The organism is Pantoea sp. USMM079, from assembly GCF_037153115.1.
Taxonomy (GTDB): Bacteria; Pseudomonadota; Gammaproteobacteria; order Enterobacterales; family Enterobacteriaceae; genus Pantoea; species Pantoea communis.
Genome location: NZ_JBBCKX010000009.1, coordinates 1 through 115,343 on the forward strand (window position 1 = coordinate 1; position 115,343 = coordinate 115,343).

Below are 115,343 nucleotides of genomic sequence, written 5' to 3' on the forward strand. Positions count from 1 at the left end.
GTGGTGTGATGAGAAAGCTGGTGCATATCTGCTTCGGTGTGCTGATGAAACAGCAGAGATATGACGAGAATTACGCAGTAGCGGCTTGACGTGCAAGACGGTAGCTGCGGGCTATCCTGGCAGACTCATTCTGTTCGGCGCTGCGGATTGCCCTCCCCAAAGCGCCCCCAGCCTGCTTATTAGCTTAGGTGCATATCATTGAGAAGGACCATACGCCCATTAGCTTAGGTGCATAACATTGAGAGGGGCTATACACCTGGAGCGGTTAAAATCACCCCTGCCAACCCCCGCCTAGCGCGGCGATCAGCTCAACGCTGCTCACCCACTGGGTGTTCTGCAGTGACAGCAAGCTCTGCTGCTCACTCAGACTGCTGTTTTCGGTGGTCGCCACATCAAGGTAATCAATCATTCCGGCATCATACTGATTGCGCGTCACGCGTGCTGACTCCTGCGCAGCGCTGGTCGCCAGCTGCTGTGAAGCTATCTCGCCCTTCAGCGTATTCAGCTGCACCAGATAATCTTCCACTTCCCCCATCGCCGTCAGCACCGACTGGCGATAATCCGCCACGCTGGCGTCATAGGCGGCGCGGGCCTGCTCCACTTTGGCTGAGGTGGCACCGAAGTCCAGCAGCGTGCCGCTCAGCTCCGGCCCTAATGACCAGACGCGGTTTGGCAGTGAGAACAGACTGTTGATGGCCGATGAACTCACGCCGCCCGTGGCACTTAACGTCAGATCGGGATAGTAACCGGCAATCGCTACGCCCACCGCCGCATTGGCCGCTGCCACGTTACGTTCGGCATAAGCAATATCCGGACGACGCTGCAACAACGCAGAAGGCAGGCTGTTAGGGATGGCTGGCAGCGTGGCATCCAGCTTCGCCACTGGCAGCGAGAAATCAGCCGGTGCACGGCCCAGCAACAGCGCAATGGCGTGTTCCGACTGCGCGCGCTGCCACTGATAATCCTGTGCTGAGGCGCGCGCGCTCTCCAGTTGCATCTGCGCCTGTGCCAGCGTGGCGCGAGATTCGCTGCCCGCCGAGTACTTATTCTGAATCACCGTTAGATAGCGCTGATAGGCATCGATACTGCGCTGATACAGAGCAATTTTTTCGTCGAGGATGCGCAGCTGGAAGTAATCCTGCGCCAGCTCCGATTGGGCACTTAGGGTGATATTCGCCAGTTCGGCCTTACTCGCCTGCGCGCTGGCTTTGTTCTCTTCCAGCGTACGGCGCAGTTTGCCCCACAAATCCAGCTCCCAGCTGGCGCTGAGATCGGCGGCATGCGCGTTGCTGACGCTGCGCTGCCCGGTGGTGCTGGCGCGACTACCGCTGCGCGTGCTGCTGACGTCGTAGCTTACCGACGGGAATAGTGCCGCGCGCGACTGCGAGGTCAGCGCCTGCGCTTCACGGTACTGCGCGGCATAGCTCGCCACGTTCTGGTTGGAGATGCTCACCTGACGCAACAGGCTATCCAGCGTGGCATCGTGATACACCGACCACCAGTCGCCTTTGCTCTGCTCATCCTGCGGCGTGGCCTGCTGCCAGCCTTTGGCTTCTTTAAAATGCGTCGGAATCGCCATGGTGGGGCGCTGATAATCCGGCCCCACCGCACAACCCGCCAGCAACAGTGCCACTACCATCGGGGTAAATTTCAGAACATTTTTCATCGATCAGGATTCCACATGACGCATGCGCTGCCACTGACGTTTGGTGGCGCGGCTTAAACTATCGAGCCAGAGATAAACAACCGGCGTGGTAAACAGGGTTAACAACTGGCTGAGTGCCAGACCGCCGGCAATTGCGATGCCAAGCGGACTGCGTAAATCCGCATCGCCGCCGCTGCCCAATGCCAGCGGCAAAGCACCAAAGAAGGCGGCCAGCGTGGTCATCATGATCGGACGGAAACGCATCAGACAGGCCTGCGTGATCGCCTGCTTCGGCGACATGCCCTGCGTGCGCTCAGCATGGATTGCAAAGTCGATCATCATGATGGCGTTCTTCTTCACGATGCCGATTAGCAGAATGATGCCGATCAGGGCAATCACCGTCAGTTGGGTATTGGTGAGCAGCAGCAGCAGCAGCGCGCCAACCCCCGCCGATGGCAGTGTCGAAAGAATGGTGATGGGATGGATGTAGCTCTCATACAGCACGCCCAGCACGATATACACCGCCGCCAGTGCGGCAATAATCAGCCACGGCATGGTGGCGGTCAGCTGTGCAAAGGCGGCTGCGGTACCGGCAAATCCGGCCTGAATGGTGGACGGCAGGCCGAGCTGCGCCATCGCCTGTTTAATCAGCGCCTGCGCCTGCTCCAGTGACACACCATCATTCAGGTTAAAGGCAACGGTGCTGGTGGCCGACTGACCCTGATGCGCCACCGACAGCGGCGCATTACCGCCTTTGAAGCTGGCGAAAGCAGAGAGCGGCACGCGATCGCCGCTGTCGTTAATCACATACAGCTCTTTCAAAATCTCCGGATCGCGCGTGTAGCTGTCCTGCAACGACATCACCACATGATACTGATTCAGCGTGTGATAGAGCGTGGCGACCTGGCGCTGGCTGAAGGCGTTGTTCAGCATGGTATCCAGCATCTGCACATTCACGCCAAGGCGTTGCGCGCGGTCGCGATCGATATTGATCACCACTTCCTGGCCGCCGGTTTGCGAATCGGAGTCCACGCTGTTGAGCTGTGGGATCGCCGCCAGCGCGGCCTGCACTTTCGGCGTCCACTCGCGCAGCACATCCAGATCGTCCGCCTGCAAGCTGTATTGATAGGTGGCGTTGGCACTGCGCCCACCAATATGCAGATCCTGCGCCGCCATCAGGAACATCTGCGCCCCGGCGATATGGCTGGTCTTCAGGCTCAGTCGATTGGCGACTTCGGTGGCCGTGGCATCGCGATCGCTAAAGTCTTTAAGACGCACAAAGAAGTTGGCGCTATTGCGCGAGCCAAACATGCCGCTGCCCATCGACGACATCACGCTGTCCACAGCGGGATCGGACTGGATGATCTTGGTGAACTCCAGCATCTTCGGCTTCATCGCCTGGAACGAGATGTTTTGATCGGCGCGCAGTGCGCCCATCAGCAGGCCGGTATCCTGATTGGGGAAGAAGCCCTTCTGCACCACGGTGAACAGAAACAGGTTGAGCAACACCGTCAGCACCAGGCTGAACATGGTGATCTTCTGGTGCGCCATCACCCACGCCAGACCACGCGAGTAGGCTGCCAGCAAAGCATTGAGCTGGTTTTCGATAAACTGATATAGCGGATGCGGGCGCTTGCTGACTTTCGGTTTTGGCTTCAGCAGCCGCGCGCATAGCATCGGCGTCAGGCTCAGCGAGACAAACATCGAGATCAACAGCGAGACGGTGAGCGTCACCGCAAACTCGCGGAACAGACGACCGACAATACTGCCCATCAGCAGGATCGGGATAAACACCGCCACCAGCGACATAGTCATCGACAGCACAGTGAAACTCACTTCCTGCGCGCCTTTTAGCGCCGCCCGCAGCGGACTCAAACCTTCTTCGATATGGCGGGTAATGTTCTCCAGCACCACGATGGCATCATCGACGACAAATCCAGTGGCGATGATCAGTGCCATCAGCGACAGGTTATCGAGGCTGTAGCCCAGCAGATACATCACCGCACAGGTGCCAATCAACGACACCGGGAGTGCCAGCGCCGGGATCACCACCGCCTGCACGTTACGCAGGAACACAAACACCACCGCGATCACCAACAGCATGGCGATCAGCAGCGTCTCTTCGGTGTCGTACAAAGATTCACGCACCGTCGGGGAACGATCCACCACCACTTTCAACTGGGTATCCGCAGGCAGATCTTTTTCCAGCGCTGGCAACTGCGCTTTGATGGCATCAATGGTGTCGAGCATATTGGCACCGGCCTGGCGCTTAATGCCCACCATGACTGACGGCTGCGAATTGAGGAAACCGGCCTGATACTGATCTTCCACCGAATCGTAGACGGTGGCGACATCGTGCAGGCGCACCGCTTTGCCGTCTTTATAGCTGACGATCAGATCCTGATACTGCGCCGCTTTATCTAACTGACCGTTGCTGTCCACCACCCATGATTGCTGGCTACCCTGCAGAATGCCCTTGGGTTTGTTGGTGGTGCTGTTGGCGATGGCTTCACGCACCGTGTCCAGCGAGATGCCGTATTGCGCCAGCTTGAGCGGTTGCAGATCGATACGCACGGCGGGCAAGGCGCTGCCCATTAGTGACACTTCGCCCACGCCCTTGACCTGCCCCATCGCCTGCTCAATTTTGCTCTCGGCCAGGTCGTAGAGCTCACCCGGCGTGCGCGTGGCGGAGGTCAACGCCAGCATCACAATCGGTGCATCGGACGGGTTAGCTTTGCGATAGGTCGGCAGTGATTCCATCGCGCTCGGCAGCAGACTGCGCGCGGCGTTGATCGCCGCCTGCACATCGCGCGCCGCGCCGTTGATGTCGCGGTCGAGATCAAACTGCAAAATCACGCTGGTGGAGCCCTGCGAACTGGTCGAAGTCATTTCGGTGACGCCCGCGATCTGCCCGAGCGAGCGCTCCAGCGGCGTCGCCACCGTGGCCGCCATGGTCTCCGGGCTGGCACCGGCTAAGCTGGCGCTGACCATAATGGTCGGGAAATCCACCTGCGGCAGAGGAGCCACCGGCAACAGCCGATAACCCAGCAAACCGAGCAGCATGATCGACAACGTTAATAGCAACGTGGTGACCGGACGGAAGATAAACAGTCTGGTGAGGTTCATTACTCGCTCCGCGCCTGCTGCTGTTTACGCTGCATATAGCGCTTGCCGCGCTGCGCAATGCCATCGAACCACAGATAAATCACCGGCGTGGAGAACAGCGTCAGCACCTGGCTGACAATCAACCCCCCGACAATTACCAGACCAAGCGGTTGACGCAGTTCGGCGCCGGATCCTGAGGCCAGCATCAGCGGCAGTGCACCGAGCAATGCCGCCATGGTGGTCATCAGGATCGGACGGAAGCGCAGCAAGCAGGCCTGATGAATCGCATCACGCGCACTCATGCCCTGCTTGTTTTCGGCCTCCAGCGCGAAGTCGATCATCATAATCGCGTTCTTCTTCACGATGCCGATCAGCAATATCACCCCGATCAGCGCAATCAAGCTGAACTCACTGCCCGCCAGTAATAACGTCAACAGCGCACCCACCGCCGCTGATGGCAGCGTCGAGAGAATCGTCACCGGATGAATAAAGCTCTCGTACAGGATGCCCAACACCACATACATGGTGATCAGTGCGGCCAGAATCAGCCACAGCGTGTTACCGGTCGCGCTCTGGAATGCCGAGGTTTCCCCCTGATAGCGCAGCGTAATGCTGGATGGCAGATCCAGCTGCTGCGTCACTTCGGCAATCGCCTTCTGCCCATCCTCCAGCGAATAACCGCTGTTGAGATTGAACGACACCATCACCGCCGGGAACTGATTCAGACGCATATGCATCAGTGAACCGGTGCGCTGGTGAATGGTGGCAATTGAGGTCAGTTTCACCATGCCCGTGGTGGTGGTGTCGCTGTCGGAACTGGTGGTTGAGCTGCTGCTGGATGTGCTGCCCGAACTGCTGCTGGTTGATGTGCTGGAACTGCTGCTCACCGGCAGATAAACATCATCAAACGACGCTGGTGACTGCTGATACTGCGGTGCCACTTCCAGCACCACACGATACTGATTGGCCTGGGTAAAGATGGTGGAAACCAGACGCTGACCGAAGCTGTTGTAAAGCGCCGTATCCACATCCGAGGCGGTAATGCCGTAGCGCGCGGCTTTGTCGCGGTTCAGTTCGACATAGGCGACACGGCCCTGATCCTGCAGGTTACTCACCACGCCGTTAAATTCCGGGCGCTGCTGCAAGGCCGCCACCATCTTCGGCGTCCAGCTCACCAGGTTTTCACTGTCTGCGTCATCCAGCGTGAACTGATACTGGCTCGGCGTGACCTGATCGTTGACCGTCAAATCCTGCGCCGGTTGCAGATAGAGCTGAATGCCCGCCACCTGCTCCGCCGCCTGCTGCAGCTGTTTGATCACCACATCGGCTTTGTCATCGCGCTCATCAAACGACTTCAGGTTGATTTGGATACGGCCACTGTTGAGGCTGGTGTTGCTGCCGTCAATCCCGATGGTGGAAGAGAGGCTATCCACCGACGGGTTCTGCAGAATCACTTTCGCCAGCGCCTGCTGACGCTTCGACATCTCGCTAAACGACACATCCTGCGACGCCACGGTGACACCCTGAATCAGTCCGGTATCCTGTGTCGGGAAGAAGCCTTTCGGGATGGCGATATACAGCAGCGCTGTCAGCGCAAAGGTCGCCAGCGCCACCAGTAACGTCAACTTCTGATGGTTCAGCACCACGGTCAGAAGACGGTCATAGCCACGCACCAGCTTATCGAAAATTTGCCCGCCCTTGCGCGAGAAGCGCGACTGCTTCTCTTCCGGGATATGCTGCAACAGGTAAGCGCACAGCATTGGCGTTAGCGTCAGTGACACCACCATCGACACCAGAATCGACACCGCCAGCGTAATGGCGAACTCGCGGAACAAGCGCCCTACCACATCGCCCATAAACAGCAGCGGAATCAGTACTGCAATCAGCGAGAAGGTCAGCGAGATGATGGTGAAGCCGATCTGCTGCGAGCCTTTCAGCGCCGCCTGCATCGGCGTTTCGCCCTCTTCCAGCCGACGCGAAATGTTCTCCACTACCACAATCGCATCATCGATGACGAAGCCGGTGGCGATGGTCAGCGCCATCAGCGACAGGTTATTCAGGCTGAAATCGGCCAGATACATCACGCCGAAAGTGCCAATCAGTGACAGCGGCACCGCCACGCTTGGAATCAGCGTCGCCGCCACATTGCGCAGGAACAGGAAGGTGACCATCACCACCAGCGCCACCGACAGCATCAGCTCAAACTGCACGTCGCTGATGGATGCACGGATGGTTTGGGTGCGATCCGACAAGATGCTCATCTTCACGCCATCGGGCAACGCGGCCTGCAGGGTTGGCAGCTGCGCTTTGATGCTGTCCACCACCTGAATCACGTTGGCACCAGGCTGGCGCTGCACGCTGATCACAATCGCCGGGCTGTTATTGGCCCACGCCGACTGGAAGCTGTTTTCCGGACCCTGTTCAATGTGCGCGATGTCTTTCAGGCGCAGTGCGGCACCGTTCTGATAGGTGATGATCAGATTGCCGTACTCATCGGCGGTGCGCAGCTGATCGTTGGCATCGATGGTCACCGAATGGTATTTGCCATCGAAGCCGCCTTTTGAGCCATTGACGTTGCTGTTGCTGATCAACGTATTCACGTCTTCCAGCGACAGCTTGTGTGCCGCCAGCGCTTTCGGGTCCATCTGCACGCGGATAGCTGGCTGATGACCACCTGCCAATGTCACCATGCCGACGCCGTTAATCTGCGACAGCTTCAGCGCCACGCGGGTGTTCACCAGATCCTGCACCTGCGTCAGCGGCAGGTTATCCGAGCTGGCCGCCAGCGTAATCACCGCCGTATCCGCCGGGTTGACCTTTTTATAGGTCGGCGGATTGGGCAGATCGCTCGGCAGCAGGTTGTTGGCGGCATTGATCGCCGCCTGCACTTCCTGCTCGGCGACATCCAGCGACAGATCGAGGCTGAATTTTAGCGTGATGATCGAGGAGCCACCGGAGCTGGTGGAGGTCATCTGGCTTAAACCGGCCATCTGCCCCAGCTGGCGTTCCAGCGGTGAGGTCACAGACGATGCCATCACATCCGGGCTGGCCCCGGGATACAGGGTGGTGACCTGAATGGTCGGATAATCCACCTGCGGCAGCGCCGAGGTGGAGAGGAATTTATAGGCAAAGATCCCGGAAATCAGCACGCCGACCATCAGCAAGATGGTGGCGACGGGACGCTGGATAAACAGACGTGACGGATTCATTTTTTGGCCGCTGTGGCAGTTTTGCTGTCATCGGCCAGAGAGACTTTACTGCCGTTGGTCAGGCGATCGATGCCTTCGGTAACAAGACGCTCGCCCGGCTCGACACCTTTTAGGATCGACTGCTGATCTTCACCAAACGCCGGGCCGGTGGTCACGGCTTTGCGCGTCACGGTGTTGTCTTGATTGATCACAAACACAAAGCTGCCGTCGCTGCTCAGTTGCAGCGCCTGCGCCGGGATCACCGTGGCGTTATTCAGAATGTTGGTTTGCAGGCGCAGGTTGACAAACTGATTGGCAAACAGCGACTCATCTTCATTCGGGAAAGTGGCTTTCAGCTCGATGGTGCCGGTGCTGGTATCGATCTGGTTGCTAATGAACTGCACGCTGCCTTGAGCCAGTTGGGTGCTGTTGTCCTGATCAAAAGCCACCGCCGGTAAACTCTGCCCGTTATGCAGCGCTTTGGTGAGCTGCGCGATATTGCTCTGCGGCACGCTGAAGGTCACGGCTGCGGGCTGCATCTGCGTCACCACCACAATGCCCGTAGTATCAGTGGTTTGCACCATATTGCCGGGATCGACCAAACGCAGGCCAACACGGCCGCTGACTGGCGAGGTGATGCGCGCGTATTCAATATCCAGCTTTGCACTGGCGATCTGCGCCTGATCGGCTGCCACTGCGCCTTTGTACTGCCCAACGGTGGCCGTTTGCGTGTCGAGATCCTGGCGTGACAACGAGTCCTGGGCCGCCAGTTTTTTGTAGCGGGCCAGCGTCAACTCGGCGCTTTTCAGCAATGCCTGGTTCTGATTGAGATCGCCCTGATACTGCGCCAGTGTCGCCTGATAGCTGCGTGGATCGATCTGCGCCAGCAGCTGTCCGGCCTCGACTTTTTGCCCTTCGGTAAAGAACACTTTTTCCAGTTGACCCGCTACGCGGCTGGTCACGGTAACGCTGGCATTGGGGATCACCGTGCCCAGCGCATTGAGATACACCGGCACGTTGGCCGTCGTGGCCACGCCACTGTGCACCAGCGTGGCACTGCCGCCCATCATCGCCATGCCCGGAGGTCCACCTGCGCCCCCGCGATGACCGCCTTTTCCGCCTCCTGGTGGCATGCCGCCCGGCGCACCGCCATGGCCGCCGACAACGCGCCAAATCACGCCAGCCACGATTAACACAACAAGTAAAATGAGTAGCCATTTCAGCCAGTGGAAACGCGATTTGCCAGGGGAATTAATTGTCATCGGACTCTTCAGATAAACAGGAAAAAGGAAAATCCCCTGCACTAACAGGGGATTATTTCAAAGGAAATCATCACTGCTTGTATTATCAGCTGAAGTGCCATGGAATTTCCATGGAGAAACCGTAAGGGTAACGTTAAGGCACTCAGGCCTTCCAACCGCCTCCTAAGGCTTTATACAAGGTGATTTTCTCGCTCAACTGGCCCAGATGTGCACTGATTAACGACTGCTGCGAACTGTAAAGCGATCGCTGGGCCACTAATACATTGAGATAATTGTCTACACCTTGCTTAAAGCGCATTTCGGAATAGTCGTAATCGCGTTGATTAGCACCGACCTCCTGTTGCAGCGCTGTCAGCTGATCCTGCCAGGTATCCTGACCGGCCAGCGCATCATTCACCTCTTTGAACGCGGTTTGAATCGCTTTCTCATAGTCAGCAATTTCAATGCGTTTCTCGATGTGCGCGATGTTGAGATTAGCCTCGTTTTTGCCGCCGTCAAAGATCGGCAGATTTATTGAGGGTACGAATGACCAGGCGCCGGTGCCGCCGCCCAGCAAACTGCCGAGCGAACTGCTGGTCGATCCGCCAGAAGCGGTCAGCGTGATGCTCGGGAAGAACGCGGCACGCGCTGCGCCAATATTGGCATTCGCCGCTTTCAGGGTATGTTCTGCGGCCATGATATCCGGACGACGCGTCAACAGATCAGATGGCAAGCCCGCTGGCGTGGCCGGGAACTGCCAGTTGACGTCCAGCGTCGCGTGGGACAACAAGGTAGCGGGCAGATCGGTGCCCACCAGCAAGCGCAGCGCATCCACATCCTGCCGTACCTGACGCGTATAGCTCGCCACATCCGCCTGCGCAGCCCGCACCGTGCTCTCTGCCTGCGCCAGATCCTGATCGCTACTGGCCCCGCCGTTGTAGCTGAGTTGCGTCAGACGATACGACTCTTGCTGACTTTTGGCGGTATTTTGCGCCAGATGCAGCAGATCGTTATCCGAACTCAAGGTTAGCCAGGCGGTGGCCACCTCCGAAATCAGCGAGATGCGCGTGGCGCGTTCGGTCGCGGCGGTGGACAGATAGGTTTCCTGCGCTTCATCACGCAAGCTCTGTAAACGACCAAAGAAGTCCAGCTCCCACGAGGTGACGCCCAGACCGGCGTTCAACTCGTGATAGGTCACCGCACCGCTGGTCTTGGTGTTATAGAGGTTGGCCGGTTCATGCGCCGAGGTCTGGCTGGCGGTAGCATTGATTGACGGCATTAACGCCGCACGCTGCACCGTGACGCTCTGCTGTGCCTCTTCGACATTTAGCGCCGCGACGCGCAGGTCACGGTTGTTGTCGAGTGACAGCTGAATCAGATTGCGCATCGTGGCGTCAGTGAAGAAGTTCTGCCACGGCAGATCCGCCACGTTGCCCACCGGCGTGGGCTGATCGTACTTCGCGTCTACCGGCATTGCGGGGCGCTGATAGTGGGGTGCCAGCGTACAGCCCGCCAGCGCCATGGCCAGCGGCAGCAGCGCCATACGGAAAGTTTTAGTGTTCATGCGTTGTCACCTCTGCGGATGCTTTTTTCTTGCGGGCGAAGAACTGCGAAACCACCACGTAGAACATCGGAACAAAGAAGATGGCGAGGAAGGTGGCGGTGATCATCCCGCCTGCTACCGCCGTACCAATCGAGTGCTGGCTACCTGCGCCTGCACCGTTAGAGATAGTCAGCGGCAGCACGCCGAGAATAAACGCCATCGACGTCATGATAATCGGTCGGATACGCAGTCTCGCGGCTTCCACCGCTGCCTCGACCAGCGTTTTGCCTTCCCGTTCATGTAGCTCTTTGGCGAACTCGACGATCAGGATGGCGTTTTTCGCCGCCAGCCCGACCGTGGTGAGTAAGCCCACCTGGAAGAACACATCGTTCTGCAAGCCACGCAGCAGCACCGCACTGATGGTGCCGAGAATGCCGAGCGGCACCACCATGATCACTGAGAACGGAATCGACCAGCTCTCGTACAGCGCGGCCAGACACAGGAACACCACCAGAATCGAGATCAGATACAGCTGGGTAGTCTGGTTGCCGGACGCCTGCTCTTCATACGAAATGCCGTACCACTGCACGCGGAAGCCTTTGGGCAACTGCTTCGCCAGCTGTTCCACCGCTTTCATCGCTTCACCGGTGCTCTGCCCTGCCGCAGGCGATCCGAGGATCTCTTCAGAGGTCAGGCCGTTAAAGCGTTCGAAGTGTGGCGAGCCGTAAACCCATTTGCCGCTGGCGAAGGCGGAGAAGGGCACCATGGTGCCGCTGCTGTTGCGGAAGTACCATTTATCGAGATCGGATGGCGTGACGCGTGAATCGGCTTTACCCATCAGGTAAACCTCTTTCACACGGCCGTTATACATAAACTGATCGATATAGCTGGAACCCCACGCCACTGACAGCGTGTTGTTGATGTCTGTCATGCTCAGGCCCAGCGCGCTGGCCTTCTCGTCATTGATCTCCAGCTGATACTGCGGCTCATCTTCCAGTCCGTTCATGCGCACCTGCGCCAGATGCGGATCTTTGTTGGCCAGATCGATTAACTGGTGCGTGGCATCCATCATCTGCTGATGGGTGTGCGCGCCCGTATCCTGGAGATAGAGATCGAAGCCAGTGGCGTTACCCAGCTCCATCACCGCAGGCGGCACCATGGCGAAGATTTTGGCGTTTTTGTAGTTGGCAAAATGCGCCATCACCCGGTTCGCCAGATCCTGCACGCTTTGCCCGCTGTGTGTACGATCGCTCCAGTCCTTCAGGCGCACGAAGGCCATGGCGTTACTCTGGCCGCGACCCGCAAAGTTAAAGCCCGCCACGCCAAAGGTGGTGGTGACCACTGAGGCTTCATTCTTCTGCAGGTAGTCATTGAGATCGTTGATCACCTGCTGCGTACGCTGTGAAGAGGCGTTCACCGGCAGCGTCATCTGCACCATCATCAAGCCCTGATCTTCTGCAGGCAGGAACGTAGTGGGCACACGCGTAAACAAAAAGCCCGTCACGCCGACGATCACCAGGTAGATCACCAGGAACAGGCCGCGACGGGAAATAACGTTGTTAACGCCGCGCGTATAGTGCATCGCGCCGCTGTCGAACTTACGGTTAAACCAGCCAGCAAAACCGGTGGTCTTGTGCTCCGCCGCCGAAGGTTTGAGCAGGGTGGCACAGAGTGCAGGGGTAAAGATCAGCGCCATGATCACCGACAGCGCCATCGCCGACACAATGGTGATCGAGAACTGGCGGTAAATCACCCCGGTCGAGCCGGAGAAGAACGCCATTGGCAGCAGCACCGCTGACAGCACCAGCGCAATACCAAACAGTGCGCCCTGTATCTGCTGCATCGACTTGATGGTGGCGGTTTTCGGATCGAGATGTTCTTCGTGCATCACACGCTCGACGTTCTCCACCACCACGATGGCATCATCCACCAACAGCCCTATCGCCAGCACCATACCGAACATGGTCAGGGTGTTGATGCTGTAACCGAAGGCCGACAGGATGCCGAAGGTACCGAGCAACACCACCGGCACCACCAGGGTAGTAATCAGGGTGGCGCGCAGGTTTTGCAGGAACAGCAGCATGACGAAGAACACCAGCACCACCGCTTCGATTAGCGTTTTCACCACTTCTTCAATCGAGGCGCTGACCACTGGCGAAGTGTCATACGGATACTGAATTTCAACATTATCCGGCAGTGAGTCTTTCAGATCGGCTATGGTCTGGCGCACCGCTTTGGCGGTATCCAGTTCGTTCGCCCCGGTGGCCAGACGCAGCGCGATACCTGCCGCGGGCTTGCCGTTCATGGTGGCGTCAATGCCGTAGCTCTGCGGACCGAGCGCCACGCTGGCAACGTCTTTCAAACGCACCTGTGAACCATCGCTGTTCACTTTCAACAGCACATTTTCAAACTGCTGCACCGTGGTGAAGCGAGTTTTCCCCAGTACCGTGGCCTGCGTTTTGGCGCCCTGAATGGTCGGTAACCCGCCGAGTGAACCGGACGACACCTGCACGTTCTGGTTATCAATGGCGGTGGTGACATCACTCGGCATCAGGTTGTACTTGTACAGTTTGGCGGGATCGAGCCAGATGCGCATGGCATATTCCGAACCCAGTACCATAAAGTCACCGACGCCTGGCGTACGCGAGATCGGATCTTCCAGCTTCGACACCAGCATATCCGCGAGATCGCCGTTGCTCAGCTTGCCGTCTTTAGAGATCAGCCCGATGACCATCATGAAGTTCTTTTGGTACTTACGGATACGGATCCCTTGCTGGGTCACGTCGGTTGGCAACTGCGATTCCGCCAGCGAGACGCGGTCCTGTACCTGCACCTGGGCGATATCCGGATTGATGCCCTGGTTAAAGGTGGCGATGATCTGCGCACTGCCGTCCGAGGCACTGCTGGATTCCAGATAGCGCAAGCCATCCAACCCGTTCAACTGCTGCTCAATCACCTGCACCACGGTGTTCTGGGTGGTTTCGGCGCTGGCCCCCGGATAAGTCACCGAGATCGACACCGCAGGTGGGGAGATATTGGGATACTGATTGACCGGCAAACTGATGGCCGCAATCCCGCCCACCAGCATCACGATAATCGCGATAACCCAGGCAAAGATGGGACGTTCAATAAAAAACTTCGACATGCCGCCCCCTCATTGCGCTGCTGCGTCGGTCATCGACAGACTGACAGCGTTGGCGGATGGCGTGTCATGGGTGCTGGCGGCGGTGGTGGTGACTTTCGCCCCGGCACGCACACTTTGCAGATTGTTCACCACCACGTTTTCACCTTCGCTCAGGCCGGAGGTCACCAGCCATTCACCTTTGATCATCTCGCCGGTGTGAATGCTGCGCTGCTCAATGGTGTTATCGCTTTTCACCACGTAAACATACGGCTGGCCTTTGGTGTCATGCATGATCGACTCCTGCGGCACCAGAATCCCCTGCTGCTGAATGCCCTGCGGGAAGCTGGCGTGCACATACATGCCTGGCAGCAGTTCATTATGCGGGTTCGGGAACACCGCACGCAGCACCACGGTGCCGGTGGCGGTGTCGACGTTCACTTCCGAGAACGCCAGTTTGCCCTGCTGGCCATACTGGCTGTTGTCTTCCAGAGAGAGTCCGACCGCCGCCGTGTTGTCATCCACTTTGGCGATCTTGCCGTCGGCTAAGGCACGGCGCAGACGCAGCAGGTCGGTGGATGACTCACTGACATCAACATAGATCGGATCAAGTTGGGTGATGGTGGCGAGATAGTCGGTCTGCCCGTTGGTCACCAGCGCACCGGCGGTATACAGCGAACGGCTGATATGTCCGGAGATCGGCGCCTTCACCAGTGTGTAATCAAGATTGACCTTAGCGGTTTCCACATCGGCCTGTGCTTCACGCTCTGCCGCAACGGCATCGTCGTAAGTCTGCTGGCTGATGGCGTGTGCGGACGCCAGCGGCTGATAGCGTTTTGCCACCATGGCATCGTTTTGCCAGGTCGCCATCGCTTTGTCGTAAGCGGCTTTATAGGTCGCCGGATCGATCTGATAGAGCGGCTGGCCCGCTTTCACTTCGCCGCCTTCGGTAAACAGGATTTTCTGGATCACGCCGCTGACTTGTGGGCGCACCTGTGCGGTGCGGACCGCCTTGGTGCGGCCAGGCAGTTTTGTCACCAACGTAACGGGCTCAGATTTTAGGGCGATGACACCCACCTGGGGTGTCGCGGATGCAGCGGGCTTTGCTCCGCCCTGGTCACAGGCTGCCAGTAAAAACACCACGCTGGCAGAAAGAAGTTTCAGGCGCATAATTTTTCTCTGGATAGAAGGAGGGATAGTCACTGATGTGATGACATGCAAAAAATCATTGTAGGGAGGGAGTGATAAGGCGGTTGTTAAGGTTGCGTAAAATATATTTTCCAAAGGAAAATGGTAAACCTTTCGTGCCATAAATGGCTGTGAAAATTAGCTTTTTGCGGGTTTTTTACCGCCATGCAGAGCAACAGATTTACCCTTTCGGCTCGATCCCGCGACGGCGCAGTTCGCGACGCGCCAAATCTTTCAACCAGCACGATAGCGTGATGTTTTCATCTTCGGTGACTTCGCGCAGTTGGTCATGCAACTCCGGATGAATGCGTAACTGAAACGCCGTGGAGCGGCCCTCGCCTTTTGGCGTTCGGTCTTTGGTTTTTGGCATCGGGTCACACCTCAACGAATGGCAATAAAAAACGCCCCAAAGCCGCGCTACCAACACGGCAAGGGGCTGGCGAACCGAAATGGAATGCGGCATCGCGGTGCGTTACATACAGGTTACACGGCAAGATATTTTTATGTTGGCGGGGAAGTGTTAAGACTCAGACAAGAGGTGTGAGCGAGTTCGCTGAGTGCTGAATTTCAGGCAAAAAAAACCCACGCATCCGCGTGGGTCGGTGCAACCGAACAGGGTGAATACCTGAAGACAGGTATTGCTGCCGCAGCAGCCGATCTTCACACCAATCAATACCTCTGGGACTTTTATCGTCGCCGAAAGTGGTGTGAGAAAACAGCCGCAAATCGCAACGGAGTTCGGCGAAATGCAACGAGGTGTGAAAAGCACCTCACGGCAGTTACATCCTGATTTTACTAAGATTTATCCGAAGTCGGTTTGCTGTAAATGGCGTCAGGCGCAATGTTCATATGCTTCAACACCGGCCCCATAATGCTGCCGAAAATCGGCGCCGCTACCGAACCACCAAAGTGATCGCCCGCTGTCGGATGGTTGACCATCACCACCAGCGCCACCTCAGGATGGCTGGCAGGAGCAATACCGGCGGTGTAGTTGACGTAACCGCCATCGTACTTCCCGCTGGTGCCCATTTTCTCTGCGGTACCGGTTTTGGTCGCCAGGCGGTAACCCGGCACAGCGGCTTTGACGCCGGTACCGCCAGGCAATACGTCACTCTCCAGCATGTGCACCACGGTTTGCACGATTTGCGGATCGGCCACCTGCTTGCCCAACACCGGCGGTGTCACTTTGGTAATCGACAGTGGACGATATACGCCGTAAGAACCAAGCGTGGCGTATTCACGGGCGATTTGCAGCGGTGTGACGCGCAGGCCGTAGCCAAAGGCAAAGGTGGCGCGTTCAATATCTGCCCAGCGTTCACGGTGCAGCGGGAAGTAGCCCACGCTCTCGCCGGTTAACCCGAGTCCGGTCGGCTTACCCAGGCCAAACGCCTGATAGGTGTTCACCAGCGCTTCAGCAGGCATCGCCAGCGCAATGTGCGATACGCCGATATCACTCGATTTCTGCAAAATGCCCGTCATGGTCAGGCGCGGCCAGTGGCCGACGTCACGAATCAAGTGGCCGTTAACGCTGTAGGGTGTGGTATCGATCACCGAGTCAGCACGCACCAGATGACGCTCCAGCCCTTCCATCACCACCAGCGGTTTCACCGTTGACCCGGGTTCGTAGCTGTCATTGATCGCCGTGTTGCGCATCTGTGCAGGCGTGGCGTTATCGAAGTTGTTGGGGTTGAACGAAGGATAGGAAGCCATCGCCAGGATCTCGCCCGTATCAATCTTGATCAGCACTGCCGCACCGGAATCCGCTTTATTCAGCAACACGCCATCGCGCAGTTTGCTGTAGAGGGTGAACTGGTCAAACTTATCAATACTCAGCTGTACCGTTGGCGGCTGCTTCGGCGGCTCGTAATCCAGCATCGCCACGATATTGCCCTCTTTGTCCTGACGATAAACCTCTTTGCCCGGCTCGCCTTGCAGCACGTGGTCGAAACCTTTCTCCAGACCGTTCAGGCCATTGCTGTCAGCACCGACAATGCCAATCAACGGCGCAGCGGCTTCACTCATTGGATAGAAGCGGCTGTCGTTGTATACCGAGCTGATGCCCTTCAGGTGCAGTTCGGCGATGTCTTTGGCGATGCCCAGTTCGATTTTACGGCCAAGATAGAGGAAGCGTTTTTTCGGGTTCGCGGTGATCTGCTCACGCAACTCTTCCGGACGTAAGTTCAGCGCCGAGGCAAGATAGGTCCATTTGGCGTTGGTAAAGTCGGGATTGGCTTCCAGCACGCGCATCGGGTCGGCGATGATATCGCGCGCCGGTACGCTCAGTGCCAGTGCCTGGCCATCACGATCCAGTAAGGTGCCACGGTTGGTGGGCAAGGTGACGGTGCGCAGTGAACGCTGATCGGCCTCGTGCTCCAGCATCGGATGCTTAATCAGTTGCAGGTCACCGACGAAGATCAGCAGCAACACCATGCAGCTGAAGACACCCAGACAAATCAGGCGAAAACGAAACGGGTTAAATGGGGCTTTGATCTGGTCTTTTCCCAGAAGTTTTTTTATACGGGGCATAGCATTCCGCTGCAATAAACAGTTTTTTCAAGCTTGTTATCCGCAGTTATAAAGAAAGGTAAAGCGAGTTGACAGGAAAACTGTGTTTCAGTTCGTTAGCGGGAACGACAGGCAAAAAAACCTGCGCATCTGCGCAGGTCGGTGTAATCAAGAAAACTTTTTGATGTTCACCCATCAATACCTCTGGGACCCTGACTGTAGCAAGGTGGCATGACGGTTCTCCATCTCTCAAACGCAACAGTTACCCGCAAAATGTAACCAGCGGTGAGATTGTTAGCACCCCATTCACATCAGGTGTTTTTTGATTTCCACCAGGCAACTCATGGCGTTAGGGCCTTGCGTCAGTGACGAGGTGCCGATATCCAGCGTCAGCACATTGGGGTTACCGGCACGATCCCACGGCTGCCAGGTGCGGCCGAATCCGGGATCAAACCAGGCGCCAGTGGAGATAATCACCACCCCTGGCGTTAAGCCATCAGTCAGACGCACACCGGCCAGCATAAGGCCACGCGCATTACTGACTTCGATTTCGTCGCCATCCACAATCCCACGCGCACTGGCGTCCTGCGGATGCATATATAAGGTTTCACGCCCGGCCGTTTTATTCGCTTGCACCGTGGCAGTCGCGTCCATCTGGCTGTGCAGCCGATCCGAGGGCTGAATCGAGATCATATGCAGCGGGAAATCCCCGCTCAGCGGTGCGCCCAACCACTCCTGCGGCTCACGCCACTCGGGATGTCCGGCAAAATCTTCCAGTTGATAATCGGCGATGGTCTGACAGAACAGCTCGATTTTACCACTGGCGGTCTGGATCGGATGGGCCTGCGGGTTAGCACGGAAATCATCCATAAACACATACGGCTTGCCACCTTCCGGGATCTCAACGAAACCACGCTCCCAGAATTCACCAAACTCCGGGAAGTGGATATCTTTGCGCGCGTGCGCCACCGCACACTGCTGATACAGGTGTTCAATCCACTGCATCTCGTTGCGCCCTTCGGTAAACAGATCGCGGTAGCCAAGTCGATCGGCGATATCCGCAAAGATATCGAAGTCATGACGCGCCTGATGCTGCGGTTTCACCGCCTGATGCATCGCAAACACAAAACGATCGCGTGAAGATCCGCCGATGTCGTTGCGCTCCAGCGTGGTGGTGGCGGGTAACACGATATCCGCCATCTGCGCCGCCGGGGTCCAGACGATATCCTGCACGATCACGGTATCCGGGCGCTGCCAGCCTTCCACCAGGCGGTTAAGCTGCTGATGGTGGTGGAACGGATTACCGCCCGCCCAGTGCACCAGATGGATATCGGGATAGTGCAGGGTTTCGCCCTGGAAATGGTAAGGCTGGCCGGGATTGAGCAGCATATCGCTGATGCGCGCGACCGGAATCGAGAAGTTGCCGGGATTCGGCCCGGTGCTCATCATCGGCGCGGGCCCTTCCTGACGCGGATTACCGACGCTGTTCATCGAACCGTGACCAAAGGAGAAGCCGCCGCCCGGCAAGCCTGGCTGCCCCAGCATCGAGGAGAGTGCAATCATCATCCAGTACGGCTGCTCACCGCGATGGGCGCGCTGTACCGAGTAAGAACAGGTGATAAAGCTGCGTTTGCCGATCAGCTGCTGTGCCAGTAACGCGATACGCGCCGCCGGAATGCCGGTGATGGCACTCGCCCACGCCGGCGTTTTGGCGATGCCGTCGCTTTCGCCCAGCAGATATTCTCGCAGTTGCGGCCAGCCGGTGCAGTGACTGGCGAGGAAGCTTTCGTCCAGCGCATTGCGATGCGTAATCTCATAACCGAGCGCCAGCATCAGCGCCACATCGGTGTTGGGGCGAATCGGAATCCACTCGGCATTCACAAACGCCGGGCAGTCATCGCGCATTGGGCTGATGTTGATGATTGGCGTGCCTTTGGCGCTCAACTGCTCCAGCGCCGGTTTCAGGCTGTGCTGTCCGGCACCGCCCGACGCCACCTGGGCATTTTTCAGCGCCAGACCACCGAAGGCGATAAAGATGTCGGCATGTTCCACCACGCTCGGCCAGTCGGTGACGCGGCCGGTGAGCGGCATGTAGGTACCAATCACATAGGGCAGGAAGAACTGCGCGGCGCCCCAGCTATAGTTGCCCTGCTGGTCCACCCCGCCGCCGCCCTGGAAGTAGAAACGACGGATCAGGGTGCGCGCATGGTTAACGCGTCCCGCCGATGACCAGCCGTAGGAGCCGTTGAAAATACCCGATGCGCCGTAGCAATCGCGCACGCGGCGATTCTCTTCTGCCACCAGATCCAGTGCGGTATCCCAATCCACGGCGACAAAATCTTCACGTCCACGCAGCGTGCGATCGCTATTCTCACGTGACTTTAGCCATGAACGACGCACCATTGGCTGGCGGATACGCTTATCCGAGTAGACCAGTTCCGGGATGGTGTTGAGCATCGGCGACGGATCGGCGTCAGCAAAAAAGGGTTCACAGCCAATCAGGCGGTCGTTTTCCGTGACGGCAGTAAATGCGCCCCAGTGCGCCAGGTGTGGCACGCGTGTTTTCATGGTTATTGGGTCCGGCAGGCAGGTCTGAATCGTGCTGGCAGCATACCATGAGGCGATAGCAGGGCTAAAGCCCGTCTGTGAGCGCCTGATTTTCCGCACTTTTGCGACAGCGCTGGCATTCTCGCGGGTTGCTACAGGTACTGTTTTCCGTAACACTGATGGGATGTGTAAACGTTTTCCCGGATGCAAGTAACCGCATGGCTACCATTAAGGATGTTGCCCGCATGGCTGGGGTATCGGTCGCGACCGTTTCCCGCGTCATCAATAATTCGCCCAAAGCCAGCGAGAGTTCACGTCTCGCCGTGACCCAGGCAATGGAGCAGTTGCAGTATCACCCGAACGCCAATGCACGCGCGCTGGCGCAGCAATCCACCGAAACCCTTGGTCTGGTGGTGGGTGACGTTTCCGACCCGTTTTTTGGCGCGATGGTGAAAGCGGTTGATGAAGTCGCAGGTGCAACCGGCAACTTTCTGCTGATTGGTAACGGTTACCATATCGAGCAAAAAGAGCGTCAGGCGATTGAGCAACTGATGCGTCATCGCTGTGATGCGCTGGTGGTGCACGCCAAGAAAATTCCTGATGCCGACCTGGAAGTGCTGATGAAGCAAGTGCCGGGCATGGTGCTGCTCAACCGACTGCTGAAAGGCTTTGAATCGCGCTGCATCGCGCTGGATGACCGTTACGGTGCCTGGCTGGCAACGCGCCATCTGATTCAGCAAGGTCATACGCAAATCGCCTTTATCTGCTCGACCCACCCTATTTCTGACTCCGAAGACCGCCTGCAAGGTTACTACGACGCGTTGAAAGAGCACGGCTTACCGTCCAACGACCGCTTAGTGGCGTGGGGCGAGCCGGACGAAGTCGGGGGTGAACAAGCGATGACGGAATTGCTGGGGCGCGGTAAGCAGTTCACAGCGGTGGCCTGTTACAACGACTCCATGGCGGCTGGCGCACTGGCGGTGTTGAGTGATAACGGCATTCGCGTGCCGGAAGAGATGTCGCTGATTGGTTTTGATGATGTGCTGGTCTCACGCTATGTGCGTCCACGACTGACCACGGTGCGTTATCCGATTGTCACCATGGCGCAGCAGGCGGCGCAGCTGGCGCTGGCGTTAGCCAACGGCACGGAAATGCCAGAAGTGACCAATATGTTTAGCCCGACGCTGGTGAGAAGGCATTCGGTGAGCGGACCGGGTTGATCTCCAGGTGCGCATCAATGCGCACCTGGTTACAAATCCTGCGAATAGACCTTCACCCGCACATCCGGGAACTCCAGCGCATCACACTGATACTGCCAGCCAAAGCGCTCGTAGTAGCCGCCAAACGTTGACCACAGCCACAGCTTTTCATGCCCGCGCTCGCGGGCATAATTCAACACATGCTGCTGCAGCACTTCACTCAGGCCATTGCCGCGCGCATGTTCATCCACATAGAGCGCGGCAATCCACGGATAGAGATCCTGACGGCTGATCAAATCACAGCGCCAGAATCCCACCGTGCCCAACGGCACATCGCCATCCAGCGCCACAAAGGTCACCGGATACTCGGCACCGTTCAGGCTGCTGCGCACAATGCTGTCGTAAAACTCGCGCGACGTCCCCTCGCCAAACGCCTGCCACAGCCAGTCGGTGATATGGCTGGCGTGATGTGGGACTTCACTGAGTGGAACAATGTTGATCACATCAGCTCCAGCGCCAGCAGCTCCTGAATAGTCTGCGCGCGACGAATTTCACGCGGAGCGCCATTCTCAAACAGCACTTCCGGAATCAGCGGACGGCTGTTGTAGTTGGAAGACATCGAAGCGCCGTACGCGCCGGTATCGTGGAACACCAGATAATCGCCAACCTTTGTCACAGGCAGTGCACGCGTCTCGACTTTACCGCCTTCCAGCTGGGTGAACACATCGCCAGACTCGCACAGCGGCCCCGCCACCACGCTCTCCACCGTTGCATCACTCAATGCACGACCATCAGCTGGCAGCACAGAAATGTGGTGATAGCTGCCGTACATCGATGGACGCATCAGATCGCTGAAACCGGCATCCACCAGCACAAAGTGACGGCTGCCCATCTCCTTAACCGCGCGCACCTGCGACACCAGCACGCCAGACTCCGCCACCAGGAAACGACCCGGTTCGATCTCCAGTTTCACCGCATGACCAAGATGCGCCGCAATGCGGTCACGTGCGCCACTCCACAAACCGAAATAGTGCTGGGTATTAATGGCTTCTTCGCCGAAACGGTAAGGAATCGACAAGCCACCGCCGGCTGAAATCGCTTCCAGATCCTGACCAAATTCGATGACCTGATCGACCATCGCGTCACACACCTGCTGCAGGTGGCCGTAATCGACACCGGAACCGATGTGCATATGCAGACCCACCAGTTTCAGACCGTGCTGCTGAATCGCTGCCAGCGCCAGCGGCAGATCGCTATGCCAGATGCCATGCTTGCTGTTCTCGCCACCGGTGTTGGTTTTCTGGCTGTGGCCGTGACCAAAACCCGGGTTGATGCGCAGCCACACTTTATGGCCCGCAGATACGGCACCCAGTTGATGCAGCATATCCACTGAACCGGCGTTGACCGGCACTTTTAACTCCGCGATACGCGCCAGGATTGGCTGATCGAAGACGTCAGCGGTAAAGACGATATCTTCGCCGCCCGGCTGGAAACCGGCGGCCAGCGCGCGCTCAATTTCACCCAGGGAAACGGAATCGACCTTCACGCCTGCGGCACGCATCAGGCGCAGAATGTGAATATTGGAGCAGGCTTTCTGGGCGAAACGCACCACGTCAAACGCGCTCAGCTGGGCAATGCGCTGCTGAATGATGGCGGCATCGTAGGCCCAAAATGGACCAGCATAGCGCTGTGCCAGCGGCAGTAAATTGGCGGCGGTCAGGGCCGTTTCGGTGTTGTTCAGTGGACGTGGCATCTCAATTCTCCTGTGTCTTTGCCACAATTTAGCCACAGCAAGACGATTCAGAAAAATATCTGTTTTAGCGTCAGCTATACAAATATGATATGGGCAAACGGAGGAGTGATGGCAAAAATTAACTGGCGGCATATCGAAATTTTCCACGCGGTGATGACCAGCGGCAACCTGACGCAAGCCGCCGCGTTGCTGCACACCTCACAGCCAACCGTCAGCCGTGAGCTGGCGCGGCTGGAGCAGCAGCTGGGTCTGGAACTGTTTGAGCGAGTGCGTGGACGTTTGCAGCCCACGGTGCAGGGTTTACGGTTGTATGAAGAGGTGCAGCGATCCTGGTACGGCTTAGATCGCATCATGGATGCAGCGGAAGGCTTACGCCAGTTTCGTCAGGGCGAGCTGTCGATTGCCTGTTTGCCGGTGTTCTCGCAGTCACTGCTGCCACCACTGCTGCAACCCTTTCTGCAGCGCTATCCGCAGGTCAGCCTGAACATCATTCCGCAGGAGTCGCCGCTGCTGGAAGAGTGGCTGTCGGCACAGCGCTACGATCTGGGTCTGACCGAAACCCAGCATGCCCCGGCAGGCACCGAGCGCGTACCGCTGCTGACCTGCGATGAAGTGTGCGTGCTGCCGCCCAACCATCCGCTGTGCCAGCGTGAGGTGCTGACGCCGCAGGATTTTCAAGGGGAGAATTACGTCAGCTTGTCGCGCAGTGATAGCTATCGTCAGCTGCTGGACTCACTGTTCCATGAGCAACAGGTGGAGCGCCGTTTAGTGCTGGAAACGCACAGTGCGGCATCGGTATGCGCGATGGTACGCGCGGGGGTGGGGATTTCGATTGTGAATCCGCTGACGGCGCTCGATTACGCCGACAGCGGTGTGGTGATGCGCAGATTCAGTATCGCGGTGCCGTTCACCGTCAGTCTGGTGCGGCCACAGCATCGCCCGGCGTCAGCGCTGGTTGATCATTTCTGCGACCACCTGCAACAGCAGGTGGCCACCTTTACCCAACGTATTGCCGAGCGTCTGGTTTAAGCGCGTACCGTTTCCCCCTGCCCGCCTGATTTACGGAAGGTGATCAGGCAGATGACCAGACCGACCACCGCCAGTGCAGCGGCGGCGACCGGCACTGACGTCAGCCCGTAGCCTTTATCGATCACCGCGCCGCCTACCCAGGCACCGAGCGCATTACCGACGTTGAACGCAGAGATGTTCAGCGTGGAGACCAGATTAGGTGCGTCTTTACCATGGCGCACCACGTTAATCTGCAAGCCAGGTACGGTAGCAAAGGTCGCCATCGCCCACAGGAACAGGGTGATTTCTGCCAGCCACAGCGCGTGGCTGGTCCAGCTGAACAGCAGCGAGAAGACGGCGATCAGCACAAAGCTGAGGATCAGGCTAAACGAGACTTTCCAGTCGGCCAGCTTGCCGCCGAGGATATTACCGACGGTTAAGCCTGCGCCAATCAGGAACAGCGTCCAGCTCACCCCGCGATCGGTAATGCCGGTCACCTGCAACAGCAGCGGCGCGATATAGCTGAACAGCGCAAACATCGCAGCAGCAAAGAACACTGTCATCAGCAGCGACAGCCACAGTTTGCCATTTGCCAGCGCGCTGACTTCACTCGCCAGATGTACCGGTTTCTCTTCTTTGTTGGTTGGCAGACTGACAATCAAAGCGATAAAAGCGAGGATGCCGATGATCGCCACGCCCCAGAAGGTGGCACGCCAGCCAAACATCTGACCAAACCAGGTGCCGAGCGGCACACCCAGCACGTTGGCGAGGGTTAATCCGGTAAACATCAGCGCCACCGCCGATGCCTGACGGCTCGGTGCCACCAGACTCGCCGCTACTACCGCACCAATCCCGAAGAAGGCCCCGTGACAGAGTGCGGTGACCACGCGCGCCAGCATCAGCAGGTTGTAGGTGTACGCCAGCGCACACAGCACATTGCCGATGATAAAAATGATCATCAGCAAAACCAGAGTACGTTTACGCGGCAGTTTAGCCGTCAGCAACGCCATGATCGGTGCACCGATGGCCACACCCAGCGCATATCCGCTGATCAGCCATCCTGCTGAAGGAATCGTCACCTGCAGATCGCCCGCCACTTCTGGCAGCAATCCCATAATCACGAACTCCGTGGTGCCGATGGCGAACGCACTCAGCGCCAGCGCCAGTAATGCAACAGGCATAACACACTCTCCTAAAATGTTTTGCAGGCAGGCCGCACAACGAACGCCGTGCGGTTACAACGGACGCTTATAGATATTTGAACTGCGTCACATTCTGATTAAAGCACAGGCTTGGCAGCTCAACCAGCCTCTGCGCTGCAAGGCATCTTTGCTTGCAAAGCAATAATCCCTGCGCGGGAAAGTGACTGCAGCTGACCACTGAGACAGATGGCACTTTTCACGCTACGCTTGATCCAGTTGTGATCGCTGTCACAGCAATTCAGCTTTCGGCGAGAAATCAATCAGTAAAGGATGGGCGCGCATTGCCGATACCTCAACCAGTTACGCGGTGATGCGGTGTCAAACAATGCAGGGGGAACACCTATGCGATGGCTGATCGCACTGACAGTGGGTTGCCTGAGCGGCTGCTCCGTGGGGCACTATGAGTACAGCAAAGAAGCCGCAAAACGCGTCGATATGACCGTAACCGGCATTCCTACCGTGCTGGGCATTGGCGCGCTGGGCACCACCATTCCACTGACGCCTGAATACAGCTTAACGGCCGCGCACGTGGCGAAATACTCGATGTATCGGGTGAAAGCCTGGCATCCCGAGTGCGATATCGCCGTGGTGTACCACAAGAACACTGAACCCAATCTTCCCCCACCGTTCCGCAATAGCCATATCGGCGACAACGTCAATCTCTACGGTTACAGCTTTATCTCTGCCATGCCGGTGGCCTCAAGCGGCAAGAATTTGATCAACACCACACTGGCCAACGACTGGAATAAACCGAGTTGTGTGGTGGTCGCGGCGAATGCCGGTGTAGTGAAAGGCATGTCGGGTGGTGCGGTGTACAACGCCAGCGATGATACGCTGGCGGGGGTAATTGTCGGCTACAGCAGCGCGATTGACGACAATAAAAGTGGTAAGACCTTGTATAAGGATGTAGCGCTGTATGTGCCTTATTCGCGTTTTCAGGTGTGGCTGGATCAGGTCGTGAAATCGTAATTACGCTGGCACCCAGGCCCCTTTCAACTGCACCTGCGGGAATCCGGCGGTCAGAATACGCAGTTCAGCGTCACGCGGAGTGTTGTCGCCCTGCCCCTGAATGCTGACGATATCCTGCGGACAGGCGGAGAATGCCACGTAGCAATCCATCTCAGCGCGCAGCACAATGTAGTCGCCGGGCTTAGTCACCACCGGCAGCGTTTTCAACGTGATACCATCCGGCTGCACCTGAATATTCATAAAAATATTCAGAGACGCCAGATTGCCGTGCGGCAGCTCGACACCTAATTCGCGCATGCCTTCAAACAGGTTGTCGTGGCAGTTACGGTGATATTCAGTACAGCCCAGCAGCTCATAACGACGCGCATCGCAGGCCGCCATAAAGGAATCATGCACGCCGGGTGAAGTATCTGCCACCAGGGTCAGAATCGGGTGGCGCTGGCTGGTGATAAAGCTGTCACCGACTTTGGGATTAAGACGCTGGTTCCACACGCGCGTCGCTTCCATACACATATATTCACTGACGTCTTCGGCGTTGTACGCCCAGCAATCCACTACCTGAGTGCCATGCAGATTGATCACCTGCACCGCTTCCCCTTTCTTCAGACGCACCGCTTTGCCGTAGCGCGCGGGAATGGTGATCGCTTCACGATGCTGATATTCAGCTGACATAGTGTTCTCCTGATTAATGCTGCATGCCGCGACGATAGCGCGTCACGCGAGATTCAAGGCCGCGTGCCAACCAGTCGATCAGACTGTTGAGCAGCCAGTAACAAAGCGCCACCGTGAGATAGATCTCCAGCGGCGCGTAGGTATCTGAAATCGCCTGTTTGGCGGCGTACATAAACTCCTGCACCGAGACAATCGACAGCAGCGCCGAGTCTTTAATCAAACCAATCATCAGACCGACCAGCGGCGACAGCATCTGCGGCAGGGTTTGCGGCAACACCACATCGCGCAGCTGTTCGCTGCGGCTCAAACCCAGCACGCGGCAAGCTTCCCACTGACCCTTCGGCAATGCCTCTATTGCCGCACGAATAACCTGTGCGATATAGGGCGCGTAATAGAGCGTCAGGGCCAGCACGCCCACCACCGGCGATGACAGCGTGATGTCGTACTCTGGCAGCACAAAATAGAGCAGATAGATCACCACCAGCAGCGGCAGTCCGAGCGTTAAGCCGCTGTAGAGGTTGAGCAAGCGCAACCAGAACGGCGAAGCGCGCATTAGCAGTAATGCCATCAGCCCACCCCACGCCAGCGAACAGAGTGCGGCGACAATGCACAGTTGCAGCGTGGCGATCATGCCGTCTCCCAGCGAAGGCAGGGAAGTGAGAATGGCTTGCCAATCCATCAGGCGATCCTCCGTTTAGCTTCCAGACGTCGGGCAGCGGCAATCAGCGGCATGGCGATCAGCAGATATCCCGCCGCCACCAGTAGCAGCACCTGCGTGGCTTCATAAGTGCGCGCAATCACAATCTGTCCGGCGTAAGTCAGTTCGGTCAGCGCCACCACCGAGGCCAGCGGCGTGGTTTTCAGCAGGATGGTGAACTCGTTAACCAGCATCGGCAGGCTGGCACGCATCACCTGCGGATTGATCACATACCACCAGGTTAAGAAACGGCTGAGCCCCAACGTGCGTGCAGCTTCGAGCTGACCGCGCGTCACCAGTGAACGATTGACGCGCAAAATCTCTGCCACGTAAGCGCCACTGTTGAGGCCGATGGCAATCACCGCGGCCAGCATCGGCTGACCGCCCAATCCGAGGCGCGGTAAGGTGAAAAACACCACGAACAGCTGCACGATGGCCGGTGTACCACGCATCAGGCTGACATAGAGTCGGCCGATAGCGCACCAGATCCAGGCACGGCGCAGTTGCAGGAAGCAGCCAAGCTGCCCCATCACCACGCTGACCAATGACGCCAGTACCGTGAGTACCAACGTCATCAGCAGGCCGTGTCCGAGTTCCGGCAGCGCGGCCACTACCTGTTGATCCAGCCCCATGCGTTACTCCGCGTTAAAGTCGTGCAGGTTTTCCGCCACCGACAGCAGCAGCGGTGCCGGTTGATCGTTGCCCTCGATGCCGGTGTTGCAGGCCGAGACGATAAACTGCGTGTCCATCACCACGCGACAGGTGATGCTGTCGCCTGCTTTGGTGAGGTTCGGCTCCGGCAGGATGTCACCGGCCCGCGTCAGCTTGACGTGCATAAACAGGTTGATCGGGTCCGGCAGCTTCGGCACCACCATCCCCAATCGCGCCAGCTCGCCGCTCACCGCTTCCAAACAGCCTTCACCCTGATACCCTTTTTCCGTCAGGAAGGCGCGGGTAGAGGCAGGCAACAGCAGGTCGTGACGCTTCACGCTGTCTTTACCCAGCACCATCATCGGGCGGCGACGGTTGTTCACCAGACGCATACCGGAACCCAGCAGATAGCTGTTGCTGAAAACACGAGTGTGATGCACCGACAGCCACACCGCCGGATCGGCGAGGCTAAAACCAAACAGAGAAGCCACCGCGCCGTCGCCCTGCGCCGTGATGCGCAGCAACTGGCCGCGCAGCACCTTAATCGACCCAACGCTGCCCGGTTCCACCGTGACCGACTGAGCCAGCGTGCGCTCAGCGGTCTCTTCATAACTTTCACGCATTAACAGCATGATTCATCTCCTCTGCGTGAAATGCGTCACTCACCACGATATCAATCGGCGTGACCTGTAAACCGTTGCCGGGAATGATGTCCTGCGGGCAGGACGATACCGAACAAATCAAATCGCACAGCGCTTCAAAGGTAATGCTGTCGCCTGCTTTGCTGTTGGGATCGGTCACTTCCATCCGGCCATCGGCGGTGACCGGACCGTTCTGAAACAGGTTGAACGGCTCAGGCAGCGAGAAGTACGTCACGCCAAAGGCTTTCATGCCCTCCAGCAGGTTGTCCACGCAGTTGCGATGGCCTTCAACGCCGAAATCGACGCTAAAGCGGGTACGATCGCAGGCTGGCACGTTGGCATCGTGAATGCCGATGCTGTCCGCCAGAATGCGCAGCATCGGACGGTTTTCACTCGACCACAGTGCATCGCCGGGCTTAAAGAACAGCGAGCGTAGATGCTGGCGGGTATGCACTGGCGACAGCTTTTCGTTTAAATTATCGGCGTTAACGGCGACGAAATCCGCCGCCTGCTGCCCTTCACTGTCGATCACGGTAATAAACTGGCCCTTACGCACGCGGAAGGTTTTGCCATGGCCCGCAGGCACCGTCAGGTTGCACTGGCACATAATTACTCCTGAGGAATGAAATCGCTGGCGGGGACGGTAAAGGTGGTGCCGAGATACTGCTGCTGCAGTTTGGTCAGCTCGCCATCTTTCTGCATTGCCAGAATGTGGTCGCTAATGGCTTTGTTCAGGCTGCCGTCTTCTTTACGTGTCGCCCAGCCCATCCACTGCGATGGACCGACTTCACCCACCTGCGCCACTTTTCCGGCGTATTTTTTCGCGACCGGGGCCAGCACGGAGATGTCGTCATAAACGAAGTCAGCGCGTTTGGTCATCAGGGTGCTGACGGTCTGATCCAGCGAATCCACGTTGATGATGGTGATCGGTTTTTTACCCTCTTTTTTCAGCTGCTCGTTAAAGCCTTTCAGCAACTGCTCTGGCACGCTGGCGGTTTTTACCGCGCCACGCAGGCCAGACAGGCTCTCCGGGCTGAGAGTTTTACCGCCGAAGGTGCTGGCTTCACTTTCACGTACCAGCACGCCGTTAACGGTTTTGCTGTAAGGCACGGTGAACAGCACTTTCTTCGCGCGCTCGGCGGTGACGTTAAGAGAAGAACCTTCGGCGTTGAACGAGCCAGAGATCAGGCCCGGCAAAATGCCGCTGAAGGCGGTTTTCTGAAACTCCAGTTTCACACCGAGATCTTTGGCGAAGGATTGCATGATCGCCACGCTATAGCCGGTGATCTCGCCTTTGTCGTCGGTGTATTCGTATGGAGGAAAGGTTGGATCGATACCAACGGTAATTTTGCCGCTGCTTTTGATGTCACTCAGGGTATCGGCTTGCGCCTGCGCCATGGTGCCAACGGAGAGAAGTGCGGCGATCAGCAGTGCTGTTTTTTTCATTGTGGTGTTTCCCTGGTGTTGGTGAAATGTCTTTTTCTACTGAGCATATTTTGTGCCAGTTTTTTCACCACCCAGCTAACACCTTTGGGGTAGAGAGGGTATTACTGAATAAAATCAGTGAGAAACAATTGTTTCTTTATTTCAAAAGTTAGTTTCTCAGGTTTCATTGACGAGAAAATGGACTGCGAGGATGAGACGATAGTTGCACTTTTTTGGTGCGAATCCTGGCGCACTGTGCGCCAGAACGGGGCGCTATTCGAGTTCGTCGAGGGACTGGTGCAGCGACTCAACCTGCGCAAGATGGTCATTGCTGGTTTTGCCCATCTGTCGGGCCACCAGTGAGCAGAGCAGATTGCACACGCCGGAGAGCGCGGCGGTGCTATCGAATATCAAACTACTGTCGGTATGGCACCGCACCACCCACTGCGCGTGACGCGCCGATTTGCCGGAGAGCACATCCGCGATATACAGCATCGGTACGTTGCGCTCTGCCAGCGCATTCATTGCCGCTTCCAGCGCAGGCATGCGGCGGCGCAGGCCCACGCAAATCACCACATCCTGTTGATTCAGCGCGGCGAGATGCTCCGCCAGCGAATCGCCGGGACGCGGCAACAGGCGCACGTCAGGATGAATGTGCACCAGATCGCGGTAAATCAACTGTGCAATGGTCTGGCTGTGACGCCACCCCATTACCACCACCCGGCGTGATTGGGCAATAGCGCCCACCGCCTGCTGCAGCTGTTCACTGTCCAGCGTGCGGTAGCTGTTGACCAGATTGGCGATCTCTTTTTCCAGGTGCTGCTGCATGATGCTGGCCAGCGGTGATGCGGTTGGTACGGCCTGCAAATAGAGCGGTGAGCCGCTGCTCTGCATCTCACGCGCCTGCCGACGCGCGGCTTCATAGCTTTCGTAACCGAGATGACGGAAAAAACGCGTGGTGGTGGCTTTGGAAACGCCCGCGCTCTGTGCCAGTTCGGTGGCGGTATTCATCGCCAGCTGGCCAGGTGCCGCCAGCAGCACGTCAGCCAGTCGCTGCTCGTGGCTGGAGAGTTGATCCCAGTGCTGTTGAATCCGGCCCTCTAACGTTGCCGCTTTTGCACTCATGGTGATTCCCTGAAAATAAAAAAACTATCCTGCACAGAGCGTGCCGGGTTGTCATCAGGAATTTTGCCAGGGGAATAGAAATGAAAAAGGCCGCCATAATGGCGACCTCTAAGGCTTATGGCAAAGTACGCGGATTTATGCGCACCGATTTGCCTTACTTGCTGGTTGGACGCAGTGCCGGGAACAGGATCACGTCGCGGATGGTATGGCTGTTGGTGAACAGCATTACCATACGGTCGATACCAATGCCGAGACCTGCTGTTGGCGGCAGGCCGTGCTCCAGTGCAGTGACGTAGTCTTCGTCATAGAACATCGCTTCGTCATCACCTGCATCTTTGGCATTAACCTGCTGCAGGAAACGCTCTGCCTGATCTTCTGCATCGTTCAGCTCGGAGAAGCCGTTACCGATTTCACGGCCGCCGATGAAGAACTCGAAGCGGTCAGTGATTTCCGGGTTCTCGTCGTTACGACGTGCCAGCGGTGACACTTCAGCCGGGTATTCAGTGATGAAGGTTGGCTGAATCAGGTGCGCTTCGGCGGTCTCTTCGAAGATCTCAGTGACGACGCGGCCCAGTCCCCAGCTCTTCTCTACTTTGATATGCAGCGATTTAGCAATCGCAACGGCTTTATCAAAGTCTTCCAGATCGCTCAGGTCAGTTTCCGGACGGTATTTCTTGATCGCTTCACGCATGGTGAGCTTCTCAAACGGCTTGCCGAAATCGAAGCTGTGGTCGCCGTAAGGCACTTCTGTGGTGCCCAACACGTCCTGCGCCAGGGTGCGGAACAGGCTTTCGGTCAGTTCGATCAGATCTTTGTAATCCGCATACGCCATATAGAGTTCCATCATGGTGAACTCTGGGTTATGACGTGGCGAAATACCTTCGTTACGGAAGTTACGGTTGATCTCGAATACGCGATCGAAGCCGCCCACCACCAGACGCTTCAGGTACAGCTCTGGTGCAATACGCAGGTACATGTCGATGTCGAGCGCATTGTGATGGGTGATGAACGGACGGGCTGACGCGCCGCCAGGGATCACCTGCATCATTGGGGTTTCCACTTCCATAAAGTCGCGGTTAACCATGAACTGACGGATGCCGGCCATGATTTTAGAGCGCACTTTGAAAGTATTACGTGATTCATCGTTAGAGATCAGATCGAGATAACGCTGACGGTAACGGGTTTCCTGATCGGCCAGGCCGTGGAATTTATCCGGCAGTGGACGCAGCGCTTTGGTCAGCAGACGCAGTTCCGTGATGTGGATCGACAGCTCGCCGGTTTTGGTCTTGAACAACTTACCGCGTGCCCCAAGGATATCGCCCAGATCCCACTTTTTGAACTGCTCGTTGTAGACGCCTTCTGGCAGATCGTCACGTGATACGTAGATCTGAATCTGGCCGCCAACATCCTGCAGGGTGGCAAAAGAGGCTTTACCCATGATGCGGCGGGTCATCATACGACCGGCCACGCTCACTTCAACGCCGAGCGCTTCCAGCTCTTCGTTCTCTTTTGCGTCATAGCCGGCGTGCAGCACATCAGACGTGGTATCGCGACGGAAATCGTTAGGAAACGCGATGCCCTTTTCACGCAGCGCGCTGAGTTTTTCGCGACGCGCTTTCAGTTCGTTGTTTAACTCAAGGGCGGCATCAGCGCTCTGCGGTTGTTGTTCAGACATGTCGGTTCCTTATAACCCTGCTTTTAAACTTGCTTCAATGAAGCGGTCGATGTCGCCATCCAGCACCGCCTGGGTGTTGCGCGTCTCTACGCCAGTGCGCAGATCTTTGATACGTGAATCGTCGAGTACGTATGAACGAATCTGACTGCCCCAGCCAATGTCGGATTTGTTGTCTTCCGCGGCCTGCTTGTCAGCGTTTTTCTTCTGCATCTCATATTCGTACAGCTTCGCACGCAACTGCTTGAAAGCCTGATCTTTGTTTTTGTGCTGTGAACGGTCGTTCTGGCACTGCACCACAATGTTGGTCGGCAAGTGGGTAATACGCACCGCAGACTCGGTTTTGTTAACGTGCTGGCCGCCCGCGCCAGAGGCACGGTAAACGTCGATACGCAGATCGGCTGGATTGATGTCGATATCGATGTTGTCATCCACTTCCGGGTAGATAAACACCGAACTGAATGAGGTATGACGACGGCCGCCGGAGTCAAATGGACTCTTACGCACCAGGCGATGGACGCCGGTTTCGGTACGCAGCCAGCCAAACGCGTAGTCACCGATGATTTTAATGGTGGCGGATTTAGTACCGGCCACTTCACCGTCTGACTCTTCAATGATTTCGGTTTTATAACCTTTGGCTTCTGCCCAACGCAGGTACATGCGCAGCAGCATACTGGCCCAGTCTTGCGCTTCAGTACCGCCAGAACCGGCCTGAATATCCATGTAGCAATCGGCGCTGTCATACTCGCCAGAGAACATGCGACGGAATTCGAGTTCGCCCAGCTTGGCTTCTAAACCATCCAGCTCGATAACGGCTTCGTTGAAGGTCTCTTCGTCGTCGGCTTCTACCGCCAGATCCAGCAAGCCCTGCACATCTTCCAGGCCCTGACGCATATGATCTAAGGTTTCTACCACCGCTTCCAGCGAAGCGCGTTCTTTACCCAGCGCCTGCGCGCGTTCAGGTTCGTTCCAGACGTCAGGCTGTTCCAGCTCGGCGTTTACTTCTTCGAGGCGTTCTTTCTTGGCATCATAGTCAAAGATACCCCCTAAGAACGTCGCTGCGCTCGGTGAGGTCTTGAATACGATTTTTGACCGGATTAATTTCAAACATGGCTTTTCAGTCTTTTTTGACGATTCGGTGAAAGGGGATAAAAAGTAACGCGCTAGTTTACCCGAAACTGCGCGTACTTTGTAGCATTGCAGGTATGCGAGATAGCGCAACAGTGCGCCCAAAGGGATTCGGTTACCCACCATGGCGAACCAGGGTCACTCGCTGCAGGTTACCGGGTGCGCTTTTACACGCCCCCGAATGAATGATGCAGTTATAGCGGCCAGATATGGTCGATAATCAGCTGAACCGAGCGGTTACCGCGATACTCGTTGATATCCAGCTTATAGGCCAGCTTCACCTGACGCACGCTGGTATCCGGCCACAAGGTCGTATCAACGTTAAACGCGATGCCATCCAACAGTGGGCCGCCGCCCAGAGGCTCAATCATCACCTTGAGGTGGCGCTCGCCTACCAGCTTTTGTTGCAGCAATTTGAACTGGCCGTCGAACACTGGCTCCGGAAAAGCCTGGCCCCAGGGACCGGCTTCACGCAGCATTTCAGCGGTGTGCAGCGTGAACTCCTGCGCATGCAGTTCGCCATCGGACCAAATCACACCCTGCAGTGCCTCACCATCCAACCACTCGTCGATCAGCGCGGCAAAGCGTTCGCGGAACAGATCATACTCCTCGGTTTCCAGCGACAGGCCCGCCGCCATCGCGTGGCCACCGAACTTGATCATCATGCCCGGATAAAGCGTGTCGAGACGCTCCAGTGCATCACGTAAGTGCAGCCCCGCAATCGAGCGGCCCGAGCCTTTAAGCGTGCCGTCGCCCGCTGGCGCGAAGGCGATCACCGGGCGATGAAAACGCTCTTTCAACCGTGATGCCAGAATGCCGACCACGCCCTGATGCCATTCGGGATGATAGAAGGCCAGCCCCAGCGGCAAATCGGTGTGCTGGCGTTCCAGCTCATCACACAGCGCCAGCGCTTCGCTCTTCATGCCCTGCTCAATCTCTTTGCGCGTCTGGTTCAGCGCATCAAGCTCGTTGGCAAGCATGCGCGCCTGCGCAATGTCTTCGGTGAGCAGCAGTGCCACACCGACCGACATATCATCCAGTCGACCGGCTGCATTGAGGCGAGGCCCGACGGCAAAACCGAGATCGCTGGCCGCCAACTGACGCGCATCGCGGTTGGCGATCTCCAGCAGCGCACGAATCCCCGCCCGGCATTTTCCAGCGCGGATGCGGCTTAAACCCTGCCACACCAAAATGCGATTATTGGCATCCAGCGGCACCACATCCGCGACGGTGCCCAGCGCGACCAGATCCAGCCACTCCGCCAGATTGGGTTCCGTTTTGCCATCGATAAACCAGTTTTGCAGACGCAGATGCGCACGCAGCGCCAGCATCAGATAAAACGCCACGCCCACGCCCGCTAACGAACGCGAAGGGAAGGCGCTGTCATTGAGATTGGGGTTAACGATCGCTTCCGCGTCCGGCAACGTTTCGCCAGGCAAGTGGTGATCGGTGACCAGCACCGTAATACCGTGCTGATGGGCAGTCTCCACGCCTGCATGGGAAGAGATGCCGTTATCCACGGTGAGAATCATCTCCGCACCGCGCGCGCGCGCCTGTTCGACCACTTCAGGGCTCAGGCCGTAGCCATCTTCAAATCGGTTAGGCACCAGATAATCGACGTTGCCGCCCATGCTGCGCAGCGCTAAGACCGTCAATGCGGTGCTGGTTGCGCCATCGGCATCGAAATCACCGACCACCACAATACGGCGATCGGTTTTCAGCATCTGATGCAGTAAGGCTACCGCTTGATCGATGCCACCCAGGGTTTGCCACGGCAGTAGGTTTTTGGCACCGCGCTCGAGCTCAGCGGCCTCTTTTACACCGCGTTGCAGGTACAGGCGGCGCAGTAGCGGGGGTAAGTTATCAGGTAAGCTGGCGTCAGCCTGAATTTCACGCCGACGCAGTTCGACAGAATGCATCACTGTGAATTAACCGCCCCGCTTCTGACCATCAAGAACCTGTTTCAGCTCCTGCGGGCCCTGATAGCCAGGGATCATCATGCCGGTATCGGTGAGAATGGCAGGCGTGCCCTGAATGCCGTACAGGATGCCCAGCTGATAATGCTTATCCAGATTGATTTTGCAGGTTTCTGGCGCATCCATCTGCGGTGCATCGCCTTTCATCGCTGCATCAAAGGCTTTGTTGCGATCGGCGCTGCACCAGATGGCGCGCATGGCTTTTTCCACCTGACCGTGCAGACCTTCACGCGGGAAAGCGAGGTAACGCACGGTGATGCCCAGCGCGTTGTAGTCGGCCATCTGCTCATGCAGCTTACGGCAGTAGCCACAGGTGATGTCGGTAAACACGGTAATCACGTGCTGCTCTTTTGGCGCTTTATAAACGATCATTTCCGACGCCAGCGCGGTGATTTTTTTGTCCAGCAGCTGGTTGGTGACGTTCACCGGCTGCGCACCGCTAACATCGTACAGCGGGCCCTGAATCATGTGTTTACCATCTTCAGAGACGTACAGCACACCGCTTTCCGTCAGCACGGTTTTCATGCCTGGCAGCGGTGAAGGCTGAATCTCGGTCTGCTGCAAACCGAGTTTTTTCAGGGCTTGCTGAATGGCGCTGTCATCGGCATGAGCCAGACCGGCAAAGGCGCTGACCAGCAATGCCAGCATCGTTAACTGTTTTTTCATCTCAATTCCTTGTTGCCGCGGTTCAAGCACGCGGATGATGCTGTTGATGTAACTGACGCAGGCGCTCAGTGGCCACATGCGTATAAATTTGGGTGGTGGAGAGGTCGCTGTGTCCCAGCAACATCTGTACGACGCGCAAATCCGCACCGTGGTTCAGTAAATGTGTGGCAAATGCGTGACGAAGCACGTGTGGTGATAGCTTTTCGCTGTCGATACCGGCAAGGGTGGCATAGTGTTTGATACGATGCCAGAAAGTCTGACGCGTCATTTGATGCGCGCGGTTACTGGGGAACATCACATCCAGTGTTTGCCCATTCAACAACCACGGCCGACCGTGCGCCATATAGTGCTCCAGCCAGTAAATCGCTTCTTCACCTAATGGCACAAGTCGCTCTTTATTACCTTTACCAATCACTCGCACCACACCCTGACGCAAACTGATGTCGCTGAGGGTTAAGCCTACCAGCTCCGACACACGTAAACCGGTGGCATACAGCAGTTCCAGCATCGCTTTGTCACGTAGCTCAAGCGGCACATCAATACTCGGTGCCTGCAGCAGACGTTCTACCTGGTTTTCACTGAGGTCTTTTGGCAATCGCTGCGGCAGTTTGGGCGCGGAGAGCAGTGCGCTGGGGTCATCACTACGCAGCTTTTCGCGATAGAGGTATTGAAACAGACGGCGCATCGCGCTGAGCGTACGCGCCGAACTGGTGGCCTTGTAGCCGCCTTCGACGCGTTCGGCGAGAAACTGCTGCAGGTCAAGCGCTTCCAGTGTCAGCAGCGTGCGTTCGTGGTGGTGTAACCAGCCGGTGAGCGTTTGCAAATCCTGGCGGTAGGACGCAAGGGTATTTTGCGCCAGGTTACGCTCAATCCAGAGCGCATCCAGAAATTGTTCAATCAGATCGCTATCCTGCACGGTTCCCCCCAAACACGTGTGAAATCGTGCTCATTATGCCTGAAAGTCACCTGCTTCTGGTACAATTGCGCCAAAGTGAGTTTCAGTCAGAGCATTAATTGCATGAATATCGGTCTGTTTTACGGTTCAAGTACCTGTTACACCGAGATGACGGCGGAGAAGATTCGCGATTTTATCGGTGAAGAGTTAGTCACGCTGCACAACCTCAAAGATGAAGATCCCTCGCTGATGGAGCAGTACGATTTGCTGATCCTCGGCATTCCCACCTGGGATTTCGGTGAGTTACAGGAGGACTGGGAAGCGGTGTGGCAGCAACTGCCCGCGCTGAATTTGCAGGGAAAAATTGTCGCGCTGTACGGCATGGGCGATCAGGCCGAATATTCAGAATGGTTCTTAGATGCGCTCGGCATGCTGCATGAATTACTGCAGCCGATGGGCGTGCAGTTTGTTGGTTACTGGCCGCTGGAAGGCTATGAGTTTGCCAGCAAAAAACCACTCACGGCTGACGGCACCCAGTTTGTCGGCCTGGCACTCGACGACGTGAATCAGTTCGAGCTGAGTGACGATCGTGTCGAACAGTGGTGCGAACAGATTCTGACGGAAACGGCCGCACTGCTTTAACGCGACGCATCTCTGTCACGCAGAAAACAGCAGGCGCGCAGTGAGCGCCATGCATAGGGCGGCAGGTTATCCATCATCAACCACAGTCGCCAGCGCGTGCCCTGCTGGTTTTGCAACGTTAACAATACGCCGATAGGCAACCAATCTGCCTGCCGCGCTAACTGCCAGCGCTTTCTATGCCAATGCCAGTCACCCTGTTCATCCAGCCCTAAGCGACCGGTGCGCTGCCTGAGCCGACGCTCATTGCGCCCGCACTCCAGCAGCATCAGAATCAGCAGCGGGGCTTTGCCCCACGCCCAGCCCTCGGGCCACTCAAGACTCAACAGCCAAACGGTGACCAGCACATACAGCGTCACGTTAAGCGCCCGAGCGCAGCGTGACGGCTGCACATCACATTGGAACCGGTCCGCGTTCACGGTTGCGTTGCTGAATCAGTTGCACCATGCGCTTGAACTCTGGATCAGCGGGTTCGCCGTGGTTCATCAACCAGTTAAACAGGTCGGGATCGTCACTCTTGAGCAGGGCGATAAACACCTGCTTATCGGTGTCAGTGAGCGAGTCATATTCGTATTTGAAGAACGGCATGATGGAGACATCCAGCTCCAGCATGCCGCGACGGCACGCCCACTGAACGCGAGCTTTATCATGAATTTCCATGTGTCTTTTTTCCATGGCTGAAAACAGTGGCGCTCAGTGTACCTGCTTTTTTCTCTGCCTGCAGGCGCAGCGCTGAATGCTGCGTGATATTGCGCACAACAGTTCTACCCATTGCAGGGTTATCACGCGATTTGTGCGCCAGATGAGGTAAACAGGTTGCAAAGCAGCACTGCTCTTTTAACATTGGAAGCAATATTGTTATTAATCAGGACGCACCCATGCCGATTTTCACCCTTCCGCCACGCCAGCCTGCTGCGGCCTCACGCCTGCCATTAACCCTGATCTCCCTCGACGAGTGGGCGCTGGTGTCGGTGCAGGGCAAAGACAGTACGTCATATCTGCAAGGCCAGGTCACTTTAGATGTTGCTGCAATGGACGCCACCCAGCATCGTCCGGCAGCCCATTGTGATGCCAAAGGTAAAATGTGGAGTAACCTGCGTCTGTTTCATCGCGGCGAAGGTTACGCCTACATCGTGCGCCGCAATCTGCGTGAGCAGCAACTTAACGAACTGAAGAAATATGCGGTGTTCGCCAAAGTCACCATCGCTGCCGATGATGATGCAGTGCTGCTGGGTGTGGCCGGTTTTCAGGCACGCACGGCACTGGCTGATGTGTTTGCCACCCTGCCGGATGCAGAAACACCGGTGGTACAACAAGGCGAGAGCACGCTGCTGTGGTTTGAACACCCCGCCGAACGTTTCCTGCTGGTGACCACGCTGGCTCAGGCAGAAACGTTGAAAGAGAAGTTAGCCGGTGCTGCACAGTTCAATGACAGCACGCAGTGGCTGGCGCTGGATATTGAAGCGGGCATTCCGGTGATTGAAACCGCCACCAGCGCGCAGTTGATTCCGCAGGCAACCAACCTGCAGGCGCTGGATGCGATTAGCTTTAAGAAAGGCTGTTACACCGGTCAGGAGATGGTGGCGCGAGCTAAATTCCGCGGGGCCAACAAGCGTGCGCTTTACTGGCTGGCGGGCAGCGCCAGCAAAGTACCGCAGGCTGACGGATCGATGGAGCTGCAAATGGGCGACAAATGGCGTCGTACCGGCACCGTATTGAGCAGTGTGCAGCTGGATGACGGTAGCGTGTGGGTGCAGGTGGTGATGAACAACGATCTGGAGCCGGACAGTGTGCTGCGCGTGGAAGGTGATGAAGGCGGGAAACTGACGATTCAGCCACTGCCGTATTCATTGGTCGATTGATTTGCATTCCAGGTGCGCATGAATGCGCACCTTAAGAAACCCCGCATGTTTCCCCGTAAGGTCGCCATTTATGGCGACTTTGTCGAAAGTCACACCCGGTGGTGGCACTTTTTATATCAACCGCTCAGTAAGCTCAGGCGACATAAAAATAGATCGCGCAGAAGTGCAACACGCTGCCACCCAGCACAAAGCCGTGCCAGATAGCGTGGTTGTATGGAATACGCCGCGAGACATAGAAAATCACCCCTAGCGAGTAGACAATCCCGCCCGCAGCCAGCAACCACACACCTCCGGCTGACAGCCTGGTCGCCAACTGATAAATCACCACCAGCGACAACCAACCCATGCTGAGATAGGTGACCAGCGACAGCGCTTTAAAGCGGTGTGCAATCGTCAGTTTAAAGATGATGCCTGCCATCGCCAGGCTCCAGATCACCACCATTAACCCTTGCGCCAGCGGTGATTTCAGTCCCACCAGCAGGAAAGGCGTATAAGTGCCCGCGATCAGTAAATAGATCGCACAGTGGTCAAATTTCTTCAGCCAATATTTCGCTTTTTGGTGCGGAATGGCGTGATAGAGCGTTGAGGCGAGGAACAGTAAAATCATGCTGCCGCCATACAGACTGTAGCTGGTAATCGCAATGGTGTCGGCTCGCATTTCAACCGCTTGTGTTAGCAGCAACACCAATCCAACAATGCCGAATATGCAGCCAATTCCGTGGCTAATGCTGTTGGCGATCTCTTCGGCTACCGAGTAGCCCTGAGCAAGTATACGATTCTGTGCCATGCGCTAACATCCTGGAAAGAGGGTTAAGAACTGTGTTTTTTATCAACATCAGGGTAACCGGGAAAAATTTCAGAGTACACATGTACGCTAAAATAATTCTATGACAGGCGTGTGACGAATGGCCGATGGCCGCGCCGTTGATCACGCGGCCTCAATGTCGGATAGTCAATCAGAAGATTAGCGGCCACCTGCCGCATCAATAAAGGTGCCGGTGACGTAAGAAGCGGCATCACTTGCCAGCCAGATAATCGCGGCGGCGATCTCTTCAGCCTGCCCCCCGCGCTGCATTGGCAGTGAGCTGGCAACACGATCAACTCTGCCTGGTTCCCCCCCGTCCGCGTGCATCTCGGTATAGATTAAGCCCGGACGCACGCTATTGACGCGAATGCCCTGCGCCGCCACTTCCAGCGATAAGCCTTTGGTCAGCGTATCCATGGCCCCTTTTGACGCTGCGTAATCAACATACTCGCCCGGCGCACCGAGACGCGCTGCCGCTGAGGAGACATTGATGATCGAACCGCCTTGCCCGCCGTGTGTGTTACTCATGCGCTTGACCGCTTCACGACAGCAGATAAAGGTGCCAGTAACGTTGGTGGCGAACACGCGCTGAATACGTTCCGCATCGAGATCTTCTACGCGGCACTGCGTAAATAAAATCCCGGCATTATTGACCAGCACGCGCAGGTTGCCTGGCTGCTGATCAAGCTGTTGGAACATGCGCACGACCTGAGCTTCATCGGCGATATCCGCCTGCACGGCAAAGGCGCTGCCGCCCTGTGCTTCGATCTCAGTCACGACCTGCTGAGCTTCAGTGGCGCGCTTACGATAGTTAACCGCAACACGATAACCCGCCTGCGCCAGCATCAAGGCTGTTGCGCGTCCAATGCCACGGCTACCGCCGGTGACTAATGCCAAATCCATGTTGCCTCCAAATAGAAAAAGGGCCGATTTCTCGGCCCTTAGATTAGGGATCAAAATGTGTTTAGCCAAAATAATTTGAGTTGCACAAGGCAGCAGGCCCCACCCTTCCCTTAAGCCCATATAAGTCCGTGAGCGAGGTGAATGAGTGCCGCCAATACAACGGCGGCCCTGAGCATAACGGCTAAATTATTGGTATTCGCTCATTGGAACACAGGAGCAGAACACGTTGCGGTCACCAAACACATCATCCAGACGCTTCACGGTTGGCCAGTATTTGTTGGCGCTACCTGCCGGGAACACCGCCAGTTCGCGGGTGTATGGATGCGCCCACTCGCCAACGATCTCCATCTGAGTATGAGGTGAATTTACCAGTGGATTATCCTCGGCTGGCCATTCGCCATCAGCGACGCGGTCAATCTCCATGCGGATGGAGAGCATCGCATCGATAAAGCGATCCAGCTCGATTTTGCTTTCGGATTCCGTTGGCTCAACCATCAGTGTTCCGGCCACCGGGAAGGACATGGTTGGCGCGTGGAAGCCGTAATCGATCAGACGTTTGGCAATATCCAGCTCGCTGATACCGGTCTGTTCTTTCAGCGGACGGATATCGAGAATACATTCGTGCGCCACGCGACCATCGCGACCGGCATACAGGATTGGATAAGCCGATTGCAGACGGCTGGCAATGTAGTTGGCATTCAGAATGGCTACCGAACTCGCCTGCTTCAGACCCTCCGCGCCCATCATGCGGATGTACATCCAGCTGATTGGCAGAATCGAGGCACTACCGAATGGTGCGGCAGAGACTGCGCCTTGCTGCGTCAGCACGCCATCAATTTGCACCACGCTGTGACCTGGTACAAACGGAGCCAGGTGCGCTTTCACGCCGATTGGGCCCATGCCTGGACCGCCACCGCCGTGCGGAATGCAGAAGGTTTTATGCAGGTTAAGGTGCGAGACATCTGCGCCGATGTAACCTGGCGTGGTGATGCCCACCTGGGCGTTCATGTTGGCGCCATCCAGGTAAACCTGACCGCCATACTGATGCACGATCTGGCACACTTCACGAATGGTTTCTTCGTACACGCCGTGGGTTGAAGGATAAGTCACCATGATGCAAGACAGCTCATCGCCAACCTGAGCGGCTTTCTCACGCAGATCGCCGAGATCGATGTTGCCTTGTTTATCACAGGCCACCACCACCACTGCCATGCCCGCCATCTGTGCGGAAGCCGGGTTAGTACCGTGCGCAGAACTTGGGATCAGGCAGACATTACGTCCACCTTCGTTGCGGCTCTCGTGATAACGACGAATCGCCAACAGACCAGCATATTCACCCTGCGCACCAGAGTTTGGCTGCATGCAGAGCGCATCATAACCGGTGAGCTGTACCAGCCACTGTGACAGCTGGCCAATCATCTGCAGATAGCCTGAAGCCTGTTCTGCCGGGCAGAATGGATGCAGCTCGGCGAATTCTGGCCAGGTAATCGGGATCATTTCGGCTGCGGCGTTGAGTTTCATGGTGCACGAACCGAGCGGGATCATCGCCTGGTTCAGCGCCAGATCCTTTTTCTCCAGGCTGTGCATGTAACGCATCATCTCGGTTTCGCTGTGATGACGGTTAAACACTGGATGGGTCAGGAACTCACTTTCACGTGACATGCCTGCCGGAATAGCGCTGTTTTCCGCAGCGGCGCTGGCATCCAGAGCATCAATCTCCTGACCGTGCGCATCACCCAGCAGAATGGCAAACAGCGTCTGCACATCTTCGCGTGAGGTGGTTTCATCCAGCGTGATACCCACGCCGTTGAGCACGTCACTGCGCAGGTTGACGCCAAAGCTCAGCGCGCGATTCAGCACTTCGGCTTTATCGGCGACTTCAACCGTTAAGGTATCGAACCAGCTGTTATGACGCAGCTTCAGTCCACCGTTTTTCAGGCCAGCGGCCAGAATACTGGTCAGACGATGAATGCGTGAGGCGATGCGCTTCAGGCCCGCCGGACCATGATAAACCGCATACAGGCCGGCGATGTTCGCCAGCAGCACCTGTGACGTACAGATGTTGGAGTTGGCCTTCTCACGACGGATGTGCTGCTCACGGGTTTGCATCGCCATACGCAGTGCAGTGTTGCCAGCAGCATCACGTGAAACACCGATGATACGACCCGGCATTGAACGTTTGTGCTCATCGCGGCTGGCGAAGAACGCAGCGTGTGGACCGCCGTAACCCATCGGCACACCAAAGCGCTGAGCGGAACCGAAAACGATGTCTGCGCCCTGCTTGCCCGGTGCTTCTAACTGCACCAGCGCCATGAAATCGGCGGCCACGCTCACCACCACTTTGCGGCTTTTCAGCTCGGCAATCAGTGCACGGTAGTCATGCACTTCACCGCTGGTGCCCACCTGCTGCAGCAGCACGCCAAACAGGTCGTCGTGATCCAGCGCTTTGCTGGCGCTGTCGATGATCAGTTCAAAACCAAAGGTTTCTGCACGCGTGCGCACCACATCCAGGGTTTGCGGATGGATGTCTTCGGCGATAAAGAATTTACCGGCATTTTTCAGTTTGCTGACGCGCTTCGCCATCGCCATCGCTTCGGCGGCGGCAGTGGCTTCATCGAGCAGTGAAGCAGAGGCGATATCCAGACCGGTTAAGTCCAGCGTCAGGGTCTGGAAGTTCAGCAGCGCTTCAAGGCGGCCCTGCGATACTTCTGGCTGATACGGGGTGTACGCGGTGTACCAGCCCGGGTTTTCCAGCATGTTTCGCAGGATAACCGGTGGGGTGATCACGGCACTGTAGCCCATGCCGATCCAGGATTTGTAGATTTGGTTCTGACTGGCAATGGCTTTCAGCTCTGCCAGCGCTTGCTGTTCGGTCGCGGCATCACCGACCGCAGGCGGGCCTGGCAATTGGATGTCGGCAGGCACGATGGCGCTGATCAGTGATTCCAGAGAGCTGGCACCAATCGCTTCCAGCATGGTGGCCTGCTGCGCGGGTGTAGGACCGATATGGCGCTCAATGAAGGCACCGTTGTGTTCAAGCTGGCTGAGAGTCTGGGTCATTTGCAGTAAATCCTGAATCGGGCTGGGTTACAAAAATGGCATTAAATCAGGCAGATAAAAAAGAAGGCGCTGCAATGCAGCACCTCCGATGACTACCGGTTACTCGTCGATAGCGCCTTTGTAGGCATCGGCGTCGAGCATCGAATCAAGTTCTGAAACGTCGCTGGCTTTGATACGGAATAACCAGCCTGCGGCGTACGGTTCGCTGTTGACCAGCTCCGGTGCGTCGGCCAGCTCTTCGTTCACGGCAACGATTTCACCGCTCAGTGGTGCATAGATGTCTGAGGCAGCTTTCACGGACTCCGCGACGGCACAGTCATCACCGGCAGCGAAAGTGGCGCCCACATCAGGCAGATCCACAAACACCATATCGCCCAGCAGTTCCTGCGCGTGTTCGGTGATACCCACGGTGAAGGTGCCATCGGCTTCTTTACGCACCCACTCGTGACTATCGCGGTATTTCAATTCATTAGGCACATTGCTCATCGCCATTTCTCCTGAAAAATTACTGAGCGACCGGCTTGCCGGCGCGAACAAAAATCGGTTTGGTGACTTTCACCGGCATTTCACGATTGCGGATCTCTACAATCGCTTGCTCACCAATGCCCGCTGGCACACGTGCCAGCGCGATGCTGTAACCCAGCGTCGGGGAGAAGGAACCACTGGTAATAATACCCTGCTGTGGCTGACCTTGTTCATCGGTGAAACGTACCGGCAAGCCGTTACGCAACACCCCTTTTTCGGTCATGATCAAACCCACCAGCTTCTCGGTGCCTTTTTCACGTTGCGCTTCTAGCGCCTCGCGGCCGATGAAATCGCGATCGGCTGGTTCCCAGCTCACAGTCCAACCCATGTTAGCCGCCAGCGGTGAAACGCCTTCATCCATTTCCTGACCGTAGAGATTCATCCCCGCTTCCAGACGCAGCGTGTCACGCGCACCCAGGCCAGCCGGTTTGACGCCTGCCGCCAGCAGCTTCTGCCAGAAATCTGCTGCTTCACTGTTCGGCATCGCAATTTCATAACCGGCTTCACCGGTGTAACCGGTGGTGGCGATGAACAGGTTTTCGCTTTGCACACCAAAGAACGGTTTCATGCCCGCTACAGCTTCACGCTGCGCCGCAGTGAACAATGTCTGAGCTTTCTGCTGCGCTTGCGGGCCTTGTACGGCAATCAGCGCCAGGTCGTCACGCTCGGTGAGTTCGACGCCAAACGGCTGAGCGTGCTGTTTGATCCACGCCAAATCTTTCTCACGCGTCGCGGAGTTCACCACTAAGCGGAAAAAGTCTTCGGTCATAAAGTAAACAATCAAATCATCAATGACGCCAGCCGAAGCATTCAGCATGCCGGTGTAGAGGGCTTTGCCGGGTTGGGTCAGTTTGGCGACATCGTTGGCCAGCAGATAACGCAGGAATTCACGGGTGCGAGCACCGCGCAGATCGACGATGGTCATGTGGGAAACATCAAACATACCGGCATCGTTGCGCACCACATGATGCTCATCCATTTGCGAGCCGTAATGCAGTGGCATCATCCAGCCATGAAAGTCCACCATGCGCGCACCGCATGCCTGATGCTGTTCGAATAGAGGCGTTTGCTGAGTCATAACCATCCTGTGAAAACAAGTGAGTGTGACGCGCCTGCGTCGCCTGTGCAGGCTGACGCAAACGTTCTCTTTGTGCTGAAGTTACCACCGAACGCGGCGATTAACCATAAGGAAAACGAGGGCGAAACAGTACCACCCTTCAGCACGCACCAAACCCACCACAGCACAACTCACTGCATTTTTGTGATTAACCGCGCATAAAATACAATTAATAACGATAAACACAGCCTGATAATGGAACACACGCCTCAGTACGGGAAATAGGTCCGGCGAACCCGCGACACCTTCATTAGTTAAAGTAATGCGAATTGGCGAGTAAAATTAGAATAAATCAAACGAGGCGCAATTTGAGTGCAGAGGTGCACCAGAGCAGTGCATAGGGTGAAAAAGCTAATTAAAATGCGCTTGTCCAAACACAGCCTGCAACGTCCCAGCGCAGACGTAACTGTCACTTTAGGAGCGGCTTTTGGTATGACGAGACAGTGATTCATGCAAAAAAATGGCGCCTGAATCGGCGCCATTTAAAGAGAATTTAACGAATCCAGCTGGGCATATCATTTAGCCCCATGGCCTGCTTCAGCATCATCGGTTTGACGCCCGGCAATGTGTCAGCCAGTTTCAATCCCACATCACGCAGTAGCTTTTTCGCCGGATGGGTGCCGGCAAACAGCTCACGGAATCCCTGCATGCCCGCCAGCATCATTGCCGCACTGTGCTTGCGGCTGCGCTCATAACGTCGCAGATAAAGGTGCTGCCCGATATCTTTCCCTTCCTGATGCAGACGACGAATTTCACCGATCAGTTCCGCGGCATCCATGAAGCCAAGGTTAACGCCCTGTCCGGCCAGCGGATGAATGGTGTGCGCGGCATCGCCCACCAGTGCCAGGCGGTGCGCGGCAAAGTTACGGGCATAGCGCGCCATCAGTGGGAAGGTTTTGCGCTCGCTTTCAACATGGCACAAGCCGAGGCGCATATCGAAGGCGACCGACAAATGCTGGTTGAATAATGCTTCTGGCATCGACTGCACGCGGGCCGCTTCTTGTGGCGACAGCGACCAGACGATAGAGCACAGGTGCGGGTCCTGCATAGGCAGGAACGCCAGAATGCCGTCGCCATGGAACACCTGACGCGCAATCGCATCGTGCGGCATATCGGTGCGGATATTGGCGACCAGCGCGTGATGATCGTAATCCCAGAAGGTAATCGGGATATCGGCTTTGTCGCGCAGCCAGGAGTTTGCCCCATCCGCGGCAATCAGCAGGCGCGCACTCATCATGCTGCCGTCCTGCAAAGTGACGAACGCTTCGTTGTCGCCAAAGGCCACCTGCTGTAACTGCGCAGGGGCAAATAAGGTGATGTCGCTACACTGGCTGGCGCGCTGCCACAGTGCGCTGTGAATCACTTCGTTTTCAATAATATGGCCGAGATGGGATAAGCCTTGCTGCTCATCATCAAAGCTGATGGAACCAAAGCTGTCTTGATCCCACACTTCCATGCCGTGATAGGCACTGGCGCGCAACGCCAGGATGCTGGACCAGACATCCAGCTTTTGCAGCAGACGTTCGCTGGCAGCATTGATCGCCGAGACGCGAATCGATGCGGCGCTCGCTGGATCAAATTGTGGCTCAGGTGCTTTCTCCAGCACGGCAACGCGCAGGCCGCTGCCCTGTAATCCGCAGGCGACGGCCAGACCTACCATACCGCCACCGGCGATAGCCACATCAAATGTTTGCATTGCTGCCCCTTAATTCATGCTCAACGCTTCACCCAGCCGAGCGTGCGCGCGGCAAGTGGGTTTCGCAGCCATGGCAGATGGTCCATTGCCACCAGCCCAAGATTTCTTCCCGCCACTAAGGGCGCATAACGATTGGCAAACAGCCGCACCAGGCCATCGGTCACGCCGATTGTCGCGGCGCGATCCGGTTGACGGCGTGCAGCGAAGTGCTGCAAAACGCCATAGCTGCCAACATCCTGCTGCTGACGATGCGCGCCTGCCAGCGTTTCCGCCAGCGACATCACATCGCGCAAGCCCAGGTTAAAACCCTGGCCCGCAATAGGATGCAGCGTTTGCGCCGCATTGCCCACCAGCGCCAGACGATGCGCCACCTGACGTTCAGCGGTTTGCAGCGCCAGCGGATACACTTCGCGCTGGCCGGTATGGGTGAAACGCCCTAAGCGCCAGCCAAACGCTTTTTGAAGCTCGTGCAGGAAGGTCGCATCATCCCACTGTTTAACTGTCGCTTCTGCCTCGACGGGATGGCACCATACCAGCGACATGCGATTGCCAGACATCGGTAATAGCGCCAGCGGACCGTGCTCGGTGAAGCGTTCAAAAGCACGCCCCTGATGCGGTTGCTGCGTGGTGACGTTGGCAATCACCGCCAGCTGCTGATAATCGTCCCGCTGCCAGGTCATGCCGCAGGACGCCGCAAGGGGCGAACGTGAGCCATCGGCTGCCACCAGCAACGCGCCCTGTAGCTGCTCGCCGCTGTTGAGTGTCACCGTGACAGACTCTGCTGATCGCACCACCGTCGTGACGTAATCCGGGCAGCGCAGCGTCACACCAGGCGCACTTTTCAGACGCTGGAACAGGCGCTGGCCCACATCAAACAGCTCAACCACCTGCCCCAGCGCTGGGACCTGATAATCATCCGCCTTGAGCTGCACAAAACCGGTGTGGCCACGGTCAGAGACGTGAATATCCGTGATCGGCGTGCCGCAATCTGCGAGCGAGCGCCATACATCGATATCCGCCAGCTGCTGACAGGTGCCCGCCGCTAACGCAATCGCCCGGCCATCAAAGCCCGGATGTTTGCGGCTATCCGGCAGACTGCGCTCAATGAGCGTGACGGGCAGTTGGCCTTGCGTCAGATGCGAAATCGCCAGCGCCAGGGTTGCCCCGGTCATGCCGCCGCCTGCAATCAAAATGCTCATGCGTGGCGTGCCGCTGCCATCAAGGCTTCAATCGCATCAGCATCTTTCACGACGCTGTCGGTCAGGTTTTCGTTGCCGTCAGCGGTGATCACGATGTCATCTTCGATACGGATACCGATACCGCGATACTGCGGTGGGACTTTCGCATCCGGCGCAATGTACAGGCCAGGTTCAATGGTCAGCACCATGCCCGGTTCGAGAATGCGGTCACGGCTTGGTGTACCGTAATGGCCGACGTCATGCACATCCAGCCCCAGCCAGTGACTCAAGCCGTGCATGAAGAACGGGCGGTGCGCCTGCTCTTCGAACAGCGTATCGATATTGCCTTCCAGAATGCCGAGATCGACCAGACCGGTGATCATGATGTGCACCACTTCGTCATTGACGTCGTGGATGCTGATGCCAGGGCGGAACATCGACAGCGCTTTGTACAGCGAGGCCAGCACGATGTCGTAAATCTCGCGCTGAGGTTGCGTGAATTTGCCATTAACCGGGAAGGTGCGGGTGATGTCCCCGGCATAACCGTGGAATTCACAACCCGCATCAATCAGCACCAAATCACCATCGCGCATTTCACTTTCGTTTTCGGTGTAATGCAGGATGCAGCCGTTCTCACCCGATCCCACAATGGTGTTGTAAGAAGGGAAACGTGCGCCGTGGCGATTGAATTCATGGTGAATTTCGCCTTCAAGCTGATACTCAAACATCCCCGGACGGCAGGCTTGCATCGCACGAGTATGCGCCAGCGCACTGATTTTTCCCGCACGGCGCAGGATTTCAATCTCAGCTTCGCTTTTGAACAGGCGCATATCGTGCACCCAGGGACGCCAGTCGGTGACAGTGGCAGGCGCGCTGAGATTCTGACGGAAGCCGCGACGCAGTTTTTCCAACGCGCTGAACACCCGTTGGTCAGCTTCTGCGTACTCACCCTGAGCGTGATACACCACATCAAGCCCGTTGAGCAGCTGATGCAATTGCTCACCGATGTCATCCCACGGTAAAGCGCGGTCAACGCCAAGCTTAGCGGGTGCGGCATCTTGCCCGAGGCGGCGGCCAAACCAGATCTCAGCGGTAAGGTCGCGAACACGATTGAACAGCACGCTGTGGTTATGCTTGTCATCACTTTTGATCAGCACTAGCAGCGCCTGCGGTTCATTGAACCCGGTGAAATACCAGAAGTCGCTGTTTTGGCGGAAGTTGTATTCCGTGTCGTTGCTGCGGGTCACTTCAGGTGCAGCGAAAATCAAAGCGGCGCTGCCAGGTGCCATACGGGCAATCAGCGCCTGACGACGTTGCTGGAAAGTATCCAGTGTAATCATGTTTGCACTCCCTGTTGAAACGGGCACCACACGCCCGCAATAACGCACTTAGTGTAACGTTGGCTTTTGCACTTCCGGCGCAGTTGGCGTGTGCTGACGAGTGAATGTGTCATGGCAAAGCAAAGCCGCCACGCGCACATACTCAATCACTTCTTCCAGCGACTGCTCCAGCTCTTCCTGATCTTCATCTTCGTCGTAACCGAGCTGCGCGATGGTGCGCAAATCATCAATCGCTTCGCCGGTTTCGCCAGTGACTTTATCCAGCTTCGGCTGCGTAACGCCTAAGCCGAGCAGAAAATGATTGACCCAGCCCGCGAGCGCATCCGCGCGATCGAAGACGGTGATGTCATCATCTTCCGGCAGCATCAGCTGGAACATGAAACCCTCGTCTTCCAGCGTATTGCTCAGATTTTCATGCAGCGCCTGCAGCGGCTGTGACAGGCTTTGTGAAAACGCCATGCCTTCGTTGGTGAGGTCATGGACCATGGTTTTCCAGCGGGTGTCTTTGTTGCCACCACACAAAATGCCGGACAGCAATCCGTGCATTTCGGCTGGCGTCATGCCCACGCCCTGCTGAGAAAGGGCTGCGGCTAGCGCGTTGTAACCAGGAGTTTCGTTCTGTAAAGACATAGGCTTTGGTCGTCGTTGGCAGAATAAGTTCGTGTTATGCTACCACCAGGTGCCTCAGGGTTTCCAGAAAAGGGGTTGTAACTTATATCGCGGCTCTATATAGTTGCGCACCTCCCAACCCATTGACAGGTAAGGGAGATGCGAACAGAGTAATCAGTCAGGATGGTGGCATGTCTGCACAACCGGTAGATATTCAGATTTTTGGTCGTTCATTGAGAGTAAATTGTCCTCCCGAACAGCAAGATGCGCTGAATCTGGCTGCTGAGGATCTCAATCAACGGTTGCAAGATTTAAAAGTTCGCACTAGAGTCACCAATACAGAGCAACTGGTGTTCATCGCCGCCTTAAATATCTGCCACGAGCTGGCACAGGAAAAAGGCAAGACGCGCGACTATGCAGCAAACATGGAACAACGTATCCGCATGCTGCAGCAGACCATTGAACAAGCATTAGTTGAGCAAGGTCGCATAACTGATCGCCAGGGCCCTAAATTCGAATAACACTTCATGGTACTCGTGTTAGAGTGACGGTGAAGTCAATTTTCTCTGAGATGTTTGCAAGCGGGCCAGTCCCCTGAGCCGATATTTCATACCAACAGAATGTGACGCTCCGTAACCTGTGAGCATGCTCGGTCCGTCCGAGAAGCCTGATGGTTGCGACGGCATATTCACCTTGAACCAAGGGTTCAAGGGTTACAGCCTGCGGCGGCATCTCGGAGATCTCCTCTTTCGTCCCCTTCGCCAGAGACTCATGTTTCAGCAAGGCGGCAAGCAAATGAATCCCAATCAGCTTAACAAATTGAGTGATTGGGGTGCATGAGCGCAGTTAACCCCCTGTACCTGAAGTATGACGCGAATCTCCCGCTTCGCATGATATAGTTGGCCAAATAGCCGACTCTGCCGGGGGGCATCATGACCGCACCTTCCCTACTTGATCGCCAGGACATTCGTCAGCATGTGCGCCATCTGCGTCGCAACCTTACGCCTGAACAGCAGGAACAAGCTGCCGATCTGCTCGCCGAGCACGCTATCAACTTTGCGCCTATCGCTAATGCCCAACGCATCGCTCTGTTTTTATCTGTCGATGGCGAAATCAACACCCGCCCGCTGATTGCCAAGCTGTGGCAGCAGAAAAAGCAGGTTTATTTGCCGGTACTGCATCCTTTCGCTCCCGGCCATCTGCTGTTTCTGCGCTACACGCCTGAAACTTCTCTGACGCCAAACAAACTACGTATCCCTGAACCGCCGCTGGATATCACGCAGATGGCCACTCTTGATCAGTTAGATGTGATGCTGGTGCCGTTAGTGGCGTTTGACCACCAGGGGCAGCGATTGGGCATGGGGGGCGGTTTTTACGATCGCACGCTGCAGCATTGGCAGCAGCATGGCTTTTTACCGATGGGCATTGCGCACGATTGCCAGCGTGTTGAGGCATTGCCAGTCGCGGCATGGGATGTCCCCTTGCCTGCTATTTTGACGCCGTCAAAGCTGTGGCAGTGGGATAGCGCCGAACGATAAAACAAAGGGCGCCAAACGATGTGGCGCCCTGAGCAATCAGCAAGATGAACGGGCACGCATGGTGCCCTGAATCATCAGTACAGCAGACGGGCGCGAATGGTGCCCGGAATCGCTTTCATCAGCTGCAGCGCTTTTTCCGCCACATCTTCTTCTGCATCGATATCGATAACCACATAACCCATTACCGGCGAGGTCTGCAGATACTGAGCGGCGATGTTGATGCTCTGCTCGGCAAAGATCTGGTTAATCGCGGTCAGCACTCCAGGACGGTTCTCATGGATGTGCAGCAAGCGGCTGACGCTAGCAGCGTGCATCGGCAGAGACACTTCCGGGAAGTTAACCGCAGACAGCGTAGAACCGTTGTCAGAGTATTTCGCCAGCTTGCCCGACACCTCCAGGCCGATGTTTTCCTGCGCTTCCTGAGTCGAGCCCCCGATATGTGGCGTCAGGATCACGTTATCAAACTCGCACAGCGGTGAGTTGAACGGATCGCTATTGGTCGCTGGTTCAACCGGGAAGACGTCGATGGCCGCGCCGGACAGATGCTTATTCGCCAGGGCGTTGCACAGGGCTGGAATATCAATCACGGTGCCGCGTGCGGCGTTGATCAACAGTGCGCCCGGCTTCATCAGCGCCAGCTCTTCAGCGCCAATCATGTTTTGCGTTGAAGCATTTTCTGGTACGTGCAGGCTGACCACGTCGCTCATATTCAGCAAATCGGACAGGTGACGAACCTGTGTCGCATTACCCAGCGGCAGTTTGGTTTCGATATCGTAGAAGAACACGTGCATGCCCAGGCCTTCTGCCAGCACGCCCAGCTGCATCCCGATATGGCCGTAGCCAATGATGCCCAGTTTCTTACCGCGCGCTTCGAACGAGCCGTTAGCCACTTTGTTCCAGATACCACGGTGAGCTTTGGCGTTCGCTTCAGGGATCCCGCGCAGCATCAGCAGCATTTCACCAATCACCAGCTCAGCCACTGAACGAGTGTTAGAGAATGGCGCATTGAAGACCGGCACACCGCGTTTTGCGGCCGCATTCAGGTCAACCTGGTTAGTACCGATACAGAAGCAGCCCACTGCGACCAGCTTCTCAGCCGCCGCAAAGATCTCTTCAGTCAGTTGGGTACGGGAACGGATACCAATGAAGTGCGCATCGCGGATGGAGGACTTCAGCGACTCCGCATCCAGTGCCCCTTTGTGGAATTCGATGTTGGTGTAACCCGCAGCACGCAGATTATCCAGTGCACTCTGGTGAACGCCTTCCACCAGCAGGAACTTAATCTTGTCTTTTTCCAGTGATACCTTTGCCATTTCCCGACCCTATTCAGAATTCAACGAGGACTACCATAAGGTAGCCTTCTGCCAAAATATCAAAAATTTCGAGCGCGGCAATACAAACGATTGCCTGACCGCCAGCACGCGCCCACGTTGAGGCAGCACAAAGCCGTACAAAATCGTGGGATGCGAGTGCGCCGAAGTACGAACCTGCTGTTGATGAATCTTTTGTGACATAAGTCACCAAATTTCACCCCAGCAAGAAAAGATGTTTTGCAGATGGAAATAACCGGCGCAGCACTCGCGCCGGTGAGTGCGCTATCAGATCAATAAGTGATGGTTTTCACACCCTCTGCCGTGCCGATCAACGCCACATCAGCACCACGCGCAGCAAACAAGCCCACGGTGACCACGCCCGGCAGTGCATTGATGGTTTTTTCCAATGCAATCGGGTCGAGAATACGCAGATTATGCACGTCGAGAATAATGTTGCCGTTGTCGGTCACCACGTTCTGACGATACTCCGGCTGGCCCCCCAGCTTCACCAGTTCACGCGCGACAAATGCACGCGCCATCGGAATCACTTCCACCGGCAGCGGGAAGTTACCCAGGATATCCACCTCTTTGGAGGCATCCGCAATGCAGATGAACTTCTTCGCCACCGCTGCGACAATTTTCTCACGCGTCAGCGCTGCGCCGCCGCCTTTGATCATCTGCATCTGTGGATTGATTTCGTCCGCGCCATCAACATACACCGACAGCTCATCCACATTATTCAAATCAAAAACCGGAATCCCCAGGGCTTTGAGTTTTTCCGTCGAGGCTTCCGAACTGGAGACCGCGCCTTCAATCTGATCTTTCATGGTGCCAAGCGCATCAATAAAATGCGCCGCTGTTGAACCGGTGCCAACGCCAACAATGGTGCCGGGTTGCACGTACTGCAGTGCTGCCCAACCAACCGCTTTTTTCAGTTCATCCTGGGTCATGGTATGTTTAAAACCTGTGCGACATCGAAGTGCGCGTAGTATAAAACAAGGCGTCGTGAAAATGCGCGGCTGTTAACGCATCGATTTAAGCCTTTGGAAGCCAGCCCGCAAAAAAGCGCCGCAGCACAATATGACAGTTTTGTGGCATAGTACTTTCCATCCTGAACGAGAGAGAACAACAATGAAACGCCCGGATTATCGAACGCTTCAGGCGCTGGATGCTGTGATTCGCGAGCGCGGTTTTGAGCGTGCGGCCCAAAAACTCTGCATCACGCAGTCTGCGGTGTCACAGCGCATTAAACAGCTGGAAAATTTATTTGGTCAGCCGCTGCTGGTGCGTACCGTGCCGCCGCGTCCGACCGAGCAAGGACAAAAACTGCTGGCACTGTTACATCAAGTCGAGTTGCTGGAAGAAGAGTGGCTGGGTGATGACAACGGCGGCACCACGCCATTGCTGCTGTCACTGGCGGTCAACGCCGACAGTCTGGCGACCTGGCTGCTGCCTGCGCTGAAAGATGTGCTGGCCGATTCACCGGTGCGCCTGAATCTGCAGGTCGAAGATGAAACCCGTACTCAGGAACGCCTGCGTCGTGGTGAAGTGGTTGGTGCTGTCAGTATTCAACCGCAGCCGCTGCCAAGCTGTCTGGTGGATCAATTGGGTGCACTGGATTATCTGTTCTGCGCCTCGCCGGATTTTGCTGCGCGCTACTTCCCGAATGGCGTCACGCGTTCGGCTTTGTTGAAAGCTCCCGCGGTGGCGTTTGACCATCTCGATGATATGCATCAGGCGTTTTTACAGCAGAACTTTGATCTGTCCCCGGGTAGCGTACCGTGCCACATTGTTAACTCGTCGGAAGCCTTCGTGCAGCTGGCGCGTCAGGGTTCGGTGTGCTGTATGATTCCGCACTTACAGATTGAGCGTGAACTGGCACAAGGGGATTTGGTGGATTTGACGCCGGGTCTTTATCAGCGTCGCATGCTTTACTGGCACCGCTTCGCGCCAGAGAGCCGCTTAATGCGCAGCGTGACGGATGCATTGATTGCACACGGTCATCGCGTATTGCGTCAGGATACGGCGACAGCCTAATCCCAATTACCGATGAGCATAGCGGCGCGGTTTATCGCATGAATGAACAGCAGTATTGCTGCCGTTCAGCGCCATAAATCACGCCGCTATGATTCAACACATCAGATTACTGAGCTGTATTCGGCTTAATCTCGAACACCACATCCACCTGATCGTCAAAGTGAATGCTCTGCTGCTCATAGGTCTGCTGCGCGGTGGTATCCGCAGGGGCGGCAGCCGCTTTGTACATGCGCGCCATTGGCATTGGCTGATAGTTCGCCACGTGATAGCGGATGCTGTATACCGGGCCTAATTTCGCATTAAAGCCTTCTGCCAATGCGCCTGCCTGCTGAGTGGCGTTAGCAATCGCCGCTTTGCGTGCCTGATCTTTATAAGCATCGGCATTCGCCACGCCCAGCTCTACCGAACGGATTTCATTCAGGCCGGATTTCAGCGCGCCGTCCAGCAACTCATTCAGTTTATCCAGCTGACGTAAGGTCACCTGCACCTGACGCACCGCACGATAACCTTTCAGTACGGACTTCCCTTCTTTGGTGTAGTCATACTCGGGTTGCGTGCTCAGGTTTGCCGCATCAATATCTTTCTTTTCGATACCGTTCTTTTGCAGGAAATCGAAATATTGCGCCACGCGGTCATCAGCTTGTTTTTTCGCATCTGCCGCATCTTTCGAAGAAACATTCACCACGATGGAGAGTGTCGCGATATCCGGGCGGGCATCGACGCTTGCCTGACCGGAGGTCACAACATGCGGGCCATTCGGGACTTCACCCGCTTGTACCATCGCTGACATTACGCCCGTGCTCATAACGGCGGCCAGCGCCAGTGCTTTCAGTTTCACGAAAGTCCTCCTTGAAGGTTCAATTTACAGGTCGCCACTATGGCTAAACCTAAAACACATTACTATGCGTGATGGTCTGAGTTTGAAATCACCAAAAAGTTCGGATAACGGCGTTTTTAACGTATCCGCGATCGCAAAACTATGCTGACAGATTCGCGGAAAGTTCGCCTTAGTGTTTCTATTAAAGAAACAATTCTAGCCTCCGGGAGAGTTGTATTATGACAGAACAGCCCCTTAGCCACAGCGCCGATGCCGTACGCGCCGGACGTACCCGATTCCTGATGTTGGGTCTGGTGTTTATCAACATCATCATCAACTACATGGATCGTACCAATCTCTCTGTGGCCGCCACGCAAATGGCCGGTGAACTGCGCTTTACGCCAATGGAGATGGGGTTGATCTTCTCAGCATTTGGCTGGATCTATGCGGCGCTGCAGATCCCCGGCGGTTTTCTGATCGATCGTCTCGGCGCGCGACTGGTGTATGGCGTAGGACTGTTTGCCTGGTCATTGATCACCGCTCTGCATGCGCTCGCCAACAGCTTCGGTGCGCTCTTCGGACTACGTCTGGGCGTTGGTGCTTTTGAAGCGCCGGTGATGCCTTCGAATAACCGCGTAATATCCAGCTGGTTCCCGGAACAGGAGCGTGCCAGCGCCATCGGCATTTACTCCTCGGCCCAGTTCGTTGGACTCGCCTGCATGACGCCACTTCTGTTTCACGTGCAGGATGCCTTTGGCTGGCGCGGACTGTTTCTGATCACCGGTGTGGCCGGGATGATCTGGGCGCTGGTGTGGTATCTGCTTTACCGTGAGCCACATGAGCATAAAGGCGTGTCAGAAGCCGAATTAAACTACCTGCGCAGCAACGGTGCCTTACTCGAGAGCCGTCAGCACACGCTGCAGCCGAAGGCCCGCTGGGCCGATCTGGCACAAATGTTTCGCAGCCGAAAACTGGTGGGTATCTATATCGGCCAGTTCACCATCTCCGCCACCTTTTGGTTCTTCCTCACCTGGTTCCCGACCTATCTGGTGGAGTATCGCCATATGGGCTTCATTAAAAGCGGCTATGTGGCTTCCGTGCCCTACTTCGCCGCTTTCTGTGGCGTACTGCTGGCAGGTTTCGCTTCGGATCGCATGATACGCCGAGGCGTGTCGCCCAGCGTGGCGCGTAAATTGCCGGTGATCCTTGGCCTGTTCCTGACGCTGTTTATTCTTGGCGCCAATTACACCGACGACGCCACGCTCATCGTGCTGTTTATGTCGCTAGCGTTCTTTGGCAACGGCCTCGCGACCATCACCTGGGTGTTTGTCACCGCACTGGCACCTCGCCATCTGATTGGCTTAGCGGGCGGCGTATTCAATTTCACCGGCGCGCTTTCTGCTATTGTGGTGCCGATTGCCATTGGCGCGTTGATCGATGGCGACAATTTCGCGCCAGCACTCGGCTTTATTGCCGTGCTGGCCGCGATAGGCATTTGCAGCTATCTGTTCGTGGTCGGGAAAATCGAGCATGTCAGCGCGCGCTGATCAGCACTTTCGCCAGCGACTGCAACTGCGCCACCCGCTGCTGCAGATGCGCATCGTCTGCCTGCCAGATTTTGGCAAACGCCAGCGCTGCGCGGTTGTTATTGATTGGCTGCGCCATGCTGATTTCGCCGTCATCACGGTGCCAGATCAAGTGGTTTGCATCACGCTTGCGCGCCAGCAACGGCGCCATCTGCGCCCACTGTTCGTCGGTAAATCGTGGACGCAACTGCTCATCACTCTCTGTCGCCAGCAGCGACACACCAATCACCGACTGCCACGCCGGCAGCATGCGGAAACCGGCCAGCGCCTGGCTGGCACTGGTGCGCTCACCCGGTTCGGAGTGCCAGATGTAAATCACCTGGTCCTCCCACAACACGCCCAGCGCCACCACGATGTCGCGTGGCGCGTGTGCTTCCAGTTGCGGCAGCGCCTGGGCAAACAGCGAGGAGCCGCGAATCGCCTGCGCCGCCAGAGCATGAATCCCCGGGCCGGGCAAATAGCGGCGATGTTCGTCCTGAATCGTCAGGCCAATCGAGGCCATGGTCATCAGCAGGCGGTTAACGCGTGTGCTGTTCATGTCCATCTGTCGCGCCAGTTCACGGCAGCCCACGGCTTTATCGCTGGAAACCAAATACTGCAAGCAGCGAATCCCATCAATCAGGCTTTGGTTGGGTTGAGAAGACATAGTTCACCCTGTGGCGCTCAAAACACCAATCTTAGCTTCAGCATGACAGGAAGCAAATGATGCAGACTTTCTCTTCGCAAAATGCGCGCCACTTCCCAGAGCAAAAATTACAGGCCGATTTGTTGGTGGCGGGCGGTGGGCTCGCGGGCGTGTGTGCCGCACTGGCCGCCGCGCGTGACGGATTAAAGGTGGTGTTGGTTCAGGATCGCCCGGTTCTGGGTGGCAACGCATCGAGTGAAGTGCGCTTGTGGGCCAACGGGGCGACATCGCATATGGGCAACAACAACCGCTGGGCGCGCGAAGGCGGCATCATGGGCGAGATCATGGAGGAGAACCTGTGGCGCAACAAAGAGGGCAATCCGGTGCTGTTCGATATGGTGCTGCTGGATTTGGTGCAGTCGCAGCCCGGATTAACCCTGTTGCTCAATACCGTGGTCACCGATATCGAGAAATCAGACCGTCATTTGCAATCGGTGCAGGCCTTCAACGCCATTAATCAGACCCGCTATCACGTTAAGGCCAGCCAGTTTATCGATGCCAGCGGCGATGGCGTGCTGGGATATCTGGCGGGCGCAGCGCATCGCGTGGGTGCGGAAACCGTTGAAGAGTTTGGCGAAAAGATGGCGCCAGGCGAACATTTTGGCCACAAACTCGGCCACTCAATCTACTTCTACACCAAACGTACTTCGCAGCCGGTTCGCTTTGTCCCGCCCTCTTTTGCGCTTAAAGAGATTACCGCCATTCCGCGTTACAAACGCCTGACCTCCGATCTTAACGGCTGTGATTTGTGGTGGCTGGAATGGGGCGGACGGCTCGATACGGTGCACGAAAGCGAAACCATCAAATGGGAGCTGTGGAAAATCGTCTGGGGCGTTTGGGATTACATTAAAAACTCCGGCGAGTTCCCGGATGCCGATAACCTGACCATTGAGTGGGTAGGATTAATTCCCGGCAAACGCGAGAGTCGTCGCTTCCTTGGCGACACCCTGCTCTGCCAGCAGGACATCATCGAACAGCGCGATCACTACGACGCCGTCGCCTACGGCGGCTGGTCGATTGACCTGCATCCGGCCGATGGCGTTTACAGCGAACACGATGGCTGCCGCCAGTTTCACAGCAAAGGCACTTACACCATTCCGTTCCGTGCGCTTTACAGCCAGTCGCTGGATAATCTGCTGCTCACCGGTCGCTTAATTTCAGCCACCCACGTGGCCTTTGGCAGCGCGCGCGTGATGTGCACCTGCGGCATACTGGGTGAAGTGGTGGGACGTGCGGCGGCGATCTGTCAGCAGCAGCAACTCACGCCGAAACAGCTGGCACAGCCGGAGCGCGTCACGCAGTTGCAACAACAACTGCTGCGTCAGGGCGCGTTTATCCCACGCCACCCATTGCTGAACCCGGTCAGTGATGCGCAGATCGAGGTCAGTAGCACCCTGCAACTCAGCGCCCTGCCCGCCGATGGCGGTTGGCAGTCGTTGCAATCGCGCTGTGCGTTGCTGCTGCCACTGAAAGCCGGTGAGCGCTTACCGACGATATCCGTGCAGCTTCGCGCCAAACAGACGCAAAAACTGCAGGTTTCGCTGCTCAGCAGTGACAATCCGGCCAACACCTGCGGCGATCAGCATATCGCCAACCAGACAATCACGGTTAACGACCAGGGCAGCTACCGCCTGAGTTTTGATTACCGGGCGGATGTCGATCGCTATTTGTTTATCGCCTTCGAAGAGCAGCCAGAGATTGAAGTGGCACTTACCCGCCAGCGCTTGCCAGGCGTGATGATGGTGTTCAACAGCCTCAATCCGCGCGTCGCCAAACGCACAAGGCAGATCAATGACGGCGATTACGGCGTGGACGAGTTTGATTTCTGGCTGCCGCGCCGTGCGCCACATCAGGTGCTGCTGGCGTTCGCACTGGAGACGCCGCTAAAACTCTGGCATCGCGATTATTTACTCAACGGCAAATTGCGTCCGGAACAGCACACCAACTGTTGGGTGCCAGCACTGGATGATGCTCAGCCGACGGTCACCTGGCGATGGGAACTACAGCAACACGCACGCCAAATCACCCTGCTGTTTGATAACGACTTCGACCATGCGATGGAGACGGTGCAGATGGGTCATGCGCAGGCAGTGACGCCGCACTGCACCACACATTACCGGTTATGGCTGGATGAGATGTTACTGGTGGAAGTGAAGGACAATCATCACTCGCTATGCCACCACGTCGTGCCGCAGGATGTCAGTTTCCGGCAGATACGCTTAGAGCTGATCGCCAGTGCGGGCGCGCTACCCGCACTGTACGGTTTACATCTGCATCAGAACGCGGCAATGCCCTGACGCGCTAACTGGATGGCGATAAACCACATCACGCCGCCCACCAGCAGATTGATGATGCGCTGGGCGCGCACTGTGCGCAGACGCGGTGACAGCCATGCGGCTAACAGCGCCAGACCAAAGAACCAGATAATTGACGCGCTCACTGTGCCCAACGCGAACCACTGGCGCGCGGCGGTAGAAGGCAGCTGACTGCCCAGGCTACCGAGCACCACGAAAGTATCGAGGTAGACATGCGGATTGAGCCAGGTCACCGCCACGATGGTAGCAATAATGCGCCAGCGGCCTTGCTTCATCACCGCATCATCGGCCAGCGTCACATCACCCTGCCATGCGCTGCGCAGTGCGCCCCAGCCGTACCACAACAGAAACGCCACGCCTGCCCAGGTAATCAGCATCAGCATAATGGGGGATTGATTTAGCAGCGCACTGCCGCCGAAGATGCCGCCGCAAATCAGCACGATATCGCTCAGGGTGCACAATCCTGCAGTCATCAAATGGTAGTGGCGTTTAATACCCTGGTTCATCACGAATGCGTTTTGCGGGCCTAATGGCAGAATGAGTGCAGCCCCAAGAGCAAGCCCTTGTAAATAAACAGATAACACGTTGATAGTCCTGAATAACGAGGTAATGCGATGCAGTATAGTGACGCGAGGATATTAGTGGAAATTGAAAGATTTAATCGGGTATTAGAGAAAATAATAAGGTCGCCATAAATGACGACCTTAATATGATGCTGTGCAGTTTACCGTTCAAACACAACGCTACTAAGTGATTACTCGGCTTGTGCAGCCTGCTGCTCGCTTTTTACCTGGTGCAGATGCACATCCATCTGCGGATACGGAATGCCAATACCCTTCGCGTCCAGTGCACGTTTGAAGTTCTTCAGCAGATCCCAGTACACGTTTTGCAGGTCACCGCTTTTGCTCCAGCAGCGCACCACAAAGTTCAGTGAAGAGGCGGCCAGTTCGTTCAGACCGATCTGAATGCCCATGTCTTTCAGCACACGTTCATCGGCTTCGACGACTTCACGTAACAGCTCGATCACCTGATCAACGTCCGCATCATAGGCCACACCGATAATAAATTCGTTACGACGAATCGGCTCACGCGAGAAGTTAACGATGTTGGCGGCGATGATTTTACCGTTCGGGATCACCACGATTTTGCCATCCACGGTTTTCAGCGTGGTAGAGAAAATCTGCACGTTTTGCACAGTACCCATCACGCCCAAATCAACGAACTCACCGGTTTTGAACGGACGGAAGGTCACCAACAGCACACCCGCTGCGAGGTTGGACAGAGAGCCTTGCAGTGCCAGACCCACGGCCAAGCCAGCGGCACCCAGTACGGCGATCACCGAGGCGGTTTGCACGCCCACGCGACCCAGCGCCGCGATCAAGGTGAAAGCGATAATGCCGTAGCGCACCAGGGCAGAGAGGAAGTCTGCAACGGTAGCGTCGATATGACGCGCCTGCAGTACGCGATTGATCGTATTTGAAACGATACGCGCAATGAACATACCAATAATGATGGTGATGATCGCCGCAACGATATTCACCGCATAGCTCAGGATCAGTGCCTGATTACGTACCAGCCAGCCGCCGGCACTGTTAATGCCATCGACGACATTTAAGTCTTCCATTTGTTAGCCCTGTTGTTGAGTTTCCCGCAGGAAAATGCAAAAACGGCCAGATTAGCTCCGGCACTCCCGTGTACAAGGGTAAACAAAAATGGCATGAAGCGCCAAAGATGGGCTGAATTTACTCACTATTCCGAATCGAATGCATAAAAAAAGGCCCTTTCGGGCCTTTTTTGTACTGTACGGAAAAATTACAGCACGTCGACAGCGTTCAGCTCTTTGAAAGCCTGCTCTAAACGCACAACCATTGAGGCCTGTGCAGAGCGCAGCCATACGCGTGGATCGTAGTATTTCTTGTTCGGGCTATCCACGCCATTTGGGTTACCCAACTGGCCTTGCAGATAGTCTTCGTTCTTTTTGTAGTACTGCAGGATGCCGTCCCAGGTCGCCCATTGGGTATCGGTATCGATGTTCATCTTGATTACGCCGTAACCAATAGACTCTTCGATTTCTGCAGCAGAAGAACCTGAACCACCGTGGAACACGAAATCCAGCGCGTTGTGCGGCAGATTGTGTTTCTTGGTCACGTATTCCTGAGAATCACGCAGGATGGTTGGAGTCAGTTTCACGTTGCCTGGCTTGTACACGCCGTGCACGTTACCGAATGAAGCGGCGATGGTGAAACGCGGGCTGATTTTGCTCAGCTCGGTGTACGCGTAATCAACGTCTTCTGGCTGGGTGTACAGGGCAGAAGCGTCCATGTGGCTGTTGTCCACGCCGTCTTCTTCACCACCGGTGCAACCCAGTTCGATTTCCAGGGTCATGTCGATTTTCGCCATGCGCGCCAGGTACTTAGAAGAAATCTCAATGTTCTCTTCCAGTGATTCTTCTGACAGGTCAATCATGTGAGAAGAGAACAGTGGCTTACCGGTTTTCTTGAAGTGCTCTTCACCGGCATCCAGCAGACCGTCGATCCATGGCAGCAGTTTCTTAGCACAGTGGTCGGTGTGCAGAATAACTGGCACGCCGTACTGTTCAGCCATCAGATGCACATGGTGCGCACCGGCGATAGCGCCGAAGATTGCTGCGCCCTGTGGCTTGTCGGTTTTGAAACCTTTACCGGCGATGAAGGCAGCACCACCATTGGAGAACTGAACGATGACCGGCGCTTTAACTTTGGCCGCAGCTTCCAGTACCGCGTTGATGGAGTCCGTGCCGACGCAGTTAACTGCTGGCAGAGCGAATTTGTTTTCTTTCGCTACTTGGAAAACTTTCTGAACGTCATCACCAGTGACAACGCCGGGTTTTACGAAATCAAAAATTTTAGACATGGTTGTGTCCTGTTTCGTTACCGTTCATCCCACAAAGGGACGTCGATTTTTTGCCCAGGATGGGCAAGCCTTCAGACGGCGCCGAAGCGCCGCCCCCAAAAATTACTGCTTAGCGCGCTCTTCCAGCATTGCTACCGCTGGCAGTTTTTTGCCTTCCACGAACTCGAGGAATGCGCCACCGCCGGTAGAGATGTAGGAGATCTTGTCTTCGATACCGAACAGATCAATCGCTGCCAGGGTATCGCCGCCGCCCGCAACAGAGAACGCGTCGCTGTCTGCAATCGCGTTCGCCACGATTTCGGTGCCTTTGCGGAAGTTCGGGAATTCAAATACGCCAACCGGACCGTTCCACAGGATGGTCTTTGCCTCTTTCAGCAGTTTTGCCATCGCCTGTGCGGTTTCGTCACCGAAGTCCATAATCTCTTCGTTATCCGCCACTTCGGAAACTTTTTTCACGGTTGCCGGAGCAGTTTCAGAGAATTCCGTTCCCACGCGAGAGTCGGTTGGAACCGGAATACCGTGCTCGTCACGCAGCTTTTTCGCCGCTTCAACGAAGTCTGGTTCGTACAGTGATTTACCGACGTTGTTGTCGATAGCCACGAAGGTGTTAGCGATACCGCCACCAACGATCACGGTATCAGCGATTTTCACCAGAGACTGCAGCACGTCGAATTTGGTCGACACTTTAGAACCACCAACAACCGCCACCAGCGGACGCTGTGGGTTGCTCATGACTTTACCCAGCGCTTCCAGTTCAGCAGAGAGCAGCGGGCCAGCACAAGCGATTGGTGCGAACTTGCCCACACCGTGGGTCGAAGCCTGCGCGCGGTGCGCAGTACCGAAGGCATCCATCACGAACACGTCGCACAGGGCGGCATATTTCTTTGACAGCGACTCTTCGTCTTTCTTCTCGCCTTTGTTAAAGCGCACGTTTTCCAGAACCACCAGCTCACCCGCGCCGACTTCAACGCCGTCGAGGTAGTCTTTCGCCAGGGTCACGTTAGTGCCGTTCAGTTTGTCTTTCAGGTAGTTAACAACAGGCAGGAGCGAGAACTCTTCGTTGTATTCACCTTCGGTCGGACGACCCAGGTGAGAGGTAACCATCACTTTCGCGCCCTGTTTCAACGCCGCTTCGATGGTAGGCAGAGAAGCACGGATACGTGCATCTGACGTCACTTTCCCTTCTTTCACTGGTACGTTGAGATCGGCTCGGATCAAAACGCGTTTGCCAGCAAGATCCAGATCGGTCATCTTAATTACAGACATGGTGAACCCTCTCGTTGATTCTCATAAGTTTTGCCAGACGCAGTCCGCGTCTTACCTGAAACCGCTTGCGGCCATTGCTAACGTGGTGTCGATCATGCGGTTAGCAAAGCCCCATTCGTTGTCACACCAAACCAAGGTCTTGATCAGGTGATGACCACTGACCCGCGTTTGCGTGCCATCGACTATGGCACTGTGCGGATCATGGTTAAAATCTACTGAGACTAACGGTAATTCCGTATAGTCAACTATACCACGAAACGCCCCTTCTGACGCGTTTTGCAGCAACGCATTGACCTCACACGCCTTCACGGCTTCGCGTACCGAAACGCTCAAATCAATGGCTGTCACGTTGATCGTGGGCACGCGCACAGCGATGGCTTCAAAGCGATCGTTAAATTTCGGAAAAATACGGGTAATGCCCGCAGCAAGACGCGTATCCACCGGAATGATCGATTGGCTGGCGGCACGGGTACGACGCAGATCGCTGTGATAGGCGTCAATCACCTGTTGGTCGTGCATCGCCGAGTGAATCGTGGTCACGGTGCCTGACTCAATTCCGAAGGCGTCATCCAGCAACTTGATCACCGGAATAATGCAGTTGGTGGTGCAGGATGCGTTGGAGACAATGCGGTCAGTTTGTTTAAGAGCCTGTTCGTTTACGCCGAACACGACGGTGGCATCTAAATCGTTACCGCCCGGATGCGAGAACAATACCTTCTTCGCGCCCGCTTGCAGATGCGCTTCGCCATCTGCGCGGCTACCGTATACGCCGGTGCAATCCAGCACGATATCGACGTTCAGTTCCTGCCATGGCAGTGCATCAATGTCAGCAAGATGCAGAATGCGGATGGTATCGTCGCCAACAAATAGCTGGTCACGCTCCTGACGCACATCCCAGGCAAAGCGACCATGGCTGGTATCATACTTCAGCAAATGCGCCATGCCGGTGGCTTCAGCCAGTTCGTTGATCGCCACCACAGTAATTTCAGCGCGGCGGCCGGTTTCATACAAGGCACGCAACACATTGCGTCCAATACGACCAAAACCATTAATTGCTATACGAACGGTCATCTCACTTCCTGCCACAACAGCCAAAAAAACGTGCCAAATACCTTGAGCGTTTCGCTGCGTTTTGTACAGGGAATTATTGCCCGCTTAACGTTGCAAAATGATGCCACTCAATTGCAACTGAAACGGTTCAGCTAGAATAAAGCATGCGCGGAATAACAGGAATGATTGCGATCAATTGCGCTGCTGAATATTGGATCTACGTCACATATTTCGCATGTAAAAATTATTACTGCAGGAATAATTGAAGCGTTTCAGGTTGAAGGCGGGTTCTGAAATGAAAAAAAGGTGCGCATAAAGCGCACCTTCGTTTGCGATCATCTAACCTGTTGGGTCGCCCTTACGGCGACCGCTGATTACAGAATAGATTTCGCGGTGTTCACCACGTTCTCAACGGTGAAGCCGAACTCTTTGAACAGCAGCTCTGCCGGAGCAGACTCACCGAAGGTGGTCATACCGACAATAGCGCCATTCAGGCCGGTGTATTTGAACCAGTAGTCCGCGATACCCGCTTCGATAGCCACACGCGCAGCAACGGCTTTCGGCAGCACAGATTCACGGTAAGCCGCGTCCTGCTTGTCAAAGGCATCGGTTGAAGGCATTGAGACAACGCGTACTTTGCGGCCTTCGCTGGTCAGCTTGTCATAAGCGGCAACCGCCAGTTCCACTTCTGAACCGGTAGCGATCAAGATCAGCTCTGGCGTACCTTCGCTGTCTTTCAGCACATAACCACCGCGTGCCACGTTTGCCAGCTGCTCAGCGGTACGATCCTGCTGCGCCAGGTTCTGACGAGAGAAGATCAGAGCTGATGGGCCGTCTACGCGCTCGATAGCGTATTTCCAGGCAACCGCAGACTCAACCTGGTCACATGGACGCCACAGGCTCATGTTCGGTGTTACGCGCAGGCTGGCCATTTGCTCAACTGGCTGGTGCGTTGGACCATCTTCACCCAGACCGATTGAGTCGTGGGTATAAACCATGATCTGACGAATCTTCATCAGTGCAGCCATACGTGCAGCGTTACGCGCGTATTCTACGAACATCAGGAAGGTTGCGGTATACGGCAGGAAACCACCGTGCAGCGCCAGGCCGTTAGCGATTGCGGTCATACCGAATTCGCGCACACCGTAATGGATGTAGTTACCAGCTGCATCTTCGTTGATTGGCTTAGAACCAGACCACATAGTCAGGTTGCTTGGCGCCAGGTCAGCCGATCCACCCATGTATTCCGGCAGAATCTTACCGAAGGCTTCAATCGCGTTCTGGGAAGCTTTACGGCTGGCGATTTTGGCTGGATTAGCCTGCAGCTGTTCGATGAACTTCTGCGACTCAGTTTCCCAGTTAGCTGGCAGCTCGTTGTTGGTACGACGCGTGAACTCTGCAGCCAGTTCAGGATGAGCAGCAGCATAAGCAGCAAACTTCTTATCCCATGCAGATTCTTTTGCCTGACCGGCTTCTTTCGCATCCCACTGCGCGTAGATGTCTGAAGGAATTTCAAACGGCGCGTGGTTCCAACCCAGTTGCTTACGGGTCAGTGCGATTTCGTCGTCGCCCAGTGGTGCGCCGTGCGAATCGTGGGTACCGGCTTTGTTCGGAGAACCGAAACCGATGATGGTTTTGCACATCAGCAGTGAAGGTTTGTCTGAAACCGCTTTGGCTTCTTCGACTGCTTTCTTGATAGCGTCGGCATCGTGACCGTCTACGCCACGCACTACGTGCCAGCCGTAAGCTTCGAAACGTGCTGCGGTATCGTCGGTGAACCAGCCATCAACGTGACCATCGATTGAGATGCCGTTGTCATCATAGAAGGCAACCAGTTTACCCAGTTTCAGGGTACCGGCGATTGAGCACACTTCGTGTGAGATGCCTTCCATCATGCAGCCGTCGCCCATGAACACGTAGGTGTTGTGGTCAACGATGTCATGGCCTGGGCGGTTGAACTGTGCCGCTAAAGTGCGCTCAGCGATGGCGAAGCCGACTGCGTTAGCGATACCCTGGCCCAGTGGACCGGTAGTGGTTTCAACGCCAGCGGTGTAGCCGTATTCTGGGTGGCCTGGAGTTTTAGAGTGCAGCTGACGGAAGTTCTGCAGCTCGCTCATCGGCAGGTCATAACCGGTGAGGTGCAGCAGGCTATAAATCAGCATGGAGCCATGACCGTTAGACAGCACGAAGCGGTCACGATCTGCCCACAGCGGGTTAGTCGGATTGTGGTTCAGGAAGTCACGCCACAGCACTTCGGCGATGTCCGCCATGCCCATAGGGGCACCAGGATGTCCCGATTTGGCTTTTTGTACTGCATCCATACTTAACGCGCGAATGGCGTTGGCAAGCTCTTTACGAGAGGGCATCTTCTACTCCAGGTCGGATTAATGCTCCGCCGCGCTTAACGTATTGTAATTAATCAGTTATCAGGCGAAGCGAGAAAAAAGTCGCACATCAATGTACATGAAAATCGGTGCAAAAGTACATGCGTCGACGTGCTAAATAGCGGGTAAACGGTTGCAATTCGGGGCTTGTCTGCTAGCCAGTGAACAGGATGCGCGCTATAACCAAAGCGTTTGAACACCGATCTCAATTTCAGGTGTTTGTTTTCTCTACCTTGTTACGCAAAGGACCTCTCAATGAAAATCCGCGCCACAATTATTGCTGTGGGAATCGCTTCGCTGCTCAGCGGTTGCGAAGGAATGGACAACAACGCGCTGCTGCAATCCGGCGCGCAGGCTTACCAGGCTTATACGTTGAATGATTCACAAGTGAAGCAGTTGAGCGATCAATCTTGTGCCCAGATGGACAAAGACAACCAGCTCGCGCCTGCCAATAGTGAATATCAGCAGCGCCTGAACAAAATCGCCGCTGCGCTGGGCGATAACATCAATGGTGTGCCAGCCAACTACAAAGTCTATCTGACCAAAGATGTGAATGCGTGGGCGATGGCCAACGGCTGCATCCGCGTTTATAGCGGCTTGATGGATATGATGACCGATAACGAAGTGGAAGGTGTGCTCGGCCATGAAATGGGCCACGTTGCGCTCGGCCATACGCGCAAAGCGATGCAGGTTGCCTACGCTACCACGGCGGCACGCACTGCTGCGGCCTCGGTTGGCGGCGTGATTGGTCAGCTGTCGCAGTCACAGCTGGGCGATCTGAGCGAGAAGCTGGTCAATGCGCAGTTCTCGCAGACTCAGGAGTCGCAGGCGGATGATTACTCTTATGATCTGCTGAAAAAGCGCGGTGTTAATCCACTCGGCTTGGCCACCAGTTTCGAGAAGCTGGCAAAAATGCAGCAAGGGCAATCAAGCTCGATGTTTGATTCGCATCCGGATTCCGCAGCACGCGCACAGCATATCCGTGACCGTATTGCGGCAGATGGCAAATAACCGGTCATAAAAAGGAGCGCCTTGCGCGCTCCTCTTCTCAGCTTTAACAGCTAGCGCTTAAACAGATTATCCACCATCGAATCCAAATCCATCTGGTTGTTGTGCAGACTCTGCTCATCAAGTTGACCTTGCGGTGACATCTTATCGATCAACTGTGGCAACAGCGCCGCCAGCGTGCCGGAAGCGCCATTCACATCGGTGCCCAGCTTATCGGCCAGCGACTGCAACTCCTCCTGACCGAAAGCATTCTGAATCTCACCGCCGCCGACCTGTTGATTGCCGCCAGTACCGATCCACGACCCCAGCACCTCGCCAAGCCCGCCTTGTTGAAACTTCTGCAGCAGCACTTCGATACCGCCCTGCTCCTGCACCCAATTCCAGATCGCCTGCAACTGACCCAACTGATTGCCTTGCCCGTTGCTGTTCCCCAGCGAACCCACTAATTCATCCAGAAAGCCCATGGTGACCTCCGAAGATTCTCAAACCGTAATTAACGAAGCGATAAATAACGCTACGCCCAAAAGTATAGCTACAGGGTGCCGATAACGAATTGTCACCGTTAAGTTGTTGAGCCGTTGATGCGAGAAGCGTGACAATGGTCTGAACTCGCCACACGAGGCCATGTCATAGTGAGTATGGTCTACACTGACCGTTTGTTTTTAGGCGATATCAGAGAGAGTCACCGGAGCACCACATACTATGTTGACCATTCTGATTATTCTCGCCGTCGTTATCGCGATTGTGCTAATCGGCGCGTATCTGGTGATACGTTCCGCAGCCAAAGATGTGAATGACGATTACTAGGAACCGGGGACGTCGAGGGCAATGGATCGCCCCATCAGCTATCACCCTTTCTTAATCACTCTGCGCCGCTCACAACAAATCCCAACCCACTTCACAGATTGACATCATTGCTATCAATGCGCGTTGAGAAAGGACGATAAACATCAGTAGACGAATTCGCGTGGAGAATGAGAAAGCAGAAACGTGATGAGAAAGCTCAGAAGCGATGAATGTCCCTGGAAGGATGATTCTGAATTAGCGGGCGAAGCAAGATTTCTGTCATAAATAAAATGTAGCGTGGTTCAATGACTCTGACTGGAGCCACTTATGTTGACAATTATCATCATTAGCGCAGTGACGTTATTAGCGGTTGCCGGATTCGCCGTAGTGCGTTCAGCCAGCAACGATATCAACAACAACTATTAAGTTGAGGACAAGGCCATCGCCCTGCCCTCATCTGGATTAACCTTTATTTGCAGCCTGCACGTGCAGCATATCCAGCGCCAGTGTAGCCGCCGCCAGTGAAGTCAGATCAGCGTGGTCATAACCCGGCGCTACTTCCACCAGATCCATCCCGACGATGTTCATACCCTGCAAGCCACGAATCAGCTTGGTAGCTTTATCGCTGGTCAGTCCGCCGATCACTGGCGTGCCGGTGCCCGGTGCGTGTGCCGGATCCAGACAGTCGATATCAAAGGTCAGATACACCGGCAGATCGCCCACGGTGCGTTTCACTTCCGCCAGAATATCATCGACGCTGCGGTCGTTAACCTGTGCCGCATCCAACACGTTAAAGCCAAGGCTCTTGTCGAACTCAGTACGGATACCAATCTGCACAGAGTGATTCGGATCGATCAGACCTTCTTTCGGCGCGGTGAAGAACATAGTGCCGTGGTCGAAGGTTGGACCGTTAGAGTAGGTATCAGTGTGCGCATCAAAGTGCACCAGTGCCATCTTACCGAAGTGCTTAGCGTGGGCACGCAGCAGTGGCAGCGTGACATAGTGATCGCCCCCGAAGGTCAGCATACGCTTACCGCTTGCCAACAGCTTCTCAGCGTGCGCCTGCAGTTTGTCAGAGAGATCCTGTGAATCACCGAATGCATAAACCAGATCACCACAATCCACCACGTTCAGGCGCTGACGCAGATCGAAGTCCCACGGCCAGCGGCAACCTTCCCATGCAAGGTTAGTGGAGATCTGACGAATCGCGCCCGGCCCTAAACGGCTGCCCGGACGACCCGATGTTGCGGCATCGAAAGGTACACCAGTGATCACCCACTCAGCATCGCTGTCGTAAGGCTGGAAGTTCACCGGGAAGCGCATGAAACCGAAGGCGTTAGAAACCAGGGAGTTATCGTACTGATTGCCCAGGGTGTTATACATAACTTGTCCTCTTTAGATCCGTGAGTCGGTTAGCCACTAAGGTATAGATGAAAAAAATCCCCTCCGCGTCGTTAGGCCCGACGAGGAAGGGATTTGTTATGCGTGATTATCGCGAAGAATCAGGCGACCTGCAATCATCAGCTTTGAAATGTAACAACTACTACTTTTTGTAAAAATCAGTGGATTGTCTCGTGAATGAATTGATTAGCAGTGTTGATTTCATGATGCAGAGTAAGGTCAAGAACAGAAACGCACTTAAGCATTAAAGTCATTATATTCAATCAGTTGAGTTAAATCAGGTGCAATGATTAGTTCAATAGGCCTTACAGATAATTTGCAAAATATTAATAGACGAAAACGTTTAGGATTATTTCGACATGATCTGTAACTTACGTCGTCAAAATTAGGGAAAATTCTTACAGACAAGCAGGGACTAGCTGTTCAAGTGGATGGATCCATATCAACGACAAACCATCTAATTGTTCAAAATGGCATCACGCCTTTCGCGTATTCATCAGCTCTAATCTTTTGAATTTGCGTAAAATCTGCTGATTAATTCAGCTCCCCCGTCTGAAAACTATAAACCTCCCCCCTACACCGCCTGTATTGCGTCCAGTGCATTGGTAGCTGTTAAGCCAGGGGCGGTAGCGTGTAAAAATCCCACCCAATTCAAATGAGTTAAATCAATGGCCAGAAGTGGATTCGAAGTCCAGCAAGCTGCCGTTAAGGCCTTGTTTTTGCGTGAAATACGCACCCGTTTTGGAAAGTTTCGCTTAGGCTATTTTTGGGCAATTCTTGAGCCGTCTGCGCATTTACTCGTGCTGCTGGGCATATTTGGTTTCATCATGCACCGCACCATGCCGGACATCTCGTTCCCGGTATTTCTGCTGAACGGCATTATCCCGTACTTTATTTTCAGTAATATTACAAACCGCTCAGTAGGTGCGATTGAAGCTAACCAAGGGCTGTTTAATTACCGTCCGGTAAAGCCAATCGACACCATTATTGCCCGCGCATTGTTAGAAACCGTGATTTACGCCGCCGTTTATATTCTGTTGATGGTAGTTGTATGGATGGCAGGCGAATACTTTGAAATCACCAACCTTCTGCAATTAGTTGCGACATGGGGATTGCTGATTCTATTTTCTTGCGGGATTGGATTAATCTTTATGGTCGTGGGAAGAACCTTTGCTGAAACCCAAAAGTTTTTACCCATACTGCTTAAGCCACTCTATTTTATTTCCTGCATTATGTTCCCTCTGCACTCCATACCAACAGATTATTGGCCTTATTTACTGTGGAACCCTTTAGTTCATGCAGTTGAACTCAGCCGTGAAGCGGTAATGCCGGGTTATGTGAGTGAGGGCGTGAGTCTTAGTTATCTCGCGATTTGTACCTTAGTCACGGTATTTGCTGGCCTTGCGTTATATCGCAATCGTGAAGAGGCAATGCTTACCTCATGATTAAAATAGAAAATTTAACGAAATCATACCGCACGCCTCAAGGCCGCCATTATGTTTTCAAAGACCTTAATATTGAGATACCAAGCGGTAAGAGTGTGGCGCTTATAGGTCGTAATGGTGCGGGTAAGTCAACTTTACTTCGGATGATTGGCGGCATCGACCGTCCTGATAGCGGCTCAATATCAACTGATAAAACGATCTCATGGCCGGTTGGACTTTCAGGAGGCTTTCAAGGAAGCCTAACAGGAAGAGAAAATGTAAAGTTTGTTTCTCGTCTTTACTCAAAGTCCGATGTTCTCAATGAGAAAGTTAAGTTTGTCCAAGAATTTGCAGAACTGGGAAGGTATTTTGACATGCCAATTAAGACCTATTCTTCAGGGATGAAATCAAGATTAGGATTTGGTTTGAGCATGGCATTCAGATTTGATTACTACCTTGTAGATGAAGTAACCGCGGTTGGAGACGCGCGCTTTAGAAAAAAATGTTCGGAACTATTTAAAGAACGCCATGGCGAATCTAACTTTTTAATGGTTTCCCACAATCTAAATTCATTAAAAGAATTTTGTGATTCAGCTATATACATTGGAAAAAACCAAGAAGTAATTTTCACCCCCTCTATAGACGAAGCCTTAAGCAGATATAAGCTCAATGAGTGCCTTTAAATAAAAGGTTAGAAGATGCTAACAGCCATAATACCTATTGATTTAAAACGAAGACCTAATGACCTTATCAAAAAGGCTGTAAACCTTGTAGAGAAAGCAAATAAAAAAAATATAAAAATAGTATTTGGTCATAATAATTCAAACTCAAAGCATGACAAAAAATTAATAAATAAAATAAAAGAATTTCCACAAGTAAAAATCTGCTCAACAACATTCTTTAATAATGAAGTAAACTCATCACAGTTACGCAACTTAGCTTTCGAAGCTGTTGAAACAGAGTTTATTATTCTTTTAGATGTGGATATACATCCAGATTTCGATTTATTTATTAAGTATCAAGAAAGAGTCAGTTTTGGTTTGAAGCCATTTTATATCCTTCCTTGCTTATATCTTACAAGTTATGGAAGCAATCTTCTAACCAATAAAAATATTTCATCACATGAATTAAAAGAAAAATACTTTTCATTTTCTAGAAAAGAGTTTTTACATCTAGCCAGTCCATCCTCTATAACAGTGCTAAGGTCATCAGATTATAAAAAATTAAATGGCTTTGACAATTTATATACAGGTCATGGCTTCGAAGATTTTGATTTTTTGGTTAGACTAGCAGAACTTCATAATGAAATTGAAAAACCATCTGATTTTTTTCATGAAATGAATTCTCGTTCACCTCTATTCTTTGTAGGATTCCGACGTTATTTAGGTGAGCTATGTATTGACTCACTTTTGGAAAAAGATTTGGCTTTTCATCTATATCATAGCAAAGATAATAATGAAAATTATTATAGATCAAGAGAATTAAATCATACTAGATTTTTTAAAAAAAATAATAAGTTGGAAAACAGTAAAAACCATAAAGACCCAACACTACTTAGTACGTTTATAAATAGTTGTAATGAGAAAAAATTAGACATTGCAGACTATTCAATTCTTTTTGAAAACAAGCCCGGCCATATTGATCGTTACGATACATTAAAAAGAAGATTGAAATTCATATTTAATAAATGATTTAGGAATGAAAATGAACAAAAAAAAGTTAAAAAAATTATTCAGAGATCCAAGATCTTTTATTTTAGACTCAAAAATACTTAAAAGAAAAAACAATCGCGGCAAGAGAAAAACAATTGGATTCATTATAATTGGCGAAAGTTCACCTCTCCTTGAAGTAAGCATTAATAGTTTAAAAAACTGTATAAACTACAACCCCAACCTCATTGGGTTTGTAAATAAAAGTAATGATTTTTCAGAAGACATATCGTCTGAAATTAATAAACAAGTAAAAAAAATAAACTGTGACTATATAAAAATAATCTTCCCTGGCGATACATTAGCTAGTGACTTCATTGTGAATTTCAACGCAGGAATTGATGACAACACCATCGAACCAATAATCTTCCATTCATATACTCACAACTTAGAAAGTCGTAATACGGATCCAATCCTTACAAGCCTAAAAACAAATAAAAATGATAAAAATAGATTGGAGGTTGAAGCTATATTTCCTGCGCTAATTAATCTGATATTTAGCAGCGAAGTATTAATGGGTGAGTATGACTTCATCAATAGTAGTGATATATTAATAAGAATGACTAACTGCATTAATATATTAATGAATGAAAATGCAAGTGCGAATACATTGTGGCTTGAAAATGTCTACAGCTCTCATTTAACTGAGTCTAGGTTAGATGCAATATTGCAAGAGTCCTTAAAATGTCCAGTCAAACTAATCTCATTTATGGAAAAAATAAATCAAAAGCTATTACTAAATAAAAGTAGTTCCTTTATTGAACGAAGTGTATTTTATGCAGTGCATAGCTTGATTATTCTTTTGCTAAAAAACAAAAAGGCTGACGAACTGTTGTCTGATGAAAACAAAAATGATTTCATCACCTTATTAAAGTCAATATTAAAAAACATTGAGCGGAAAAATACTAACTCATTCCCTTCATCTAACTTTAATCATGTACACAAAATCGGTTATACAAAATTAATTGCCGAAGGTAATGTTCCAGATCTATGTTATTTGGAAGATTACGATCATATTAATAAAATGGTGAAATTAAAAATTGTTTCACAATCGGATTCCCTTCCCGATTTTTATTTATCGGGGGGTAAATTGTTAGCAACCTCGCTAAAAGTTAAGCCATTAACTATTTTTAATTACGCTTTTTCTTATGAAATTTTCGCATGGGTACATTTCAAAAACATTAATCAATCATTAAGTATTGGCGAAAAAGTAAAAACAAATATTCTACTAAATGGAAAAAGAAAACCATCAATTTTAATTTCTGATTTAGCAGGTTCACACTTAAAAAAATTCGCGAAACCCTTAAACCTTCCTCTTAAGGTGAGATTGCTGAGATATATATCTGCAACTTCATATATGAGAGAAAAGTTTAAAGATGCTTGGGTTTTTGTAGACAATGATCAAAGAGCAGATGATAATGCTGAACATTTTTATAAATATGTTATAAGTAAAAATGAAAATTGTTATTTCCTACTTAATAAAAACACATCTGACTGGAAAAGGCTTAAGTCTGAGAATTTTAACTTAATAAAATTTGGTGGTTTTCTTCATAGAATTTCCTTACTAAATGCAAAGTATTTACTATCTTCCCATGCAAACCCTGCAATCGTAAATTATCTTCCAAAAAAACACTTTATTGATTTATTAAACTACAATTTTATTTTTTTGCAACATGGTGTGACTAAGGACGATCAATCGGAGTGGTTGAACAGCAGAAAGATTGATGTGCTTGTTACGGCGGGAGTAAATGAGTTTGAGGATATTTCTGTGCGTGGTAGATATAGATTTACAAGCAAAGAAGTAGCTCTTACCGGATTCCCTCGATACGACAACCTTTACAATAGCGACATTAAAAAGAAAAAAATTCTTATTATGCCGACGTGGAGAAAAAGTTTAGCCGGAGAATTAGTAAGAAGAACCAGTAAGCGAGCTAAAAATCCAAATTTCAGCACTTCTAAATTTGCTGAGATGTGGGGAGGTTTTTTACGCTCAGAAAAATTATATAATTTAGCCTATCAACATGGTTATGAAGTCGAGTTTTATCCACATCCAAACCTAATGGATTATGTTGAAGAGCTATCAATACCCGATTACATAAAAATTGGAGACATAACCTCAGGTAATATACAGAGTGTTTTCCGTGATTGCGACATATTAATTACAGATTATTCTTCTGTAGCCTTTGATGTAGCTTACATGAACAAACCCGTATTGTATTTCCAGTTTGATGTTGATTCTTTCTTTTCTGAACACTCATATTCAAAAGGTTACTATAATTATGAATCTCATGGGTTTGGTCCAGTTGCCACTGACATTGATAAAATAAATATTTTCTTAGAAGAAATGATAAGTTCTGGATGTGATATGCCCCTTGATTATCAAAATAGAGTTAGTGCCTTCTTCCCTAAACAAGACAGAGAAAACTCTAGTAGACTTTATAATCATATCACGAGAAAAACTTCAGCTAATACCGACTTATACACTTATTTATCATATATTGAAAATTGTTTAAATAAAAACGATCATGCTCCGGCAATCGGGATATTCAATCAACTAATAAAAAATCATTCCATTCATGACGTTATAAGCTCTACCCATGCAAAAAACATTTTGAAGAGATTGTACTTCTGGTCGGAGTTATTTGACATAGATGAATCACCAATGCCTTCAAATGCCAAAGAGGATTTGTTAAACTTTTTATCCGATGATAGAGAGTGGATAAACACATGCCAAAGTCTATCTATGCGTCTAAAGACGTGTTTATGTAGTAGCAACATAATTACCAGAACAGAATCAATGAAGGATCTTTTAAGAGATGACTTAATTTTAACACTCCATGAAATTCCAGAATACAAACATAAAATTTCAATTGAATATATCCTGGGTTTATTTGAAAACAAAAAATATAAAGAGATCAATGAGTTATTAAACGAAGGTCTTTTATCTAGAGAAATACTTGATCAAAAATTTACATGCCTAATTCGCATCATATCCTTGATAAATTGCGATGTGATTAATGATGCCATTGATATTTTAAATGAAACATCACCTCGTCTTAACCTTGAAGATAAAGAATTAATTTTAGCGCATCTGATGTTTAAAAAGAATGAAAGCCATTTTGGGAGTCTTGATTTAAATGTTATCACCCCAAATAAATCAATAAATAAACTAGCTGTGGATGCGTTTTTCATGTTAAACAAAAACATAACAGAAGATCATATATTTGATTTTTCAAGTGTTGGGGGAGACTTAAAGGCGTATAACTTTAAAAGGCTTGACCTAGTATATGAAAGTGGTGAGTACCAAAGCTTCCTACATGATCTAAGAAATAACGACTTCTCCCAACAGTATCTCAGCTTAATGAAGAACAAAGAAAAACAAATTGATGCTTCATATAAAACCTTCGGAATTGAAGATACTATGATGTTATTAAACAACTTAGGCTTAGATAAAACCTTGCCTGAAAACCTCATCACATTAATGAAAACGTCGAAAACAATAAGCAATGATACTTTTTATTCAATCATTGATGACATCATCAGGGATGAAACATATACAATTGAGAGCAAAGATATTTATGCGTTCACTTTACATTTTTATAAAAACACCCGTCCAGGACTTGCCAAAAAAATCACCACAACATATATAATGAAAGAGCATGAAAGATTTTATAGTGATGGCTCTAACTGGTCTGTGAATAATGATTATAAGACTCTTATAAGTGCTGTTACTGAATTAAACTCAGCAATGTCTGAACTTAACAAAATATCAGCATGATGCGAAAGGTTATTAATGATGCCTAAAGATAAAGAATTCATTATATTATTAATCTTTTCCTTGATATTTTTCACTCCTTTACTGGCATATTCTGAAGATATTTCCGTCATTAATTCAGAAAATATATTGCAAGGGATTGCAAATAACTCACATGATCAACGTAGCGTTTATACGCTTGAACATTCAAAAGAAACTGATTCGAGCTTTATTTACTCAAATGATCTGACAAACCGAAAAATGTTATTAGAATCTGACAGAATAGGCCATCAGGGTTTTTCAGTTGTTCAAAAAAGCGATGGTTCTATTGCTGCAATATTAACCAGCTCAAAAATACAAAATCAAACTCTCGCATTTATTTTCCATAACGATGGTAATGTAGTATTGAAGACAGTAAGATTCTTTGATGACTATCCATTTATCAAAAACGACACGATGCCTACAAAGTCAATTAATAGTGATTACTTAGTTGTCAGAGGAAGAGAAGATTATAGAAAAATGATCTTTAAGGTATATTCATTAAATGATGCATTAAATAGGATAAATTCCTCATCAGAAGATGATATAGACTTAACTAAATATTATAAATTTAAGTGGAACCTTCCTGCATCAGATCTCACCAGTGTCAATAATGAACTTCAACCCTTGCAAGCTATATCAGTTGATAGGAAATCAGTCTATTTATTATTTGGAGACTCCTCTTATAAAAGTAAAGCGCTATATCGATACTCCATTAAAGGTGAGCCACTCAATAGAAATGATAATATAAACTACGGAATGGAATTTTGCGGGAAATTCGATGGTCGCTGCTTTTTTGAACCTGAAGGTTTTATCTCAACAAAGAATAATAAAATATTTTTATTCTACGCATCTTCTCGTGAAGAGAAGAAATATATTCTAATAAAAAAATAAAATAAAACCGCAATAGGTAATTCAATGAACTCGAATGAGAATATTTCAGATTATATTGATGATATAAATTATTGTATTTCAGATTTTGATATTGATGAGTCTTGTTATAAATGCCTTACACCATCTCAATTAGGTATTGCCGGCAATGATAGCAATAAGGTTTTTTTCAAAGACAAGACACCTCCAAAAGATTTTTTAATTGCTTTTGCAGATACTGCCAATAATTGCAAAGTATTTTTCGACTCCGGAGTTACAGGGAAAGGGTCGCGACTATCTATTAAAGAAAATGGCAACCTTGTTTATATTGGAAGTGGATCATCTTTAACTAGAGTAGCCATTACCTTACTTAGCAGAGGTGATTTCGTACTTGTTGGAAAAGGTGTTGCGGTTACTTCCACGAATAGCTGGAGCACAGGTTACTCTCCAGGAAAGGTAAATAATGGTCTTATAATTGGAGATCATTGCCTTATAGCATCCGAAATCATTATAAGACCTGCAGATGGGCATAAGATAATTGATATTAATACCCGCGAACAAGTAAATATATCAAACCATCCTATTATAATAGAACCGTATTGCTGGTTGGGCCAACGAAGCTCAATTCTTAAAAATGTTAGAATTGGTGCTTGCTCAATATTATCACTTGGTGCTGTAGTGACAAAGTCATGCCCACAATTTTCTGCTCTTGGTGGTGTTCCTGCTCAAGCAAGGAGCATCCAAGGGAAAATGTGGGTACGTAACGAAAGTAAAGAGTCTAAAAGAATTCAAAAAATGTATGAGACTCGCTTTGGACACGGTATCAAATCAGAACAAAATAAAGAGAATGAAATACCTGGCTCACGCAATCTCGGATTTAATGATTTTGAAAAAATACATTCTAATTTGAAAAACATCAAATTAGACCACTTATTTAATCATTTAGAAGCAATTAACTATTGCATTAATAAGTTTGACACTGATATTCAGAACTATAATCGTTTTACACCTGCTTCACTTAGCATTTCAGGTGATGACAGTAATGAGGTATTTATTAAGGGAGGGAAACTTCCTGAAGCCTTAACAATAGCATTCGGAAAAACAGCAAAAAACGCAAAGATATTCATTGGTGATAATTTAGGCGGGAAGGGAAGTCGCATTTCAGTTTCAGGTGATGGGAATTTTGTTTACATTGGAGGCGAATGTCGATTAAACAAGGTTAATTTATCTGTGATTGAAGACGGCGATTCTGTCATCATAGGAAATGAGGTAACGACTACTGCCGCCAACATGTGGACAACCGGACATTACTCAGGCACCTCAAACAAATTAATAATAATCGGTGACGATTGCATGTTCTCAAATGACGTAACTATAAGATGCACTGATGGGCGTCCTATTTTTTCAATTGATGACATGGAACATTTAAACATACCTGATAAACCTATTGTTATTGGCCCTCATTGCTGGATAGGAGAAAGTTCCTTCATTGGGAAAAACTCTACTATTGGAGCGTGTTCAATTGTAGCGGCGAACGCGGTGGTAACTAAATCTTGTGAGAAGTTTACATTAATGGCTGGAGTGCCAGCAATACCCAAAAGCCTTGAAGGGAAAATATGGGGAAGAAATCTTACTCAAGCAGCTAAAGACAAAGCCAAAGAATGGGCTGAGTTGTATAAGTAATAATATTACTCCTATGCTTAATCGCTCCTCTAAAAGGAGCATTAAATAAGGTGTGTGATTAACAATTAATTTATTTTTTGGTTGAATGAGTTGATAACTCTTACTTCACGGATTTCTGTTATCGAATACGCATTCTTTTTATTACCATAATAAACCGCATTCACCTGCGTATTCTCCAGCAGGTAGCCACGAAACTTCTTAAACAGCTTCATATCCGGCTTAAAATCTGCCGTCCAGAACTGATTAAGATGCCCTTGATAGGTCAATCCCTTCATATCGTACAGCGCGTTCCCCATCACCTTTAACGGCTTGTTGTGGATCAGCGCTGAAATCCCTGCCGTGCTATTAATCGTGATTACTGCTTTTGCATGAGTAAGTAACTCAGGCATTTGCACATCATGCACATAGATCACGCGATTCTTAACTCCGTATTCCTTGCTCAGCTTATTGATCAACGGGCCATATAAACGATGCCCACGATCCATCGGGTGATGTTTGATCACCAGGAACTCATTGCGCGGCGCCTTCTTCGAGAACGAGAAAATCACATCGTTAATGTAGTCGCGCACATCTTCATACGGGCTATGGTTGCGGATCTGGCTATCGTTATATACCTGCAAGATAGCGAGAAAATAACGCTGATCAAGGCTATTCTGCAAATGCGATAACACATTGCGCTGACGCCAGCCGTACCATTGCTTGCGCCAGTAAGCCCTAATCCAGCACTGTGCCTCATACCACGGCGAGAAAGATTTATGATGCCGATACTCATGGAATTCATGCCGATAGCGCCAGCCGACCAGGTAATACCAGGTCGCATGACCGATGCGTTTCATGGCTGAGGGCTTAAGCTTCTCAACTTCCATTGGCGGCATTTCTGGCAGACGCCGATAGAACTCAGGATCGCGCGGCAAGGAAGAGAACGCATTTACCCCGCCCTCCTCTACCGTAATAAAGTGCGGCCGCAAGTAGCCTTCTTCAAATGCGATAAAACGTATCCCTTTGGCTTGCGCCCAGCGCCTGGCAGCCTGATGCATAGGACGGCAATCGCCAAAGCAAAGAATCGTGTCGAAATCGTATTCTTTATGCGTATCGCGCAGCCATGATGGAAATTCTTTTGGAGTTTTCAGGTAAGGCAAATATTTACGCTGGCGACAGTAAAAACGATCCCCACCGTTAAATATTACATTAACAGCTTCACGCTCCAGTGATTCGAGCCATGTGGCCAGATCATTGAAGAACGGCCCCATCGGCCCCTGTAATAGCAGATACTTTTTCCCAGACAGCAGCATTTTTAAAGCGTTACTGTGCATCATCAACCTTCTTTTTTTTTATTTTATGAATCGGTTTTCCTAACCGAATTTAACCTTAAAAAACATCAACATCTTGCGATAATGCCTAACGAGGTAACTCGCTTTCTTTTTATTAACAAACATCTGTCCACGCGGTGCGTGAATCAAAAACTCTGCTGCTTCTTCCGCGCTGATTGCTGCTAAACGCAGCGGATGGATATACGTCGGATAAGCAATCAACGCCTGGTAGATCACATCCGCAAGCCCCAACTTGCGTTTGCGCCTTGCACAGACATGCTCATCATTGGTTAACCCCCATCCGGCATAAAATGGCAGGCCATAGCAATGCACTTGCTTGCCATGCAACAGCGCCTCAAAGCCGGAGAGTGAAGTCATGGTATGCAGTTCATCTGCCATCTGGATGCACTGAATGACATCAGCATCCAGCGCCTGATAGTCCGCCAATTGCGTCACCACTTCCGCCGGAATATCCCCTTTGCGATTGCCTACCAGCACATCAGGGTGTGGCTTATAAATGATGAAAGCATCGGGATTACGCTCACGAACCGTGCGCAGTAATGACAGATTGGTGTTGATGGAAAGCGTACCCGTTTGAATTGAGGCGTCATCTTCAACCTGGCCGGGCACCAGTAGAATCCGCTTACCCTGCGAACCTTGCGGCAGGGCAAAATCCGCCCCTAAGTTGTATTTACTTAGTTTGTTTTCAACCAAACGCTGATGCAGTTTCTCTGCTCGCAACTGTTGTGCCAGCGTCAGTTCGCTATGGTTTAGCATCACTTCGAGATCGCTGCTGCGTGTGGCGTCGTAATAGATGCCGCGCTTATCCAATACCAGAGAAAGTGGCGGTAGCAAGTCTGAACCCAAACCTGAAGAGCGCAGGAAACCATCTTCCATCCGCCATAACGGCAGCTGGCGTAATCTGGCTTTCTCCTGCCAGCGTTGCTCGCCTCGTACTCCCCACACCACACATGCAGTAGCAGCACGGCAATGGCGGGAAAAACTCAGCTTATTGGCGGTGGTATGTAAAAACGGTTTGAGGATGGTGGATTTCCACAGCGTTAATCCTGGAGCCCATAAATGTCCACTGCGCTGCTGCTGATGACGTCGCTGTAACTGCATCCAGCCCAACACATCAAATAGAGTTGCGGCTCCACCTGTCAACGGATCGATATACCGGCTGTAACGCAGATAGGCGGCGGCAAACAACTCTTCCAACGTTGAGCTTCCACGACGCTGGCGAAGTTGCTCCGCCTGTGGATGGCGATCGTCAGTTAACCCCCATCCTGCATACCAGGGCTGGCCAAAGCAGGTCACTAGCTTACCTGCCATCAAAGCTTCGAAACCATATTGCGAAGTCATCACATATACGCGTGAGACATGGCGCAGCAATGATTGCGGGCTGACGTTGTCCGCCATCAAATGTACGCGATGCGTCGATTGCAGCTGATGGTAGTATCCGGCTTTTTTACCCTCTAACACATCAGGATGGACCTTCACCCAAATGGTCGATGACGGGTTTTCTTTTATCGCCGCATCCAGCATCGCTACAAAATCATCTGGCCCGGCGTTACCGTATGTCACTGACATATCGCCAAAGGTCTGATCCACCACCAGGACTAAGTTACTGGTCAGGCTCTCCCCGGCGATGAATGCCGGAGCCTGGTTATATTTGGAAAGGTCTTCCGTAACGATGGTGTGGATCGCTTCTTTCGCTTCTGCGGCTAATGCCTGATTGTCTTCGCGTTGGTGGATCAAACGCTCCAGCGCACTCGGTCGGCTGGCATCGTAATAGATCCCTTCATCATCCAGCACCATGGAAAGTGGCGGCGCACCGCTTACTCCCAAATCCAGCGAGCGGATGAAACCATCTTCGAGACGAAGAATTGATTTACCCGCCGCCTGTGCTAGTTCCACCGGCTTGCGTGCGCTAGGGCGATGGCCCCACACCGCGACAGTATCAATCTCAGCGGGTATAGGACGCAGCGGAGAAAGCTTCTGACACGGCTGTGCCAGAAAATTTTCCAGATGCGGAATACGCCAAATACCCGATGAGAAAATACCAATCATGTCTCTTTATCCTTAGATCGACAGAATCACTTTCGCACCCACCGCCAGCTGGTAGAGGATGGTGGAGATACCGCGTGTGACTTCGATGTTCTTCGATTCGTACTTCGGCAGTACCATCAGCTCGTCGCCTGGGTTCAGCGTGTCAACATCTTCACCGTTCTCGGCTGCACCGTTCTGACGAATCACCACAATCTTGGCGTTACCCGATTTCTGCGTCAGACCACCACATTTCTCGATGTAATCTTTCGGGCTCATGCCTTTTTCCCAGCTCACCGCATTCGGGAACAGCACTTCGCCATGCACCATAACCAGCGAGGTTTTCTGCGGGATGTTAATCACGTCGCCATCTTCCAGCAGAATCGAATCGAGGTTCTTCTCGTTGAGGATCACTTCACCCTTCGGCACCACGTTGCGCGCTTTGTTGACGAAGCGGCTGATCAGCTGAGCTTCCTGCATGCGCAGGCTGGCTTCTTCTTTGGTCGAGGATTGGGCAGAGAGCGAGGCTTCTTCCAGTTTCTGCAGGGACAAATCCAGCATCTCTTTCTGACGCTGCGCCACAGAAGGACGGTAAAGCTGGATAGCACTCATTTCAGACATGCTGTTGGTGCGGATCTTCGCTAACACCGCACGCATGCTTGAACCGTATGGCAGCACCATCGCATGTTCGCCAGAGTGCGCACCTTCGACGCGAACCTGAATGGTGCCAGCATAGCGATCGGTGCTGACAATCAGCGTATCGCCATCCTGCAGCATGCGGCCCGGCGCAGAACTGATCGGGTAATACTCGCTACGTTTTTGCAAGCCCTGCTGGCGAATAATAGTGATGTTGGTGGCGCCTGGCTTAGCACGCGCCCAGCTCAGCGCTTCCGTCACCGGAATGCTGCTGTCACGGAATTCAAAGTCATAGCTGTTGAACACATCACCCTGCACGCTAAAGGTGTGCTGACGCGGCCCCACCACGATGGTGTCACCATCGGCAAACTGTGACAGACCCAGCTTGCCGTTGAGCAAGAAGTCATACAGGTTGATGCTGGAACGCACGCGGTTGCCACGCTTCACCACGATATCGACATAGCTGCCGCGATCGGGATCGACGCCGCCCGCTTTAATCAGGTAGTTGAGCAGGGAATCAGAGGTCACACCGCCATATAGTCCAGGGCTGCGCACAAAACCGGTCACGTAAACCTTCACCGGCTGCGCCTGCAGCAGCGAGGCGTACACACTGACGTTAGCCTGATAAACCTCTTTTACTTTGCTAGTCACTAACGCATTCAGCTGACTGTTGCTCACGCCCGCGACTTTTACCGGCCCCACATTCGGCAGGAAGATATTGCCTTTCGGATCAACCTGCAGAGCGCCATCAAAAGTGAACGCGCCCCACAAGCGTACCTGAATGCTGTCGCCAGGATTGAGCACATAGCCGGGGTTGAAACCGACCGTGGCACCGCTATCGGCGCTGGTGCCGTTAAACAGCTGTGCGCCAAACATGCGGCTCATCATCGCCGGTGCTACCGGGCGCGGGGTGTTATCAAACCCATCGCTGCTCTGCACCTGACTACTCTGCTGGCCAGTGAGGAACGAAGGCAGCGGTGCCGCACCGGTCAGATTCGGATCGGCATTAATATCCAGCGCAGCACTGGCGGTGGTGGCTTGCCATGCGGCAAGCAGTAACAGTGACTTCAATAATTTCATGACGAACTCAATTAATCCCGGTGATCTTCAATAACGGCTAACAGCAATTTCAGCGTGCCGAACAATAAGCAGCACACCAGCAACCAGCAGGCGATCAAATAAGGGGTATTGGGGAATGTGGATTCCTGCGGCTGCTGCGGTGAACTGATCACCGACAAGACTTTCAGCTTACGTGCCGCTTCCACGCGGGTTTTCTCAATCGAAGTCAGCGCCAGCTTGTACAGCTCGGTATCAAACGCTACCTTCGATTTAATCTCTTCAAAATCCACCGCCATACGGTTCAGCTTGTGGCCCTGCGGCGCGGTGATTTTGCTTTTTTCAGCGTCAATCTGCGCTTGTAAGGAGGAGATCGCGTTTTGCGCACTCACCACCTGCGGCGCGTCATCACGCAGATAGGTCAGCAGGTTACGCAGATCGGCTTCCATCTGGATCTTTTGACCCATCAGGGTATTGACCAGGGTGCTGGCGGCAAGAGCCTGCGCTTCCGGGTCCAGCACGTTGTTGCTGTTTTGATATGAGAGCAACTCACTTTTGCTGGCATCCAGTCGAACGCGTGCTTTCTCCATTTCCGCTTCAGCAAACGAGAGCTGATCGCGTGCAATCCGGTGCGACAGTTCGTTGATAAAGCGCTCGGATTCTTTCAACACGGCCTGGTTAAACTTCAGCGCAAATTCCGGGCTGAAGCCTTGCGTCTGGATATCCAGCAGGCCGGTTTTGTCGTCGTAAGCGATGCTGATGCGGTCGCGGTAATACTGCAGGAAGCGCTCGGCAGTCTCTTCCTTCGCCAGATGGTTGAGGAAATCCAACCCGCTATGGCTAAAGGCTTCATGGAAGTCGAGTTGCTTATCCAGCACCCGTAGCATGTCCGGTGAATTGATGTACTCCTTGAGGTAGAGCGCATCTTCGGCGGAACTGGGATTAGAGGCACCCAGCAACAAGCCAAAATTAAGACTACTGCTGGTGAGATCGTCAGAACGTTTAATCGCGACTTTGGATTCGCTCATATAGCGCGGCTGGCTGAAGATCACCAGATAGATCAGCAGCAGCGCCATCGGCAGCAGAATGATAATTTTCGCCAGGTGCTTCTGGATTTCCGCCAGTGAAATGGCAGGAAAACGGGAACGCATCGTGGATGCGGCGGACTTCACTTTCATCAACATGTAACAGTCATCAATTATTGTTGGGGTGTCCAAACTACAATTCGGGTTTGGCAATATCTCTCACACCCACTTCTCCATGGTCAGCCGAAAATTTGTACAAGGCTGGTTATTTTTATTCAGTCAACGGGTAATCAAAAGCGCAGGGACTCAGAGGTTCTGTACCCTATTTGCGGATTCTTAGATTCGATTGGGTCATGCTGAGAGTTGAGGCTAAGCGCTGGGTGCCACTCAACCAACACGGTAGAAACTGAAGGGATCAATCCCGGCAAAATGCTGCCGCTTTGCTGCTCCTGAAAAACAACCTGCTTCATGTCAGTTCCTTTGCATGATGTATCTGGCAAATGCTCTCGCTACGCTTCCAGACAACGGACGCATAGCTAAATTGCATTAACGATTTTGCTCTATCCCTTGAAAAACCTCATCGCGCCATCTTTATCAGTGGCGAGCCAAAGCGTGCGCATAGGCATCCGCTTAACGGGTAGTGAGGTAAGCTCTTTTTATTATTTTTCACTGCGACGCTCACAGCAAAATCTGAAGTGAGCAAGGGATAGAAATTCGACACTCTATGTAACATACAGCAACAGGCGACACAAGAATTTTAAGCATATTCTTATTGAACCCTTATCATTTTAACGGTCAATCCTTAACCACTAAAAAGGTGTTACTGGCATAAAACGCCTTAATTCATCTGGTTAACGAAGGTTTAAGTCAAATCCCCAACACGCTTCACTAATTCGCACTAAAATTTTCTAAAAATGTCAAAAAGCTTCCAGTAATTACCATTGCAACCCATCAGGTCAAAGAAAACCGAGAAAACTCCCTGAGAATGGCCTTGGTTAGCTGCATCCTTTCAGCATTAGATTTGGCGAACAGGTTAGCGCTGATACTGGATAAAAAATGTCACCTCCTCGCAAAACGGCACCTGTCTGCACCTTAACAAAACATCAATTTCCTTTAAGTCACCTGACTAACAGACACAAAAAAGCCGCCGTTGACTCCTCAACAGCGGCTCTTAAACATCGACGTATTGCGATTAACGTTCGCGCATCGCCTCTTTGGCTTTGTTAAACGGTTTCACCAGATAATCCATGATGGTCTTCTCGCCGGTCTTGATATCGACAGTAGAAACCATCCCCGGACTGATCGAGTAGCGCTTACCGGCTTTGTTCTGCACGTAGTCGTTATCAGTGCGGATAAACACGCGATAGTAGTAAATCTCCGGCTTCACCTCATCCTGGATAGTATCCGGTGAAATGCTTTCCACCACGCCGTTCATGCCACCATAAATCGCGTAGTCATAGGCCGAGATCTTCACCACCGCACGCTGGCCGGGATGGATAAAGGCGATATCACGCGGTGACAGGCGCGCCTCAATCAGCAGACGGTCGTTGAGTGGCACGATGTTCATCAGTTCACCGTTGGGAGGAATCACCCCGCCAACGGTGGAGACTTTGATGTTTTTCACGATGCCGTTCATCGGCGCACGGATGGTCAGGCGTGTCACCGTATCCTCACGCCCTTTGATCACCTCCGCCAGGCTGTCCGCTTCGGCACTGGCTTTCGCCAGCTCCTCACGCGCCTGCACATAGTATTGCGAGCGCATGTCAGTAAGCTTCAGCTCCAGATCCGATTTATCGCGCTGCAAACGCAGCACTTCGACGCTACTGGCGGCACCCGTTTTGGCCAGCTTTTGTGTGATCGCCAATTCCTTGTTTGCCAACGCCAGCGACTCGTTGAACTGCTTCGTCGAGTCAGTAAGCTGAGCCCGTTTGGTTTTGTACAACCGCGTCTCGGAGGCAATCAGATCGGGATAAGCTTTGAGTTCATTGGGGAACGTGAGGGGATCGTCGTTGACTTCGGCTCTCAGGCGCGATGCCGCCGCCAGTGCCGCACGATAACGCGCTGCACTTTCACCCACGCTGGATTGCGAGCGCGTGGCATCAAGACGCGCCACCACCTGCCCCGCTTTCACCCGATCGCCTTCATGCACATAAAGCTCGGTAAGGATGCCGCCTTCTAAGGATTGCAGCACCTGATCGCGTGAACTCGGGATTACTTTGCCCGTGCCGGTTGAGACTTCATCCAGTACGCCGAACCAGGCCCACACCAGCGATATCAGGATCAACGCGGCGCTGATGGTGATCAGCCTGACCGCACCGGTGTAGTGGGTCTCAGATTTCAGCTCCCCCAACAGATCGTCAGAGGAATCGACTTCTGCCGCGGTGACCAGTCGCAGTTTGCCGGGAAGTTGCTTCATCATGGACGCACCTCCGCTGGGTTACCGCCGGCACGCGGTGGCGGCAACGCATTCTCTTTCGGGCTGTCCATCACCAGTTGCCCATCTTTCAGCACCAGCACGCGATCCACCAGCGCAAGGATCGCCGCACGGTGCGTCGCCACGATCAGCGTGCGGCCATTCAGCCACGTGCCCAGACGTTCGATGAACTCCTTCTCGGTATGATCATCCAGCGCCGCCGTGGGTTCATCCAGCAGGATAATGTTGGGATCGCGCAACAGCATGCGAGCCAATAGTACTGACTGGCGCTGGCCGCCTGATAAGCCTACCCCGCCTTCCATTACCGGATGATCGAGACCGAGTGGCAAACGACGAATGAAATCCGCCCCGCCGCTGACCGTTAATGCACCGAAGATGGCATCGTCAGTCGCGTGGGCCGCGCCCATGGTGAGGTTTTCACGCAGCGTGCCGTGGAACAGGCGTGCGTTTTGCGTCATCAAACCTACGTTGCGGCGCACATCCGACACATCAATATGCGGCAAGCTGAGGTTATCCAGACGCAGTTCACCGCCCACCAGATCCATGCCGCCGATCATCGCTTGCAACAAGGTTGACTTGCCCGAACCGTTGCGACCCAGCACGGCAATACGTTCACCCGGTTTGATAGTCAGGCTTTTGATGCGCAGCGCGATGGTGAGTGAATCGGTGTAGTAGCGGAACATCGCATCATTGAACTGATAATGACCAAACAGCACCGGACAATGGATGCGCGTCTCATCTTTACTGTTCTCCACCGGCAGATTCATCAATGCATCCAGACTGCCTTTGGCGGCTTTCACCTGCTGCCAGCGAGCCAGCACCCCACACAACGTCGCCATGGGGGCAATCATGCGTGAAGAGAGCAACGAAGCCGCAACAATCGCACCGGTGGTGATATCACCGTTGATCACCATCGGCGCACCGACCACGATCACGCTGGCATACACCAGCCCCTGCACCGTGACACCCCAGCTGATCAGCGAATGCATCACTTTGCGCATCTCCACACCAGATTGCGCCGTAATGCGAATGTAGCTGTTCCACTGTTGCAGGAAACGGTCCTCCGCCTGCATCAGCTTGATGTCCTCCAGCCCCTGCACACTCTCCACCAGCACCGCATTACGCAGCGTCGATTCCTTCAGATTTTGCTGCGCCAGCTTTGCCAGCTTCTTCTGGCTGAGAATGCCGGGCAGCACCATCAGGATCACCGCAATCGGCGCAATCCACGCCAGCTGTGGCGCAATGATCGCCATCACCAGCATAAACAGCAGGAAGAACGGCATATCAACAATGGCGGAAACGGTGGTTGAGGTCACCATTTCGCGGATCGATTCCAGCTCGCGCAGCTGCGAAATAAAGGTACCGGTGGAGCGCGGCACTGCACTGTTACGCAGCCGCAGCGCATGGCCAAACACGCGATCCGAAACACGCATATCGGCACGTTTACCCAGCAGGTCAGTGACATGGTCGCGCCCGACACGCAGGACGTAGGTAAACACCACGGAGATAATCACCCCAATATAGAGGACATACAGCGTAGGATAGGATTGAGCCGGAATCACGCGGTCATACACCTGCATTGAGAAGATAATGCCGACCATCGCTAGCAGGTTGAGCAGGAAGGATCCCAGCATCACGTGGCCATAAGGCCGCAGGTCATGCAGCACCAAACGCCGCAGCCAATCTGGCTTTACCGTTGCCAGATAGCGATCGACGCGGCTGTCTTTGGCGGCGGTGACCGGACGTAATGCGGCGGCAAAACGAATCTCCGGCAGCAGCGTTTCCAGCGCAACGGGCGCCGGTTGCTCATCTCCCGAAAAGTGCACGCGCACTTCATCTTCACCATCAAAGTGGGTGATGACACCGACCTGTCCGTCGGCCAGCTCCACTGCCAGCGGCAGACGCCAGCTGGTGATTTCCCACTTGTTCTCTTCGTACAGCTGGAGGGATAACCCCGCCTGACGCGCTAAATGGCGCAGCGCTTTGTCGCGCGTCTGTTTACCCTGCCATTCGGCGGCGGCCATAATCATGCCCGGAGAACAGGGCAAACGATAATGGGTGGCGATCTGAATGATCGCCGTTGCCCATCCATTTAACGGAACGTGACCGTCGGCACCACTGCTGGTATCACCATTCGGGGCATCGGGAATTTGTAATTGGGTCATGGCTGGATCTCCACATTCTGGATCCGCTGATTATTCAAAGCGAACGCCGATCGGATATGCCCGGTGCTGTATAAGCAGTCGAGTTGCAACGATCGTAATTGACTGATGGTTTGCTGCAGGGTGAAACGGGTCTGGAATACTTCCTGCTCGGCGTTCAGCACGTCCAGCAGCGGACGGGTGCCGAGTTGCAGATACTGATCCTGATAGAGCTGCTGGGTTTTCTCACCCAGCGTCTGTTGCCGCCCCATAATCGCCAGACTCTGCGACAAGCTAAGGGCTGCACTTTGCGATTCACTGAGTTGCTGCCGTGCTTTCAGGCGCGCGGAGTTGACGGCCGCGTTGGCCGCTTGCAAGGCGTTGGCAGCGGCGTCACGCGCGGCAGTGATCCCGCCTCCCTGATAGATCGGCATCTCCACTTTGACGAAGGCCTGATACTGAGTGCGATCGAGCGTTTCACTGCCGGAGTAGTGATTGTTGAGGTAGTGCGTGACCTGGGGTTCCAGCGAAATCGTTGGCAGGTTCTGCGCGTTAGCATTATCCAGTTTTGCCTGTGCCTGATTGGCCTGTGCCCATGCCGACAGCACTGCCGGGTTGAGTTTGTCATCCGCTTTACCCACCGCGCAGGAGCGCGTCAGGTTCACCGGGAAATCGTCGCTGACTTTTTTCACCAACGGCCAGCCAAGATAGGTCGCCAGCGTCGCACGCCAGCGTTCGAGGTTGGCTTGATATTGAATCAGTGTGGTGCGCGCCCCTTCGATACGCGCATCCGTTTGCGTGGCATCGGAGAGCGAAGCCGCGCCTTCATCATTTCGCTGACGGGCCAGATCGCCAATTTTGCTCAGTGCATCGAGCTGCTGCTGGGCAATTTTCACCAGTTGCTGATAGCCCTGCACTTCCACCAGCGCGGAAGCCGTGTCATGTGCCACCGTATCAATACTCACCAGCACGTTGGCTTGTTCCATCGCCACGCCAGCTTCAGCGGATCGCACCGAACTGCTGACTTTGCCAAAGTCATACAACATCTGCGAAACCGATAACACAAACGATGGGCTGAACCCCTTCTCGGTATAGGCATTGCTGTAGCCGTTGTTCATCCCGCCGCTGATCTGCGGATAATATTTGGCTTTCGCCACATCCACCTGGTTGGCCTGTTCCAGCATTTTCCCCACCGCCTGCGCGATATCCGGATGCCACTGAATGGCACGCTGTACGGCCTGATTAATCGTGAGTGAATCCGGGACGTGAGCCAATGCGGGTTCGGCCACTTCACCGGTTAATGACGGCAGATCCTGCTGCTGTTGCGCCAGGCCTGCGGAGGTGATTCGGCTGGCCGAGGTGAGCGCATCACTGGCAGCCATAAGTTGAGAACAATGAAATAAAGCGATGCCCGCACAGAAGACGCTGAGCTTAGAATAACGGCGAGTTGGAGCGCCTGATTGCATCAAATCCATCGATAATCCACCAGTCAGTAAAAGGAAAGGGGCTCATCCATGAGCCCTTACTGCATCCTTGCTACGCGCGGCCCCTTATGCCGTGTGAGTCTGGTGCGGTTGCTGCAGCAATTCCTCCAGTGAAACGTTGACACCTTCCAGCGTTATCAACTGGGTACTGCTGTAACCCGTACCGCTACCGTCACGGTCAATTGAGAGCACGGTATTGCCATCTGAAGTATGATCCACTTTCACGAAATCATTAATATTACTTGTGGAATCATTCCAGCCGATTAGCAAGTTACTGATGTCAATTTTGTCGCCTTGCGCAACATTGAAGTCGGTCCAGGTATCGTGACCGTTCCCTCCCGTTGAGTCTGCGCTCGCCAACAGGTGATACACCAGGGTATCGGCACCCGCACCGGTGGTGATGGTGTCGTTGTACGCACCGCCGGTAATGGTGTCAGCCCCTGCCGTACCAGTGATGGTCGGATGCAGGTCGATGGTAAAGGAGTGGGTGGTGATGGTGCCATCGGTCGCAGCCAGCGTGTAACTGAACACCTCTTTATGCAGAATGCTCTGTCCATCCACATTCGCATTCAGGTTGTAGGTGTAGCTACCGTTGGCGGCAATACTCAGCACACCGTAGTCTCCGGCAATCGACGTCGTACCCACGCTGTGAACCGTTGTGACATCACCGTGTTCATTAGTGATACTCAAGGTTCCGGTGTGGGTGGTCGAGTCACTGTAGATACTGCCGCTGGCATCGTGATCACCGGTTGAGGTGGTTTCCGCCAGCAGGCTGTTCACGGTGAGCGACGTCGCTGCACCGTTATGCAACGTGACCGTCAGGGATGCAGAAGTCACCGCACCACTCGAATCCCTCACCGAGTAAGTGAAGGTGTCGGTGGTTGGCAAGGTACTCACATCCAGTCCCGCCTTCAGCACATAGGTGTAGTTACCGTGTGAATCGATGGTCAGCGTACCGTAAGTGGTATTGATCACCGTGTTACCACTCGCCGCGACGGCACTGCCCGATACCGTCGTCACCGCAGTACCGGTTGGAACCGTACCCGCGACTGAACTGGTGTCGTTGGTCAGCAGGTTACCGGTCACCGTTGAGGAAACCGTCACAGCATCCAGCGTGGTATCCGTCACCGTAGTGATGGTGGTGCTTGGCAGCAGAGCAATACCGCCACTCGAACCAATCACCACCGCATAGGTACCCGCACCGAGTCCGCTATAGGTGACGTTGGCACCGGTCTGCGTACCAATCGACAGCAAGGTTGTCGCCAGATAGTTAGATGTCACGCTCTTCAGCGTCCAGGAACCATCCGTATTCTGCTGGTAGAGGTACAGCGAGTAAGTCGATACCAGCGCAATACCACCGACCGAACCGTGCAGGGTCACGGTGCGAGTATCACCCGTGCCCACACTGAAGGTATAAGCGTTACCGTTAGACAGAACGCCGACGCCCAGCAGTGTGCCAAGGTTCACCGTGGCCAGAGCCGCATGTGAGACGCTGGTGGTGCCGTTATTCACCGTTTGCGTGGTCGTGCTGTAGTCCACCTCATTGGTATCGTTGGTGGCCACAATACGAATCACCCCGGTCAAGGCTGTGGATGGTGAAACGTTGCCCGCACGGTCGGTCTGGATGACCGACAGTGAAGCACCTGTGGTCTGTGCAGTGCTCAAGGTCACCGACCAGGTGCCCGCCGCGCCGACTGTCGCGGTACCCAGCGAGTTACCGTTGGCATCACGCACTGTCACCGTATCGCCCACTTCACCATTACCGGTTACGGTGGTACCCGCCGAGTTAATCGCCAGGTTCGTCACCGCCACTGGAGCCACAGTATCAATGTTCACTGTGGCCGTGGTGTTGCCGGTACTGACGTTGCCCGCCGCATCCGTAACGGTGGTGGTCAACGGATGCGCACCGTTCGCCAGAACTGCAGTGGTATAGGTCCAGGCACCGGTACTGCCTACGGTGAGGGAGCCGAGAACGGTCGCGCCATCATAGATGGTAACAATCGAACCCACTTCCGCTGTGCCGCTTAACGTTGGCGTGGTGTCTTTGGTGTAGGCGCCATTGGCCAGCGTCACCGGCGTGGTGCCGGTATCGTCGGTAATGGTCAGCGTACTCGCCGTTGGTGCCACGGTGTCCACACGCAGCGTGGTCGAAGCCGTTGGGCTGGTGTTACCTGCCGCATCGGTCTGCGATACGTTGATGGTGTGCGTACCGTTGCTCAACGTGGTGGAGATAAAGCTCCAGGTGCCGTTACTGCCCACTGTGGTCGTGCCGAGCAGCGTAGTGCCATCGTAAATATTGACGCGTGCACCGACTTCACCGTTACCGGTCAGGAGTGGCGTGCTGTCATTGGTGGCACCGTTGTTCGGAATCGTTACCGCCGTACTGCCGTTGTTGTTAGCCGCAACCAGACTGGTCACTGCCGCTGGAGCCACACTATCGACAATCACCGTGGCTGACGTGGTGCCGCTGACGTTGCCCGCTGGATCGGTCACGGTGACATTGATCGGGTGGCTACCCTGCGTCAATACCGCCGTAGTGTAGGTCCAGTTACCACTGCTGCCCACAGTGAGGGTGCCGAGCAGCGTGCTGCCATCGTAGATGGACACTTTGCTGCCCACTTCCGCTGTACCACTCAGGGTTGGTGTGGTGTCATTGGTGTAACCGCCGTTCGCCACCGTGGTGTTGGTGATGTCGTTGGTAATCACCAGGGTTGATGCCGCTGGTGCCACAGTATCCACGGTAATGGATACGGTAGCGGAAGCTGCACTGGTGTTACCCGCTGCATCGGTCACGGTGACGCTCAGTGGATGCGTGCCGTTACTCAACGTTGACGTGGTGTAGGTCCATGCACCCGTACCGCTGGCGGTGACAGAACCCAGCACCGTTGTGCCGTCATAGATGGTGACAATGGCATTCGCTTCTGCGGTACCGCTCAGGGTCGGCGTCGCATCGTCGGTCACTGCGCCATTGGCCAGCGGCCCCTGACTCGCGCCAACATCATCGGTGATCACCAGGTTGGTGACTGCATTAGGTGCCACGGTGTCGATTGTCATCACTGTTGATGCATTCGGACTGACGTTGCCCGCCGCATCTGTCTGGGTGACATTCAACGTATGGCTGCCGTTGCTCAGCGTGGTGGAGATGAAGCTCCAGGTGCCGTTGCTGGCGACTGTGGTGGTGCCCAGCAAGGTTGTACCGTCATAGATACTGACCTTAGCCCCGACCTCACCTGTACCGCTCAACAGAGGCGTGCTGTCGTTGGTGACCCCGTTGTTCGGGATTGTCACCGCCGTGCTGCCATTGTTATTGGCAGCCACCAGAGTCACCGCTGCCGGAGGCGTGGTGTCGATAACCACCGTGGCGTTGGTTCTGCCACTGACGTTACCAGCCGCATCCGTCACCGACACGCTAATAGGGTGTGAGCCTTCCGTTAATACTGCGGTGGTGAAGGTCCACGCGCCGGTGCTAGTCGCAATGGCGGTGCCCAATACGTTTGTGCCGTCATAGATAGTTACACGACTACCGGCTTCCGCCGTACCGCTGAGCGTTGGCGTGGTATCGTTGGTGGAACCGCCACTGGCGACTACGGTGTTGGTGACATCATTGGTGATCACCAGCGTTGCGCTATTTGGCGCCACGGTATCCACGGTGATAGTGACCGGCGTTGAGGATGGGCTGACGTTACCCGCCGCATCTTTCACCGTCACGCTCAGTGGGTGGCTACCATTACTCAATACCGGGCTGACGAAGCTCCACGCGCCGGTGCCGCTGGCAGTAGTGGAACCCAGTACGGTCGTGCCGTCATACACCGTGACAATCGCGTTCGCCTCAGCCGTACCGGAGAGGGTTGGCGTGTTGTCGTTGGTGGAACCGCCGGTTGGCACCGCTGTACTGGTGACATCGTTGGTGACCACCAGGTTGGTGACGGTGTTAGGGACGACAGTATCCACGGTGAAGGTAATAGATGGCGTGTTACTGACGTTGCCCGCTGCATCTGTCGCCGTCGCCGTGATGGTATGCGAACCTTCACTTAACGTGGTTGAAGTCCAGGTCCATGCGCCCGTGCTGCTGGCCGTCACAGAACCGATCTGCACCCCGCCATCGAAAATTCTCACGACGCTGTTCGCTTCCGTGGTGCCGCTCAGCGCAGGCGTGTTGTCATTGGTACTGGTGCCTGCGTTAATCGTCACCGGCGTACTGCCGTTGTTATTGGCTGCCGCCAGGGTCAGCGTTGGTGCCACGGAGTCGATGTTGACAGTGGCATTGGTGCTACCACTGACGTTACCGGCCGCATCTGTTGAGGTCACGCTAATGGTGTGCGAGCCTTGGGCCAGTACTGCGGTGGTAAAGGTCCAGGTGCCATTGGTGCCAACCGTGACCGAACCGATTTGCGTGCCACCATCGTAAATCTTAACGAGACTCCCCACTTCCGCCGTACCACTCAGCGTTGGCGTGGTGTCATTGGTGGAACCGCCGCTGGCGACCGTGGTGTTAGTGACATCGTTAGTGATGACCAGCGTCGAAGCATTCGGCGCCACGGTATCGACAATCACGGAAACCGGAGTCGATGCCGGACTGACGTTACCCGCTGCGTCTTTCACTGTGACACTCAGCGGATGTGTCCCGTTGCTCAATGCCGGGCTGACGAAGCTCCATGCGCCGGTACCGCTGGCCGTAGTGGAACCCAATACCGTAGTGCCGTCATACACCGTGACAATCGCGTTCGCCTCAGCCGTACCGGTAAGGGTTGGCGTATTGTCATTGGTTGAACCGCCGTTTGGCACCGTGCTGCTGGTGACATCGTTGGTGACCACCAGGTTAGTGACCGTGGCGGGCACGGCGGTATCGACCGTGAAGGTGATGGACGCATTCGGACTGATGTTGCCCGCCGCATCGGTCGCCGTCACGTTGATGGTGTGGCTACCGTCAGCCAGCGTAGTGGATGTCAGACTCCAGGCACCGTTGCTGCCCGCGATAACAGATCCAAGCAAGACTCCGCCATCGTAGACTTTTACCACGCTGCCCGCTTCCGCCGTACCGCTGATGGCTGGCGTGTTGTCGTTGGTGCTGCTGCCTGCGGCAATCGCCACCGGCGTACTGCCGTTGTTGTTCGCCGCTGCCAGGCTCGCTACCGCCGCCGGAGGCGTGGTATCGATCACCACCACAGAAGAGGTGGTACCACTGACGTTACCTGCCGCATCGGTCACCGTGACGTTCAGCGTATGAGAGCCCTGCGTCAGTGCCGTTGAGGTGAAGGTCCATGCGCCGGTGCCGCTGGCAATTGCCGTGCCCAGCAAGTTCGTACCATCGTAAATCGAGACGCGACCGTTGGCTTCCGCCACACCGCTCAGTGTTGGCGTGGTGTCGTTGGTTGCTCCACCGTTTGGAACCACGGTAGCGTTGGTGTCGTTGGTGACCACCAGTGATGTGGTTGCCGGTGCCACGGTATCCACCACGACGGTGAAGTTAGTGGCGGTACTGGTGTTACCTGCCGCATCACGGACGGTGACACTCAGTGGATGCGATCCTTCACTCAGTGCTGCAGTGGTAAAGGTCCAGGCCCCATTGCTTCCCGCGACCACGGAACCCAGCACCGTGCTGCCTTCCGTAATCACCACAATGTTGCCCGCCGTAGCAGTACCGCTCAGGGTTGGCGTGTTGTCATCGCTAGATGCACCACTCGTCAACGGACCCTGTGAGGTACCCACGTTGTCGTTCACCACCAGGCCAGTCACCGGATTCGGCGCGCCAGTCACCACGGTAAAGGTAATAGATGCATTCGGGCTGATGTTGCCCGCCGCATCGGTCGCCGTCACGTTGATGGTGTGGCTACCGTCAGACAGCTGCGTTGAGGTGTAGCTCCACGCACCGGTGGTGGCATTCGCCGTCACTGAACCCAGCAGAATTGTGCCGTCATAAATTTTGACGACGCTGCCTGCTTCTGCTGTACCACTTAGCGCTGGGGTGTTGTCGTTGGTACTGCTGCCTGCGGCAATCGCCACTGGCGTGCTGCCGTTGTTGTTGGCGGCAGCCAGGCTGGTGACGGCTGCTGGCGCGACGTTATCGACAATCATAGTGGCTGATGTGGTGCCGCTGACGTTGCCCGCGGCATCCGTGACAGTGACACTGAGCGAGTGGCTACCCTGCGTCAATACCGCCGTGGTGTAGGTCCATGCACCATTACTGCCCGCAATGACAGTGCCCAACAGATTCGCACCATCGTAGACGGACACGCGGCTTCCCGCTTCCGCCACACCACTCAGCGTTGGTGTGGTGTCATTGGTATAACCGCCATTGGCTACCGTGGTGTTGCTGACGTCATTAGTGACCACCAGCGTACTCGCATTAGGCGCAATACTATCAATGGTGAAGCTCACGGTAGAAGAACGCGGTCCAACGTTACCCGCCGCATCGGTGACTGTGACGCTTAAAGTATGCGCGCCCTGGCTCAGAGTAGGCGAAATAAAGCTCCATGCACCCGTTGCACTGGCTGTCGTAGAACCCACTACGGTGTTGCCGTCATAGATGGTGACAATACCGTTAGCTTCCGCGTTACCGGTGAGCAGCGGTGTGCTGTCATTGGTAATACTGTTATTAGCAATCGCAACCGGAGTGCTGCCAATGTTATTGGCGGCCGCCAGGTCGGTTACGGCAGCTGGTGCCAGGGTATCGACGTTGATGTTGAACGTGCTGGATGGGTTACCCGCAATGTTGGTGACGTAAATAGCATGAGCACCATCAGCCAGCGTAGGTGTAATAAAGCTCCACTGTCCATTCGCACCAACGGTTACGCTGCCCAATACAGTACCGCTACCGTCGTGAATGGTAATCACATCATTGGCAGTCGCTGAACCGGTCAACACCAGCGTGTTGTCTTTGGTATTCGCACCATCTGCCAACGTCACAGGCATACTGCCGCTATCATCAGTGATAACCAACGTACCGCTGGCCGTTGGCAAGCCGGCTTCGATGTTCAACGTGAAGGCCGGAGAGCTGGCTGCGCTAACATTGCCCGCCTGATCCGTCACTGTGAAGGTGAAGCTATGGTTACCGTTAGACAGCCCTTCCGGTGGCGTGAAGGTCCATGCCCCATTCGTTGCCGATGCCGTTGCAGTGCCAAGCAGCGTCGTACCATCGTAGATTGATACTGTGCTGTTAGCTTCAACTGTACCGCTAAAGGTTGGCGTATTGTCATCTGTGGTATCACCGGTATTTAGCGTGCCGGTAACGCCCACATCATCAGTCACCACCAACGTACTCGTATTCACCGTTGCCGGAGTAGAGGTATCAATGGTGATTTCAACAGGAGTGGTTGCTGGCCCGGTGGTGCCTGCTGCGTTGGTCACTGACACCGAGTAAGTGTGCGGGCCATCTGCCTCAACGGCGGTTTCATAACGCCAGACACCGTCACCTGCCACCGTGGTGGTCGCAACCTGCACTCCATCAATGATGATATTGATAGTGGTGCCCGCCACACCGGTTCCGCGCAACACCGGCGTGTTGTCGTTGGAGAAGCCATCATTCGCCACCAGTACCGGCGTGGTATTGGCGTTGTTGTAAATCGCGAACGTCAGGACTTCCGCCGGCGTGGTGTTATCCACGGTCAACGATACCGACGATTCCGCACTCACGTTGCCGGCTGCATCGGTTACCGTCACGTTGAGCGTGTGAGTCGCGTTCGACAGTGCACTGGTTGTGATGCTCCAGCTGCCGTCTGAACCTGCCGTAGTGGAACCTACCAGCGTCGTGCCGTCATAAACACGGACGATAGCGTTCGCCTCTGCCGTGCCGCTGATTGCCGGGGTGTTGTCACTGGTAGTACCGCCATTTGGAATGGTTTCTGGCGCCCCAGTGTTGTTCTGCAACAGCAGGTCGCCCGCTGGCTGCGGTGGTGTGCCATCAATGCGCACAACTGTCGCTGCAGACGTACTGACGTTACCCACTTCATCTGTCACCGTCACTGTCAGGGTATGCGACCCATCGGTTAAGGTTGGCGAAGTGAATGTCCAGGTACCGCCACCGGTCGCGGTGGTTGATCCAATCACCGTGGTGCCATCGTAAATGGTCACCAGACTGTTCGCCTCGGCGCTACCACTCAGTGTTGGCGTGTTGTCGTTAGTTAGCCCATTGTTGGCGACGACAACGGAAGTGATGTCGTTGGTCACCACCAGCGTTGGTACAGCTGGCGGAGTGGCGTCTACGGTGAAGTCAACGGTGTTCGCGGCCTCGCTGGTGTTACCTGCGGCATCCGTTGCCGTCACACGCAGCGTATAGGCGCCGTCATCCAGCGCTGGCACGCTGAAGCTCCACTGGCCATTACTACCCACAGCCGTACTGCCCAACTCAGTCGTGCCATCAAAGATCCGGATAATACTACCCGCCTCTCCGCTGCCACTGAGGAACGGCGTGCTGTCGTTGGTGATGCTTCCACTCGTAATCGCTACTGGCGTAGTACCGTCGTCATTGCTGGCCGTAATCGCACTCGGTGCCGCAGGTGGTGTGGCATCAATCACCGCACTAATGGTGGTAGTACCGCTCACATTACCTGCCGCATCGGACGCACTGACACTGAAGGTATGAGAACCGTCCGCCAGCGCCGTAGGTGGCGTAAAGCTCCATGTGCCACCGGCAATAACGGTTGTAGATCCCAACACTCCACTGGCATCAGAGATAGTGATAATGCTACCCACCTCACCGTTACCGCTCAGCACTGGCGTGCTGTCGTTGGTCAGGCCGCCGTTTGGAATGTTAATCGCACCATCAATGTTGTTGGTCAACACCAGGTTGGTGACCGATGGCGGTGCCACGGTATCAATGGTGACGGTCACAACGTCGCTGATCGGGCTGGTATTGCCGGCCGCATCCTGCACCACCACGCTCAGATTATGGGTACCATCAGTCAATGTTGGTGAGTAACTCCAGTCGCCACTGCCATCCGCGATAACCGTACCGAGAACGGTATTGCCATCAGAGATAATAATGGTGCTGTTGGCTTCTGCTGTACCACGCAGAACTGGAGTACTGTCATTGGTGGTGCTGCCACTCGTGACAGGCACTTCAGTGCCGCTATTGTTATTGGCGAGCGTCAGACCTTGCGCTGCATCCGGTACTTCACTGTCCACCGTGAAGGTCAGGGTTGGGGAATTAGCGCTGGTATTCCCTGCCGCATCCGTCACAGTGACACTCAGATTGTGTTCACCCTGATCCAGGGTGTCGGTGGTGAAACTCCAGTTACCACTGCTGCCTACCAGCACCGAGCCGATTTCGCCAGCACCGTCATAAATCCTGACGATACTGCCCGCTTCGGCACTGCCGGTCAGCTGTGGCGTGGTGTCGTTGGTATAGCCGTCTGCTGCAATCGGCACCAACGTGCTGCCTTCGTTGTTGTTGACGGTCACGCCTTGCGCCACATCCGGCGCTTCAGTGTCAATATTGATCGTGACTACAGCAGAAGCCGGGCTGACGTTGCCCGCTGAATCCGTGACCGTAATGGTCAGTGGATGCGAACCGTCTGGCAGAGTGGCAGTGGTGAAACTCCACACGCCCTGCGCATTGGTGGTGACGCTACCAATCGCCGTGTTGCCATCATAAATGGTCACCAGGCTGTTAGCCGTAGCGGTACCACTCAACACTGGCGTGTTGTCGTTGGTATAGCCGTTGTTCGCCACTGGTTCCGTTGGCAAGGCATCGTTATTGGTGACCACAAAGTCTGGCGTAGACGGAACAGAAGTATCCACCGTTATCGTCACCGCATTACCCGCAGCACTGACGTTGCCTGCCGTATCGGTGGCGGTGGCAGTCAGTGTGTGAGCGCCGTCGGTCAGGGTCTGCGTCGTGAAGTTCCAGGTACCGCCGGTGCCAGCCTGAGTCGAACCGATCAGAGTGGTGCCATCGTAAACTTTGATGATACTGCCCGCTTCCGCCGTGCCGCTCAGGGATGGTGTATTGTCGTTGGTCACTCCGGTTAGTGTATTGCCACTGTCATCTTTCGCCACCAAATCACTGATAGCGTCAGGTGCGATGGTATCTACGTTGAAAGTGATGCCTGCAGAAGGTGCACTGCTGTTGCCTGCAGTGTCTGTTGCGGTAACCGTCAGAGTATGGCTGCCCTGGCCCAGTGCTGTAGTCGGCTCGAAGCGCCAGATGCCGTTAGTACCGACAATCGCCGTCCCCAGAACCGTACTGCCATCACGAATGGTCACGGTAGCGCCCACTTCGCCGGTTCCGCGAATAACAGGTGTTGAGTCATTGGTGGTGCTGCCCGCAGTGAACACTACGGCAGTACCGCCGTTGTTGTTGCTGAGGCTGGTCACCACCGGAGTCGCTGGTGGTGTGCTGTCCACGGTGAAATCAATTGCCGCCGATGGCGAACTGACGTTGCCCGCAGCATCGGTAACGGTCGTGGTGATGCTGTGCGGACCCTCGCCCAATACCAGGGTAGGCGTGAAGGTCCAGGTGCCGCCAGTTCCCACAACCACGGTGCCCAGCACATTACTGCCATCAAGGATGGTGACCGTCGTGCCCACTTCCGCCGTACCGCTCAGAACTGGCGTATTGTCATTGGTGACACTGCCCGCGGTGATCGGTACAGCCGTGCCGCTGCTGTCATTACTCAACTGCACGGCACCTGCGGTATTTGGTGCCTGAGTATCGACGGTAAAGGTGATCGCCGTAGAAGGTGCACTGCTGTTGCCTGCCGCATCCGTCACGGTGGCGGTGAGGCTGTGCGATCCTTGGCTGAGCACCGGGGAAGTGAAACTCCAGGCGCCACCGTTAGTGACCTGAACACTGCCGAGCACGGTATCACCATCACGTACCGTGACAATGGTGCCCACCTCGGCAGTGCCGCTCAGTACCGGCGTGGTGTCATTGGTGGCACCACCGGAAGTGATCGGTGTGGGGGTGCCGTTGTCGTTGTTCAGCACCACAGCGTTAGCCGAATCAGGTGCAACGGTATCCACGCTGAAGCCAAATGCCGGTGATTCAGGGCCGGCGTTACCGGTTGAATCGGTGACAATGGTAGTCAGGCTGTGTGGGCCATCAATCAACGCGGTCGCTGGCGTAAAGCTCCAGTTGCCATCGCTACCAACAATCGCGGTACCAATCGTGGTGCCGTTATCTTTCACTGTGACGATACTGCCCGCTTCTGCGGTGCCACTGAGCACTGGCGTTGGGTCGTTAGTAGCACTGCCTGCGGTAATAGGCACCGCCACACCCGTTGAGTCATCACTGAGCTGCAGGTTGCCGACTTCACCCGGAGAGGTGCTGTCAACAATCACCACAACTTCGGAGGTTGGTGCGCTGCTATTACCCGCAGGGTCAGTGACCACGGTGGTAATGCTATGGCTACCCTCATCCAATGCGGTGGTTGGCGTAAAGCTCCAGGTCCCTCCTGTGCCGACCACCACCGTGCCGAGCACGGTGTTGCCTTCAGAAATGGTGACGGTGCTGCCTGGCTCAGCCGTTCCGCTCAGGGTTGGTGTGGTATCGCTGGTTGAACCGCCAGTGGCGATTGGGGTGCCATCGTCTGTAGAGAACTGCAGCCCTCCTGCCGCTGCAGGTGCTTGTGTATCCACGGTGACGGTGATGGCTGGTGAAGCCTCGCTAACGTTACCTGCCGGGCTGGTCACCGTCGTGGTCAGACTGTGATCGCCCTGGCTCAGCGCTGGCGTAGTGAAGCTCCAGGTCCCCCCGGCGCCTACCACCACGGTGCCCAGAACCGTTGTGCCATCCAGCACGGTAACGGTGCTGCCAACGGCGGCTGAACCGGTTAACACCGGTGTTGTGTCATTTGTCGCACCATTGGTAATCGGTACTGCCGTACCGCTGGTGTCATTGTTCAGCACCAGCCCACTTGCAGGATCCGGTCGCGTGGTGTCCACGTTAAAGGTAATCGGTGTGGTTTCCGGACCGGTGTTGCCGGCCGGATCAGTCACGGTGGTCGTCAGGCTATGCGAACCCGACTCCAGCGGCGTAGTTGGGGTGAAACTCCAGCTACCATTGCTGCCAACTGTGACGGAACCAATCTCCGTGCCGTTGTCAGAAACTTTCACCGTGCTGCCCGGTTCAGCGGTACCACTCAGGACTGGAGTGGTGTCATTAGTGGTGCCACCGGCGGTAATAGGGACCGGCGTGCCGCTGGTGTCATTGTTGAGCTGCAGACCACTCGCTTCTGCAGGTGCGGTGGTGTCTACGGTGATCACGATAGGCGTAGATGGACCGCTGGTATTACCGGCAGGACTGGTGGTGGTTGCGGTAATGCTGTGGTTGCCCTCACCCAACGGATCGGTTGGGGTGAAGCTCCAGGTGCCGCCCGCGCCGACAACTACTGTGCCCAGCACTGTGCCGCCATCTGAGACGGTGATAGTGCTACCTGCCGCAGCGGATCCACTCAGAACTGGAGTGGCATCATTCGTTGCCGTGCCGGAGGTAATCGGTACTGGGGTGCCGCTCTCATCATTACTCAACGCCACATTACCCGGTGCAGCAGGGATGGTGGTATCAACGGTGACGGTAATTGGCGTGGTTGCCGCACCGGTATTGCCCGCAGGGTCAGTTACCGTGGTGGTGAGGCTGTGGCTGCCATCGCCCAACGGTGAAGTTGGCGTAAAGCTCCAGTTGCCGTCATTACCCACCGTAGTGGAGCCAATAACCGTACCGTTGTCAGAAACATTGACGGTGCTGCCAGGTTCGGCTCGGCCACTCAGCACCGGCGTGGTGTCATTGGTGGTGCCGCCAGTGATCGGTACTGCTGTGCCGCTGGAATCATTGCTCAGCAGCACACCTGTTGCTGCTGCTGGTGCGGTGGTGTCGACTGTCACAATGACGGGCGTACTAGCCGGTCCGGTGTTACCCGCCGGATCGGTCACGGTTGTGGTCAGGCTATGGCTGCCATCGCCCAGCGGCGTGGTGGGGGTATAGCTCCAGGTGCCATCGCTTCCGGTAGTGGCAGTGCCCAATACCGCGCCGCCATCAGAAACGGTTACCGTACTGCCCGGTTCTGCGGTGCCGCTCAGGGTTGGCGTGTTGTCATTGGTGCTGCCGCCAGAAGTAATTGGTGTACCGCCATCATTGCTAAGCTGGACGTTGCCCGCCGCTGCTGGAGGTTGCGTATCAACCGTCACGGTCACAGGCGTCGATGCCGGGCCGGTGTTACCCGCCGGATCCGTCACGGTGGTCGTCAGGCTGTGGTTGCCATCACTCAGCGGTGGTGTGGTGTAAGTCCAGGTGCCATCGCCGCCGACTGTTGTTGTACCAATGACGGTGGTGCCATCTGTAATGGTGACAGTACCGCCAGGCTCACCGTTACCTTCCAGAGTCGGCGTTGTGGTGTTAGTGCTGCTGCCCGATGGAATCGGATCGCCATCACCATTGGTCAGGCCAACGCCCGTTGGTGCCGCAGGCGCCACGGTATCAATGGTGACATTGATCGTCGGTGTATCGCTGATCGCGCCAGTGGTTGGGTTTGTCGCGGTGGCATGGAAAGCATAGGTGCCATCCGTTAGTGCGGCTGGCGTAAAGTTCCACTGTCCGTTACTGCCCGCCGTGACACTACCGAGTACGGTGGTGCCGTTGTAAATGGTGATCAGATCGCCTGCACCGGCCTGACCACTCAGCACAGGCGTGCTGTCATGAGTACTGGAGTTATCCGTCAACTGCACAATAGTGCTGCCGCTGTCGTCCGCTACCACAATGAGTTCATTGGTGGTTGGTACACCTGCATCAATATTCACGGTAAAGGCTGGTGATGCCGGACTCACGTTACCTGCGGCATCGGTCACCGTAGTGGTGAGGTTATGCTGGCCATTGGTCAGTGGCGAAGCTGGCGTGAAGCTCCAGTTGCCATCCGTGCCCACGGATGCAGAGCCCAACAGCGTGGTGCCATCGTAAACCTTAACGATGCTGCCCGCTTCTGCCGTGCCGCTCAGGGTTGGTGTGCTGTCATCGGTGGTCGCACCGGAAGTCAGCGCCCCGGTGCTGGTGCCTGCATCATCAGTCACGACCAGTCCACTAACCGCCGCTGGCGCCGTGGTATCAACGGTAAATGTCACTGGTGTGGTAGCCGGGCTACTGTTACCTGCCGCATCTGTTGCGGTAGTCGTCAGGCTGTGGCTACCATCACCCAGTGCAGGCGTGGTGAAGCTCCAGTTACCATTGCTACCTACAGTCACACTACCCAGCACAGTGTTGCCATCACGAATGGTGACCACACTACCCGCTTCGGCGCTGCCGCTCAGAACTGGCGTTGCATCATTGGTGAGGCTGCCATTGGTAATAGGCACGGACGTGCTGCCTGCATCGTTATTAATCTGCAAGCCGGTCACTGCATCAGGCGCCACCGTATCCACGGTGATATTGATGGTGAGGGTATCGGTGACGTTGCCCGCGGCATCGGTGATAGTGCCATGAATTGCATGCGGGCCATCACTCAGGATGCCCATTCTGAACAGCCATTGTCCGTTCGCGCCTGCGGTGGTGCTGCCAAGAAGCTGGCTACCGTCATACAGGGTGATGATATTGCCGGGACTCGCCGAACCAATCAGCACTGGCGTAGGATCGTTGGTGCTGGCTCCATCAACCAACTGCTCAACGGTGTTGCCGTTATCATCGATCACTTCCAGAGAATCACTGGCCGTTGGCAGATCGGCTTCAATATCCACAATAAATGGTGGGCTGGCAGGGCCAACATTGCCTGCGGTATCTGTGGCGGTGATGGTGAAACTATGAGAACCGTTGCTCAGAGCCGGCGTGGTGAAGGTCCAGGTTCCATCAACGCCCACGGTGGTATTACCCAGCAGTGTGGTGCCGTCATAGATGCTCAACAGCGCATTAGGCTCACCCGTGCCGCTTAGCGTTGGCGTGTTATCGTCAGTCACCGCGCCTGAAGTCAGTTCACCTTGTGAATCACCCACATTATCGGTGACCACAAGGTCACTGACTGCGGCAGGTGGCGAGGTGTCCACAGTGACAGCAATCGGAGAGGACGCTGGGCTGGTATTGCCCGCAGCATCGGTAACGGTAGTCGTCAGGCTATGACTGCCTTCACCGAGTGCCGGTGCGGTAAAGCTCCAGTTGCCATCGCTGCCAACGGTTGCCGTGCCCAACACATTGTCGCCATCACGCACAGTAACGGTGCTGCCAGGTTCAGCCGTGCCGCTCAGTACTGGGGTGTTATCACTGGTGGTGCCGCCTGCCGCGATTGGCGTAACGGTACTGCCGTTGTTGTTGCTCAGCTGCAGATCGCCTGCCGCCGCTGGCGCAACGCTATCAATCGTGATGTTGATGGTAACAGAGTTGGTAGGATTACCGGTGCTGTCGGTGGCAACCGCATGGAAGGAGTAAGAACCATCCGCCAACGTAGTGGGAGTGAAGCTCCACTGACCGTCGGAACCTGCCGTGGTGCTGCCCAGCAAAGTGGTGCCGTTGTACAGCGTAATAATGTCCCCGGCTGCCGCCAGGCCACTGAGAACCGGTGTTTTATCATGCGTGCTTGAGCCATCAGGCAACACTTTCAGCGTACTGCCGCTATCGTCAGTGACCTGCAACGTGCTGGTGGTTGGCGGCACACCCGCATTCACCGTCAAACCAAAACCGGTAGTTGCCGGACTGACATTGCCTGCGGCATCCGTTACCGTCACGCTCAGCGTATGTGCGCCATTACTCAGCGCAGGCGTGGTAAAGCTCCAGTTACCTGCACTGTCAGCGGCCACACTGCCCAGCAGCGTGGTGCCGTCATAAACCTTAACGATGCCATTGGCTTCAGCTTTGCCGCTCAGGGTTGGCGTACTGTCGTCAGTGGTGGATCCGGCTGTCAATGGGCCGGTGACGGTGCCAACGTTATCGCTGACCACCAGATCGCTGGCACCTGCAGGGGCCTGTGTGTCCACGGTGAAGGTGATAGGATCAGAAGCCGCACTGGTATTTCCGGCAGGATCAGTAACGGTAGTGGTCAGGCTATGACTTCCTTCGGACAGCGTTGGAGAGGTAAAGCTCCAGCTGCCGTTACTGCCCACTGTGGCCGTACCCAGCACGGTATCACCATCACGGATGGTCACTGTACTGCCCGGCTCCGCTGTCCCGGTGAGTACCGGATGAGTGGTGTTGGTCGCACCACCAGAAGCAATAGGTTGAACCGTGCCGTTATCGTTGTCGCTTAGCTGCAGACCGGATGCTGGATCTGGCACGACAGTGTCAACGGTGATGACGATAGTTGGCGTTTGTGTCACGGTGCCATCAGTATCCGTGACGGAAGCATGGAAGCTATAAGTGCCATCCGCCAGCGCAGTTGGCGTGAAGCTCCACTGTCCATCCGCACCCGCCACCACACTGCCAATTTCTGTCGTGCCGTTGTACAAGGTGATGACTGCACCGGCAAAAGCAAGGCCACTCAGGGTTGGCGTAGTGTCATGGGTGCTGGAGCCGTTAGTCAGCTGCACCAGAGTGCTGCCGGAGTCGTCGGTGATTTCCAGTGAGGTGGTGGCTGGAGGCAGCCCAGCCTGCACATTAAAATCAAACGCATCAGAAACCGAGCTGACATTGCCGGCTGCATCGGTCTGCGTCACGGTCAGACTGTGCGCACCGTTGCTCAGCGCTGGCGTAGTGAAGCTCCAGGTGCCGTTGCTGCCGACCACCGCCGTGCCAATCAGGGTGTTGTTGTCATAAACGCTGATCACCGCACCCACTTCACCATTTCCGGTCAGGGTTGGTGTGCTGTCATCGGTCGTTCCGCCGCTGGTCACCGGTGTTGCAGTTCCGTCAGCATCCCCACTTAATGCCAGACCCGTGGCGCTGGCCGGTGCTTCGGTATCGACCGTGAAGGTAATGGTGGTCGCTACGCTGGTGTTGCCCGCCGCATCTGTCGAAGTGATGCTGAGGGTATGACTACCCTGAGCTAATTCTGGGCTAGTGAAACTCCAACTGCCGTTACTGCCAACGGTTACGCTACCAAGTACAGTATCGCCATCGCGAATGGTGATGATGCTTCCTACCTCGCCTCTGCCGCTCAGCAAAGGCGTGGTGTCATTGGTGGATCCACCATTGGCGATCGGCAATACCACCGAGCCTGCGTTGTTCCCGACATTGAGATCACTCACCGCTTCTGGGGCAGTGGTATCCACGGTAAAGGTAATCGGATCGCTGGCGGCGCTGGTATTACCAGCCGCATCGGTCGCGGTGACGGTCAGGCTGTGTGAACCGTCTGCCAGCGCTGGTGAGGTGAAGGACCATGTGCCATTTGCACCCACCACGGTGGAGCCCAGCAACGTTGTGCCATCATAAACGCGAATAATGGCACCGACTTCGCCGTTGCCACTTAAGGTTGGAGTGTTGTCATCGGTGACTGAACCCGTGGTGATCGCGCCTTGATAGGGGCCAACGTTGTCACTGACGACCAGGTTGGTGACGACGGCAGGAGGTGTGGTATCCCCCCCACCGTTGTTGCCCCCGCCGTTGTTGCCCCCGCCGTTATTTCCCCCGCCGTTATCCCCACCACCGGTACTACCGTCACCGACCGCTGCATTACCGCCGCCGCCGCCCGATGAACCAGCAAACATCGCACCCAAGCCCGCCAGCGCCGCACCACCGATACCGAAGGCGGCAATCGTGCCGTCATTGGTGGTGTTCTCAGCTAACAGCCCTTCGGTGCTGTCAATGTTGACGTACTGGAACCCATCAGTGCCCGGATCTTCAACCCACCACAGTGCACCTTTGTCGTCCTGCAGCACCAGGTCACTGTCGCCTGCTGCTGTATAAAAGTTATGAATAACAACCACTTCACCAGATTTTGTGGTGACGACTAAATCATTACCATTGCGTGTGAAAGACTTAATATCTGATTGATTAAGGTGAAGTTTAACTACGCTTGGCGCAGTTAAGTTGACTTGAGAGCCGCTAACTTCAGAGGCTACTGTCCCACCTTTAGGAGTGATAGAGATATTATTCATTTTATCGAAATCCCGCGCAGTTATTAAATTCCATAAAAACGCCCGGTATCCGCAGATACCGGCTTCAATGGCGAATAATCCAGATGACTATTCACTTCTTCTCTTGGTCGATTTCATACAAACTCATGATGAAATCGCGCTGAGCCGAGTTAAGCCTCCATCCTGGGAATGGGCTGGGTTTATTTTTCAGCGCAACAAAGGGGGAAATGCCTTTATTTTCCATTGGGCGAGCACAAATCAAATTGAATGCAATGAACCCATTTTTAGACATTTTTTCTACCCCGATTGTAGTGGCCGAACCCGCACAAACTCAGGATTGCTTAATAAAATCATTTAGATAGACACTCTGCCAGTGATAGCCCTGCATACCGTAGATCGCTTTATGCGCCAGCAAATCGAGGTGTAATGGGTTTTCAACGCCTTCAACAATCACGCCTTTGCATAATTGGTTGAGGTGGCTAAGCAGCGTGTCAAAAATGTGACCGTCGCCAAATTGCCAAAAAAAATCTTTGTCAATCTTGACGATTTCAAATATTCCGCTATCGAGCATGGTCAGGTTGGAATAACCCGGACCAAAGTCATCAAGCTATAAAGGGGCGTGCGTCACTTTCGCGACACCTTTTAATATCAGCAGGTCTGCGCTGTTAAACCGCGCGGTAAAAAAGGCGGATATCTCTAAACGCAACAACGTTAAACTCGCCAGTTTTTGTTGTATTTCAGCATCTTCAAAAATACCGGCGACGATATCTCTATCCACATTTACACTGACTACCTGATCAAACCCTTTCTGGTATAGCTGAATAAGTTTTCCGATCTGGTGGAGGAATAACTGCCATTTCTCGTCAGCAGGAAGCCGACTGAAGAACCCCTCATCCCTGCAAGGGTTACGTTTATTATTAATATCTGCATCATCTGAGAATCGGGTTAACAATTCCCATGCAATCAACTCGCCGGCTTTACCGTGAACGGGTTCCAGCAAGAAAATGTATTCAGGTTGATTGCTCATTTCACGGTCCCTTCCGCAACTTACTGATACTCCTGAACTGTCAGGATTACTCATGTGAGATGTAAGGGAAACATCGATAAAACTTAACACGTTAACTGAAGCCTAACGTACAGCTTACAGTTTGCAAAATAGATTTCAGTAAAGGCTCGCCCCAACTTTAATCGTTTAAATCTATCAATTTCCATAGTAAACTTAATTTACTTTCACAAAATTATCAGATAATTCCTGGAAAAATTTAAGTTAATACCATCCTTGACAGATATCAAAACAACGAACACATTGAATTTATTGTATAAATTATTCTTAATTTGTCTGATAAAGATAATTACATCGCAAAATTCATTTTTTTCGTTCTGGAATGTATGGCTCCAAAAGACGCCAAAAAATGTAGTTTCTTGATGGGACTATTCAATCATTAATGTTTAAATTTTTATTATACATCGATAAGAAAACATAACAGATTACCTATCCAATCCTTACAAAATCAGTAACTAATGCAGGGATATTCGGGATTGAAGCGAAGCGGTTCTTTAGCTTTGTGAATAAAAATGAAGGGGATAGAAAACACGTATTTTAGGCGCGAGTTATAAATGGATGATTAACATTTATTGAGAGTGATCTTCATCACACTTCTAATAAAAGAATAGAGGAATAAGAAAATAGAATGGCAGGTAAATAAAAACGGGCCCTGTACAGGGCCCGCTATGCGTATTAACAGTTACTCATCTTCAAGATAGGTGTAACCATATAAGCCACTTTCAAACTCTTCAAGGAACTGTGCACGCAGCTCTTCGTCGATGTCTTTCTGCTGTGTCACCTGATCGCGGAACAGCGTCATCAAATCGTTAGGGTTCAGCTGCACATACTCCAGCATGTCTGCCACGGTATCGCCTTCATCTGACAATTGCACTTCAACGCTGCCATCCGGGAAAGCGAATACGTCAACCGCTTCGGTATCGCCAAACAGGTTGTGCATGTTGCCGAGGATTTCCTGATACGCGCCAACCATAAAGAAGCCCAGCATTGGCGGATTATCAATGTCGTACTCTGGCATCGGCATGGTGGTGGCAATACCGTCGCCATCTACGTAGTGATCGATGGTGCCATCGGAGTCACAGGTAATGTCGAGTAACACCGCACGACGCTGAGGGATCTTGTTCAATCCTTCCAGCGGCAGCACCGGGAACAGCTGATCGATACCCCACGCATCCGGCATTGACTGGAACAGCGAGAAGTTGACGTAAATCTTATCCGCCATACGCTCCTGCAGTTCATCAATAATCGGGCGGTGCGCACGGTTGCTTGGGTCCAGATGCTGCTGGATATAGTGACAGATGCTTAAATAAAGCTGCTCTGCCCAGGCGCGCTGGCCGAGATCGTAGGTGCCGGAAGAGTAACCGGTATGGATATCGAACAGATCCATCTGGCTATCGTGCAGCCATTCACGCAGCGAACGACGGACGTTCGGCTCATGCATCTCCTGCCAGGTATCCCACAGGCTCTGAATCGGACGTGGTGAATCGACATCTGGCGCCACTGGCGTACTGAATTCGTTGCGCTCTACACCGATGATGTTGGAGACCAGCACGGTATGGTGCGCGGTAACCGCACGACCGGATTCGGTGATGACGGTTGGATGCTCCAGACCGTGCTCTTCACAAGCATCACCAATTGCCCAAATCACGTTGTTGGCATATTCGTTCAGGCCGTAGTTCACCGAGCAGTCAGATTGCGAACGCGTACCTTCATAATCCACGCCCAAACCGCCGCCGACATCAAAGCATTTGATGTTCACGCCGAGCTTCGCCAGCTCAACGTAGAAACGCGCCGACTCACGCACACCGGTGGCGATGTCGCGAATGTTGGACATCTGCGAGCCAAGATGGAAATGCAGCAGTTGCAGGCTGTCGAGACGGCCGGCTTTGCGCATGATGTCCACCAGCTGCAACACCTGTGACGCTGCCAGACCGAACTTAGATTTCTCACCACCGCTCGACTGCCATTTACCGGAGCCTTGCGAAGCCAGACGCGCGCGAATCCCCAAACGTGGGATCACGTTCAGGCGCTCGGCCTCTTCCAGCACCAGGCGCACTTCGGTCATTTTCTCGATCACCAGGTAAACCTTGTGACCGAGTTTCTCGCCAATCAGCGCCAGACGAATGTACTCGCGGTCTTTATAGCCATTGCAGACAATCACTGAACGGGTTTT

At 54.0% G+C, this 115,343-nt stretch carries 76 protein-coding genes, 1 tRNA gene, 1 other RNA gene and 2 pseudogenes (1 of these 80 running past the window's edge); 19 read left to right on the forward strand and 61 right to left on the reverse strand.

Going from position 1 to position 115,343, the window contains the following annotated elements; translation table 11 throughout:
• Positions 1–271: 271 nt before the first annotated feature.
• From WFP70_RS14105 to WFP70_RS14145, 9 genes are all read right to left on the reverse strand, one after another.
• Positions 272–1,666, reverse strand: a complete 1,395-nt coding sequence (locus WFP70_RS14105) for an efflux transporter outer membrane subunit (protein WP_337023625.1) — start codon at positions 1,664–1,666, stop codon at positions 272–274.
• A gap of 3 nt (positions 1,667–1,669) precedes the next feature.
• A complete protein-coding gene (locus tag WFP70_RS14110; RefSeq protein WP_160868315.1) occupies positions 1,670–4,771 on the reverse strand; it encodes an efflux RND transporter permease subunit in 3,102 nt (1,033 codons plus the stop codon).
• Positions 4,771–7,959, reverse strand: a complete 3,189-nt coding sequence (locus WFP70_RS14115; RefSeq protein WP_337023626.1) for an efflux RND transporter permease subunit — start codon at positions 7,957–7,959, stop codon at positions 4,771–4,773. Before WFP70_RS14115 ends, WFP70_RS14110 begins: the two co-directional genes overlap by 1 nt.
• Positions 7,956–9,200 carry an MdtA/MuxA family multidrug efflux RND transporter periplasmic adaptor subunit gene (locus WFP70_RS14120; protein ID WP_337023627.1) on the reverse strand — a complete coding sequence of 415 codons (1,245 nt, stop codon included), beginning with the start codon at positions 9,198–9,200 and terminating at the stop codon, positions 7,956–7,958. Before WFP70_RS14120 ends, WFP70_RS14115 begins: the two co-directional genes overlap by 4 nt.
• A gap of 142 nt (positions 9,201–9,342) precedes the next feature.
• Positions 9,343–10,743 carry an efflux transporter outer membrane subunit gene (locus WFP70_RS14125; RefSeq protein ID WP_337023628.1) on the reverse strand — a complete coding sequence of 467 codons (1,401 nt, stop codon included), beginning with the start codon at positions 10,741–10,743 and terminating at the stop codon, positions 9,343–9,345.
• Entirely contained in the window at positions 10,733–13,867 is a 3,135-nt protein-coding gene (locus tag WFP70_RS14130) for an efflux RND transporter permease subunit (protein WP_337023629.1), read from the reverse strand. Before WFP70_RS14130 ends, WFP70_RS14125 begins: the two co-directional genes overlap by 11 nt.
• 9 nt (positions 13,868–13,876) lie before the next feature.
• A complete protein-coding gene (locus WFP70_RS14135) occupies positions 13,877–15,013 on the reverse strand; it encodes an efflux RND transporter periplasmic adaptor subunit (protein ID WP_337023630.1) in 1,137 nt (378 codons plus the stop codon).
• 199 nt (positions 15,014–15,212) lie between these two features.
• Entirely contained in the window at positions 15,213–15,401 is a 189-nt protein-coding gene (locus tag WFP70_RS14140; RefSeq protein WP_058961818.1) for a hypothetical protein, read from the reverse strand.
• A 425-nt stretch (positions 15,402–15,826) separates the two neighbouring features.
• Entirely contained in the window at positions 15,827–16,216 is a 390-nt protein-coding gene (locus WFP70_RS14145) for a penicillin-binding transpeptidase domain-containing protein (protein ID WP_153012330.1), read from the reverse strand.
• Positions 16,217–16,297: 81 nt separating this feature from the next.
• Between WFP70_RS14145 and WFP70_RS14150 the strand changes: the two genes are divergently transcribed.
• Positions 16,298–16,410, forward strand: a tRNA-OTHER gene (locus WFP70_RS14150).
• Between the two features lie 556 nt (positions 16,411–16,966).
• Here WFP70_RS14150 and WFP70_RS26795 read toward each other — a convergent pair.
• Both WFP70_RS26795 and WFP70_RS14160 read right to left on the reverse strand, forming a co-directional pair.
• Positions 16,967–17,557, reverse strand: a pseudogene (locus tag WFP70_RS26795) (peptidoglycan synthase); the annotation flags it as partial.
• A gap of 285 nt (positions 17,558–17,842) precedes the next feature.
• On the reverse strand, positions 17,843–20,104 hold the full coding sequence (locus tag WFP70_RS14160) for a molybdopterin-dependent oxidoreductase (RefSeq protein ID WP_337023631.1): 2,262 nt from the start codon (positions 20,102–20,104) through the stop codon (positions 17,843–17,845).
• A gap of 197 nt (positions 20,105–20,301) precedes the next feature.
• On the opposite strand from WFP70_RS14160, the gene galR reads away from it, so the two are divergent.
• Positions 20,302–21,303 (forward strand): HTH-type transcriptional regulator GalR, encoded by a 1,002-nt coding sequence (galR, locus tag WFP70_RS14165; protein WP_034823157.1) that lies wholly within the window; start codon positions 20,302–20,304, stop codon positions 21,301–21,303.
• Between the two features lie 29 nt (positions 21,304–21,332).
• On the opposite strand, the gene WFP70_RS14170 is transcribed toward galR, so the two are convergent.
• Together WFP70_RS14170 and lysA are read right to left on the reverse strand one after the other, a co-directional pair.
• Complete coding sequence (locus WFP70_RS14170; protein ID WP_337023632.1) at positions 21,333–21,785, reverse strand: GNAT family N-acetyltransferase; 453 nt, start codon at positions 21,783–21,785, stop codon at positions 21,333–21,335.
• Positions 21,782–23,035 (reverse strand): diaminopimelate decarboxylase, encoded by a 1,254-nt coding sequence (lysA, locus tag WFP70_RS14175; RefSeq protein WP_337023633.1) that lies wholly within the window; start codon positions 23,033–23,035, stop codon positions 21,782–21,784. The genes WFP70_RS14170 and lysA overlap by 4 nt, the downstream gene beginning before the upstream one ends.
• 108 nt (positions 23,036–23,143) lie before the next feature.
• Between lysA and WFP70_RS14180 the strand changes: the two genes are divergently transcribed.
• Complete coding sequence (locus tag WFP70_RS14180) at positions 23,144–24,064, forward strand: LysR family transcriptional regulator (protein ID WP_160868307.1); 921 nt, start codon at positions 23,144–23,146, stop codon at positions 24,062–24,064.
• Here WFP70_RS14180 and WFP70_RS14185 read toward each other — a convergent pair.
• Entirely contained in the window at positions 24,061–25,224 is a 1,164-nt protein-coding gene (locus WFP70_RS14185) for an MFS transporter (protein ID WP_337023634.1), read from the reverse strand. The genes WFP70_RS14180 and WFP70_RS14185 overlap by 4 nt on opposite strands.
• Before the next feature lie 363 nt (positions 25,225–25,587).
• Between WFP70_RS14185 and WFP70_RS14190 the strand changes: the two genes are divergently transcribed.
• Positions 25,588–26,214 carry a trypsin-like peptidase domain-containing protein gene (locus WFP70_RS14190; RefSeq protein WP_160868305.1) on the forward strand — a complete coding sequence of 209 codons (627 nt, stop codon included), beginning with the start codon at positions 25,588–25,590 and terminating at the stop codon, positions 26,212–26,214.
• On the opposite strand, the gene WFP70_RS14195 is transcribed toward WFP70_RS14190, so the two are convergent.
• The 12 genes from WFP70_RS14195 to xerD all read right to left on the reverse strand — a co-directional run bounded on the left by WFP70_RS14195 (position 26,215) and on the right by xerD (position 37,783).
• Positions 26,215–26,886 carry a DUF1989 domain-containing protein gene (locus WFP70_RS14195; RefSeq protein ID WP_097118012.1) on the reverse strand — a complete coding sequence of 224 codons (672 nt, stop codon included), beginning with the start codon at positions 26,884–26,886 and terminating at the stop codon, positions 26,215–26,217.
• Positions 26,887–26,899: 13 nt separating this feature from the next.
• Complete coding sequence (locus WFP70_RS14200; RefSeq protein WP_337023635.1) at positions 26,900–27,565, reverse strand: amino acid ABC transporter permease; 666 nt, start codon at positions 27,563–27,565, stop codon at positions 26,900–26,902.
• Complete coding sequence (locus WFP70_RS14205) at positions 27,565–28,215, reverse strand: amino acid ABC transporter permease (RefSeq protein ID WP_337023636.1); 651 nt, start codon at positions 28,213–28,215, stop codon at positions 27,565–27,567. Before WFP70_RS14205 ends, WFP70_RS14200 begins: the two co-directional genes overlap by 1 nt.
• A 3-nt stretch (positions 28,216–28,218) precedes the next feature.
• The gene (locus WFP70_RS14210; protein WP_097118014.1) at positions 28,219–28,866 is read right to left on the reverse strand and encodes an urea carboxylase-associated family protein; all 648 of its coding nucleotides are present in this window, start codon (positions 28,864–28,866) and stop codon (positions 28,219–28,221) included.
• Positions 28,850–29,482: a DUF1989 domain-containing protein gene (locus WFP70_RS14215; RefSeq protein WP_182058120.1), complete on the reverse strand. Its 633-nt coding sequence runs from the start codon at positions 29,480–29,482 to the stop codon at positions 28,850–28,852. Before WFP70_RS14215 ends, WFP70_RS14210 begins: the two co-directional genes overlap by 17 nt.
• Before the next feature lie 2 nt (positions 29,483–29,484).
• Positions 29,485–30,321 (reverse strand): transporter substrate-binding domain-containing protein, encoded by an 837-nt coding sequence (locus WFP70_RS14220; RefSeq protein WP_034823173.1) that lies wholly within the window; start codon positions 30,319–30,321, stop codon positions 29,485–29,487.
• 252 nt (positions 30,322–30,573) lie between these two features.
• Entirely contained in the window at positions 30,574–31,425 is an 852-nt protein-coding gene (locus WFP70_RS14225) for a MurR/RpiR family transcriptional regulator (RefSeq protein WP_337023637.1), read from the reverse strand.
• Between the two features lie 154 nt (positions 31,426–31,579).
• Positions 31,580–33,100 (reverse strand): lysine--tRNA ligase, encoded by a 1,521-nt coding sequence (gene lysS, locus WFP70_RS14230; RefSeq protein ID WP_337023638.1) that lies wholly within the window; start codon positions 33,098–33,100, stop codon positions 31,580–31,582.
• A gap of 9 nt (positions 33,101–33,109) precedes the next feature.
• Positions 33,110–34,208, reverse strand: a protein-coding gene (gene prfB, locus WFP70_RS14235; protein ID WP_097118019.1) for a peptide chain release factor 2 whose coding sequence is annotated in 2 segments (ribosomal slippage) — positions 33,110–34,132 and positions 34,134–34,208 — 1,098 coding nt in all. Because the reading frame shifts where the segments join, the coding sequence is not laid out codon by codon here.
• Positions 34,209–34,419: 211 nt separating this feature from the next.
• Entirely contained in the window at positions 34,420–36,144 is a 1,725-nt protein-coding gene (gene recJ, locus WFP70_RS14240) for a single-stranded-DNA-specific exonuclease RecJ (RefSeq protein WP_337023639.1), read from the reverse strand.
• A gap of 9 nt (positions 36,145–36,153) precedes the next feature.
• Entirely contained in the window at positions 36,154–36,867 is a 714-nt protein-coding gene (gene dsbC, locus WFP70_RS14245; protein WP_337023640.1) for a bifunctional protein-disulfide isomerase/oxidoreductase DsbC, read from the reverse strand.
• A 22-nt stretch (positions 36,868–36,889) separates the two neighbouring features.
• The gene (gene xerD / locus WFP70_RS14250; RefSeq protein WP_337023641.1) at positions 36,890–37,783 is read right to left on the reverse strand and encodes a site-specific tyrosine recombinase XerD; all 894 of its coding nucleotides are present in this window, start codon (positions 37,781–37,783) and stop codon (positions 36,890–36,892) included.
• A 102-nt stretch (positions 37,784–37,885) separates the two neighbouring features.
• Here xerD and fldB point away from each other — a divergent pair, with 102 nt between their 5' ends.
• Positions 37,886–38,404: a flavodoxin FldB gene (gene fldB, locus WFP70_RS14255; RefSeq protein WP_034823183.1), complete on the forward strand. Its 519-nt coding sequence runs from the start codon at positions 37,886–37,888 to the stop codon at positions 38,402–38,404.
• Here the strand turns inward: fldB and WFP70_RS14260 are convergent.
• Positions 38,401–38,760 (reverse strand): protein YgfX, encoded by a 360-nt coding sequence (locus tag WFP70_RS14260; protein ID WP_337023642.1) that lies wholly within the window; start codon positions 38,758–38,760, stop codon positions 38,401–38,403. The two genes, fldB and WFP70_RS14260, sit on opposite strands and share 4 nt — an antisense overlap.
• Before the next feature lie 34 nt (positions 38,761–38,794).
• A complete protein-coding gene (gene sdhE / locus WFP70_RS14265; RefSeq protein ID WP_038645011.1) occupies positions 38,795–39,061 on the reverse strand; it encodes an FAD assembly factor SdhE in 267 nt (88 codons plus the stop codon).
• A gap of 218 nt (positions 39,062–39,279) precedes the next feature.
• Here sdhE and ygfZ point away from each other — a divergent pair, with 218 nt between their 5' ends.
• Positions 39,280–40,263, forward strand: a complete 984-nt coding sequence (ygfZ, locus tag WFP70_RS14270; protein WP_034823187.1) for a tRNA-modifying protein YgfZ — start codon at positions 39,280–39,282, stop codon at positions 40,261–40,263.
• A gap of 133 nt (positions 40,264–40,396) precedes the next feature.
• On the opposite strand, the gene trhA is transcribed toward ygfZ, so the two are convergent.
• The 9 genes from trhA to WFP70_RS14315 form a co-directional block, all read right to left on the reverse strand.
• Positions 40,397–41,050, reverse strand: a complete 654-nt coding sequence (trhA, locus tag WFP70_RS14275; protein WP_337023643.1) for a PAQR family membrane homeostasis protein TrhA — start codon at positions 41,048–41,050, stop codon at positions 40,397–40,399.
• Between the two features lie 177 nt (positions 41,051–41,227).
• The gene (locus WFP70_RS14280; RefSeq protein WP_337023644.1) at positions 41,228–41,971 is read right to left on the reverse strand and encodes an SDR family oxidoreductase; all 744 of its coding nucleotides are present in this window, start codon (positions 41,969–41,971) and stop codon (positions 41,228–41,230) included.
• A 186-nt stretch (positions 41,972–42,157) separates the two neighbouring features.
• Positions 42,158–45,031, reverse strand: coding sequence for an aminomethyl-transferring glycine dehydrogenase (gene gcvP / locus WFP70_RS14285; RefSeq protein ID WP_337023645.1), 2,874 nt, complete (start codon positions 45,029–45,031; stop codon positions 42,158–42,160).
• A gap of 99 nt (positions 45,032–45,130) precedes the next feature.
• Positions 45,131–45,517 (reverse strand): glycine cleavage system protein GcvH, encoded by a 387-nt coding sequence (gene gcvH / locus WFP70_RS14290; protein WP_034823193.1) that lies wholly within the window; start codon positions 45,515–45,517, stop codon positions 45,131–45,133.
• A gap of 19 nt (positions 45,518–45,536) precedes the next feature.
• Positions 45,537–46,634: a glycine cleavage system aminomethyltransferase GcvT gene (gene gcvT / locus WFP70_RS14295; protein ID WP_337023646.1), complete on the reverse strand. Its 1,098-nt coding sequence runs from the start codon at positions 46,632–46,634 to the stop codon at positions 45,537–45,539.
• Between the two features lie 532 nt (positions 46,635–47,166).
• Positions 47,167–48,369: an FAD-dependent 2-octaprenylphenol hydroxylase gene (gene ubiI / locus WFP70_RS14300; RefSeq protein WP_160833073.1), complete on the reverse strand. Its 1,203-nt coding sequence runs from the start codon at positions 48,367–48,369 to the stop codon at positions 47,167–47,169.
• A gap of 20 nt (positions 48,370–48,389) precedes the next feature.
• On the reverse strand, positions 48,390–49,568 hold the full coding sequence (ubiH, locus tag WFP70_RS14305; protein WP_337023647.1) for a 2-octaprenyl-6-methoxyphenyl hydroxylase: 1,179 nt from the start codon (positions 49,566–49,568) through the stop codon (positions 48,390–48,392).
• Positions 49,565–50,887, reverse strand: a complete 1,323-nt coding sequence (pepP, locus tag WFP70_RS14310; protein WP_160833071.1) for a Xaa-Pro aminopeptidase — start codon at positions 50,885–50,887, stop codon at positions 49,565–49,567. The genes ubiH and pepP overlap by 4 nt, the downstream gene beginning before the upstream one ends.
• A 48-nt stretch (positions 50,888–50,935) precedes the next feature.
• Entirely contained in the window at positions 50,936–51,517 is a 582-nt protein-coding gene (locus WFP70_RS14315; RefSeq protein ID WP_034823202.1) for a YecA/YgfB family protein, read from the reverse strand.
• A gap of 170 nt (positions 51,518–51,687) precedes the next feature.
• On the opposite strand from WFP70_RS14315, the gene zapA reads away from it, so the two are divergent.
• The 3 genes from zapA to WFP70_RS14330 all read left to right on the forward strand — a co-directional run bounded on the left by zapA (position 51,688) and on the right by WFP70_RS14330 (position 53,034).
• Complete coding sequence (gene zapA, locus WFP70_RS14320) at positions 51,688–52,017, forward strand: cell division protein ZapA (protein WP_034823204.1); 330 nt, start codon at positions 51,688–51,690, stop codon at positions 52,015–52,017.
• A 39-nt stretch (positions 52,018–52,056) separates the two neighbouring features.
• Positions 52,057–52,240, forward strand: a non-coding RNA gene (gene ssrS, locus WFP70_RS14325) — 6S RNA.
• 188 nt (positions 52,241–52,428) lie between these two features.
• Positions 52,429–53,034: a 5-formyltetrahydrofolate cyclo-ligase gene (locus WFP70_RS14330; RefSeq protein ID WP_097118032.1), complete on the forward strand. Its 606-nt coding sequence runs from the start codon at positions 52,429–52,431 to the stop codon at positions 53,032–53,034.
• Between the two features lie 74 nt (positions 53,035–53,108).
• Here the strand turns inward: WFP70_RS14330 and serA are convergent, their stop codons facing one another.
• Positions 53,109–54,347 (reverse strand): phosphoglycerate dehydrogenase, encoded by a 1,239-nt coding sequence (serA, locus tag WFP70_RS14335; RefSeq protein WP_337023648.1) that lies wholly within the window; start codon positions 54,345–54,347, stop codon positions 53,109–53,111.
• Between the two features lie 290 nt (positions 54,348–54,637).
• On the reverse strand, positions 54,638–55,297 hold the full coding sequence (rpiA, locus tag WFP70_RS14340; protein ID WP_058961895.1) for a ribose-5-phosphate isomerase RpiA: 660 nt from the start codon (positions 55,295–55,297) through the stop codon (positions 54,638–54,640).
• Positions 55,298–55,478: 181 nt separating this feature from the next.
• Here rpiA and WFP70_RS14345 point away from each other — a divergent pair, with 181 nt between their 5' ends.
• Positions 55,479–56,384: a LysR family transcriptional regulator ArgP gene (locus tag WFP70_RS14345; RefSeq protein WP_034823211.1), complete on the forward strand. Its 906-nt coding sequence runs from the start codon at positions 55,479–55,481 to the stop codon at positions 56,382–56,384.
• Positions 56,385–56,490: 106 nt separating this feature from the next.
• Here WFP70_RS14345 and WFP70_RS14350 read toward each other — a convergent pair whose 3' ends face one another.
• Complete coding sequence (locus WFP70_RS14350) at positions 56,491–57,222, reverse strand: oxidative stress defense protein (RefSeq protein WP_045814671.1); 732 nt, start codon at positions 57,220–57,222, stop codon at positions 56,491–56,493.
• A 218-nt stretch (positions 57,223–57,440) separates the two neighbouring features.
• On the opposite strand from WFP70_RS14350, the gene WFP70_RS14355 reads away from it, so the two are divergent.
• Positions 57,441–58,748 carry an MFS transporter gene (locus WFP70_RS14355; RefSeq protein WP_337023649.1) on the forward strand — a complete coding sequence of 436 codons (1,308 nt, stop codon included), beginning with the start codon at positions 57,441–57,443 and terminating at the stop codon, positions 58,746–58,748.
• On the opposite strand, the gene WFP70_RS14360 is transcribed toward WFP70_RS14355, so the two are convergent.
• Positions 58,735–59,433 carry an IclR family transcriptional regulator domain-containing protein gene (locus tag WFP70_RS14360; protein ID WP_337023650.1) on the reverse strand — a complete coding sequence of 233 codons (699 nt, stop codon included), beginning with the start codon at positions 59,431–59,433 and terminating at the stop codon, positions 58,735–58,737. The two genes, WFP70_RS14355 and WFP70_RS14360, sit on opposite strands and share 14 nt — an antisense overlap.
• Before the next feature lie 59 nt (positions 59,434–59,492).
• Here WFP70_RS14360 and WFP70_RS14365 point away from each other — a divergent pair, with 59 nt between their 5' ends.
• Positions 59,493–61,769 carry an FAD-dependent oxidoreductase gene (locus WFP70_RS14365; RefSeq protein ID WP_442956347.1) on the forward strand — a complete coding sequence of 759 codons (2,277 nt, stop codon included), beginning with the start codon at positions 59,493–59,495 and terminating at the stop codon, positions 61,767–61,769.
• Here the strand turns inward: WFP70_RS14365 and argO are convergent.
• The 6 genes from argO to tkt all read right to left on the reverse strand — a co-directional run bounded on the left by argO (position 61,748) and on the right by tkt (position 69,361).
• Positions 61,748–62,371 carry an arginine exporter ArgO gene (gene argO, locus WFP70_RS14370; protein ID WP_160833069.1) on the reverse strand — a complete coding sequence of 208 codons (624 nt, stop codon included), beginning with the start codon at positions 62,369–62,371 and terminating at the stop codon, positions 61,748–61,750. The two genes, WFP70_RS14365 and argO, sit on opposite strands and share 22 nt — an antisense overlap.
• A gap of 170 nt (positions 62,372–62,541) precedes the next feature.
• Positions 62,542–63,411 carry a small-conductance mechanosensitive channel MscS gene (gene mscS, locus WFP70_RS14375; protein WP_034823219.1) on the reverse strand — a complete coding sequence of 290 codons (870 nt, stop codon included), beginning with the start codon at positions 63,409–63,411 and terminating at the stop codon, positions 62,542–62,544.
• 188 nt (positions 63,412–63,599) lie between these two features.
• Complete coding sequence (gene fbaA, locus WFP70_RS14380; protein WP_034823221.1) at positions 63,600–64,679, reverse strand: class II fructose-bisphosphate aldolase; 1,080 nt, start codon at positions 64,677–64,679, stop codon at positions 63,600–63,602.
• Positions 64,680–64,781: 102 nt separating this feature from the next.
• Complete coding sequence (gene pgk, locus WFP70_RS14385; protein ID WP_160868287.1) at positions 64,782–65,945, reverse strand: phosphoglycerate kinase; 1,164 nt, start codon at positions 65,943–65,945, stop codon at positions 64,782–64,784.
• 51 nt (positions 65,946–65,996) lie between these two features.
• Positions 65,997–67,016 (reverse strand): erythrose-4-phosphate dehydrogenase, encoded by a 1,020-nt coding sequence (gene epd, locus WFP70_RS14390; RefSeq protein ID WP_034823224.1) that lies wholly within the window; start codon positions 67,014–67,016, stop codon positions 65,997–65,999.
• A 353-nt stretch (positions 67,017–67,369) separates the two neighbouring features.
• The gene (gene tkt / locus WFP70_RS14395; RefSeq protein WP_034823225.1) at positions 67,370–69,361 is read right to left on the reverse strand and encodes a transketolase; all 1,992 of its coding nucleotides are present in this window, start codon (positions 69,359–69,361) and stop codon (positions 67,370–67,372) included.
• A 273-nt stretch (positions 69,362–69,634) separates the two neighbouring features.
• Here tkt and WFP70_RS14400 point away from each other — a divergent pair, with 273 nt between their 5' ends.
• Positions 69,635–70,390, forward strand: coding sequence for a M48 family metallopeptidase (locus tag WFP70_RS14400; protein ID WP_337023652.1), 756 nt, complete (start codon positions 69,635–69,637; stop codon positions 70,388–70,390).
• 50 nt (positions 70,391–70,440) lie between these two features.
• Here the strand turns inward: WFP70_RS14400 and WFP70_RS14405 are convergent, their stop codons facing one another.
• Positions 70,441–70,851 (reverse strand): YidB family protein, encoded by a 411-nt coding sequence (locus tag WFP70_RS14405; RefSeq protein ID WP_337023653.1) that lies wholly within the window; start codon positions 70,849–70,851, stop codon positions 70,441–70,443.
• Positions 70,852–71,635: 784 nt separating this feature from the next.
• Positions 71,636–72,556 (reverse strand): agmatinase, encoded by a 921-nt coding sequence (gene speB / locus WFP70_RS14410; protein ID WP_337023654.1) that lies wholly within the window; start codon positions 72,554–72,556, stop codon positions 71,636–71,638.
• A gap of 686 nt (positions 72,557–73,242) precedes the next feature.
• On the opposite strand from speB, the gene WFP70_RS14415 reads away from it, so the two are divergent.
• From WFP70_RS14415 to WFP70_RS14440, 6 genes are read left to right on the forward strand one after another with little or no spacing between them, the layout of a single operon-like run.
• The gene (locus tag WFP70_RS14415; protein ID WP_182057246.1) at positions 73,243–74,019 is read left to right on the forward strand and encodes an ABC transporter permease; all 777 of its coding nucleotides are present in this window, start codon (positions 73,243–73,245) and stop codon (positions 74,017–74,019) included.
• The gene (locus WFP70_RS14420; RefSeq protein WP_337023655.1) at positions 74,016–74,681 is read left to right on the forward strand and encodes an ABC transporter ATP-binding protein; all 666 of its coding nucleotides are present in this window, start codon (positions 74,016–74,018) and stop codon (positions 74,679–74,681) included. Before WFP70_RS14415 ends, WFP70_RS14420 begins: the two co-directional genes overlap by 4 nt.
• A gap of 15 nt (positions 74,682–74,696) precedes the next feature.
• Positions 74,697–75,689 carry a galactosyltransferase-related protein gene (locus WFP70_RS14425; protein WP_337023656.1) on the forward strand — a complete coding sequence of 331 codons (993 nt, stop codon included), beginning with the start codon at positions 74,697–74,699 and terminating at the stop codon, positions 75,687–75,689.
• 7 nt (positions 75,690–75,696) lie between these two features.
• Entirely contained in the window at positions 75,697–79,485 is a 3,789-nt protein-coding gene (locus tag WFP70_RS14430; protein WP_337023657.1) for a CDP-glycerol glycerophosphotransferase family protein, read from the forward strand.
• A gap of 15 nt (positions 79,486–79,500) precedes the next feature.
• Positions 79,501–80,394 carry a phage baseplate protein gene (locus tag WFP70_RS14435; RefSeq protein WP_337023658.1) on the forward strand — a complete coding sequence of 298 codons (894 nt, stop codon included), beginning with the start codon at positions 79,501–79,503 and terminating at the stop codon, positions 80,392–80,394.
• Between the two features lie 24 nt (positions 80,395–80,418).
• A complete protein-coding gene (locus WFP70_RS14440) occupies positions 80,419–82,053 on the forward strand; it encodes an acyltransferase (protein WP_337023659.1) in 1,635 nt (544 codons plus the stop codon).
• Positions 82,054–82,118: 65 nt separating this feature from the next.
• Here WFP70_RS14440 and WFP70_RS14445 read toward each other — a convergent pair whose 3' ends face one another.
• The 12 genes and pseudogenes from WFP70_RS14445 to speA form a co-directional block, all read right to left on the reverse strand.
• A complete protein-coding gene (locus WFP70_RS14445; protein ID WP_337023690.1) occupies positions 82,119–83,366 on the reverse strand; it encodes a capsule biosynthesis protein in 1,248 nt (415 codons plus the stop codon).
• A gap of 39 nt (positions 83,367–83,405) precedes the next feature.
• Positions 83,406–85,433: a capsular polysaccharide biosynthesis protein gene (locus WFP70_RS14450; protein ID WP_337023660.1), complete on the reverse strand. Its 2,028-nt coding sequence runs from the start codon at positions 85,431–85,433 to the stop codon at positions 83,406–83,408.
• Positions 85,434–85,445: 12 nt separating this feature from the next.
• Positions 85,446–87,125: a polysaccharide biosynthesis/export family protein gene (locus WFP70_RS14455; RefSeq protein ID WP_097118049.1), complete on the reverse strand. Its 1,680-nt coding sequence runs from the start codon at positions 87,123–87,125 to the stop codon at positions 85,446–85,448.
• Between the two features lie 11 nt (positions 87,126–87,136).
• Positions 87,137–88,285: a capsule biosynthesis protein gene (locus WFP70_RS14460; RefSeq protein WP_337023661.1), complete on the reverse strand. Its 1,149-nt coding sequence runs from the start codon at positions 88,283–88,285 to the stop codon at positions 87,137–87,139.
• A 1,033-nt stretch (positions 88,286–89,318) separates the two neighbouring features.
• Entirely contained in the window at positions 89,319–90,542 is a 1,224-nt protein-coding gene (locus WFP70_RS14465; RefSeq protein WP_442956348.1) for an HlyD family type I secretion periplasmic adaptor subunit, read from the reverse strand.
• Positions 90,542–92,725: a type I secretion system permease/ATPase gene (locus WFP70_RS14470; protein WP_337023663.1), complete on the reverse strand. Its 2,184-nt coding sequence runs from the start codon at positions 92,723–92,725 to the stop codon at positions 90,542–90,544. The genes WFP70_RS14465 and WFP70_RS14470 overlap by 1 nt, the downstream gene beginning before the upstream one ends.
• Positions 92,722–94,083 carry a TolC family outer membrane protein gene (locus WFP70_RS14475; protein ID WP_442956346.1) on the reverse strand — a complete coding sequence of 454 codons (1,362 nt, stop codon included), beginning with the start codon at positions 94,081–94,083 and terminating at the stop codon, positions 92,722–92,724. Before WFP70_RS14475 ends, WFP70_RS14470 begins: the two co-directional genes overlap by 4 nt.
• Before the next feature lie 168 nt (positions 94,084–94,251).
• Positions 94,252–112,128 carry an Ig-like domain-containing protein gene (locus tag WFP70_RS14480; protein WP_337023665.1) on the reverse strand — a complete coding sequence of 5,959 codons (17,877 nt, stop codon included), beginning with the start codon at positions 112,126–112,128 and terminating at the stop codon, positions 94,252–94,254.
• 91 nt (positions 112,129–112,219) lie between these two features.
• Positions 112,220–112,399, reverse strand: coding sequence for a hypothetical protein (locus WFP70_RS14485; protein ID WP_337023666.1), 180 nt, complete (start codon positions 112,397–112,399; stop codon positions 112,220–112,222).
• 39 nt (positions 112,400–112,438) lie between these two features.
• Positions 112,439–112,702, reverse strand: a pseudogene (locus WFP70_RS14490) (EAL domain-containing protein); the annotation flags it as partial.
• A 12-nt stretch (positions 112,703–112,714) separates the two neighbouring features.
• Entirely contained in the window at positions 112,715–113,134 is a 420-nt protein-coding gene (locus WFP70_RS14495; RefSeq protein ID WP_337023667.1) for a hypothetical protein, read from the reverse strand.
• Between the two features lie 718 nt (positions 113,135–113,852).
• Positions 113,853–115,343, reverse strand: partial view of a biosynthetic arginine decarboxylase gene (gene speA, locus WFP70_RS14500; RefSeq protein ID WP_072016983.1) — the 3' portion only. 489 nt of this gene lie beyond the right edge of the window; only the last 1,491 of its 1,980 coding nucleotides appear in the window; its start codon lies off the right edge, out of view; it ends in the stop codon at positions 113,853–113,855.

Excerpts from the sequence above, each read along its gene's own strand:
- WFP70_RS14105 (WP_337023625.1), bottom strand. The coding sequence starts at position 1,666 with ATGAAAAATGTTCTGAAATTTACCCCGATGGTAGTGGCACTGTTGCTG.
- WFP70_RS14110 (WP_160868315.1), bottom strand. The coding sequence starts at position 4,771 with ATGAACCTCACCAGACTGTTTATCTTCCGTCCGGTCACCACGTTGCTA.
- WFP70_RS14115 (WP_337023626.1), bottom strand. The coding sequence starts at position 7,959 with ATGAATCCGTCACGTCTGTTTATCCAGCGTCCCGTCGCCACCATCTTG.
- WFP70_RS14120 (WP_337023627.1), bottom strand. The coding sequence starts at position 9,200 with ATGACAATTAATTCCCCTGGCAAATCGCGTTTCCACTGGCTGAAATGG.
- WFP70_RS14125 (WP_337023628.1), bottom strand. The coding sequence starts at position 10,743 with ATGAACACTAAAACTTTCCGTATGGCGCTGCTGCCGCTGGCCATGGCG.
- WFP70_RS14130 (WP_337023629.1), bottom strand. The coding sequence starts at position 13,867 with ATGTCGAAGTTTTTTATTGAACGTCCCATCTTTGCCTGGGTTATCGCG.
- WFP70_RS14135 (WP_337023630.1), bottom strand. The coding sequence starts at position 15,013 with ATGCGCCTGAAACTTCTTTCTGCCAGCGTGGTGTTTTTACTGGCAGCC.
- WFP70_RS14140 (WP_058961818.1), bottom strand. The coding sequence starts at position 15,401 with ATGCCAAAAACCAAAGACCGAACGCCAAAAGGCGAGGGCCGCTCCACG.
- WFP70_RS14160 (WP_337023631.1), bottom strand. The coding sequence starts at position 20,104 with ATGAAAACACGCGTGCCACACCTGGCGCACTGGGGCGCATTTACTGCC.
- galR (WP_034823157.1), top strand. The coding sequence starts at position 20,302 with ATGGCTACCATTAAGGATGTTGCCCGCATGGCTGGGGTATCGGTCGCG.
- lysA (WP_337023633.1), bottom strand. The coding sequence starts at position 23,035 with ATGCCACGTCCACTGAACAACACCGAAACGGCCCTGACCGCCGCCAAT.
- WFP70_RS14180 (WP_160868307.1), top strand. The coding sequence starts at position 23,144 with ATGGCAAAAATTAACTGGCGGCATATCGAAATTTTCCACGCGGTGATG.
- WFP70_RS14185 (WP_337023634.1), bottom strand. The coding sequence starts at position 25,224 with ATGCCTGTTGCATTACTGGCGCTGGCGCTGAGTGCGTTCGCCATCGGC.
- WFP70_RS14190 (WP_160868305.1), top strand. The coding sequence starts at position 25,588 with ATGCGATGGCTGATCGCACTGACAGTGGGTTGCCTGAGCGGCTGCTCC.
- WFP70_RS14195 (WP_097118012.1), bottom strand. The coding sequence starts at position 26,886 with ATGTCAGCTGAATATCAGCATCGTGAAGCGATCACCATTCCCGCGCGC.
- WFP70_RS14200 (WP_337023635.1), bottom strand. The coding sequence starts at position 27,565 with ATGGATTGGCAAGCCATTCTCACTTCCCTGCCTTCGCTGGGAGACGGC.
- WFP70_RS14205 (WP_337023636.1), bottom strand. The coding sequence starts at position 28,215 with ATGGGGCTGGATCAACAGGTAGTGGCCGCGCTGCCGGAACTCGGACAC.
- WFP70_RS14210 (WP_097118014.1), bottom strand. The coding sequence starts at position 28,866 with ATGCTGTTAATGCGTGAAAGTTATGAAGAGACCGCTGAGCGCACGCTG.
- WFP70_RS14215 (WP_182058120.1), bottom strand. The coding sequence starts at position 29,482 with ATGTGCCAGTGCAACCTGACGGTGCCTGCGGGCCATGGCAAAACCTTC.
- WFP70_RS14220 (WP_034823173.1), bottom strand. The coding sequence starts at position 30,321 with ATGAAAAAAACAGCACTGCTGATCGCCGCACTTCTCTCCGTTGGCACC.
- WFP70_RS14225 (WP_337023637.1), bottom strand. The coding sequence starts at position 31,425 with ATGAGTGCAAAAGCGGCAACGTTAGAGGGCCGGATTCAACAGCACTGG.
- lysS (WP_337023638.1), bottom strand. The coding sequence starts at position 33,100 with ATGTCTGAACAACAACCGCAGAGCGCTGATGCCGCCCTTGAGTTAAAC.
- recJ (WP_337023639.1), bottom strand. The coding sequence starts at position 36,144 with ATGCATTCTGTCGAACTGCGTCGGCGTGAAATTCAGGCTGACGCCAGC.
- dsbC (WP_337023640.1), bottom strand. The coding sequence starts at position 36,867 with ATGAAAAAACAGTTAACGATGCTGGCATTGCTGGTCAGCGCCTTTGCC.
- fldB (WP_034823183.1), top strand. The coding sequence starts at position 37,886 with ATGAATATCGGTCTGTTTTACGGTTCAAGTACCTGTTACACCGAGATG.
- sdhE (WP_038645011.1), bottom strand. The coding sequence starts at position 39,061 with ATGGAAATTCATGATAAAGCTCGCGTTCAGTGGGCGTGCCGTCGCGGC.
- ygfZ (WP_034823187.1), top strand. The coding sequence starts at position 39,280 with ATGCCGATTTTCACCCTTCCGCCACGCCAGCCTGCTGCGGCCTCACGC.
- trhA (WP_337023643.1), bottom strand. The coding sequence starts at position 41,050 with ATGGCACAGAATCGTATACTTGCTCAGGGCTACTCGGTAGCCGAAGAG.
- WFP70_RS14280 (WP_337023644.1), bottom strand. The coding sequence starts at position 41,971 with ATGGATTTGGCATTAGTCACCGGCGGTAGCCGTGGCATTGGACGCGCA.
- gcvP (WP_337023645.1), bottom strand. The coding sequence starts at position 45,031 with ATGACCCAGACTCTCAGCCAGCTTGAACACAACGGTGCCTTCATTGAG.
- gcvH (WP_034823193.1), bottom strand. The coding sequence starts at position 45,517 with ATGAGCAATGTGCCTAATGAATTGAAATACCGCGATAGTCACGAGTGG.
- gcvT (WP_337023646.1), bottom strand. The coding sequence starts at position 46,634 with ATGACTCAGCAAACGCCTCTATTCGAACAGCATCAGGCATGCGGTGCG.
- ubiI (WP_160833073.1), bottom strand. The coding sequence starts at position 48,369 with ATGCAAACATTTGATGTGGCTATCGCCGGTGGCGGTATGGTAGGTCTG.
- ubiH (WP_337023647.1), bottom strand. The coding sequence starts at position 49,568 with ATGAGCATTTTGATTGCAGGCGGCGGCATGACCGGGGCAACCCTGGCG.
- pepP (WP_160833071.1), bottom strand. The coding sequence starts at position 50,887 with ATGATTACACTGGATACTTTCCAGCAACGTCGTCAGGCGCTGATTGCC.
- WFP70_RS14315 (WP_034823202.1), bottom strand. The coding sequence starts at position 51,517 with ATGTCTTTACAGAACGAAACTCCTGGTTACAACGCGCTAGCCGCAGCC.
- zapA (WP_034823204.1), top strand. The coding sequence starts at position 51,688 with ATGTCTGCACAACCGGTAGATATTCAGATTTTTGGTCGTTCATTGAGA.
- WFP70_RS14330 (WP_097118032.1), top strand. The coding sequence starts at position 52,429 with ATGACCGCACCTTCCCTACTTGATCGCCAGGACATTCGTCAGCATGTG.
- serA (WP_337023648.1), bottom strand. The coding sequence starts at position 54,347 with ATGGCAAAGGTATCACTGGAAAAAGACAAGATTAAGTTCCTGCTGGTG.
- rpiA (WP_058961895.1), bottom strand. The coding sequence starts at position 55,297 with ATGACCCAGGATGAACTGAAAAAAGCGGTTGGTTGGGCAGCACTGCAG.
- WFP70_RS14345 (WP_034823211.1), top strand. The coding sequence starts at position 55,479 with ATGAAACGCCCGGATTATCGAACGCTTCAGGCGCTGGATGCTGTGATT.
- WFP70_RS14355 (WP_337023649.1), top strand. The coding sequence starts at position 57,441 with ATGACAGAACAGCCCCTTAGCCACAGCGCCGATGCCGTACGCGCCGGA.
- WFP70_RS14360 (WP_337023650.1), bottom strand. The coding sequence starts at position 59,433 with ATGTCTTCTCAACCCAACCAAAGCCTGATTGATGGGATTCGCTGCTTG.
- WFP70_RS14365 (WP_442956347.1), top strand. The coding sequence starts at position 59,493 with ATGCAGACTTTCTCTTCGCAAAATGCGCGCCACTTCCCAGAGCAAAAA.
- mscS (WP_034823219.1), bottom strand. The coding sequence starts at position 63,411 with ATGGAAGACTTAAATGTCGTCGATGGCATTAACAGTGCCGGCGGCTGG.
- fbaA (WP_034823221.1), bottom strand. The coding sequence starts at position 64,679 with ATGTCTAAAATTTTTGATTTCGTAAAACCCGGCGTTGTCACTGGTGAT.
- pgk (WP_160868287.1), bottom strand. The coding sequence starts at position 65,945 with ATGTCTGTAATTAAGATGACCGATCTGGATCTTGCTGGCAAACGCGTT.
- epd (WP_034823224.1), bottom strand. The coding sequence starts at position 67,016 with ATGACCGTTCGTATAGCAATTAATGGTTTTGGTCGTATTGGACGCAAT.
- tkt (WP_034823225.1), bottom strand. The coding sequence starts at position 69,361 with ATGCCCTCTCGTAAAGAGCTTGCCAACGCCATTCGCGCGTTAAGTATG.
- WFP70_RS14400 (WP_337023652.1), top strand. The coding sequence starts at position 69,635 with ATGAAAATCCGCGCCACAATTATTGCTGTGGGAATCGCTTCGCTGCTC.
- WFP70_RS14405 (WP_337023653.1), bottom strand. The coding sequence starts at position 70,851 with ATGGGCTTTCTGGATGAATTAGTGGGTTCGCTGGGGAACAGCAACGGG.
- speB (WP_337023654.1), bottom strand. The coding sequence starts at position 72,556 with ATGTATAACACCCTGGGCAATCAGTACGATAACTCCCTGGTTTCTAAC.
- WFP70_RS14415 (WP_182057246.1), top strand. The coding sequence starts at position 73,243 with ATGGCCAGAAGTGGATTCGAAGTCCAGCAAGCTGCCGTTAAGGCCTTG.
- WFP70_RS14420 (WP_337023655.1), top strand. The coding sequence starts at position 74,016 with ATGATTAAAATAGAAAATTTAACGAAATCATACCGCACGCCTCAAGGC.
- WFP70_RS14425 (WP_337023656.1), top strand. The coding sequence starts at position 74,697 with ATGCTAACAGCCATAATACCTATTGATTTAAAACGAAGACCTAATGAC.
- WFP70_RS14430 (WP_337023657.1), top strand. The coding sequence starts at position 75,697 with ATGAAAATGAACAAAAAAAAGTTAAAAAAATTATTCAGAGATCCAAGA.
- WFP70_RS14435 (WP_337023658.1), top strand. The coding sequence starts at position 79,501 with ATGATGCCTAAAGATAAAGAATTCATTATATTATTAATCTTTTCCTTG.
- WFP70_RS14440 (WP_337023659.1), top strand. The coding sequence starts at position 80,419 with ATGAACTCGAATGAGAATATTTCAGATTATATTGATGATATAAATTAT.
- WFP70_RS14445 (WP_337023690.1), bottom strand. The coding sequence starts at position 83,366 with ATGCACAGTAACGCTTTAAAAATGCTGCTGTCTGGGAAAAAGTATCTG.
- WFP70_RS14450 (WP_337023660.1), bottom strand. The coding sequence starts at position 85,433 with ATGATTGGTATTTTCTCATCGGGTATTTGGCGTATTCCGCATCTGGAA.
- WFP70_RS14455 (WP_097118049.1), bottom strand. The coding sequence starts at position 87,125 with ATGAAATTATTGAAGTCACTGTTACTGCTTGCCGCATGGCAAGCCACC.
- WFP70_RS14460 (WP_337023661.1), bottom strand. The coding sequence starts at position 88,285 with ATGTTGATGAAAGTGAAGTCCGCCGCATCCACGATGCGTTCCCGTTTT.
- WFP70_RS14465 (WP_442956348.1), bottom strand. The coding sequence starts at position 90,542 with ATGAAGCAACTTCCCGGCAAACTGCGACTGGTCACCGCGGCAGAAGTC.
- WFP70_RS14470 (WP_337023663.1), bottom strand. The coding sequence starts at position 92,725 with ATGACCCAATTACAAATTCCCGATGCCCCGAATGGTGATACCAGCAGT.
- WFP70_RS14475 (WP_442956346.1), bottom strand. The coding sequence starts at position 94,083 with ATGGCTGCCAGTGATGCGCTCACCTCGGCCAGCCGAATCACCTCCGCA.
- WFP70_RS14480 (WP_337023665.1), bottom strand. The coding sequence starts at position 112,128 with ATGAATAATATCTCTATCACTCCTAAAGGTGGGACAGTAGCCTCTGAA.
- WFP70_RS14485 (WP_337023666.1), bottom strand. The coding sequence starts at position 112,399 with ATGTCTAAAAATGGGTTCATTGCATTCAATTTGATTTGTGCTCGCCCA.
- WFP70_RS14495 (WP_337023667.1), bottom strand. The coding sequence starts at position 113,134 with ATGAGCAATCAACCTGAATACATTTTCTTGCTGGAACCCGTTCACGGT.